Origin of the sequence: Methylobacterium sp. 37f (assembly GCF_023093475.1) — a bacterium.
GTDB lineage: Bacteria > Pseudomonadota > Alphaproteobacteria > Rhizobiales > Beijerinckiaceae > Methylobacterium.
In genome coordinates, this window is record NZ_JAGHKN010000011.1 from 1 (window position 1) to 113655 (window position 113655).

Below are 113655 nucleotides of genomic sequence, written 5' to 3' on the forward strand. Positions count from 1 at the left end.
CTCCCCGCCTCTTCGGTCCCGCCGCCCCCGTGTTCAACCGCTTCCTTTCGTACGAGACCCGCTACGCCCGGCGCATGGCGCGGATCGCGCGCTTCGAGCGCCCGATTGCCGGCCCGGTGTCGCGCGCCAAGGCCTGGGCGAACATGCTGCTGGTGGACCACGGCGTGTTCCGCCTCGCCTATCTGAACCGGCACCGGATCGGACAGGGCAAGCTGTGGCGCTCGGCCCAGCCGAGCCCGCACCAGTTGGCTTGGTTCAAGCGCCAGGGCGTCCGCACGGTGATCTCGCTGCGAGGCGGGCGCGAGCACGGTTCGTGGCCGCTCCAGCGCGAGGCGTGCGAGCGCCAGGGCCTGACCCTGGTCGAATTCGTCCTGCGCTCTAGGGAGGCGCCGTCGCGGGAGACCATTCTGGCCGCGAAAGCGTTCTTCGACACTGTCGAGTACCCGGCGATCATGCACTGCAAGTCCGGTGCGGACCGCGCCGGCCTCGGCGCCGCCCTCTACCTCATCCTGCACGAGAACCTACCGGTGGCGGAGGCGATGGGCCAGCTCTCCGCACGCTACGGCCATTTTCGCTTCGCCAAGACCGGCATTCTCGATGCCTTCTTCACGCTCTACCGCCGCGAGGGCGAGACGAAGGGCCTCGACTTCCTGACGTGGGTGGAGACGGTTTACGATCCGGAGGCGCTCACGCGCTCGTTCCGGCCGGGCTTCTGGTCCGATCTCGTGGTCGATCGGGTCATCAAGCGCGAATAGCGGTACGCAAAAACCCGCCGCGGCCATGCCGGGCGGGTTTCCAATCAAGGGCTTCAGAGAAACAAGGGGATCGACGATCCCCCGCACGTCAGGCGGCGAGACGGATCGCAGTTGCGGCATTCTCGTTGCTGGCGATGAATCGGCCGGACTTCGACAGCGGGCCGTTCTTCGGCGTCAGAGCGTCGGCGGCGAAGAACACCAGCGAGACGTTGAGGGCAATAGCGGCAACAACCAGAAGAGCGATCATCGGGGAGCTTCCCAGAGCGAGTGCGATGGACCTTATATGGCACCGCACCATTGTCCGTGGCATACCAAATCCAACACACCAGCCATGCACAGGGCTCAGCCACTGCACTGTTTCGTGATCTCAGGGTGACAAGATACGCCGCTCGTGCACAGTTCGCCCGCCACCGGCACAAGTCTCTCTATGAGAAGAGGCACGGTCTTTTCGCACTGCGGTCGTCAGTTGGCAGACAGGCTCTGTATCTCGGCCGCGAAGGACGGGGCGTCGGCCACTCGATCGCCGGTGAGAACCACCAGCGTCAGGATCAGGCCGAACACCGCAAGATAGACGACGGCGAAGAGGTCCCTGTCTTCCCGACCCGACAGCACGATGGCGGCGAATGGGACTGTCTGCAGGGTCAGTAAAGCCGGGATGTTCATGGCGTAGCTCGATTCCTGGCGAGACTCGGTTCATGGCGAAACTCGGTTCATGGCGGATCTCGAACCATCCACGGTATTCGTCCGCCTGGACGGACGGGATGACGCGTTCCGCCTACGCGGCTTTGCAGCGTCGGAGCGGGCGCCCGGGTCTCCGGAATTCGGCACCCGGGTGCCCGCGTGTCTCAGGCGGCCTGGATCGGACGGGCCGCGACCACCGGCACGGACGTCGGCTCCTCGCTCAACAAGCGCAGACGCAGCGGCTTCAAGACGAACAGCGCCAGGATCGCCGCCACCACATTGAGACCGATGATGATCGCGAACACCGCCGACCAGCCGTAGCGGGCGGAGATCACGCTGGCGATCGGCACCAGGAACGAGGCCGTCCCTTTCGCGGTGTAGAGCAGGCCGGCATTAGTGGTGGCGAATTTCGATCCGAAGGTGTCGCCGCAGGTGGCCGGGAACAGTGAGTAGATCTCCCCGAACACCCCGAAATACACCGCCGTGGCGAACACGAAGACGAGCGGCTGGGTACCGTAGGTCAGCAGGGTCACGATCGCCAGAGCGGCGATCGAGAAGGCGATGAACATGGTGTTTTCGCGCCCGAGATGATCCGAGACGAAGCCGAAGAACGGGCGTCCGAAGCCGTCGAAGATGCGGTCGAGGGAGATCGCGAAGGTCAGCGCCGCCATCTGTAGGCCGAACAGGCTGACGGGCACGTCCGCGACCTTGAAGTCGTGGGCGATCGGAGCGATCTGCGCCGCCGCCATCAGGCCGCCCGAAGCCACCATGACGAAGATGGCGTACATCAGCCAGAAGACGGGCGTGCGCACCACCTCGCGCGGGGTCCGGTCGACCCGGGTCTGGGGCAACCGGACGGTCTTGCGCTGCACCGGCGCCGCGAGGGACGGCTTGCGCAGGAGGAACGACAGAGCAACCACGATGGCACCCTGGCCGAGGCCGAAGGTCAGGAAGGCGTCCTGGTAGCCGGAGTCGCGGATCATGTTGGCGATGGGGATCACGGTAACAGCCGCACCGGCGCCGAAACCGGCCGCCGTGGCACCGGCAGCGAGCCCGCGCCGATCGGGAAACCACTTGAGAGCGTTGCCCACGCACGTGCCATAGACAGAGCCCGCCCCGATACCGCCGATGACGGCCGCCGCGTACAGCACGACGAGTGAATCCGCATGGGCATTGAGGAACCAAGACAGCGCGATCATCACGCCGCCGAAGCAGACCACGAGGCGCGGACCATAACGGTCTACGAACCAGGCCTCCACCGGCACGAGCCACGTCTCGGTAGCGACGAAAACCGTGAAAGCGAACTGGATCGCGGTACGACCCCAGTGAAACTTGGCATCGATCGGGTCGACAAAGAGCGTCCAGCCGTACTGGAGGTTGGCGATCATCGCCATGCACAGCACGCCGAAGGCGAGTTGCCACCACTTGGCGGACGCTGGGTCCTGACGTTCCATCCCGGATTCCTTCTTGATCGGTTCTTGAACTTCCGACCGGGACAGCATGCACCAAAATTCTTTGTATGCAATATACCAGGGATTAGATTGTTAGTTTGTTCGTACACCGCGTTCCGGCGGGGGCCTCACGGCTTCGTTGTGCACGATCTTGCACGACGGGAGGACATCACATGGCGTTTTAACGCTTGCCAGCCCGGACGCTGCGGCGCGTCTCATGCGCCGCGGCGGTTTCCGAACGCGATCCAGGGACGGCGCTTCATCGTAATGCCGACGATGCGAACGCTACTCGGCGGCGACCCGGCTCGCCTCGCGGTAGGGATGGGCCGGATAGGTCCCGATGATGCGGACCTCGCGCGAGAAGTAGGCGAGTTCGGCCAGCGCGCGCGACAAGCCCGGCTCCTCCGGATGGCCATCGACCTCGGCGTAGAACTGCGTTGCCGAGAATTGGCCCTCGATCATGTAGCTCTCGAGCTTCGACATGTTTACGCCATTGGTGGCGAAGCCGCCGAGCGCCTTGTAGAGGGCCGCCGGGATGTTTCGGACCCGGAACACGAAGCTCGTGACGATGGGACCGGTTTCCGCCGCGACCGGCTCCGGCTCGGGCGAGAACACCACGAAGCGGGTGGTGTTGTGGCTTTCGTCCTCGACGTCGCGCTCCAGGATGTCGAGGCCGTAGACCTCGGCGGCGAGGGCCGGAGCCAGGGCGCCGCGCGTCCGATCGCCCGCCTCCGCCACCTCCCGCGCCGCCCCGGCGGTGTCGCCGGCGACGATGGCGCGGACCCCGAGGCGCCGGATGATCTTCCGGCACTGTCCGAGGGCGTGGACGTGGCTGTGCACGGTGCGGATGGTCTCGACCGGCGTCCCGGGCAGCACCATCAGCTGAAAATGGATCGGCAGGAAGTGCTCGGCCACGATGTGCAGGCCCGAGGTCGGGATGAGGTGGTGAATGTCGGCGACACGGCCCGCGATCGAATTCTCGATGGGGATCATCGCCCGGTCCGCCCGGCCCTCCTTCACCGCCGCGAAGGCGTCCTCGAAGGTCGGGCACGGCAGCGGCGTCCAGTCCGGATAGGCCTGGGCGCAGATGATATGGGAATTCGCGCCGGGCTCACCCTGGTAGGAGATGGTGCGGTGGGGCATGGCGGGCAGGTCTCTCGCGTGCGGTCAGTTCAGGCGGCGGGCCGACAGGATGGCGCGCGCCCGCTCCAGGTCGGCGGGGGTGTCGACGCCGAGCGGCAGGTCGTCGACGATGATGGCATCGATTCGCATGCCGGCCTCGAGGGCGCGGAGCTGCTCCAGCTTTTCGCGGGTCTCGAGCTCGCCGGGCGGCAGCGCCATGAAGCGCGCGAGGGCCTTCCGGCGATACGCGTAGAGGCCGATGTGGTGATAGAGCGGCCCCTCCCCCCACGGCGCCGAGGCGCGGCTGAAATAGAGCGCCCGCAAGCGGCGCGTGCCGACGGTGTGGCCGATCAGCTTGACCACGTTAGGGTCGTGCCGCTCGGCCTCGTCGGTAATCACCGCGCAGAGGGTGGCGATGTCTACCGTACGGTCCATCAGCGGCAGGATCGCGGCCCCGATGATCCCGGGATCGATGGTCGGCAGGTCGCCCTGCACGTTCACCACGACATCGTGGTTGCCCTGCGGATCGATGATGTCCAGGGCCTCCGCCAGGCGGTCGGAGCCGGAGGGATGATCGGCCCGAGTCAGCACCGCGAGGCCGCCGACGGCCTCGATGGTCTCGACGATGGTCGGCGTATCGGTCGCGACCACGACCGGGCCGATGCCGGATTCGACGGCCCGGCGCCAGACATGCACGATCATCGGCTCGCCGGCGATGTCGGCCATCGGCTTGTTGGGCAGGCGGGTCGCGGCCATGCGCGCGGGAATGAGGACGATGGGATCGGACATCAGTGCAAGGTCCTGTTCCGGATGAGCCCGGTGCTTAACAGTGGCCGTGTGCGATGTCATGCCGTGGCGCGCAGCGATGCCGTGGCGCGAAGCGCATCATCTCGCCTCGAACCCCGGATGCGGGAAACGGGCTTCGGGAACCCGTTCCGCACGACCGAGTCTCAACAAGTGAGGGATGGAGGCGACACCCAGGTCTCTGCGACTCCGCGAAGCGCGACTCCACCATTGTCAAGGTCGGGCCTCAGCAGTTAAGCACCCTCGAGCGTTTCCAAAGTCCGCCGCATCCACGCGCTGGACTTCGCCCTGAATTCTCCCCCTCAGGCCGGCCGCACCGGAGTTGTCGAGAATGGACTCTTTCGAGCTGAACAAGGTCGCGGGTGCCGCGCTGGGCGCGCTGCTGTTCGCCGTGGGGTCGGGCTTCGTTGCCGAACTGATCTATCACCCGAAGCCTGCCGGCAACGCTGGCTACGCGCTCCCCGAACCGCAGCCGAAGGCCGCCGGCGGTGGGGCACCCGAGGCGAAGGTCGAGCCTCTGCCGATCCGGCTCGCCAGCGCCACCGTCGACAAGGGACAGTCCGCGGCCAAGAAATGCGCCTCATGCCACAGCTTCGAGAAGGGTGGCCCCAACAAGGTCGGCCCCCATCTCTGGGGCGTGGTCGATCGCCAGCGGGCGCATGAGCCCGGCTTCGAATATTCGGCCGCGCTGAAGGAGAAGGGCGGCACCTGGACCTACGACGAACTCGACCATTTCCTGGCCAACCCGAAGGGTTACGTCCCCGGGACCAAGATGGCCTTCGCGGGCATCACCTCGCCGACCGAACGGGCAGACGTGATCGTCTATCTGCGCAGCCTTGCCGACACCCCGGCCCCATTGCCGGCTGCCGAGGCGAAGGCAGCGGGCGACAAGCCGGCAGAAGCCAAGCCAGCGGATAAGCCGGCCGATAAGCCGACCGAGGCCAAGCCTGCGCCGGATTCGAAGCCCGCCGCCGAGGTTCGTCGCGAGCAGACGCCGAAGCCCGTCGATGGCGCGAAGCCGACCGAAGATCAGAAGCCCGAGGTCAACAACCCGGCGACCGCCGCCCAGCCCACCGTCGCAGGCGAGACGGCGAACCCGCCCGCCTCCGTGAAGCCGGCCGACGACACGCCGGTCGGGGCTGCCCCAGCCGCGCCGCCGGCACCGGCCGCGACCGTTCCGGCCGAGAAGCCCGCGCAGCAGTAATCCCCGCAGATTGCGAGACGGGAGAAGGCCGGGCATCGCCCGGCCTTTTTTGTTTGCCGCCGTGCTCGCATCCATCCGAGAGGGTCACCGCTCGTCCTGCCGCACGGCCCCCCTGAGTGCTTCGCGCACGCGCCAACTTCTCCTGCGCGCACGCGCCGGCTTGGCGTTCGCCGCCCGTCCGTCCTAGAACACCCGCCTGCCGTCGCCGGTGAGGCGATGGGACCGCGCCCCCGGAATCCGGAGACCGCCTGCCCGTGATGCGAACAGCCCTGATCGGACGCCTTCTCGCCGCCCTCGCCTTCCTGGCCTTGGGCCTGCCTGCCAGGGCCGAGCCCGATCCGCCGGCCGCCACGCCGAAGGGCGAGTGGCTCCCCGCGATCACCCTGATGGGCGCGCCGAAATACGGCCCCGACTTCAAGCATTTCGAGTATGCCGACCCGAACGCCCCGAAGGGCGGTCTCGTGCGCCTTGGCGCCCAGGGCGGCTTCGACAATTTCAACTACGTCGTCTCGGGCCTCAAGGGCGATCTGGAAGGAGGCATCCTTCAGATCTACGATACCCTGATGACGGAATCGGCCGACGAGCCGTTCACCTCCTATGGCCTCCTGGCCGACGGTGCGCGCCTCGCCGACGATCTCTCCTCGGTGTCGTATCGCCTTCGCGACGGGACGAAGTGGCATGACGGCCAGCCGATCACGCCGGATGACGTGGTCTGGTCCTTCGACATCCTGAAGGCCAACAGCCCGTTCTATTCGGCCTATTATCAGACCGTGACCAAGGCGGCGGTCACCGGCCCGCGGGAGGTCACCTTCACCTTCTCGGAGGCGGGCAACCGCGAACTGCCGCAGGTGCTCGGCCAGCTCCGTGTGCTGCCCAAGCATTGGTGGACCGGCACGGATGCGCAGGGGAAACCACGCGATCCGACGCAGACCACCCTGGAGATCCCCCTCGGCTCCGGCCCCTATCGCTTGGCAAAATTCGAGGCCGGGCGCAGCGCCACCTACGAACGGGTAGCGGATTACTGGGGCAAGGACCTGCCGGTGAACGTCGGCCGCAACAACTTCGGCACGATGCGCAACGAGTATTTTCGCGATGCCACCGTGCTGATCGAGGCTCTGAAGGGCGACCTGTTCGATTTCCGGGCCGAGAACATCGCCCGGAATTGGGCCACCGCCTACGACACCTTCCCGGCCGTGAAGGAGGGCCGCCTGATCAAGGAAGAATTCCCCGATCGCGGCAACGGCACCATGCAGGCCTTCGTGTTGAACACCCGCCGGGCGAAGTTCAGCGATCCGCGGGTGCGCCGGGCCTTCAACCTCGCGATGAACTTCGAGGAAATGAACCGGTCGCTGTTCTTCGGCCTCTACAAGCGCATCGACTCCTATTATTTCGGATCGGAGCTGGCGTCCTCGGGGCTCCCCCAGGGCGATGAGCTGGGGATTCTGGAGAGCGTCAAGGATAAGGTCCCGGCCTCGGTCTTCACCACCCCTTACACCAACCCGGTGAACGGCAGCCCGGAAGCCGTGCGGGCCAACCTGCGCGAGGCCGTCGGTCTGCTGAAGCAGGCGGGATACGAGCTGCGCAACGGCCAGATGACCGACGTGAAGAGCGGAGAACCGCTTACCGTCGAGTTTCTGGAATTCCAGAGCGTGTTCGAACGGGTCGTGCTGCCGTTCGCGGCGCAGCTGAAGCTGATCGGCATCAACAGCAGCCTGCGGGTGATCGACCAAGCTCAGTACCAGAACCGCCTGCGCGCCTTCGACTTCGACATCACCACGAGTTCCTGGCCGCAATCGCTGTCGCCGGGCAACGAGCAGCGCGAGTTCTGGGGCTCGGCCGCCGCCGACAAGCCCGGTTCGCGCAACCTCATCGGCATCAAGGACGCGGCCATCGACGCTCTAGTGGAGAAGGTGATCTTCGCGAAAGATCGGCCGGGTGTCCTCGCGGCGACGCATGCCCTCGACCGGGTGCTGCTGGCTCACAATTACGTGGTGCCGCAATGGGGCTCCAACGTCTCGCGCACCCTGCGCTGGAACCGCTTCGGCCATCCGGCGGTGCTGCCGAAATACGGTAGCTCGGGCTTCCCGGCGACGTGGTGGTACGACGAGGCACTGGCGGCGAAGACCGGGGCACCACGGTGAGCGTCGGCTGCCCGACCCGCCGCGCCGTTGTCGCGGGGGCCGGCGCCCTCGGGGTTTCCCTGGTGCTGCCGGCACCGGTCCGCGCAGCGGTCCGCACCAGTCATGGCCTGTCGAGCTTCGGCGACCTGAAATACCCTGCCGACTTCCCGAACTTCGACTACGTCAATCCGGATGCGCCGCGTGGCGGCCGGTTCTCGGCGCAACTCGCCTCCACCCTGGGCAACCAGGCCTCCGATACCTTCAACACCCTGAACATCTACGTCCTGCGCGGTGACGGCGCCGCCGGCATGAACCTGACCTTCGATTCCCTGATGGTGCGGGCGCTGGACGAGCCGGATGCGCTCTATGGCCTCCTCGCCCGCTCGGTGGAGATCTCAGAGGACGGCCTGACCTACCGCTTCGCCTTGCGGCCGCAGGCGCGTTTCCACGACGGCTCGCGCCTCACCGCCCACGACGTGGCGGCGTCGATGCGTCTCCTCAAGGAGAAGGGCCACCCCGAGATCGCGCAGGTGATCCGCGATCTCGACGAGGCCGTCGCCGAGGACGACGCCACGATCGTGCTCCGTTTCGCGAAAGGCCGCAGCCGCGACCTGCCGCTCTTCGTCGCCACCCTGCCGGTGTTCTCGGCGGCCTACTATGCCAAGCGCGATTTCGAGGCCTCCTCCCTGGAGCCGCCTCTCGGCTCGGGTCCCTATCAGGTCGGGCGCCTGGAGGCAGGCCGCTTCATCGAGCTGGAGCGGGTCAAGGACTATTGGGGCGCCGAGTTGCCGGTGAATGTCGGCCAGAACAATTTCGACGCCATCCGGTACGAGTATTTTCGCGACCGTCAGGTGGCCTTCGAGGCCTTCAAGGGCGGTGCCTTCACCTTCCGGGAGGAGTTCACCGCACGGGTCTGGGCGACGGGTTACGACTTCCCCGCCGCGCAGGAGGGCCGCGTCCGCAAGGAGGTGGTGCCGGATGCGCGGCCCTCGGGTACGCAGGGCTGGTGGATCAACACCCGGCGGGAGGCGTTTCGCGATCCCCGCATCCGGGAGGCGATCGGCCTGTGCTTCGACTTCAACTGGTCGAATGCCAACCTGATGTACGGCGCCTACCTGCGCACCGTCTCCTACTTCGAGAACTCTGAGCTGAAGGCCACCGGCCGGCCCGCGCCCGAGGAACTGGCCCTCCTCGATCCCTTGCGCGGCGATCTGCCGGCCGAGGTGTTCGGCGAGGCCTGGAGCCCACCCGCATCCGACGGCTCGGGCCAGGATCGCGCCCTCCTCAGCCGCGCCGTGGCGCTCCTGCGCGAGGCGGGCTGCACCCGAGACGGGGGAGTGGTCCGCCTGCCCTCCGGCAAGCCCCTGGAAATCGAGTTCCTCGACAACGACCCGGTGTTCCAGCCGGTGACGCAGCCATTCATCCGAAATCTCGGTCTGATCGGCATCCGCGCCAGCATCCGGCTGGTGGATCCGTCGCAATATCAGGCCCGCGTCAAGGATTTCGACTTCGATCTCACCGCCCGCCGATTCGGCAGCGGGCTGACGCCCGGTCCCGAACTGCGCGAAGCCTACGGATCGCGCAGCGCCGGCACACCGGGATCGAACAACCTGGCGGGCATCACCAGCCCGGCCATCGACGCGCTTATCGGGCGGGTGACGGAAGCGACCTCGCGCGCCGACATGGTCCACGCCGCGCGGGCCCTCGACCGGGTGCTGCGCTCCGGCCGCTACTGGGTGCCGATGTGGTACAAGGCCGATCACCGGCTGGCGCTGTGGGACGTCTACGGCCGGCCCGCCAAGGGGCCGACCTACGATCTCGGCGCGCCGGGCGTCTGGTGGTACGATGCCGCCAAGGCGCGGCGCATCGGCCGAACCTGAGGATCCTCCCTTGCTCGGCTACATCCTGCGCCGCATCGCCCTGATGGTCCCGACCATCTTCGGGATCATGCTCATCACCTTCGTCATCGTGCAGTTCGCTCCAGGCGGGCCGGTGGAACGCGTGCTGGCGCAGTTGCAGGGCCAGAACGAAGGCAGCCTGTCGCGGGTCAGCGGCGGGGCCGGAGATCTCGGAGGCGCGGCGCGAAGTGCCGGAAGCGGCGACGCGAGCGCCCGCTATCGCGGCGCGCAGGGGCTCGACCCGGCCTTCATCAAGAAGCTCGAGCAGCAATTCGGCTTCGACAAACCGGCCCCCGAGCGCTTCGCCAAGATGATCTGGGACTACGCCCGGTTCGATTTCGGCAACAGCTACTTTCGCGATGTATCGGTGCTGCAGCTCATCCGCGAACGCCTGCCGGTGTCGATCTCGCTCGGCTTGTGGATGACGCTGATCTCCTACGCGATCTCGATTCCGCTCGGGATCCGCAAGGCCGTCCACGACGGCTCGCGCTTTGACCTCTGGACTTCGACCATCGTGATCATCGGCTATGCGATTCCGAGCTTCCTGTTCGGCATCGCGCTGATCATTCTGTTCGCCGGCGGCTCGTTCGTACAGATCTTCCCGATCCGGGGCCTGACCAGCGAGAACTTCGAATCCTTGAGCCTGTGGGGCAAAGCGGTCGATTACGCTTGGCACATGACGCTGCCGCTCACCGCCCTGGTGCTCGGCGCCTTCGCGACCTCGACCCTGCTGACCAAGAACTCCTTCCTCGACGAAATCCGCAAGCAATACGTGATCACCGCCCGGATGAAGGGTCTGTCCGAGCGGCGGGTGCTGTACGGGCACGTCTTCCGCAACGCCATGCTGATCGTCATCGCGGGCTTCCCGGCGGCCTTCATCTCGGCCTTCTTCACGGGATCGCTGCTGATCGAGACGATCTTTTCCCTCGACGGGCTCGGGCTGCTGTCCTTCACCTCGATCGTCGGGCGCGACTATCCGGTGGTGTTCGCGACCCTGTACATCTTTTCCCTGCTCGGGCTGGCGGTGAACTTGCTCTCCGACCTGATCTACACCTGGATCGACCCACGCATCGACTTCTCGGCCCGGGCGACGTGACCACCCTTCCTCTCGTCATCCGACACGAGCACCCCGGGGACGCAGACGCGATCGAGCGGCTTCATGCGCGTGCCTTCGGCCCCGGCCGCTTCGCCCGCACCGCCTATCGCCTGCGCGAGGGCACGCGGCCGGTGGCCGATCTGTGCTTCACCGCCCTGGTGGGCACCTACCTCGTCGGCTCGGTCCGGGTCGGCCCGGCCGAAGCCGTCGGTCCGCTCCTGGTGCTGGGGCCCCTCACCGTCGATCCGAGCTTCGAGGGGCGGGGTATCGGCGCCTCGCTGATGACGGCCTGTCTCGACGCGGCGACGGCAGCCGGCCACGGCCTCGTGATCCTCATCGGCGACGCACCGTATTACCGGCGCTTCGGTTTCGCGCCGATCCCGCCCGGGCGCCTCCTTCCGCCCTCCCCCGTCGATCCCGCGCGCTTCCTGTGGCGCGCATTGCGTCCGGGCGCGGCCGAGGCCGTCTCGGGGAACGTCACCGCCCTCCGGACGCGTTGACCCGTCTGACGCGGCCTTCGGCGTCGCAGGGAGTCGACGCGATGGATCACACCGGAATTCGGCACGACACGATCACGGCCAACGGCATCGCGCTCCACGTCGCGCGCCTCGGCCAGGGCCGGCCGCTGGTGCTGTTGCATGGCTGGCCGGAATTCTGGCTGACCTGGGAGCCGGTGATGCGGCGCCTCGCAGACCGCTTCGAACTGATTGTACCGGATCTCCGCGGTTTCGGCGCCAGCGAGAAGCCGGATCCACTGCCATCCGACAAGGCGGGCGCGGAGGTCCATGCCGCCGATGTGGTGGCGCTGCTCGACGCCCTCGGCCTCGACCGCGTCGGCATCGTCGGCCACGATGTCGGGGCCTCCGTGGTTCAGGCGCTGGCCCGGGCGGCCCCGGATCGGTTGACCGGGCTCTTCACCTTCAACTGCCCTTACCCGGGCATCGGTCCGCGCCTTGCGGCTCCCGGGATGCTCGCCGAAATCTGGTATCAGTCCTACCACGTGAAGCCGTTCGCGGCGGCGCAGGTCGGCGCCTCGCGCGAAGGCTGTCGGCTTTATATCGGTCACTTCCTGCGCCACTGGGCCGGCGGCAACCCATCCGCCTTCGACGCTGTGCTGGAGGCCTTCACGGACAACTTCCTCGCCCCCGGCAACCTCCAGGGCGGCTTCAACTGGTACGTCAGTTCACAGGCCGGCCGCCTGGCGATGATCCGGGGCGAGACGCCCGCATTGCCCCCGATCACGGTGCCGACCTGCGTCCGCTGGGGCGAGTCCGACCCGCTCTTTCCCTATGCCTGGACGGACCGCCTCGGCGAGACCTTTTCGGATCTCGACCTCGCACCGTTGCCCGGCGTGGGGCACTTTCCCCATCGCGAGGACCCCGACCGGGCCGCTGCCGAGATCGCCGGATTTTTCGCGGGGCTGCCGGCGTGAGGCCTCACGCCGCCCGCCCGCGCCGGCCCTCCACCAGCCACATCGCCAGGACGGCGCCGGCCAGGGCGACGAGCGCCCAGAGGCCGAGCGCCAAGGGATAGACTTCGACGCCGCGGATGTTGGCGCTGTCGCTGGGGCGGAAGCCGATCCAGTCGGCGCCGCTGAGGCGGCCGCTGCGGACGGATTGCAGGCGCGGCACCACCGTGCCGCCGGCGGCATCCGCGATGCGGCGGATCGAGCCGCCGGTGCCCTCCGCGAGGGCCTTCAGGCGATCGGTATCGCTGAACACGTCGGCGAGTTCGCGCGGGTTCGGTGGGCCGACGCTGACGAAAGCGACGAGGCTGCCGGAGCGGAGGGTATGGAGGCCGAGTTCGGTCGCCTCGAAGGTGTTCGAGAACAGCCCGGGCTCGCCCTGCATCAGCGTCAAGGTGCGCTGGCTGCCGGTCGGACCCGTGACGGTGACGGGCTCGGCCGTGTCGGCCATGGTCTGGCGCTCGACGCGGACCTCGCGCCCGTGGCCCGTGGTCTGCGCCCGCAGGGCTTCTTCCTCCAGAGCCGGCTCCTTCATCAGCCAGTGGCCGAGGCGGCGCAGCAGGTCGAGATAGGGGCCACCCTCCTGATATCCGCGTGCCCAGAGCCAGGCATGGTCCGAAGTGAGCAGGGCGACCCGACCCTTGTCCTCACGCGACAAGGCCAGCAGCGGCAGGGCGTTCGGCCCCTGCAGGATCGGCTGAATGCCCGGCCTCACCTGCGTCGAGACGATACGGAGCCAGTCGCCCCAGGCCGGCGGCGACGCCTCCGACCCTGGCAGGGCCCGGGTCACGGGATGGCGGTTTCCGATGTTCGTCAGCGCCGCCTTGTAGGGTTGCTCGATCACCCTCCCGTTCGGCTCGCCGGGCAGGATCGCGGCCAGCCGGGTGCGCGCGAGGCTGGCGGACGAGGCGAATTCGGGACCGGCGGCGATCAGCAGGGCCCCGCCCTCACGGACGTAGCGGACGATGTTATCGAAGTAGGCTGAGGGCAGCACGCTCTGGTTGGCGTAGCGGTCGAAGATGATGAGATCGAAATCCTTGATCTTTTGAACGAACAGCTCGCGCGTCGGGAAAGCGATCAGGGAGAGTTCGGAGATCGGCGTGCCGTCCTGCTTCTCGGGCGGCCGCAGAATGGTGAAGTGAACGAGATCGACGTTGGCGTCGGATTTCAGCAGGTTGCGCCAAGTGCGCTCGCCTTGGTGCGGCTCGCCCGAGACGAGGAGTACGCGCAGCTTCTCGCGGATGCCCTCGATGGGCAGGACCGCGCGGTTGTTGACGGTGGTCAGTTCGCCCGGCAGGGGCTCGACCTCGATCTCCACGACGTTCGGACCGCCATGCTCGATCCGCATGGTGAGGGAGAAGGGCTGGCCGGTGGGGAAGGTTCGGCGCCCGACCTCCTCGCCGTCGCGACGCACGGTGACGGCGGCGCTGCCGGTTCCACCGCGCTCCATCACCTCGGCCCGGATGGTGAGGTCGCGCCCGACGATGCCGAAGCGGGGCGCCTCGATCAGCTTGATCTGGCGGTCGCGCTCGTCCGGGTGGCCGGTGACGAGGACATGGAGGGGACCCTTGAGGCCCAGCGCCGCCACCGAGGCTGGAATGTCGTGCACGACGCCGTCCGTCAGCATCACGACGCCGGCCAGCCGTTCGGCTGGCACATCGGCCAGAGCCTGAGACAGGGCGGTGAACAGCCGGGTGCCTTCGTCGCCATCCTTGGCGTCGGGCACTTCGATGAAGCGCGGCTCGATGTTGGTGAGTGCCCCGAAACGGCGCTGCAATTCGGCCCGCACCGCATCGGTCATGGCCGGGCGATCACCGAGGGCCTGCGAACCCGAGCGGTCGACCACGATGGCGGCGATGTCCTTCACGGGCTCGCGATCCTCGCGCACCAGCGCGGGGTTGGCGATCGCCAGCAGCACCAGCGCGAGCGCCAGCGCCCGCAGGATCGCGACCCGGCCGCGGGCCAGGAACGCAAGACCGGCGAAAACCGCGACCAGGATGCCGAAACCGATCAGGACCGGCCAGGGCACGAGGGGCGTGAAGCTGAGGCTCAGCATGGGCGCGGGGCCTCCAGTTTTTGTTGTGTCACTGGCCCAGGCGCTCCAAGAGCGCCGGGACATGGACCTGATCGGCTTTGTAGTTGCCGGTCAGGGTATAGATCACGAAATTGATGCCACCCCGGAAAGCCATCTCGCGCTGGCGCTGGTCGCCACCGACGATGGGGTAGAGCGGTTCGCCCCGCTTACCCACAGCCCAGGCCGCCGCGAGGTCGTTGCTCGTGATCACGATGGGCGAGACGCCATCGCCCGCACGCGCCGGACGGCGCTCGGCGCCCTCCCCCGCCGGAGGCAGGGTCTCGACCCAGGTCTGGCCGGTCGCGTAGCGGCCGGGGAAATTGTCGACGAGATAGAACGCCTTGGTCAGGACGTGATCAGGTGGGACCGGCTCGAGCTCCGGCACCTCCAAGGTCGACAACATCTTGCGCAGGTAGGCCGCCTCCGGAGTCGGCGGACCGCCGGGCCGCGCGGTGAGAGCGTCGCGGGTATCGAAGATCACGGTGCCACCGTTGCGCATGAAGGCGTCGATACGGCGGATCGCGGCTTCGCTCGGCTGCGGACGTCCAGCGACGATGGGCCAGTAGATCAGCGGATAGAATGCAAGCTCATCCTTGGCGGGATCGATCCCGATCGGATCGCCCGGCTCCAGGGCGGTGCGGCTCGCCAGCATCTGGGTCAGGCCCGTAAGCCCGGCGCGGCTGGCGGTGTCGGCCGCCTCGTCGCCGGTCACCACATAGGCGAGGCGGGTGGCCAGCGCCGAGTCGAAGGCGCCCGCCCGCGCCGTCTGGCCCTGCTGCGCCTGCACAGGACCGGGCAGGCCCACCAGGGCACCGAGCGCCAGAACGGCCAGAACGATCGCGGCCGGACGCGAGACGAAGCCCCGTGCGCGCCGGAGGAAGCCGCTGAGCCAGAGGCCCGCAAGGGTATCGAGAATGAGGAGCATCAGAGCCAGAGTGAAGAGGGAGGCGCGCAGATCGAGGGTTTCAGCGCCGGCCAGAGACCCGACGCGCGCGCCGGACAGGGCGGCGAAGTCGAGAGGTTTGAGCCGGTCGGCGGGGGCCAGAGCGTTGACCGCGATGCCGCCATCGACAGGGCCGTAGAAGCCCGGCGGATGCTCCAGGGTGGCCCGCTCGCTGGAATCGGCTGAGACCGCGATCGCTCCGGCCGGCGGAGTGCCGAGCGCTCCGAATCCGTCGAGGGTGAGGCGCGGGGCCAGCACGGCGGTAGCCCGGGCCCCGGCATCGCCGGACGGCAGTGCCTTGGCGCCGGCGAGATTCACCACCCGGCGCAGCATGTCGATGAACAGGCCGGACAGGGGCAGGTTCGACCAGGTCGTGTCGGCGGTGACGTGGAACAGCACGACGAGACCCTGGCCCCGCTTCTGGGCGGTCACGATCGGTGTGCCATCCTGAAGCGAGGCCCATGTCCGGCCCGGCAGCTCGCCGTCGGGCTCGGCCAGGATCTGGCGACGCACGCCGATATCGGCCGGCGGCGTCAGACCCGCGAAGGGACTCTCGGGGGCGAAGGGCGCCAGGGTCTTCGGGCTGTCCCAGGACAGGGTTCCGCCGAGAGTCCGGCCGCCGCGGCGAAGACGCACCGGCACCAGGGGATCGTTGCCGGCAGCCAGGCGCGGCCCGGCGAAGCGCAGCAGGAGGCCGCCCTCGTCCACGAACTGCTCGACACGGGCGAGGGTCGGTCCGTCGAGCGCGCCGACATCAGCCAGGACGAGAACAGAAACCTGATTGTCGAGGAGCTGGGTGATCGACTCGGCGACGCTCTTGGCCCCACGCGGCTCCTGCACGTCGGCGTAGGGGCTCAGCGCCCGCGACAGGTAATAGGTCGGCGCCAGGAGTGGCTGGGCCTGATCGCTGGTACCGCCGAAGATGAGGCCGACGCGCCGGCGCTTACCGCGCTCGTCGACCAGCGTCACGGCACCGGCGGAGCGCTCCGCAGCGATCTCGATCCGGCTGATGCTGTTGCGCAGCTCCACCGGCAGGTCGAACCCGATTTCGGTGTCGAACGCCTCCGGCGCAAAGGTGAAGCTCTGCTCGGCCAGCGGCAATCCCTTCTGATCGAGGGCGCGCACCAGCCCAGTATCACGACCGTTCGGACCGGCACGCAGGACATGAGCGGTAAGCCGCCCGCTGGCCTCGGCTGCCGACAGCGCCAAGGCCGGTGGACGGTCGGCCTTCAGGATCGTCAGGGACGCGCCGCGTGCGGCGACAAGATCACCCAGGCGCTTGCCGAAGACGTCCTCGCCGGAACCGGCGACGCCGTCGCTGATCCACAGGATGGCGGCGGCGGGGCTGCGCTCCAGGAACGCGGCCAGAGTCGGCAGATGCGTCTCACGGTCGGCGAGGTGCGGCCGGGGCGCGATGGCGCGCAGGCGTTCGAGCGCAGCCGCCGGGACCTTCGCCTCGACGGGCGCCGTCGGGTCGGCCAGGGCGGTCACCGCCACCGGCCGGCCGTCGCGCGCGGCCCCCTCAACCGCGTCGGTTGCAACGCGGAGACGTTCGCGCCAGTCGTGGGCCGAGGTGAAGCCGTTGTCGAGCATGACGAGGAGCGGCGTGCGCCCCGTCGCGGTCCCCGTACCGGACGGATTCCACACCGGGCCGGACACCGCCAGGATCAGGGCGGCCGCCGCCAGAAGGCGCAGGATCAGGAGCCAGGGCGGGGTCCGGGCCGGCGTCTCACGCCGACCGAGCAGATCGGCCATGATCGCGAGCGGCGGGAAGTCGATGCGGCGCGGGCGCGGCGGCGTCACCCGCAGCAGGAACCACAGTGCCGGAAGAGCAATGAGAGCGGCGAGCGCCAGGGGCGCGGCGAAGGTCAGGGGCAATCCGAGCATGCGGCGATCCTCAGCCGGTCCCGCGCGCCGCCGCCACGAGGGTGAGGAGGCGCAGGGCCGCCTCGCTCGCCGGGCGGTCGGTGCGATGGATCGTCAGGGTCCAGCCCTGGCTGCGGGCGATCTCCGCGAGGCGATCGCGATGGGCGGCGATCCGGACCCGGTAGGCCTCGCCCCAGGCGCCGGCATCGCCGACGTTCAGGCTGACGCTCGATTCGGGATCGTGCAGGACCGCCTGGCCAGAAAACGGAAAGGTCTCCTCGACCGGATCGACGATCATCACGAGGTGGCCGCGGGTGCCCCTTCCGGCAAGGCGGTCCACGGAGGCCTTCACGGCATCCGGTGGCGACAGGAAATCGCTGATCAGTACGGCCTCGTCGAACCGCCCGGGCGTCGCGCGCGGCGGCGCGTCGTCATCCTGCCCCTTGGCGTCGGCGACCAGGGCCTGCGCCATGGTCTCGACGATGCGGCGGGAAGCCGTTGCGCGGGTGAGCCCAAGCAGGCCGGTGCGTTCCCCGCCCTCCACCAATGCGTCGGCCAGTGCGAAGCCGAGGACCAAAGCGCGCTCGACCTTCGGGGATTGCGCCAAGTGGGAGGCGAACCCCATCGAGGCCGAGCGGTCGATCCAGAACCAGATGTTGTGGGTGGCTTCCCACTCGCGCTCGCGCACATAGAGCCGGTCGTCGCGGGCCGAGCGGCGCCAGTCGATGCGCGCGGCGGCCTCGCCGGCCACGAACGGCCTGAATTGCCAGAAGCTTTCGCCCGATCCGGCCCGACGTCGGCCGTGGATGCCATGGGCCAGTGTCGAGGACACCCGGCGCGATTCGAGGATCAGACGTGGCATCCGCTCGGCCAGCGCGAGAGCGCTTTCGGTCTCGCGGCGTCCCGGATTGCGGGCGCTCCGGTCGATAACCTGGGTCGCGCCGCCGCCGGGCCGGAAAGTCGCCATGCCGTTAGAGCTTGCCGGCGAGCTGGGCGATGAGGCCCGAAATGGTCTCGCCGTCGGCACGCGCCGCGAAGCTGAGCGCCATGCGGTGCTTCAGCACCGGCTCGGCCAGCGCCTTCACGTCGGCGACGGAGGGCGCAACGCGTCCCTCTATCAGCGCGCGAGCGCGCACCGCCAGAGTCAGAGCCTGACTGGCGCGTGGACCCGGTCCCCACAGCAGCTTGCCCTTGAGGGAGGGATCCCCGTCCTCCGGCCGCGCGGCACGCACGAGGTCGAGGATGGCATCGACCACTGCGTCGCCCACCGGCAGGCGGCGCACCAGGCGCTGGGCCGTTAACAGCGCCTCGGTGGACATCACGGCCACCGGCTTGTGTTCGTCGCTTCCGGTGGTCTCGATCAGGATGCGGCGCTCGGCGGCACGATCGGGATAGCCGACATCGATCTCGAGGAGGAACCGATCGAGTTGGGCCTCGGGCAGCGGGTAGGTCCCTTCCTGCTCGATCGGGTTCTGGGTCGCGAGCACGTGAAAGGGTCGCGGCAGATCGTGGCGTTCGCCCGCCACCGAGACGAAATGCTCCTGCATGGCCTGAAGCAAAGCCGATTGGGTGCGGGGGCTGGCGCGGTTGATCTCGTCCGCCATGAGAAGCTGGGTGAAGACCGGCCCTTTGACGAAACGGAACGAGCGGTGCCGATCGGCATCCTCGTCGAGAATTTCAGTGCCGAGGATGTCGGAGGGCATCAGGTCCGGCGTGAACTGCACCCGCCGGGCATCGAGCCCGAGTACGGTGCCGAGGGTCTCGACGAGCTTCGTCTTCGCCAGACCCGGCAGCCCGACGAGGAGGCCGTGGCCGCCCGCCAGAATTGTGACGAGGGCGAGGTCGACCACCTGCTCCTGGCCGAAAATCACCTTGTGGATCGCATCGCGCGCCTGCCCCACCGATCCGAGACAGGCTTCCGCCGTGGCGACGATGCCGTCATCGAGGGGAGTGGCCGGCTGGGAGCCCTGGATCATGCGTGTCGGTCCTGGCGTCTCGGCGCCGGCCGTCGAGGGCCGGGTGCCGCGGGAATACGCGAACAATGCGCGGGCCTGTCAGCGACCCTCAACGCGGGAGTGTGGCGCCCTTTCCCGCACGCTGGCAAGGTCGGCGCGACGACGCAGGGTTCAGTCCTGCGCGAGCGGCTCACGGGCGAGGCAAGCGGTCGTATCGTGTTCTCCCTGTCCAGATGCGCTATCTAGCGTTCATGACCGACCCCGCCGCCGCCGTCGGAGATCCGACGATCGACCGACTCCGTTCCGCCCTCGGGAGCGCGACACGGCGCGGCCCGCCGCCGGTGGAGCGCTGGAACCCGCCCTTCTGCGGCGCCATCGACATGCGGATTGCTGCCGATGGCACTTGGTACCACGACGGCGCTCCGATTCGCCGGCCTGCCCTGGTCAAACTCTTCGCCTCGATCCTGCGGCGCGAGCCCGACGGCAGCTTCGTGCTGGTCACCCCCGTGGAGAGCGTCGGCATCACGGTTGAAGACGCGCCGTTCGTGGCCGTCGAGATGGCCATCGAGGGCGACGGTCCCGACCGGCGTATCGCTTTCCGCACCAATGTCGACGATCTGGTCCCGGTGGGTGCCGACCACGGCTTGCGGTTCGCGCAGGATGCTGCCGGAGGCCTGCGCCCCTATGTCCATGTCCGCCGGGATCTCTGGGCCCTGCTCACCCGGGCGCTGACCTACGACCTGTTGGCGCTCGCCGAGGACCGTGAAGGTTGGCTCGGCGTCGAGGCCGGCGGCCTCTTCCACCGCATCGCGCCCGCCGAGAGCGCATGACGCACGACGTCGCGCTGACGGACCTCCTCGCCCGGGCCGCCGACCACCTGTCCTTCGAACCGCCGGGCGAGGGTGACCCGACGGCTGACCCCCGCGGCGACCACGACCTCGATGGCGCCGATGACGCCGTGGTGCCGGGGCCGCTTCATCGGCGCGCCGCGGTGCTGGTACCGGTGCTGCCCCGCGCCACGGGGCCGAGCGTCCTGTTCACCGTGCGCGCCGCGCACCTGCGCGACCATTCGGGCCAGATCGCGTTTCCGGGCGGCAAGATCGACGCCGACGATCCGACTCCGGCCGATGCCGCCCTGCGCGAGGCGCGGGAAGAAGTCGGCCTGACAGCCGATGCGATCCGGGTGCTGGGTTATCTTGATCCGTATCTGTCAGCCACCGGCTTCCTGGTCGTCCCGGTCCTCGGACTGGTTGACCCGGAGGCGCGCCTGAACCTGAACCCCGACGAGGTCGCCGCGACTTTCGAGGTTCCGCTGGCGCACCTCCTCGATCGGACACAGCGCCGCATCGAGAGCGCGGAATGGCGCGGACGCCGGCGGCGTTACTATGTCACCCTGTATGGGCCGTACCGGATCTGGGGGGTGACCGCCGGAATTCTGAACAACCTCCAAGAGCGGCTCTACCCCTGACCCGGCGTTCAGATCGTCCACTTCAAAAGAGTCTCATGATTCGTCGCGTCCTCGAAGAATTCCTGATTTTCCTCTCGCCGTTCCTTGTCTTCGCGCTCTTTCTCGCGATCACCGGGCGCAAGCCCTATGACCGCGCCCATTGGACCGGACAGGCCTTCCGGTTGACTCTGGCCGGCCTCGGCCTCGTCATCCTCTCCTTGGTCGCGATCGGGCTCTTCAGCGAGCGGCATCGCGGGGGCTACGTCCCACCTCACCTGGAGAACGGACAGGTCGTGCCCGGTCGGTTCCAGTGAGCGAGCAGGCGTTCCATTCAGCAGCCCACGACACCCGAGGGCTCGCGCATCTCCTCAAACGGCCCGGTGTTGGACGGGTGCTCACCGCCCTGACGCGGGACGGCGAGGCGACCCGCCTCGTGGGGGGCTGCGTCCGCGATGCGCTGCTCGGGCGCATCGGCGACGACATCGACCTCGCCACCACGCTGCAGCCGAACGACGTGATCGCGTGCGCCGAGCGCGCTGGACTTCGGGCGATCCCGACCGGCATCGAGCACGGCACCGTGACGCTGCTCGTCGGCGACACCACCTTCGAGGTCACCACCCTGCGTGAGGATGTGGAGACCGATGGGCGCCACGCCGTGGTCCGGTTCGGCCGGGATTTCGCTCTGGATGCCCAGCGCCGGGACTTCACCATCAACGCGCTTTCCCTCGATGCCGAGGGCCGGCTGCATGATACGACAGGCGGGGTGGATGACCTTCGAGCCGGGCGCGTCCGATTCATCGGTGAGGCTCGGACGCGCATCCGCGAAGACGCCCTGCGCATCCTGCGCTTCTTCCGGTTTCATGCCCGCTACGGGGCAGGTCGCCCCGACCCGGAGGGGCTCGCGGCCTGCATCGAAGCGCGGGATGCCCTGGATGGCCTGTCCCGCGAGCGGGTCCGCGCGGAGTTCTTGAATCTGCTGCGGGCGCCGGGAGCAACGGCTGCCATCGAAACCCTGAGCGAGACCGGCTTGCTGATGCGCCTGATCGGGGGCCTCGGCGATCTCGGCCGGTTCAACTGCGTCGTCAAGGACGGGTCCGACAACGCGGAGATCGACAGGCTGGCGGCCCTGGCGGTTTTCTCCGCCGCCGATGCCGAACGCCTCGGACTGGCGCTGCGGCTCTCAAAGGCAGAGCAGGCTGCCCTCACGGACTATGCCAGTGCGGTGGCCGCCCTGCATGGTCGTGTCGTGATCGATTTCCGTGAGATCCGCCGGCTTGCCGCGTGCCACTCCACGGCGGCACTGGCCCTGGCCCGACGGGTGACCCGCGGCGAAGGCCCTTCGGTGTGGTCACCGGACGCCACAACGTATCTCGACGATGTGGAGGCTGGGCGAGTGGCGGCGCCGAGGCTTCCGCTCACGGGAGCCGATCTGGTGGCGCGTGGGGTACGGCCGGGGCCGGAGATCGGCCGTCGCCTCGCGAAAGCGCGCGACCTTTGGCTCGAACGCGGATGCCCCGAGGACGAAGCCGCGCGCAACGATCTGCTCGCGCGCGCGACCGCGTAGGCGCTAAAAGTTGAGGGCGACCTTGGCGTCGCGAAGCTGGACGATCTGACCGGTCAACTCGTCCTTACGGGCGAAGTCCTCGGTGGCATCACGCAGCATTTCGATCGCCTCGATGTCACGGTCGAGGGATTCCTGCGTGATTTCCTCGAACGGGTTCGCCCGCTCCGCGATGACCGTCACCGAGGTCGGGCCGATATCGGCAAAACCGCCGCGGACGAGAACGCGCTTGCCGGTGTGACCAACCTCGTTGATCACGATCACGCCGACCTTGAGCGCCGTGAGCACGGGGGCGTGGCCGGGGAGAACGGTCATTTCACCCTCGACACCGGGCAGCTGAACCGCCTCGATCGGGCCGGAATACACGGTCCGCTCAGGGCCGACGAAATCGAACTGGAAGGTGGCCATGTGGTCGAGGATCCCGGTTCGGGGTGTCTGTGTGGAGTGACGGCGCGCCATGCCTCGGTGGCGCGCGCCGTCCGCTTCGTCGTCAGGCGCCGCGACGATCGGCAACGAAGCCGATCCCGAGGCCCAGCACCGCACCGATGACGGCGAAGATGCCGATATGCTGCATCTGGCCCGTGGTCAGGGAGCCGCCGCGCGTACCGGCCGGCGCATCTCCCTGAACTTCCAGGCTGAACGAGCCGATCTTGATCTCGGCAGCCTCGGGCCGGGTGAGATACCCGGCCAGACCGCCGACCACGAGACCGACCAGCAGCAGAACGATCTTGGCGTTCAAGACCTCAGGCCGCCGCAGCGATCTTCTTCGCCTTTTCCTTGGCGTCCTCGATCGTGCCGACCATGTAGAACGCCGCCTCCGGCAGGTCGTCGTAGTCGCCGTTCACGAGGCCCTTGAAGCCCTTGATCGTATCCGCCAGCGGGACCTGGATGCCCGGCGAGCCGGTGAAGATCTCGGCCACCGAGAAGGGCTGCGAGAAGAATCGCTCGATCTTGCGGGCGCGGGCGACGGTCAGCTTGTCCTCTTCCGAGAGCTCATCCATGCCCAGGATCGCGATGATGTCCTGAAGGGCCTTGTAACGCTGCAGGGTCTGCTGGACGCGGCGAGCGACGTCGTAATGCTCCTCGCCGAGAACGGCGGGGTTGAGCATGCGCGAGGTGGAGTCCAGCGGATCCACGGCCGGGTAGATGCCCTTCTCGGCGATCGAGCGCGACAGCACGGTGGTGGCGTCGAGGTGGGCGAACGAGGCGGCGGGCGCCGGATCGGTCAGATCGTCGGCCGGCACGTAGATGGCCTGCACCGAGGTGATCGAGCCCTTGGTGGTGGTGGTGATGCGCTCCTGCAGGGCGCCCATGTCGGTGGCGAGCGTCGGCTGGTAGCCCACCGCCGACGGGATGCGGCCGAGCAGCGCCGACACTTCCGAGCCGGCCTGCGTGAAGCGGAAGATGTTGTCCACGAAGAACAGCACGTCCTGACCCTGGTCGCGGAAGTCTTCCGCGATGGTCAGGCCGGTGAGCGCGACGCGCGAGCGGGCGCCGGGGGACTCGTTCATCTGGCCATAGACCAGGGCGCACTTGGAGCCTTCCGCCGAGCCGTTGTGCTCCTTGGGGTCCATGTTCACCTTGGACTCGATCATCTCGTGGTAGAGATCGTTGCCCTCGCGGGTGCGCTCACCGACGCCGGCGAAGACCGAGTAGCCGGAGTGAACCTTGGCGATGTTGTTGATCAGCTCCATGATCAGCACGGTCTTGCCGACGCCGGCGCCGCCGAACAGGCCGATCTTTCCGCCCTTGGCGTAGGGAGCGAGCAGGTCGACCACCTTGATGCCGGTGACCAGGATCTGCGACTCGGTGGACTGCTCGGAATAGGCGGGGGCCGGCTGGTGGATGGCGCGGAGCGTGTCAGACTGGATCGGGCCGGCCTCGTCGATCGGCTCGCCGATGACGTTCATGATGCGGCCGAGGGTGTTGAAGCCGACCGGAACCTTGATGGCCTCGCCGGTGTCGGTGACCTCCTGGCCGCGGACCAGACCTTCCGAGGTGTCCATGGCGATGCAGCGCACGGTGCTCTCGCCAAGCTGCATTGCGACCTCGAGAACGAGGCGGCTGCCGTTGTTCTTGGTCTCCAGGGCGTTCAGGATCTCGGGTAGGTGGCCGTCGAAGTGAACGTCGACCACGGGGCCGATGACCTGGGTGATCTTGCCGACCTTGCTTGAGCCGGCGCCGGGGAGAGCGGTGTTCGCCATGTTACGGGTCCTTTGAAAATGGTGTGGTCAGGGCGTCGGGTGCGCTTAGAGCGCTTCGGCGCCCGAGATGATCTCGATGAGTTCCTTGGTGATCATGGCCTGACGCGTCCGGTTGTAGATCTGCGTCTGCTTCTTGATCATCTCGCCGGCGTTGCGCGTGGCGGAATCCATGGCACCCGTGCGGGCGCCCTGCTCGGAGGCGGCGTTCTCGAGGAGTGCCCGGAACACCTGAACGGTCAGGTTGCGCGGAAGCAGCGTATCGAGGATCGCCTCCTCGCTCGGCTCGAACTGGAGCGCGGCGTCGGGTGCGGTGGCACCCGTCTCAGGCAGCTCGGCCGGGATCAGCTTCTGGGCGGTCGGAATCTGCGAGATCACCGAGCGGAAGCGCGAGTAGAACAGGGTCGCAACATCGAATTCACCGGCATCGAAGCGGGCGATGATGCTGTTGGCGATCTCGGCAGCGAACTCGTAATCGACCGCCTTGTTGCCGCGCAGATCGCGGTTCTCGATGATCTCGTCACGGAACTGGCGACGGAGCAGGTCGTAGCCCTTCTTGCCGACGGTGATGATCTTCACCGTCTTGCCTTCGGCCGCCAGCCTACGGGCGTGGTCGCGAGCGAGACGTGCAATCGAGGAGTTGAAACCGCCGCACAGGCCGCGATCGGCCGTGCACACGACGAGCAGGTGCGTCTTCTCAGAACCGGTTCCAGAGAGGAGCCGGGGACCCTGGACGCCGCCCACCAGGTTGGCCGCGAGGTTTCCGAGAACCTGGGACATCTTCTCGGCGTAGGGGCGCGCGCTTTCGGCAGCCATCTGGGCCCGCCGCAGCTTGGCGGCGGCGACCATCTGCATCGCTTTGGTGATCTTCTGCGTGCCCTTCACCGAAGTGATGCGGTTCCGCAGATCCTTCAAACTCGCCATGGGGTGACTTCCAGATCCATCCGCTGCCGCTCAAGGCGAGACGCCCGAACGACCCGGGCGCCTGCTCTCACTGAGATCCGGCCACCCTGGGGCGGCCGGTTTCGCTTTCGTGGCGCGCCTCAGGCGAGCGACTTGGCGACGCTCTCGACGACGCCCTTCAGCGTCTTGGCGCTGTCGTCCGACAGATCCTTCGAGTCGCGGATCTTGGTGAGAAGGTCGGCGTGCTTGGTCCGGAGGGCCGAGAGCAGAGCGTCCTCGAAGGGGCGAACCTTATTCAGCGGCAGGGTGTCCAGGTACCCGTTCACACCGGCATAGATCACCGCAACCTGCTCTTCCATCTTCAGCGGCGAGAACTGCGGCTGCTTCAGGAGCTCGGTCAGGCGCGAACCACGGTTCAGGAGCTTCTGGGTCGAGGCGTCGAGATCGGAGCCGAACTGCGCGAACGCGGCCATTTCGCGGTACTGCGCGAGCTCGCCTTTGATCTTGCCGGCGACCTTCTTCATCGCCTTCGTCTGGGCCGACGAGCCGACGCGGGAAACCGAGAGGCCGACGTTCACCGCCGGACGGATGCCCTGGTAGAACAGATCGGTCTCAAGGAAGATCTGACCGTCGGTGATCGAGATCACGTTGGTGGGAATGTAGGCCGAGACGTCGTTGGCCTGGGTTTCGATGACCGGCAGCGCGGTCAGCGAGCCGTTACCGGCAGCGTCGCCCATCTTGGCGGCGCGCTCGAGCAGACGCGAGTGCAGGTAGAACACGTCGCCCGGGTAAGCCTCGCGGCCCGGCGGGCGGCGCAGGAGCAGAGACATCTGGCGGTAGGCCACGGCCTGCTTGGAGAGATCGTCATACACGATCACGGCATGCATGCCATTGTCGCGGAAATACTCGCCCATGGCGCACCCGGCGAAAGGCGCGATGAACTGCATCGGCGCGGCGTCGGAAGCGGTGGCGGCGATGACGATCGAGTACTCGAGCGCACCGTTGTCTTCCAGCGACTTCACGAACTGGGCGACGGTGGAGCGCTTCTGGCCGATGGCGACGTAGACGCAATAGAGCTTGGCGTTCTCGTCGGTGCCGGCATGGGCCGGCTTCTGGTTCAGAATGGTGTCGAGGGCGATGGCGGTCTTGCCGGTCTGGCGATCGCCGATGATCAGCTCGCGCTGGCCGCGGCCGACGGGGATCAGGGCATCGATGGCCTTAAGGCCGGTGGCCATCGGCTCATGCACCGACTTGCGCGGGATGATGCCCGGGGCCTTCACGTCGACGCGACGACGCTCGGTAGTGGCGATGGGACCCTTGCCGTCGATGGGGTTGCCGAGCGCGTCGACGACGCGGCCGAGCAGCGCCTTGCCGACCGGTACGTCCACGATGGCGCCGGTGCGCTTGACGGTCTGGCCTTCCTTGATGTCGCGGTCGGACCCGAAGATCACGATGCCGACGTTGTCCTGCTCGAGGTTGAGGGCCATGCCGCGCACGCCCGACTCGAACTCGACCATCTCGCCGGCCTGGACGCTGTCGAGGCCGTAGGCACGGGCGATGCCGTCACCGACGGAAAGAACCTGACCGACCTCGGTGACTTCGGCTTCCTGGCCGAAGTTCTTGATCTGATCCTTCAGGATCGCGGAGATCTCGGCGGCGCGGATATCCATCGTCGGGCCTCTTGTCTTTAAATTGATTGATTGGGGTCAGGAACGGGAAGCAGTCGGGCCTGGAAGGCCCTTACCGGGCTTCCCGCATCGCAAGGCGAATTCCATTGAGCTTGGTGCGCAGGGAGGCGTCCACCATGCGGCTGCCGATCTTGACCACGAGGCCACCGATCAGGCTGGGGTCGATGCGCAGGTCCAGGTCGATCTCCGACTTGGCGACGTCGCGAAGAGAGGCCTTGATGTCTTCGATCACAGCGTCCGAAGGACGCTCGGCGACAGTGACCTCGGCTCGCACGATGCCCTTCGATTCCCGCACCAGGGCGCGGAAGCCGCGGATCATGTCCGGCAACGCGAAGAGACGACGATTGGAGGCCGCGAGACGGATGAAGTTGCCACCCAGACCGCCAATGCCGGACTTCTCCAGGAGGGCGACGATGGCAGCTTCCTGCTCGGCGCCGGAGAAGACCGGGCTGCGCACGAAGCGGCGCAGGTCGGCGCTCTCCTTCAGCATGGTGTCGAACTGATCGAGGCTCGCCGCGACACCATCGATGTCGCGCTCATCACGCGCCAGTTCAAACAAGGCCGACGCGTAACGCGCCGCTACGCCTGCAACCGGGGAACCCGCCTCGGAACCGTTCTGCGCCACGCGCCGCTCTCTCTTCAATCCTGCCTGAGGGCTCCGGCCTTGTCGCACCGTTGTTGGGCGCGGGCTTGCGAAACCGTCAGGATTGGGAACGTGCCGGTCTGCGCGGACCTTGAAAAGCCCGCCCTTCCGGCGCGGCGAGGGCCTAGCATGCGTGTCCGGGGGGCGCAAGACGACGGAACTTGCGCCGATGCGTTGTGCAACGCGACATGCCGAACCCCGTTCCGTTGGGGGCAAACGGTGGCGAAGGTGAGGCCGCGCCGTCAGCAGGCGATCCGGTCGCAGCGCCGGGTGGCGGCGATCATCCGAGCCAAGGCCTTCGGGCCCGGATGGCCGAGAAGGCCGGTGTTGCCGAGTACGTAGGAGGGCGTCGCCGCGAGGCCGAGATCTGCTGCCATCCGCATCTGCGCCTTGAGCGCGAGCCGGACGTCTTCGCTGTCGGCGATGCTCTCGATCTCCGTCGCTGCCACGCCGAGTTTGGCCGCCGCCTGCAGGGCGCCCGGACCGTCGATCTTACCCGGCCTGGCGAGCAGCGTTCGGTACAGATTCCAGGTGGCAGCCGACCCGAGCTTGCGCTGGATCGCAAGAGCGACCTTGGCGGCCTGGGCCGACTGGACCGCGAGAATGGGGTTGTTGATCAGGCCGATCCGCAGCGACGGGTCGCTCTCGCTGAGGGAGACCATGTCGGCCGCTGCCTTTCGGCAATAGGGGCAGTTGTAGTCGAAGAACTCATACAGCGTGGTCTCGGCCTCGGCCGGACCGATATACGTGACCCCGCGCAGGGCGGGGATCTCGCCGACGATCTCGCCTGGCAGGCGCATGTTGGCGATGGGGCGGCCCTCGTCGTTCTCCACCTTAAACGCCTGACCGTATCCTTGAGCCAAAGCGGCACCGACGGACCCAGTTCCGGCGGAGAGGCCCGCGGAGGCGAGGAGGAAACGCCGGCGGTCGAGGCGCGGGAACGCGAAGCTCATGGGGCGGCCCTGGAAGCGGGGGAGACGAAAAACCGCCCGGCTTTTAGACCCGCTGGCGCCGGACCGCCAGCGGCACGCCTCAACGCATGGCGCCAGGCCGATCGCCGGCGGCCCAGGCCAGGGCCTGCTCCAGACGGTCGTTGCCCCAGAACAGCTCGCCATCGTTGGTCAGGAAAGTCGGTGCGCCGAAGATGCCGCGCGAGCGCGCCTCCTCCCCGTTGACGCGCAGGCGACCCTTGTTGGTCTCGGCGGCCGCCTGCTTCAGGATGATGGTTCCGTCGAGGCCGAGCCCGTTGAGGAGCGACACCACGGCCGGCGGTTCGGCGATGGACTGCCCGCGGGCGAATTGACTCTCGTAGACGGCCTTCGAGAACGGCACGAGCCACTCGTAATCCATGCCATAGGTGGCCGCGCGCGTGGCGCTGAGACTGTTCTGGGGGAAAGGATCAGGTCGCTTGACCGGAGGCAGACCCTGCCGGGCGGCTTCGCGCTCGACGTCGCGCCACATATGGCGGCCCTTGGCGGCGTAGAGGTTGAAGGGCGAGGAGTTCCAACCCTGCGCCGCGAAAATGGGCCCTACCAGGAAGGGCCGCCAGCGGATCTCCACGCCGACGGCCTCTCCCAGGGCTTCGATCCGCATCGCCGACAGATAGGAATAAGTGGACGCGAACTCGTACCAGAATTCGAGGGTCGGCCTGCGCGGCATGCGTCGAATCTCCGGGGTCGAGAATGGTCTTGAGTGTCGCCCGACGCTTGGCTCGCCACAAGGCGGTCGCGCGACATGGTCTTCACCGGCCACAATTACCTCGAGCGAACGCGCCCGGCGGCACGGCGGTTGCACGGCCCCGCGCTCCGCTGATAAGCCGCCGCAATCCAAACTCCGAACGCAAAGCGAGCCCCATGACCGACGCGAACCCGAAGCCCGTCAACAAGGTCGTGCTCGCCTATTCGGGGGGGCTCGACACCTCGATCATCCTCAAGTGGCTCCAGACCACCTATGGATGCGAGGTCATCACCTTCACGGCCGATCTGGGTCAGGGCGAGGAGTTGGAACCCGCCCGCAAGAAAGCGGAACTGCTCGGCATCAAGCCCGAAAACATCTTCATCGAGGACCTGCGCGAGGAGTTCGTACGCGACTACGTGTTCCCGATGTTCCGGGCCAACGCCGTCTATGAGGGCGTCTACCTCCTCGGTACCTCCATCGCCCGGCCGTTGATCGCCAAGAAGCAGATCGAGATCGCCGAGCGGCTGGGTGCGGACGCCGTCTGTCACGGCGCCACCGGCAAGGGCAATGACCAGGTCCGGTTCGAGCTGGGCTATTACGCGCTCAAGCCCGACGTGACGGTCATCGCCCCCTGGCGGGAATGGGACCTGAAAAGCCGCGAGCAGCTCATCGCCTTCGCGGAGCAGCACCAGATTCCGATCTCGAAGGACAAGCGCGGCGAGAGCCCCTTCTCCGTCGATGCCAATCTCCTGCATGCCTCGTCCGAGGGCAAGGTTCTGGAGGACCCAGCCGACGAGGTTCCCGACTACGTCTACTCACGGACGATCTCGCCGGAGGAGGCTCCCGAGACGCCGACCATCATCACCATCGGCTTCGAGACAGGTGATGCGGTCTCCATCGACGGCGAACGCCTGTCGCCCGCGAGCCTGCTCGCCAAGCTGAATCAGCTCGGCCACGACAACGGTATCGGCCGGCTCGACCTCGTGGAAAACCGCTTCGTCGGCATGAAGAGCCGCGGCATGTACGAAACGCCCGGCGGCACCATCCTGTTGCCGGCCCACCGCGCCATCGAGTCGATCACGCTGGACCGGGGTGCCGCGCATCTGAAGGACCAGCTCATGCCGCAATATGCGGAGCTGATCTACAACGGCTTCTGGTTCAGCCCGGAGCGCGAGATGCTGCAGGCTCTGATCGACAAAAGCCAGGAGATGGTCACCGGTGAAGTCCGTCTGAAACTCTACAAGGGCGGCGTCCACGTGATCGGACGCACCAGCCCGAACTCGCTCTACGACCAGGACCTTGTCACGTTCGAGGAGGGCGCCGTCGCCTACGACCATCGTGATGCGGCGGGCTTCATCAAGCTCAACGCCCTGCGCCTGCGTACATTGGCCCAGCGGAAGAAGAAGCTCGGGGGCTGAACGGAACCGGACCGGCCGGGGCCTCCCTGCTGAGAGACTCCGGCCCGAGGATACTCGGCTACTCGGCCCGGCTCACCGAGAAGCCCTGCAGAATTCGCGGGACTTCTCCTGAGATCTCCCGGGCCAGGAAGCCCATCGGCCCAACCGATCTCGCAAGCCAAGCACCCGCCTCACCGTGGAGGTAGACCCCCCACAGAGCCGCCGTGACGGGATCGGCGCCCCGCGCCAGGATGCCGGCGATGATCCCCGCCAGAACGTCACCGGACCCGGAGGTCGCGAGGCCGACGCCGCCGCCACTGTAGTGCCAATGCGCTCCGTCAGGGGCGACGATCCAGCTCTCGGCCCCCTTCATGATCACCACGGCCCGCAGCATCTCCACCGCCTGCCGCGCCGCCTTCAGAGGCTCGGCCTCCACCGCTTCGCGCTCCCAATCGAGGAGTTGCGCCATTTCGCCGGCATGGGGCGTGAGGACCGGCGGGCACGTCAGGCTTCGCACGGTCTCCGCGTGGGCGCCGAGGCCGCAGATCGCGCCGGCGTCGAGGACGTAGGCGGTTGCGTTCTGCTCCGCCAGGAGGGTGCGGACCAGCATCGTGGTGAGGTCGCAGGTGTTCATGCCAGGGCCGAGCAGCACCGCATCGCAGCGTTTGGCCGCCTTGGCGATGCGGGGCGCCGCCGCTTCGGCTTCGATCTCGCCGTCCTCCGTCTCGGGGAGGCCGATCACCATGGCCTCGGGGACGGCCAGAGCCATCGCAACCGCGACGCTCCGCACCGAGGCGATCTTCAGCTTGCCGGCTCCGGCGCGCAGGGCCGCCACGCCGGCCAGGAAGACCGCGCCCGGCACCTCGGCGCAGCCGCCGAGGACGAGGACGCTGCCGCGATCGTCCTTGCTTCCCGCCTCAGGGGTCGGCAGCGGGCGCTGGCGCAGGCACGCGTCGTCGAGTTCGATCCCGGTCATCGCACGTCCTCCATCGGTGAGGGTTCGGCGGTGACGGGAGCGCCGGCCCGCTGCACCGGGGCGACGAAGTTGTAGCGCTGGAGATGCATCCGCCCCGTCGAGCCCGGCTCGGCCTGGAAGGCATATTCGGTGACGGAGCAGTTCCGGACGTCAGCCTCCGCGTCGATACCCAGGATCTCCGCTTCGCTGAGATTCTCGATGAGGTAGCGCAGGCAGAGCACCACGACCTGATGGGCGACGATGAGGACACGCTTCTCGCCATGATGCAGCGAAACCGTATCCATTGCGCCGCGCAGGCGCAGGATGACATCGCACCAACTCTCGCCGCAGGTCGGACGATAGTAGAACTTGCCGAGGCGGGCGCGGAGTTCGGCCTGCTCCGGGTGAAGATTCTCGATCCCGGTTCGAGTCAGGCGATCGAGAAGGCCCAGCTCCTTTTCACGAAGCCGCTCGTCGACGTAGTCCTCGGGAGCGTCCGACGCGATGCCGCCAGCCTGCCGAATCCCCGCAACGGTCTGCTGGGCGCGACGATAGGGTGACGTCAAAACGACATTCGGACGCTGGGAATCGGGCATCTCGGCGAACCAGCGCCCGAGGGCTTCGGCCTGGCGGTGACCGCGCTCACTCAACGCAACGTCGACATCGCGTTCCGCAATGTCGATCCGAGCCAAGCCTGCCTCGGCCGCCGCGTCGCGCGCGACGTTGCCAGCACTCTCGCCATGTCGAACGATCCAGATCCGGCTCGGCCAGCGTTGCAGCATCCGTCACGTTCCTCGGCTTGGTTCACCTCGGCAACGTTCCTGTGCCCGACCCGTTCGCCCCTGCGTCGTTCCCGACCCTCACGCCGGCTGCCAGCCCGCGTCGCTCCGGACGAAGTCGCCCGGCCCAAGGTCGGCGTAGCGCAGGAAGATCTGGAGCACCGGCTGCATTTCGCGGTGCTCGGCGGGCAGCGCGGTGCCTGGGCCATACGGAGCGTTGGTGTCGACCGCCGGCACGTCGCGAGCGGTATCCCACCGAATTGCGAGGGCATGGACCCGGGCCACCTGTTCGGCGGTCACGTCGAAGGTGACATGCTCGGGCGTCTCGCCGGTGGCCGCGTCCCGAAATACGTCGCCGACATCGTCTGACGCCAGCTTGGCCAGCGTGTTGTGATAGGCGTAGCGCCCCGGCTTCAGGATCGCGTTGGCGGTGAACACCGCAAGCGCCTCGCCCAATGCCCGATGCTCCTCGTCGGCCCCATCGTCATCGCCGGTCACGTTGAAGATGTCCTCGTCCCGGTCGGTGCTCCCGTAGGGCGCATCGGGATGGACGATCGGCGCGCCGACACCCTCGGAATTCCACGCGATCACCATCCGACGAATCAGCGCGATGCGCTCCAGGGTCAGTTCGAGCATCGGCTGGGTCATCATCGGTCTTTCGCGCGTGGGGCCGCGAGGGCGCCCGTCATGGCCGTCGACCCGACGGGACTGTCGCGGGCCGCGGGCGAGGAATGGCCGGCAGGTACCTGATCCCATCGCCGCGGGCTACCGCTTCAGGCATCCCATTAACCCCGAGACGCCATTCATGCGAGCCTGGATGCGGGCCGCCTGGGCCCGCACGCCGCGTGATGGCATCGCCGGATTGCGCAGGATGGGATTGGGCAGCACCGCGGCCAGCAGCGCCGCCTCACCACGCGTGAGAGCGCGGGCGGACTTGCCGAACCAGCGCTGTGCCGCCGCTTCCGCTCCGAACACCCCCTCCCCCCACTCGGCGATGTTGAGGTAGATCTCCATCGTACGGCGCTTGCCCCACAGCGTGTCGGCCAGGAGGGCCAGGGGAATTTCCAGCGCTTTGCGAACGACCGACCGGCCCGGCCACAGAAAAACGTTCTTCACCGTCTGCATCGGGATCGTCGAGGCTCCGCGGCTCGGGCCCTCCTCGTCATCGACGACATCCCGCAGGGCGCCCCAGTCCACGCCATCGTGCAGGCAGTAGCGCTGGTCCTCGGAGGCGATGACGGCCTGGACGAGGTGGGGCGAAATGGCATCGAGGGCAATCGCCTGCCGGTCGACGGGGCGCAGCGTCAACCATCGGCCAAGCATCAGGGTTGAGGGCGGGGTCAGCGCACTATAGACGAGCGCAAGCGACACCAAGAGGGCCAGAGCGATGACGGGGAGGAGGAATAGGCGGTTGACGATCCGCCGTGCCGCGCCGCTCCGTTTCATACCGGATGCAGCGCGGACCGGTAGCGCATGCGCCGAAATCTGCCGAAGCGGCCGCTCCGGGCTCTCATTCTCGTCCTGAATTCGAACCTCCTGCCCACGACACGACCCTGTCTGACCGAAGGCCCGACCGAACATGACCTCAACGCAAGGATCCCACGCTTCGGTCAAGGCGGATGCCCCGGTCGAGGCCTTTTCCCACAGGCTTGCGGCGGCCGCCGACACGGTGGAGTCGTTCCTGGCCGAGCGCCTGACGCCGGAGACTCAGGCTGGCGAGATCGCCCGGCCGGTGCGCCTGATGGAGGCGATGCGCCACGCGGTGCTCGGCGGCGGCAAGCGCTTGCGCCCATTCCTCGCCATCGAGACGGCGCGGATGCTGGGCGGCTCGGATGCCGGCGCCCTTGCGGCCGGGTCGGGCATCGAACTGGTCCACTGCTACTCGCTGGTTCACGACGACATGCCGGCCATGGACGACGACGACATGCGCCGCGGCAAGCCCACGGTGCACAAAGCCTATGACGAAGCCACCGCCATCCTGGTGGGCGATGCGCTCCAGACCCTGGCCTTCGAGATCCTGGCCGATGCCACCTGGCAGCCCGATCCGACCGTGCGCGCCGACTTGGTGCTCGGCCTCGCCAAGGCCTCGGGCCTTGGCGGAATGGTCGGCGGCCAGCTGCTCGACCTTGGCGCCGAGGGACGTTTCGGTCCTGTCTCCCTGGGGGTCGATGACACGTTGCAGCTCCAGGCGATGAAGACCGGGGCGATCCTGGCCTTCTCGGTGGAGGCTGGTGCCATCGTCGGCGGTGCGACCCCGGACCAGCGCACGGCGCTGCTGCGCTACGGCCACGCCCTTGGTCAGGCTTTCCAGATCGCCGACGACATCCTCGACCGTGAGGCTTCGGCCGAGGCCATGGGCAAGGCCACCGGCAAGGACAAGGACGCCGGTAAGGCGACCCTGGTCGACCGCCTCGGCGTTGAGGGCGCACGCGCCGAGTGCGACCGCCTCGTCGGGGTCTGCGACGCAGCCGTGGCCGCCTGGGGCGACAAGGCGGAGACCCTGCGCCAAGCGGCGCGCTTCACGGTGGCGCGCAAGGTCTGACGCCGGACATCTCCGGGCCTTCCTCGGCGTCACGCACTTTATGCCGCGATCGCGTCCTCCCGGAGGTGGACACGAATTCTTCGACCAACGACTGCGAGTTGATCCATGACCGCCTACAAGCTCCTCCTCCTCCCCGGCGACGGCATCGGCCCCGAGGTGATGGCTGAAGTCGAGAAGGTGATCGGTGCCCTCGGTGAGCTGGGCCTTGCCACGTTCGAGATCGAGCGCGACCTTGTCGGTGGTGCCGCCATCGATGCGCACGGAGTTCCCCTCACGGATGACGCGCTGGCCCGGGCGGATGCCGCCGACGCCATCCTGCTAGGTGCGGTCGGCGGCCCGAAATGGGCGGACGTGCGCTATGAGATTCGCCCGGAAGCCGGCCTGCTGCGACTGCGCAAGGATCTCGGCCTCTTCGCGAACCTGCGGCCGGCGATCTGCTACCCGGCCCTGGCCGACGCCTCCGCCCTCAAGCGCGAGCTGGTCGAGGGCCTCGACATGATGATCGTGCGCGAGCTCACAGGTGGCGTCTATTTCGGCGAGCCGAAGGAGATCACGGTGCTGCCCGATGGCTCGAAGCGCGCCGTCGACACGCAGGTCTACACCACGGCCGAGATCGAGCGGATCGCCCACGTGGCGTTCGACCTCGCCCGCAAGCGCTCCGGCCGGGTCGCTTCGGCCGAGAAGCACAACGTGATGAAGTCGGGTGTCCTGTGGAAAGAGGTCGTCACCCGGGTGCACGCCGAGTATAGCGACGTCAGTCTCGAGCACGTGCTCGCCGACAATTGCGCGATGCAGCTGGTGCGCCGGCCCAAGCAGTACGACGTCCTCGTCACCGACAACCTGTTCGGCGATGTGCTTTCGGACGTCGCCGCAATGCTCACCGGCTCCCTCGGCATGTTGCCCTCCGCCTCACTGGGCGCCGTCGACGCCAAGGGCAGCCGCAAGGCGCTTTACGAGCCGGTGCACGGCTCGGCCCCCGACATCGCCGGCAAGGGCTACGCGAACCCCATCGCGATGATCGGCTCGCTCGCGATGTGCCTGCGCTACTCCTTTGGTCTTGGCGAAGCCGCCGACCTGCTCGAAGCAGCCATCACTCGAACCCTGGCTTCGGGCGCGCGCACCCGAGACATCGCCGCGGAGGGCGCGACGTCGATCAGCACCACCGAGATGGGCGACGCGATCATCCGCGAGCTCAGGCACGCCGTCGCATGAGGGCCTTCGCCTGAGTCAACGGTCGCCGCGCCCTAGCAGGTCGGCACTGGCGCGTCAGGAGAGCCTTCGCCGACAAACGAAAACGGGCCCCGAAAGGGGCCCGTCAAAGATCCAGCAGTGAGTTTCGGCTTAGTAGGGGTTGCCGAAACGCGACACGTAGGAGGTCGGATCGATCGCGTCGACGGCCGAAAAATCGACGTTGCGGATCGCGCTGGAGCGGGCGCCGACGAACGGGCCATTGGTGATCGGGTCGGGCAGAATGCCGCCGCCGAAGCGATCGTTTCGGCCGTAGGGCGGAGAATTCAGGTAGCTGGCGGTGATGAACTGGGGGTTCGTCGCCGGGTTGCTGACCGAGCCGTTATTGGCTTCGACCACGTTGCCGGCGTCGAGCCAGCTGCGCGGGCGAATGCGGATCGGAAGCGGCTGGCTCACGCGGTAGCCGGCGGGCGCGTAGCGGCCCTGGGCCTCGGCGGCGGTGTTCGCGCCGACGGCTGCGAGAGTGAGGGCACCCATCAGGGCAATCGAGACAGAGCGCATGACGCACCTTCGTTGAAGCTGTGAGACTTGTAAGCCGCGCTTTCTTAAGAAACACGGCTCTCTGTATGCGGGGAAGACGTGCCAACGCAGCCGAGGTTCCCACCTTATGGCCGCGCTTCTCAAGATTGCCGCAGTTTGGCCTCATTTTTTCGTGTCAGGCGCTTTTCGCGGCCGACGGGCGAGGATCGATCCGGTTTCGCCGCCGACATCCCGATCGGCATTCTTCATTGCGACGACGCGCGGGCCACAACCGGGCTCGCGCCGCGCCTCGGTGGTCGCAAAGGTGCTTTCAAGAGCGGATGAAGGCTGGCCATTGAGGCTGATCCGATCGAGAGCGCAGGCGACGGCCCGGGGCTCGGGAGCCTGACCAAGCGGGGCGCAGAGCCAGCCGTCGAGACGGAGTGCACCGGGCTCGAGGGTTGCGAAGCCGGTGCAGTTGCGCCTGCCCTCGCGCCCGAGGGTCAGGTCGAGGGTCTCGACGAGGCCGAACTTGGTGGCGATCGTCCCATGCTCACCGGTTCGAATCACGGCGAGCCCCTGCCCGTCCGCAGCGCGACGCGCCAACGTTACGAACAGACGCGGACCTGTCTCCGGCTCCGGCGTTTCCGTGAGGGTGAGGCGGAGGTAGGGTGCCTCGATGATATCGAACCCGCCCTGGACGAGCACGTCCTCGCGCCGCCCGGTCGCAGGGTTGAGCCGTGCCGTCTCGGCGCGCGGCGCCTCCAGCGCATCGGGATCATCCAGGCGAAAACGAGGTTCGGAGAGCGCGACTGGGATCGCCGGCCTAGCAGCCTGTGCCACCGTCGGCACGAAAGGCGATCCGATCTGCGACTCGATTGAGGGATCGACCGGACCCGGCCGGCCCTCACGCGCGAGGACGCTGAGTGCCGCAATGGTTATGATCGCCGCTGAAAGCTGTCCTGCGCGCTTCAGCAGCGTGACCGGACTCTGGCTCAATCGACCCGCACCGACTGACGTCAGAGGATCGTGGCGGCCTCTTGTCTGACCCACGTCACGTGTTCGCTCGGAGTCGGGCTCGGTTCGCATCGATATCCGGGGTTCTCTGGCGGCGGGATTCTCTGGCGGCGGGGGTTCTCTGGCAGAAAGCCCGCCCTCCGAGAGCGATGGTGAAGCCGGACCGACCAAGGTCGGGTTTCCGGATCGCTCCGGCCCTCGGGATTTCCGCCGCTAAGGTGAATCGCCGGTATCGACCCGGATGCCGACCCATGCCGACAGCACATGCCGGCCCCGGCTTGCGCCGGTGCGGGACCGTCGCGATCTGACAGCAAGGGGCACCGCCGCGATGAGTCAGAAGGAATACATGATCCCCCTCTCCGTTCTCGACCTTGCCCTCGTGCCCGACGGCGCAACGCCGGCCGATGCCCTGCGCAACAGTGTGGCACTGGCCCGTCACGTCGAAGGGCTCGGCTATCGGCGCTTCTGGCTCGCCGAACACCACAACATGGTGGGTGTCGCCAGCGCAGCGACGGCGGTGGTCATTGGCCATGTGGCGGCCGGCACGTCGACGATTCGGGTCGGGGCCGGTGGCATCATGCTGCCGAACCATGCTCCGTTGGTGATTGCCGAACAGTTCGGCACCCTTGAAACGCTGTTTCCCGGCCGTATCGACCTCGGCCTCGGCCGCGCGCCCGGCACCGATCCGCGTACCACGCGGGCCCTGCGGCGCTCGGGCGAAGCGGCCGATACCTTTCCGCAGGACGTGCTCGAAGTGCAGGCTCTGTTCGGCGAGCTGAAGCCCGGCCAAGCTGTGCAGGCCGTGCCGGGCACGGGGCTCCGGGTGCCACTGTGGATCCTCGGCTCGAGCCTCTACGGCGCGCAGCTCGCCGCGATGCTCGGGCTTCCCTATGCCTTCGCCTCGCATTTCGCGCCTGACCAGCTCCTGCCGGCCCTCGCCACCTACCGGGACCGCTTCCAGCCGTCCGAACAGGCGAGCCGGCCGCATGCCATGATCGGCCTCAACGTCGTTGCGGCGGACACCGACGACGAAGCGCGCCGGCTGTTCACATCGGCGCAGCAGCAATTCACCAATCTGGTCCGCGGGACGCGTGGGCTGCTGCGTCCACCCATCGCCGATATCGAGGCGTATTGGGCGCCACACGAAAAGGCCCAGGCCTCGCGGATGCTGGCACGCTCCCTCGTCGGGTCGCCGGAAACGATCCGTCGGGGCCTCGCCGATCTCGTGGCGGAGACCGGTGCCGACGAGATCATGGTCGCCTCGGCGATCCACGATCCGGCGGCGCGGCAACGATCCTATACGATCCTGGCCGAAGCGCGGGACGCGCTGGCGCAACGCCCGGCCAGCCTTGTGGCGTGAAGGCCTCGGCCTACCCTTGACAGCAGCGGGGACGAGGCGTCTTGCTCCCGCGCTTGGCGAATCATGCTGCGATGCGGCGTGTGCCGCATCAGCGGGTCGATTCGGGCTCGCGCACCTCCGAGGCCGGCAGGCCGCCGGCCATCGGCGATGGTCCGGTGCGCGGCAGGGAGGCTGAACATCGGTGCCGAACCCGGCCGCGGCGGCTCGCCAGAGGGGTGAGCGGCGCCTTGGTCCTCGGTGCACGCAAGAGCGGAGTGTTTGAGCAATGGGTTACAAGGTCGCCGTCGTGGGTGCCACGGGCAATGTGGGCCGCGAGATGCTGGACATCCTGTCCGAGCGCGCCTTTCCGGCGGACGAGGTGGTGGCGATCGCGTCGCGCCGCTCGGCCGGCCAGGAGGTGTCCTTCGGCGACAAGATTCTGAAGGTGAAGGCTCTCGATACCTACGATTTCTCCGATACCGATATCTGCCTGATGTCGGCCGGCGGCGAGACCTCCAAGGAGTGGTCGCCGCGCATCGGCCAGACCGGCTGCGTGGTCATCGATAACTCGTCGGCCTTCCGCTACCATCAGGACGTGCCGCTGATCGTGCCCGAGGTGAACCCGGACGCCATCAACGGCTTCTCCAAGCTCAACATCATCGCCAATCCGAACTGCTCCACGGCGCAGCTCGTGGTCGCCCTCAAGCCTTTGCATGACGCGGCGACGATCAAGCGCGTGGTGGTGGCGACCTACCAGTCGGTCTCCGGCGCCGGCAAGGACGCCATGGACGAGCTCTTCCAGCAGACCCGCTCGGTCTTCACCGCCGGCGAGATCAAGGCGGAGAAGTTCCCCAAGCGCATCGCCTTCAACGTCATCCCGCACATCGATGTGTTCATGGAGGACGGCTACACGAAGGAAGAGTGGAAGATGGTCGCCGAGACCAAGAAGATGCTCGATCCCAAGATCAAGCTGACCGCCACCGCCGTGCGGGTGCCGGTGTTCATCGGCCATGCCGAGGCAGTGAACGTCGAATTCGAGCGCCCGATCACGGCCGAGCAGGCCACCGCGATCCTGCGCTCGGCTCCGGGCATCATGGTGGTCGATAAGCGCGAGCCCGGCGGCTACATGACCCCGCACGAGGCCGCCGGCGAGGATGCCACCTACGTCTCCCGCATCCGCGAGGACGCCACGGTTGAGAACGGGCTCGCCTTCTGGTGCGTCTCCGACAATCTGCGCAAGGGCGCGGCGCTCAACACCGTGCAGATCGCCGAGATGCTGGTGAACCGGAAGCTGTTGAAGCGGGCGCAAGCGGCTGCCTGACCCGGACGGCCCCTGAAATCAGCTCGATCGGCTAACTCTGCGATCCGAACACGCCGTCCCCCCGAGGGGCGGCGTTTTTCGTTAGCCGACGCAGGGATTTGCTTTCGAACGATTCACCGAATACGTTCTGGGAATGTATTCTGGCAGCCAAAATGCTTCAACGCGCAGGAAGCGAGGACCTTAAATTTGAATAGAATTCCGAATTCCAAGCTGGGATTTGTACCGTCATTTGGAGGTGATCTGGAATTCAGGCGCTGGCTTCCAACGCTGCCACATCCCCACCGCTGATGGCCGGCAAGCACCGCGTGATCCGTGCCGCATCCCAATCCCACCACGCCAGAGCTTGCAGACGTTCAGCGACCTCTGGAGGCACACGCATCCGCACGAGGGTGGCCGGATTGCCAGCGACAATGGCATAAGGCGGCACATCGCGGGTGACGACGGATTTTGCCGCTACGACAGCACCGTTCCCGATGGTGACGCCCGGCAAGAGGGTGCAATCGTAGCCGAGCCAAACGTCATGGCCGACCACTGTATCTCCACGACTTGGAAAGGTGGCCTCTTCCTGGAAGCGGCCGGCCCATGTCCCCCCGAAGATCAGAAAGGGATAGGTCGAGGGTGCCACCAGGCGGTGATTTCCGCCATTCATGAGGAAGTGGGTACCTGCCGCGATAGCGCAGAACCGTCCGATGCTCAGCCGATCGCCCAGGAAGGCGAAATGATAGAGGATGTTGTCGAGAAAGGCCTGTGGGCCTTCAGGGTCGTCGTAATAGGTGTAGGCGCCGACTTCGATATTGGGCGGCAGGTCTAGGTTGCGGATGAAGGTGATCCGTGGGTGTCCCGGCACGGGGTGAAGCACGTCTGGGTCGGGGCCGAAGCGTGGATCGTGGGGCATCGAGTGATTCCTGCGCTGCGGCTTTCACCCAGTCCGCCGCAGGATACCAGAGCGACAAACTGCCGAAACCCCTTGATCGAAATCGCTTGAAAAATGCGGTAAACCAGCCTACTTTGACATCATCAGTTCTGGTTGCAGTTGTGAGACTGCGGTTCGGGAGTGGGCCCCACCGGGTCCGCTCTTTTTTATTGCCGCAACGTCGCCCGCGCCGGAACGCCTCGGACAAGGCCGGACTTCAAGCGCAGCATGGCGGACAACTTCAACAGCGACCTCACCGAAAAACGCCTCATCACCGAGACGGGCGTGGCCGCGCGGGTGGTGCAGGTCATCGAGGCCTCGATCCAGGGTCTGGGCTACCGGGTTGTCCGGGTGAAGGTGTCGAGCGCCAATGGCTGCACGGTGCAGATCATGGCAGAGCGGCCGGATGGCACCATGACGGTGGACGATTGCGAGGCGGTGAGCCGGGCGATCTCGCCGCTCCTCGACCTCGACGACCCTGTGGGCAAGGCCTATTACCTGGAGGTCTCCTCGCCGGGGATCGACCGGCCCCTGGTGCGGGCCGTCGATTTCGCCCGATGGGCCGGCTACGAAGCCAAGATCGAACTCGCCGTGCCGATGGACGGTCGCAAGCGCTTCCGGGGCATCATCGGTGCACCGAACCCCGACGGGGTCACCGTGCCGATCGATCTGCCCGACGTGAAAGAGGGCCTTCCCAGCCGCATCGACCTGCCGCTGCGCGACCTCGGCGACGCCTACCTGGTGCTCACCGACGAGCTTGTCCGCGAATCCCTTCGACGGGGCGGCCCGCCGGTCCTTGAGGACGAGGATGACGATGCTGACGCGGACGAAGCTGCTTTCGAAGCCGAGGCCGAACCCGCTCCCGCCCCGCCGAAGAAGAACGTTTCCCGTCCCTTGAAGCCCAAGGCGTCGCAGAGGCCGAAGCCCGTGAAAGTCGAGACCGAGGAAAGTCTCGCCATCAAGGCCCGGAACAAGGCGAAGCCCGTCCGCACCAAGGCGGTGCGGGTGAAGGACGACGGCAAGCTGCACTAGTTTTGTCATCCGTCCCCGCGCAGCCGCAAGCCGGCCCGGGGCCACGGACGTGAACGACATCCGACGAAGAGAAGGACGAAAACCGATGGCCGTCGTCAGCGCCAACAGGCTCGAACTCCTGCAGATCGCCGAAGCGGTTGCCCGCGAGAAAGTGATCGACCGTTCCATCGTCATCGATGCGATGGAGGAAGCCATCGCGAAGGCGGCCCGCTCCCGCTATGGCGCCGAAACGGACGTGCATGCCGAGATCGACCCCAAGACCGGCGCTCTGCGCTTGTCGCGCCACCTCGTGGTGGTGGACCAGGTCGAGAACGACGCCCGTGAAGTGACCCTGGACCAGGCCCGCCGCTACAACCCCGGCGCCCTCGTCGGCGACGTCATCTCCGACACCCTGCCGCCGTTCGACTTCGGCCGGGTCGCCGCCCAGTCGGCCAAGCAGGTCATCGTCCAGAAAGTGCGCGACGCCGAACGCGACCGGCAGTTCGATGAGTACAAGGACCGGATCGGCGAGGTCGTGAACGGGCTCGTGAAGCGGGTCGAGTACGGCAACGTCATCGTCGATCTCGGCCGCGGCGAGGGTATCGTCCGGCGCGACGAGATGATTCCGCGCGAGACCTTCCGCCCAGGCGACCGCATCCGCTCCTACCTGTTCGACGTCCGCCGCGAAGTGCGCGGGCCGCAGATCTTCCTGTCGCGCTCGCACCCGCAGTTCATGGCCAAGCTGTTCGGCCAGGAAGTGCCGGAGATCTACGACGGCATCGTCGAGGTGAAGGCGGTCGCCCGCGATCCGGGCTCGCGCGCCAAGATCGCGGTGATCTCACGCGACGGGTCGATCGATCCGGTCGGCGCCTGTGTCGGTATGCGCGGCTCCCGCGTCCAGGCGGTGGTCGGCGAGCTTCAGGGCGAGAAGATCGACATCATCCCGTGGTCCGAGGATCAGGCGACCTTCATCGTTAACGCCTTGCAGCCGGCGGAAGTCGTGAAGGTCGTGCTCGACGAGGAGGCCGACCGAATCGAGGTGGTGGTACCGGACGACCAGCTCTCGCTGGCCATCGGTCGTCGCGGCCAGAACGTGCGCCTCGCCTCGCAGCTCACCGGCTGGGACATCGACATCCTGACCGAGGCTGAAGAATCCGAGCGTCGGCAGAAGGAATTCGCCGAGCGGACTGCCGTGTTCATGGAAGCTCTCGATGTCGACGAGACCGTGGGCCAGCTCCTGGCTGCGGAGGGATTCCGCAACGTGGAGGAAATCGCCTACGTCGAGCCGGGCGAACTCGCTAACATCCAAGGCCTTGATGAGGAGAGTGGCACCGAGATCCAGGCCCGCGCCCAGGATCATCTCGCCCGGGTCGAATCAGAGTTCGATGCCAAGCGCCAGGAACTCGGAGTCCAGGACGAACTGCGCGAGATTGACGGCATCACCACCCCGATGCTGGTGGCCCTCGGCGAGAACGACGTGAAGACGATCGAGGATCTGGCGGGCTGCGCCACCGACGATCTCGTCGGCTACACCGAAGGGCGCGGCCCCGAGGCCAAGCGGCATGCGGGCTACCTCGACGGCTTCGAGGTTTCGCGAGCCGAAGCTGAGGCGATGGTGATGGCCGCGCGTGTCCGTGTGGGCTGGATCGAAGCTCCCACCGAGTCGGACGGTGAGGCACCCGAGACGGATCAAGAGGAGCAGGCATCGGCCTGACCCTTCGGATTTGGTCATCCCCGCGATCGACGGTCGCGGGGATGTGTTGTGACGATGGGGAGACGTGCGCACCGCATGATGGGTCAACACGCAGATGGAGATGACATCGAAACCGAGGCCGATTCGAGCGCGCTGCTCGATGCGGGCGTCGGGCGTGGTCGGGCCAATGCTCTGCGGACATGCCTCGTCACGCGTGTTGCGCAGGCGCCGAGCAGTCTGATCCGCTTTGTCCTCGGGCCGGACGGGAGCGTCGTGCCGGATCTGCGAGCGCGCCTGCCGGGGCGCGGCGCGTGGCTGACACCCACCCGGTCTGTCGTGAATGAGGCCGTGAAGCGCCGCGCCTTTCAACGCGCCTTCAAGACCAAGGATGCCGCAGCGGCGCCCGATCTGGCAGATCGAGTCGCCGAAGTGCTGCGAGCGGATCTGCGCCAATCGCTGTCGTTGGCGAATAAGGCGGGATGCGTGGTCGCAGGCTTCGCCAAGGTCGAATCGGCCATTGGCGACAAGGCCGGAGTTTCAGCGGTGATCCAGGCCTCCGACGGGAGCGCCGATGGTCGTCGGAAGATCGTCGCGGCATTGCACAGGCGGCATGGCAGTGCCATATCGGGCATTCCCGTCATTGATGACCTGTCCAACGAAGAATTGGACATGGCCTTGGGTCGGGATCATGTGATACACGCGGCTCTCGTCGCAGGAGTCGGAGGTTCCGGCTGCCTTGCGCGTTGGCGTCGGCTCCGCTCTTTCGAGGGTTTGGCGACGACGGCCGAGGAGGCTGGTCCCGCCCGCGATGGGCAGACCGTTTCCGATCTGCACGACTGAGATCACGGATTTACCCGGCGCACATCAGTTTGCCGGTTCACGGGACGATGGAAACCCTCAGGGTTTGGACTGAATGAGCGATACGAACAATCCGGGCGACAAGACGCAGGCGAGACCCCCTTCGAAGCCGCTGTCCTTGAAGCGCCCGATCGAGCAGGGAACGGTGCGTCAGAGCTTCTCCCATGGCCGCACCAAGCAGGTCGTGGTTGAGACGGTGAAGCGCCGTGTCATCGGCGCGGCGCCGGCTGCACCGGCGCGCGAGACGACGCCGGTGGCACCGGCAACGCGCGTGGCACCGCCTCCGCCGCCCGCCGCTCCCCGTCAGGCGCAACGCTCTGCGAACGGCGTGGTGCTGCGGACCTTGAGCGAGCAGGAGAGCAACGCGCGTGCTGCTGCCCTTGCTGACGCCAAGCGTCGGGAGGCCGAGGCCCAGAAGCGTGCCGAGGCCGAAGCTGCGGCGCAGCGCGAGCGCGAAGCTGCCGAGCAGCGGGAGCGTGAGGCAGCCGAGGCTCGCAAGCGCGAAGATGAGGCTCGCCGCCGTAAGGAAGACGAGGAGCGCCAGGCTGCAGCCGAGGAAGCGCGCCGCGCCGCCGAGGCTGCTGCTCAGGAGGCTGCTAAGGCCCAGAGCACGCCTGCCGCTGCTCCCACCGTTTCCAAGACGGCGCCGATGCCGGCGGCCCCGACGATCGTTCGTTCGGCGCCTCCTGTGGCGGCGGCTGCACCCGAGCAAGCCGCTTCTGCTGCGGCACCTGCCCGTCCGGCAGCACCCACGCCTGCGGCAGCCCGTCCGGCAGCACGCCCGCCGCTGACGGCGCGCCCGGCCACGTCTGAGCCGCGCAAGACCATCACGGCCGACGTGCGCAAGCCGCGCGATTTGAACTTCATGGCTCGCCCTGCTCCAGCACCGGAGCCCGAGCCGACTACTCCGACGACGGCGACTGCGGTACGTCCCGCCGGCGGCGCAACACCAGCCCGTACGGCTGGGCGGCCGCAGGCTGCTGAGGAGGAGAGCGAGCAGAAGCGCGTGATCCGCCGCCCCGGCATGCCGCTTAAGATCATCACGCCGCCCAAGACCCCGAAGCAGCCGGGCGGCGATCGGAATCGTGGCCGCCTCACAATCGCCACCGCCACGTCGGGTGAGGACGAGCGCACGCGTTCGGTCGCCTCGTTCCGCCGCCGCCAGCAGCGCATGAGCGGCAACCGGCATGTGGAGCAGAAAGAGAAGCTTTCTCGCGAGGTGACGATCCCGGAGACGATCACGATCCAGGAACTCGCCAACCGCATGTCGGAGCGGGCTGTGGACGTTATTCGCCTTCTGATGAAGCAGGGTGAAATCCACAAGATCACCGATGTGATCGACTCGGATTCAGCCCAGCTGATTGCCGAAGAGCTCGGGCACACCGTGCGCCGCGTGGCGGAGTCGGACGTCGAGGAAGGCTTGTTCAGCGATGAGCCCGAACTGGAGGAGGATCTCGATCCGCGTCCTCCGGTCGTGACCATCATGGGTCACGTCGATCACGGCAAGACCTCGCTGCTCGACGCGATCCGAAAGACCACCGTGGTCTCCGGTGAAGCGGGCGGCATCACGCAGCATATCGGCGCCTATCAGGTCGCAGCCCCCAGCGGCGACATGGTGACCTTCATCGACACGCCCGGCCACGCGGCCTTCACCTCCATGCGCGCCCGTGGCGCCAAGGTGACGGACATCGTCGTGCTCGTGGTGGCGGCCGATGATGGCGTCATGCCCCAGACCGTGGAGGCGATCTCTCACGCCAAGGCGGCCGGCGTTCCGCTGATCGTGGCGATCAACAAGATCGACAAGCCCGAGGCGAACCCCCAGCGGGTCCGAACCGAGTTGCTCCAGCACGACATCCAGGTCGAGTCGATGGGCGGCGAGACCCTTGAATTCGAGGTGTCTGCCAAGACCGGCGACGGTCTGCCGGAGCTTCTCGAGGGCCTGCAACTCCAGGCCGAGATCATGAACCTGCGCGCCAACGAGACGCGCGACGGTGAGGGTACGGTCATCGAGGCCAAGCTCGATCGCGGTCGTGGCCCGGTGGCGACGGTCCTGGTCCAGCGCGGCACCCTGTTCACTGGCGACATCGTGGTCGCTGGCGCGGAGTGGGGCCGCGTGCGCGCTCTGATCGACGACAAGGGCGAGAACGTCCCCTACGCCGGTCCCTCGGTTCCGGTGGAAGTGCTCGGCTTCAACGGCACCCCCGATGCGGGTGACCGCGTCGTGGTCGTACCGAACGAGGCCCGTGCCCGTGAGGTCACCGAGTACCGCGCCCGTCAGAAGCGTGAGCGGATCGCTGCCCGTACCGGCGGTGCAAACCGTTCGCTGGTCGACATGATGCGCGACCTGAAGGAAGGCGCCGGCCGCAAGGAACTGGCGCTGGTCGTCAAGGGAGACGTGCAGGGCTCGGTCGAGGCCATCAACGGCGCCCTGGAAAAGCTCGGCAACGACGAGGTGTCGGCGCGGATCCTGCTCGCTGGCGTCGGTGGGATCACGGAGTCGGACATCACCCTGGCGGAAGCCTCGAAGGCCGTCGTCATCGGCTTCAACGTGCGAGCCCACAAGGAAGCGCGCGAGTCGGCCGAGAACAAGGGCGTCGAGATCCGTTACTACAACATCATCTACGACCTCGTGGATGACATCAAAGCGACCCTGTCGGGCATGCTGCCGCCGACGCTCCGCGAGGAGCGTCTCGGCGAGGCTCAGATCCTGCAGATCTTCGACGTGTCGAAGGTCGGCAAGATCGCCGGTTGCCGCATTCTCGACGGCGTGGTTCAGCGCGGTGCGCATGTCCGCCTGATCCGCGACAGCGTGGTGATCCACGAGGGCAAGCTGGCCCAATTGAAGCGCCTGAAGGACGACGCGAAGGAAGTCACCGCCGGTTACGAGTGCGGTATGTCCTTCGAGAACTTCCAGGATATGCGCGCCGGCGACACCATCGAGTGCTACCGGGTGGAGGAGATCCGGCGCACGCTCTGAGCGGCGATGCCGCTTCGGTATACCAGCGGGGTCGCGACGAGGTCGCGGCCCCGTTTCGCGTTTCGGCCTCCGAAAAGCAGGCCCCGTCGACGACCTATCGGCCGCGACGGGGAAACCTGCATGACAGGCCTATCTCCCGGGCGCCGATTTGCGTTAAGAAGTGCGCCTTCGGCGTCCGCTTCGTTTCGACCCGCTCAGGCCCTGGCCGCGCGGCGGCGCATCGATGTTCCGTTTCAGCAACGCTCGGATGAGCGTGACCGCGCCGGCCGGTGTCGAACCGCTTCGACGACAAGACGATCAGAATTCTTCATGGCCCAGAAACAGACCCCCACCGGACCCTCGCAGCGCCAGCAGCGCGTCGCCGAGCTGATCCGCCACGCGATCGCCGAGGTGCTCCAGCGCGGAGACATCCAGGACGCGGTGCTAAGCGCGCATGTCATCACGGTGCCGGAGGTACGGATGTCGCCGGACCTCAAGCTCGCCACCGCGTACATCATGCCGCTGGGCGGCCTCGACGAAGCCCCGGTGCTGGCCGCCCTGGACCGCAACAAGAAGGCGCTGCGCCAGGAGGTCGCCCGCCGGGTGAACCTGAAATATGCGCCCGACCTGCGCTTCCTCCGCGACGAGACCTTCGACGAAGCGGACCGGATCGACGCCCTGCTGCGGACTGATAAGGTACGGCGCGATCTCGAATCGCAGGCGCCGGGCGAAGAGGCCGATCCGTCGGACCCCAAAGCGGACTGAGGCGGTTTCGGCCCGCGAGAGCGCCGCCGGCACGAACCCGACCCGCACCCTGCAGGTTCTCCGGCCCAAGGCGGCGGAAGACCCCGACTCAAGACTTGAACGGGACGGATGACGGCGCAGCGCGTGCCGCCCGGCCCCTGTGATCAGTGACCGAGGATTTCATGATCAACGAACCGACCATCGAGCGACCCGAGGGCTCTCCCCCGCCAAATCCGGCGGACCGACCCGTGGCCGCCGAGGGCCGTCGCCCGCCGCGTGGTGCGCCGCGCCCGGATCGGCCGAAGCGCCGGGACGTCAATGGCTGGGTCATCCTCGACAAGGGCGTGGGCATGACCTCGACCCATGCCGTCGCGGTGGTGAAGCGCGCCTTCAACGCCAAGAAGGCGGGACATGCCGGCACCCTCGATCCCCTTGCCTCCGGCATCCTGCCGATCGCCCTCGGCGAGGCGACCAAGACGGTGCCGTTCGTGATGGACGGGCGCAAGGCCTACGTCTTCACCGTCACCTGGGGCATCGAGACCGACACTGACGACGCCGAGGGTCGTCCGGTCGCCACCAGCGAGGCGCGGCCGACCCGGGAGGCCGTCGAGGCCGCTCTGCCGACCTTCGTCGGCGCCATCGAGCAGGTGCCGCCGCGCTACTCGGCGATCAAGATCGCGGGCGAGCGCGCCTACGATCTCGCCCGCGACGGCGAGGAGGTGGTGCTGGTGGCGCGCCCGGTCCAGATCGACCATCTCGCGGTGGTCGAGCACAGCCCCGAGCGGACGGTGATCGAGGCCGCCTGCGGCAAGGGCACCTATGTGCGGGCACTCGCCCGCGACCTCGGGCGTCTGCTCGGCTGCTACGGCCATGTCTCGGCCCTGCGCCGTACCCGCGTCGGTCCCTTCACGGAGGCCGATGCCTGCCAGGTGGCGGCCTTGGAAGAAGCGGGACCGGACGGCAATGCCGGCTCGCTCCACCCGGTCGAAACCGCCCTGGACGCGGTGCCCTCGGTGCCGGTCTCCCGCGACATGGCTTTGCGCCTGATGCGAGGCCAGCCGGTGATCCTGCGCGGGCGCGACGCCCCGGTCGAGGGGAAGGCCTTCGCCACCTGCGGCGGCATCCTGGTGGCGGTCGGCGATGTCGAGCGCGGCGAGCTGGTCCCGCACCGGGTGTTCCATCTCGGCGGCACGGCCAATCGCTCGGACTGAGAGATCGGAGGAAGAAGGTGCGTTCTCGAACGCCCTTCTTCGGCTTCGGGACAGACGTCCGCCATCGCTCCTAAACAATCGATGAAAAAGACATGATCACGACTTCGGTTGTTCGAGCGCGTCGACACGACCAAACCTCGGCGTCTGTCTTAAGTGAATCGTAAATCTTCGTTGGCATTCGTCAGCTCAAGCTTCAGCTCGGGCGACGAATGCGCTGCGATATCTTTCGACGGTTCCGCAATGACGGACAGGGCGTCGTTGCGCTGATCTTCGCCCTGGGGGCGATCCCCCTGCTTCTGTTCGCCGGCACGGTCATCGATTACGGCGTCAAGTCGATGGCGCGGCAATCGGCACAGGGGGTGACCGACGCCACCGTGCTGTCCCTGGCCAAGCTGCCGATCACCACCACCGATGGCGACCTGTCGAGCAAGGCCGACGCGCAGGTGCGCGCCGCCCTGCTGAAGACCCCGATCGACGGTCTGCTGGTCCGGACCACCCGCAACGGCGACGACATCACCGTGACGGCGAGCGGCAGCACCCCGACCAGCCTGACGCGTCTCATCGGCCTCACCGGCATGCCGATCTCGGTCTCGAGCACGGGCCGCCGGGCCTCGGACAACCTCGAAATCGCCCTCGTGCTGGACAATACCGGGTCGATGGAGGGCGCCAAGCTCACCAACCTGAAGTCGGCCGCCAAGGATCTCGTCTCGACGCTGTTCAAGGCCGTAGACCCCTCGAAGCCGAATGCCCTGCGGATCGGGATCGTCCCCTTCTCGATGACGGTCAATGTCGGCCCGTCGAACACTACCGCCTCATGGATCGACACCGACGCCCGGTCCTCGGTCCACGGACAGATCTTCAATTCCGCCGCCAACCGCCTGACCCTGTTCCGGCAGATGGGCGTCACCTGGGGCGGCTGCGTCGAGGGTCGGCCAATGCCCTACGACGTGCAGGAAACACCCCCGAGCGCAGGCACGCCGGACACGCTGTTCGTGCCCTACTTCGCTCCGGACGAGGCGGATACGGAAATTTCTGAAAACCAAATGCTGAACAATTACCTGTCGGACGGCGTCTTCTGGGGCAGCGCACGCACCCGCCAGGGCCAGGTAAACAAGTACAGGTCCAGCCCGCAGCGAACCGGCCGCATCGACAGCGTCGCCGCGAATTATCTCTACGGTCCGAATTCCGGTTGCGAGTTGCAGCCCATCACCCACCTGACGACTTCGCAACCGACTCTCAACAACGCCATCGACGCATTGACCGTCCGGGGCGACACCAACATCCCGATCGGTCTGATCTGGGGCTGGCACGTGCTGTCGCCGCTCGGTCCTTTCGCCGAGGGGGCGGCCTATACCGACAGGACCACGCGCAAGTTCGTGGTGCTGATGACGGACGGGCAGAACCAATCTCAGATCCGCCCCAGCAACTCGAACAACTCGTTTTATTCGGGCATCGGCTACATCTGGCAGAACCGCATCGGCACGACCTCGGACGATCTGAACACCCGGCGCATCGCCATCGACAATCGGCTGTCGACGCTGTGCGGCAATATGAAAAGCGCCGGGATCGCGCTCTTCACGGTGCGGGTCGAGGTCTCGGAAGGCACCAGCGACATTCTGAAGAACTGCGCCTCGGGCAGCGACAAGTTCTACGACGTCCAGAACGCCTCCGACCTCAGCGCCGCCTTCAAGGCCATCGCGGCCCAGATCAGCGAATTGCGGATCTCCCGATGACGGGGCGCCTCATTCTCGCAGGCGTCAGGCCGGCGATGCCGCCCGTGGCCCCGGCCCTGCGCCGACTGGCCCGCGACACGCGCGGCGGGGCCGCCATCGAGTTCGGAATGGTGGCGGTGCCGTTCCTGCTTCTGCTCGGCGCGATCATCGAAGCCGGCATGCTGATCCTGGCTCAGCAGCTCCTCGACGACGCCCTCGATCGGGGCGGCCGCGCGGTCTTCACCGGCGTGTACCAGGACGCGGCCGGCACCAAGCCTCCGGTCGACCGCCTCGTGGCGGAGATGTGCCGGGGCCCGGTGCTGTTCGACTGCACCAAGCTGAAGGTCGAGATGACGACCGCGTCGACCTTCAGCGCCAATGCGGCCGCCTCGCCCTACGATTCCACGACCGGGACCGCGTCGTCGACCTTCGGCACGCGCTTCACCTGTCCGCAAGGCAGCGACATCGTGACGATCCGTGCGGCCGTGGTGATCCCGCGCTTCTTCGGCTTCACGGGAATCGTGGCGCTGCCGGTCTCGGCCACCGCCCAGATGATCACCGCGACCACGGTCTTCCGCGCCGAGCCCTATCCGGTGGGAACGTGTTGAGGCTGTGCCGGCGGGGTGGCCGGCGAATTCGCCGGCAGATTCGCCGGCTTGCGGGCGACCGGGCCGGGGTGAGCGCGGTGGAATTCGCCCTGGTCGCCCCCGTGATGATCGTGATCTTCATCGGAACGATCGAGCTGCCGCGGGCCTACGCCACCAAGCAGCGCCTGGTGCGCGCCACCCGCTCGATGGCCGACCTGATCTCGCGGGGCAGCCTGACCAGCGTCACCGACGTCTACGCGGCGGGCCGCGCGGTCATGTATCCCTCGGACGCCAGCGGGTCCGGCATCATCCTGACGGCGGCGGGCGTCTACCAGCTCGCCAACAAGTCCTACGAGGCAAGGGTGTGCTCCAGCGCCGCCGACAAGGCGACCAAGCGGGTCGCCAATGCCATCCTGGGCGAACCGCCGCCCTCCGAGGCGCGTGTCAACGCGCGCTACATGATGGCGGAGATGACCTACCGCTACGTGCCGATCTTCAACCTGTTCCCGGCCCTGAACGACCTGACCTTCTCACAGGTGACCACCTGGCCGGTCCGCTCGGTGACGGGCGCCCCGGTCGTGCTGCCGGGCGGGGCGGCTTGCCCGTAAGACACGAGGCCCCCGACAGCGTGCTGGCCTCAAGGCGTGCTGTGGCGGCAGGGTGACGGTGTTTCGCAATAGGGACTCCGCCTAACCCAGGATGGTGGCGGAGCACGAAGAACCGACCAGTTTCATCCCGGCGGGCCGTCGTTTCAGTGCGGCCCGGGAGCAGAGCCATGACGTCATCTCGGACGACCGGATCGCCATCGATCCGGGACGGCTCAACCTTGGGCCTCCGCTTGGTGCCGGCAGGTCTCGCCGCTGTGAGTCTCGCACTTCTGGGTCTCGCGCTGGATTCGTCCAACCGTCAGGCGCGGGCCGCGTCGGCGGCCGAGCCGGGCCAGACCGTCGGGCAGGCCCCCGGCGCGCCACTGCCGGTCGGCCTCTACTTCATCGACACGTCGAGCTTCGGCGTACGTGACATCGCGCCCCGATCGACCGATTCAAACATCAACCTGCCCTCCTTCGTCTGGGCGACGCCGGCCGAAGTGGCGGGCGGACGGCTGCAGTTGATCGTACTCCAGCCGATCGCCGTCTCGAGCACCGGTGGCGCACCCTACCAGAGCGGCTTCGGCCAGACCCTCCTGGCCGCGCAGGTGGCGTGGAAGCTCGGGAGCAACCTCAACTTCAGCTACCTGCTCGGCGCCTATCTTCCGAGCCAGACCAAGATCGTGATTCAGAACCCGGTCCTGCACCAACGCTTCGCGATCACCTACAACGGCGACGGCTGGAACCTGACGGCGAACTTCCTCTACGGCACCTATTTCGACACCACATCGCGCACGGGGGCGTACTACCCCGACTTCCTCAACCTCGATCTCACGGCGACGAAGAAGTTCGGCAAGTGGGAGGTCGGGCCGGTGGCGTTCGGCGCCACCGACCTGCCGACGCGCAATCCCGGCTATGCCCGCCAGGGCCAGTTCGCCGTGGGCGGTCTCGTCGGCTACAATTTCGGACCGGTGAACCTGCAGGCCTACGTCACCCGCGAGGTCGTCGAGCGGAACTACCGCGGCCTGGAGACGCGCGCATGGCTGCGTGCCACCGTGCCGATCTATCAGGAGAACGCCGAGGCGGCCCCCGCCGCGCCGCCGGCGATGATCGGCAAGTTCTAGGATTGGACAGGCCGGGGGCGAGGCTTTGCGGGGGAGCGGATTGACCGCCCTCCCCTGCGGAAGTCTGCGCCCGCGATACGCCCGGCTGGCGCCAGGATCTGTAAGGACTTTGCCCGGCTGGCGCCCGAGGCTAGTCCCGGATCGGCAGCCCGGTCTCGATCACCCGCGCCCACAACGAGGCGCCATAGGGCGCGGCGGCGTCGTTGAAGTCGTAATCCGGGTGGTGCAGGCCGGCGCTGTCGCCGTTGCCGAGGAAGATGTAGGCGCCGGGACGGTGGGCGAGCATGTAGGAGAAATCCTCCGCCGCCATCAGGGGCGCCACCGCGCGGTCGATCCCGGCCTCGCCGACGAGCCCGGCCGCCACGTCGGCGATGAAATCGGTCTCGGCCGGATGGTTCTCGGTGACGGGATAGCCGCTGTTGAAGTCGATTGTCCCGCGCGCCCCGAAGGCGGCCGGGACATGGGCGACGATCGCGCCGATGCGGTCCTGCATCAGCGCGCGGACCGGCTTCGACAGCGCCCGCATGGTGCCCCGCAGGGTCACGTCCTGCGGCAGGACGTTGAAAGCCTCCCCCGCCTCCAGGGCGCAGACCGAGACGACGGCGCTCTCCAGGGGATCGACGCTGCGCGACACCACCGATTGCAGGGCGGTGATGACGTGGCTCGCCACCAGCACGCTGTCGATCGCGTGGTGGGGCTGGGCCGCGTGGCCGCCCCGCCCCGTGATGGTGATGGTGAAGCGGTCGGTGGAAGCCATGATCGGCCCCGGCCGGATGGCGAAGGTGCCGAGAGCGAGGCCCGGGATGTTGTGCATGCCGTAGACGCTCTCGACGCCGAACCGCTCCATCAGCCCGTCGCGGACCATGGCCTCGCCGCCGCCGCCGCCCTCCTCCGCCGGCTGGAAGATCAGCACCGCGGTGCCGTCGAAGTCGCGGGTCTCGGCGAGGTATCGGGCGGCCCCGAGCAGCATCGCCGTGTGCCCGTCGTGACCGCAGGCATGCATCTTTCCCGGGACCGTCGAGCGGTAGGGCAGATCGCGCGCCTCGTGGATCGGCAGGGCGTCCATGTCGGCACGCAGGCCGATGGCGCGGTTCGATCCGTGCGCCCGCCCCCGGATGAGGCCGACGACGCCCGTGCGGCCGATGCCGGTGACGACCGCGTCGCAGCCGAAGGCCCGCAGCTTCTCGGCCACGACGCCCGCCGTGCGGTGGACGTCGTATTGCAGCTCCGGATGGGCGTGGAGATCGTGGCGCCAGGCGGCGATCTCATCCGCGAAGGCGGCGATCCGGTCGAGGACGGGCATGGACAGCGACTTTCGCGAGGCGACGGCTCTCAGGACGGACTGCATCCGGAACGGGACGTCATCGATCCAGCAAACAAGAGGCCAGAGACGCGGTCAACGCGTCCGGTGCCCGGATGGCGCTCCTTCGGCGCGATGATCCCCCCGCGCCAGTGTCGCGCCGGGGGAGTCCTGGGGTCCGGCCGCGAGGTCGTCGAGGATCGGGCAATCCGGCCGCGCGTCGCCGCCGCAATGGGCGGCGAGATCCTCCAGGGTGCGGGCCATGCCCGCGAGGGCGTCGATCCGGCGGCGCAGGTCGGCGACATGGGCAAGGGCGAGCTGACGCACCTGCGCGCTGGCCCGGGAGCGGTCGTGCCACAGGCCGAGCAGGGCCCGGATGTCGTCGATCGCGAAGCCGAGGTCGCGGGCCCGGCGCACGAAGCGCAGGGCATGCAGATCGGCCGGTGCGTAGAGCCGGTAGCCGCTGGCCGTGCGCTCGGTCGGCGCCAGCAGCCCGATCTCCTCGTAGTAGCGGATCATCTTGGCGGAGACGCCGGTGGCGCGGGCCGCCTCGCCGATGGTGATCGCCTCCGCGCTCATTCCCAAAACTCCAGTGGGGGGACGGAACGCTCGCCTGCGCGCTCATCGGCCCGAGGCGTCGAAAGAGGGTCAAGCCCCGCGATGCGAACGCGCGAGGTTTTCCGCCCGTTTCCCGATGCGCTCTGCTAGAGTAGCGCATTCGGCTCATGAGAGGGGGACCCATACGGGACCCTCCGGTGAACTCGCCCTTCGAGAGGAACACCCATGACCCGCGACAAGCCCACGGTCGACGCGCCCGCGCTGGAATACTCGCACCTGACCGGGCGCGCGACCCAGGCGGGCATCACCGTGACGGTGAACGTCTATCGCTCCGCTCACAGCGAGGATCCCTGGACCCTGGAGGTCATCGATCCGGCCGGCTGGTCGACGGTCTGGAGCGAACCCTTCGCCTCCGACGAAGACGCCCTCGACGCCTTCATGGAGGCCGTCGAGGATGCGGGCGGCATGTGCGATTTCCTGGAGCCGCCGCCCACCCTGCACTGACGCCCCCGCGCCGACGCGCCTGTGCGCGTCGCGCCGGCCGCGCGGCAGGACGGCAACACGGCACGCCCCCATTCCAGGAGAGACCCGATGCGCATCCTCGTCGGCTGCGAGATGACCTACCTGTTTCCCCAGCCCACCCCGGTCATCGCCACGCTCAACGTCCACGCGTCGCGGGTCTCCGACCTCGAGCGGCCGGACCATCTCGTCACCAGCCCGTCGGTGCCCCTGGAGGGATACCGCGACAGCTTCGGCAACTGGTGCCAGCGCATGACCGCTCCGGCGGGCACGCTCACGCTGAAGACCGAGACCGTCGTGCGCGACGGCGGCAAGGGCGACACGCTCAAGCCGGACGCCAAGGAGACGCCGATCGGACAGCTGCCCACGGACAGCCTCCTGTTCCTCCTCGGCAGCCGCTACTGCGAGACCGACCGCCTGTCGCAGATCGCCTGGGACCTGTTCGGCCACCTGCCGCCCGGCTGGAGCCGCGTGCAGGCCATCTGCGACTACGTGCATGACCGGATCACCTTCGGCTACGAGCACGCCCGCGCGACGCGGACCGCCTTCGAGGTGTTCGAGGAGCAGCGCGGCGTCTGCCGCGACTACGCCCACCTCGCCATCGCGTTCTGCCGCTGCCTCAACATCCCGACCCGCTACTGCAACGGCTATGTCAGCGACATCGGCCTGCCGCTGCCGCACGCGCCGGGCGACTTCGCGGCCTGGATGGAAGTGTTCCTCGACGGGGGCTGGCACACCTTCGACCCGCGTAACAACGCCTCGCGGATCGGACGCATCCTCATCGCCTATGGCCGGGATGCCGCCGACGTGCCGCTGACCCTGACCTTCGGCGCCAACACCCTGACGAAGTTCGTGGTCACGACCGAAGAGGCTCCGGCCGCGGCCTGACATCCACCGCGCGCCGCCCTTCATCCGGCGGGCGCCTCACCCTCCCTGTCCGACAGCAGAAAGACTTTTCGACGTGGCTAAACCCGACCTTCTCGCCGAGAACTTCTCCATCCCCGACCTGAAGGGCCGCCGGCCGGACCGCGTCGAGTATCTCCGCGGCATCTACCTCAACATGGTCCCCGACCAGGCCAAGAACCCGACCCTGCGGGTGCGCCTGAGCCGGCTCGGACCGGACGCCCAGCCGGCCTACCGCATCGAATGCGACGACGCCGACGGCAACACAGTGGTGCTGGGCTGGTACCAGGGCGACAAGCACAAGCCGCTGACGAAGAAGCTTCAGGAGAGCGAGGAATCGACCTGGAGCCGGGCCACCACGAGCTACATCGAGCTGCGCACCCTCCATAACCGCGAGATCGGCGTCTGAGACCCGCTCGCGGGAGCAGAGCGTTCCGATAGCCGAGCGCCCGCGCGGCGCTTTTGAATCCGCCATCCCGCAAGGGGTCGGCGGATCGGGCCCGAGCCCTGTACCTGCTCTTGGGTCCGACATGAGAGCGACCGGCGGGCAGGTTCGCGTGGCGAATGCGAGTCGCCTCACGGCCTCAGGACACGACCCATCGTCCTGCCCAGGCACCACATCGGTCGCGCCATTGTTGCCCACGCCGTTGCCGCCCACACCGGTGCGTTCGTTCCGGACGGCGCTGACGACGCGGTCCGCCCGTCATCGAACCGGGCGGACCTCTTCGCCGGGAGGTCCAAACGGAAACGGGCAGCCTGGACTCTACCCCAAGCTGTCCTGCCGCTGGCGACCCGGTGTCGCCACGGATGCCGGCTTGCGATGTCGCGCAACGCAGCCCCTCGACTTGCGTGCGACGGCTTCGCGGTCATCGGACCGGACACAAGTATTTGTCTTGCCCGACCAAACGACGTCATGCTCCCGTGCTTCGCCAAACGGGTCGGATAGCGAAGGATTTGGCTCGTTGGGTGCAGACGACACCACGGCCGAGGCTGGCCTGCCGCACTTCTTCCTGACGACGTCCGGCTTGCCGCCCGGAGAGGCCTTCGAGCGATGGCGCACGCTCCTGGCGCCGATGTACGCGGTCAGCCCGACCACGCCATCCGCCCCACTGCCGTTCGGCAGCAACATCGCGTACCCGATCGACGACCTCGTCGCGCATCGCACGCTGCTCTCGACCCAGCGGCTCCAGCGTGATCGCCGACGTGTCGAGGCCGGTCCCGACCACTACATCGTCCAACTCTACCGATCCGGACGCTTCCAGGGCACGGTCGCCGGCAAACCGATCTCGGCCTTGCGTGGCACCGTCACCCTCATCGGCCGCCGTCACCTGCTCGACGGCCTGCTCGACCGGGCCGATGCGATCGGCATTGCCGTTCCCTGCACCCGCCTTCACGGGCTGCCGCTCGAAAAGCACGACCTGCTGTTCGATCCGGTCCGCAATCGGCTGCTGGCGGCGCGCATTCTCGACATCTATCGCCGATTGCCGACCACACGCGCCGCCGAAGCCCCGGCTCTGGCCGATGAGTTCGTGACCTTCCTGCACCGCCTCCTCGATCGCTCGCATGCCACGGACGTGCTGGACGGCCGCGAACTCGATGGCGGCCTGATGGCGCTGGCCAGGATGATCGTACAAGCGAACCTGTCGCGCCCCGATCTGTCGCCTGAATTCATCGCGGGGCAGATGCTGGTCTCGCGGTCCACGCTCTACCGGCTGTTCGAGCCGGAGGGCGGCGTGATGCAGTTCGTAAGAGGCGAGCGCCTGCGGGCGGTGCGCGACGCACTCGCCGATCCCATGGAACGGCGCACCATCGGCCGATTGGCGGAGGTCTACGCCTTCAGCAGCGTATCGCTGCTCAGTCGCAGCTTCCGCAACCGGTACGGCGCCCCGCCCCAGGCTTGGCGTGGCGAGCGTCAGGCCGTCCGGCGGATCAGCGGTCAGGGAACGGTGCAACATGTGTGGAAGTGGCTACGCGAAACCTGATGCCGTCATCCGAGGGTGTGCCGCACGTTCGGTGCGTTGCGACGGCGTGCGTATCCCGCACGCTGTGAGTGGCGTCCGCGGGAAAGCACCGGCAGCGCGGGATGACGTCGACGAAAAGCGTTTATCGCCCGGAAGTCGACTGTCGGACATTCGCCCGAAACAGCCATTCATCGAAGAAAGCCAGGCATCAAAAAACCCAAGACGAACCAAGCGCCCAGCGATCCCTAATCCGGTACGCGCGCGAGGGTGCCGAGGCCGTTGCTGTCGAGGGCGTCCACCGTCACCGCGTCGGCCTGGCCGCCGCGTCCGATCGCGAAGCGGATCGCCGAGGGGCGGTCGGGCATCTCCGCGTCGGGGAAACTGGCGAAGCGGTCGCGGTCGACGTGGCGGAGCGGATAGGTCCGTCCGGGCTGAGGCCCGAGCGTCAGGGTCAGGGCGCCGTCCACGGCAGCCACGACGGCCTCGCCGGCATAGGCGTTGGCGTAGCGGCCCATATAGGCGGCGAGCGGGAGAGACCCGGTGGCATCCGCCGGCGCGGCGTTGGCGGCTTTGGCGGCGGCGAGGCTCGGCGCGAACAGGCCGCCGTAGGCGGCGCCCCATTCCTGCAGCCAGGACCGGGAGACCTGCCCGTCGAAGACGAGATCGGCGAAGCTGCCGGCGAGGCCTTCGGGCACGCCGGACGGAAACCCGTTGGTCAGCACCACGAGGCCGAGTTTCGCGCCCGGATGGATCGCCACCAGCGTCTGGGCGCCGACGCTGAACGCGCCGGCATGACCCCAGACGGTGCCGTGACGGCCATACTCGACATTCCAGCCGAGCCCGTAAAACGAGGCGCCGCCGGTGACGGGATTCGGGCCGCGCGCCATCAAGGGCTTGTGCATCTCGGCCAGGGCAGCGGACGGGATGCGCTGGCGCCCCTCGAACTGTCCCGCATTGACGACGAGGCGCAGCCATCGCGCCAGGTCACGGGCGCTCGAACTGACACCGCCGGCGGGTGCCTGCGCATCCGGATCGCGGGTGAGGCGGGCCACCCAGGCGTCGGCGACCCGGACGTGCAGGGCCGCCCGGTCGGGGCGCGCCAGGAAGTCCCGGTGCACCATGCTGGTCGCATTCATGCCCAGCGGATCGAAGAGGTGTTCGCGGGCCACGATTTCCCAGGGCTTGCCGGTCGGGCGCGCGGCCGCGATGGCGCCCTCGGTGAAACCGAAATTGCTGTAGGCGTAGCCCGCGCGAAAGCTCGACGACGGCCGGACCAGCCGCAGCCGGGGCAGGATCGCATCGCGGTTGAAGCCGAGATCCTCGAGATCGTCGCCCGCGCTGCCCGGCAGGCCGCTGCGGTGATTCAGGAAATCCCGCACCGTGACGGCGGCGGTCGGGTAGGGCTCGGAGAGCCGGAACGCGGGATCGAGATCGGCCACGCGCGCATCCCAATCGACGAGCCCGGCCCCCACCAGGGCGGCCACCACCGTCGCGGTCACCGCCTTCGACAGGGAGGCGACCTGAAAGACCGTGTCGGGACCGACCGGCTCGGGCCGGCCCGTTTGCCTGAGCCCGAAGCCCTCGACAAATAGCGTCTCGTCGCCGAGCACGACCGCGATCGCCACGCCCGGCACCTCGCCCGCCGCGACAGCCCGCTGCGCCAGCGCGGCGAGGGCGGGCAGCTTCGCCACGACCTGCTCGCGGGTCGGCGCCCGCATCCCCGGGAGAGCCTGCGCCAGAGCGCCACCGGGCGCCGTCAGGATCGCGGCGAGCACGAGACCGGTGGGCAAGAGGCGGGCAGGCAAGAGGCGGGCAAACAGGAGGCGGGCAGCGACGTGGAGCCGGGTGAGGCACACCATGGACAGACCAGTTCGATTCCGGTGAAGTCCGGCGCCGAGACTGGATACCAGGTGTCTCGATAAGTCTATCGGCGAATCGAACGGTCTATCGGTCTTCCGCGCCATCTACTGATAGACGAAGCGCGCTATCGGCGACTCCACAGGCCGGCCCGCTCGGAGCGGGCCTGCTCCTCGGCCGCCAGGAGGTCGGCGGGGGCGTCCTCGGTGGCGCGGGCGCCGCCGGCCGTGAGGATCAGGGAGGCGAGGTCGTCGCCGTCGATCTGGCAGCGGAGCTGTTCGCCGGGGCCCTCGGTGGCGGGCATGCAGGTGACCTCGCGGCGGCGCAGATAGCGGGCGAGCTGCCGCGCCAGGGCGCCGCCCTCCCCCTCGACGCCGGCGAGCCGGACGGTGCGGCCCCGGAACGCCAGGGTTCCGGTGTCGATCACCTCGGGCACGCCGCGCACGGTCGCGGCGGTCCCCGAGGAGGCGTTGGGCTGGGACGAGACTTCGCGGGCGGGCGGCGGCTCGGCGCGGGCCGCTTCCCCCCGGGCGGTGGAGGGACGCTTGCGACCCTTGGCCAGTTGCGCGGTCGCCCGCTGCACGAAATCACGGAAGAGGCTGGCGGGCAGGTCGCCGCCGCCGACCCGGTTCATCGAACTGTTGTCGTCGTTGCCGACCCAGATGCCCACGATGAGGTCCGGCGTCATGCCGATGAACCAGGCATCGCGGTAATCCTGCGTCGTGCCGGTCTTGCCTCCGACCGGCAGGCCGGAGACCCGCGCCGCCTTGCCGGTGCCGCCATCGACCACGGCCTGGAGCGAATCGAGCATCATCGCCCGGCTCTCGGTGGGGATCGCGGTGCCGCCCTTGGTCTCGGCCCGCAGGTATAGCGGCTGCGGCTGGGCGCCCCGGATGGCATGGACGCCGTGCGCGTCCACCGGCACGGTGCCGGCCAGCACGCCCGCATAGGCACGGGTCATCTCCAGCAGCGTCACCTCGGCCGAGCCGAGAGCCAGGCTCGGCACGTTGGGCAATTCGGAGGTCACGCCCATCCGGTGCGCGGTGGCGATGACGGCCGGAATGCCGACCTCGTCGGCGAGCTGCGCCGCCACGGTGTTGATCGATTGCGCGAAGGCGCTGCGCAGGGGCATCGCCCCCTTGAATCGGCCGGTGGCATTCTGCGGCTCCCAATCGCCGATCTGGATCGGCCGGTCGACCAGCACCGTGTCGGGATTGAAACCGGTCTCGTAGGCGGTGAGGTAGACGAACAGCTTGAACAGCGAGCCGGCCTGGCGCTTGGCCTGGGTGGCGCGATTGAACTGGCTGTCCTCGTAATCGCGACCGCCCACCATGGCGAGGATCGCGCCCTCCTTGTTGAGGACCACCATGGCGGCCTGGCTCGCCTTCTTCTTGGCGCCCTCGGCATCGAGGCGGCGGGCGACGACGCCCTCGGCCAGGCTCTGCAGATCGAGGTTGAGGGTGGTGCGGACCGTGACGTCGCCCGGCGCGTCGGCGAGCTTCTTGGCTTCGGCCGAGACCATGTCGAGGAAGTAGTTGGTGCCGGGCGGCGTCTCGGGGGGCGTGCGCAGGGTGATGGTCTGGGCGCGCGCCTTGTCGGCCTCGGCGGCCGTGATGGCCCCGGTCTCGACCATGGTCTGCAGCACCACGTCGGCGCGCTCCTTGGCGCCCCCGAAGTTCCGCGTCGGCGCCAGTTGCGAGGGCGCGCGCACGAGGCCGGCCAGCATCGCGGCTTCGGGCAGCGTCAGGGCCTTGGCGCCCTTGCCGAAATAGCGCCGGGCGGCGGCGTCGACGCCATAGGCGCCCGCTCCGAAATAGGCCGTGTTGAGGTAGCCGAGGAGGATCTCGTCCTTCGACATCGTGGCTTCGAGCCGCAGGGCGAGGAACGCCTCCTGGATCTTGCGGCGCAGGCTCTTCTCCTGATTCAGGGAGGTGAGCCGGGCATATTGCTGGGTGATGGTGGAGCCGCCCTCGCGCACGCCGCCGCCGATGGCGTTGCGGTAGAGGGCGCGCAGGAAGCCGCGCGGATCGATGCCCCAGTGCGAGCGGAAGCGCCGGTCCTCGATGGCGATGATCGCCTGCCCGAGATGGGCCGGCATCTCGGCGGCGGTGAGCTTCTGGCCCTGGAACACCCCGCGCGTGGCGAAGACCCGTCCGTCATCGGCCTCGACGGTGATCGCCCGCTGCCCGGTCTCCGGCACGACGCCGCCGAGCGGCGGCAGGGTGGCGAAGCTGTAGAGGACGAGCCCGGCCAGGAACACCAGCGGCAGCAGCACGACGGCAAGCGCGGCCGCGACCCAGGGCCGGCGCCGCAGGCGACCGGCCAGGGAGGCGGCCGTGCCGGTCGCGACGGGGGCAGGAGCCGGATCGGCCGACGGCATCGCGGCGGGCGGGCGCGCGCGGATGCGGTGGGCGAACCCTTTCCAGGCGGGGCCGGCGGCCTGTGCCGCGCCGGCCGCACGGCGACCGGCGCCCCGCGCGGCACCCAGGGCCAGCACGCCGAGTTGTCGACCGAGAACCTTGGCCGCGGCCGCGGCCTCGCGGGCGGCCGCCCGGGTATCCTCGGGGGGCGCCGGCGTCGTCCGGGGCGGGTCCGCCCTCTCGTGGCTCGGGCGTTCCGGGTCGAGAGAGGTCATCGGGGGCCATGATCACGGACAAACGACGCGCGACGGCTCGGCGCCGCACGGTCTCGGCCCCGGTTCTAGACCATGTCCCGCGGCCAAGGCTACGCCGTTCAGGACCGCCCGAGGGGCGCCGGACGACCGGCTTCGGCGTGGCGTCCGCGCAGGCGCAGACCGAGGATGACCAGCAACACGCCGAAGGCGACCGTGTAGGACCCGATCCACCAGGCCAGCACCAGCGCGGACATGCCCGGATTGATCAGCAGCGCGATCCCGAACAGGATCGACACCACCCCGCCGAGCACCAGGAACCAGCGCCCGTAATGGGCATGCAGGCGGAACCCGGCCGCGACCATCAGGCCGCCGGTGACGAGAGCCCAGAACGCCACGAGGTAGACGAAGGCCCAGACGGCGGCGGCCGGCACCATCACGGCGGCGATGCCGACGACGATGTCGAGGAGCCCTTCTACCAGCAGGAAGCCCCAGCGCTCGTGCCGCTGCGCCGCCCGCACCGAGGCGACAATGCCCACGATGCCGTCGACCAGCATGTAGGCGGCGAAGAACAGCACCAGCGACAGCACGAACGCGCCCGGCGCCACGAAGGCGACGAGGCCGAACAGGATGGCGACGACCCCGCGCAGGGCGACCAGCCACCAGTTGCGGGCGAGCACCGTGCTCATCGCGTCGAGCCTCGGGGTGCCCCCCGGGCTGGCTCTGCCGGGAGAAGACAGGGGAGAACCGGTCGCCATACGAACCTCCTACAGGTTGCAGGCGGAGCGTCCGCCTCGCCCGTGAACGCATCCGGAAATCGGGACGTTCCGTGCGGATCAAGACCAAAACGTCGAATGTCCGGAGGCGCCCGGGAACAATCCGGAGCGCTACTTCTTGTTGTCGCCGAGGTGGGAGTTACGGGCTGCGCGGTCGGGAACCGGGCGGCCCCTGGATGCGTGCGGACGGTCAGCCGATGCTTCAGGACCAGCAGACCGGGCGGCGCCAGCCGGCACGGGACAGCGCGACGCGGCCTTCGGATCCTGAAGGCAAGGCGCCCGGGGAATCCGGGGCGGACGAGGCGAAATCGTCGCCCGATGGTGCGAGCGCCGAAGACGAGGCCGCCCACGGCAGGAACTCCGAGACGAAGCCGAACATCCTGCGCCGGCATCCATTCTGGGCGCTCGGAATCGCGGTGGCTTTCGTGGCCCTCGCGGTCGGAGTCTATCTGTACTGGCTGACCGCCCTGCACCCTTACGAATCCACCGACGACGCCTTCGTGGATGCGCGGCAATTCTCGATCGCCCCGAAGGTCGCCGGCTACATCGTCGACGTGCCGGTCACCGACAACCAGCACGTCGAGGCCGGCGCCGTGCTGTTCCAGATCGACAGGCGCGACTACGACGTGGCTCTGGCGCAGGCGCAGGCCCAGGTCGCCTCGGCCGAGGCCTCGATCCGCAACTTCGAGGCGCAGATCGAAGGCCAGAAGGCTCAGGTCGACGCGGCGCAGGCGGAGGTGACCCAGGCGGAGGCATCCCTGAAATTCGCCCGCGAGGACGCGGCCCGGTATCGCGACCTCGCCGAGAAGGGCGCCGGGACGATCCAGCGCTCGCAATCCTCGTCCTCCACCTTGGAGCAGCAGCAGGCCGCCGACGATCGCGCCAAAGCAGCTCTGACGGCGGCGCGCACGCAGGTAGGCGCCCTCTCCGCCCAGAAGGCGGGCGCCGAAGCCAGTCTGGCCACCAGCAAGGCCCAACTGGCCCAGGCCGAGCTCAATCTCGGCTACACCACCGTCACGGCCGCGCAGGCGGGCCGGGTGGTCCAGCTTTCCGGCGCCAAGGGCCAGTTCGCCCAGGCCGGACAGACGCTCTCGACCTTCGTGCCCGACGACATCTGGGTGATCGCGAACTACAAGGAAACGCAGATCACCGACATGCGGCCGGGTCAGCACGCCGACATCGAAATCGACGCCTATCCCGACCGCAGGATCACCGGCCACGTCGATTCAGTGCAGCCTGGCTCCGGAACCGCCTTCAGCCTTCTTCCCGCCCAGAACGCCACCGGCAACTACGTCAAGGTGGTCCAACGCATCCCGGTGAAGATCGTCGTGGACCAGTGGCCGACCGACGTCTCGATCGGTCCGGGCATGTCGATCGTGCCGCGCGTGCACGTGAGATGAGCGCCGCGGACAGCGGCGCGTCGGCGAAGGCCCCGGGTGGCCACAATCCCTGGGCCATCGCCCTCGTGGTCTCGCTGGCGACCTTCATGGAGGTGCTCGACACCACCATCGCCAACGTCGCCCTGCGCTACATTTCCGGCGGTCTCGCGGTGGGACCGGACGAGGCAGCCTGGGTCGTGACGAGCTACCTCGTCGCCAACGCCATCGTGTTGACGGCTTCGAGCTTCCTGGCCAAGCGCTATGGCCGCAAGGCCTTCTTCATGTGGAGCATCGCGCTCTTCACCGTCGCCTCCGTGCTGTGCGGCTTCGCCTGGAACCTCGAATCGCTCCTGGTCTTCCGGGTGCTCCAGGGTCTCGGCGGCGGCGGCATGGCGCCGCTGGCCCAGTCGATTTTGGCCGATTCGTTCCCGCCGGCGAAGCGGGGGCAGGCCTTCGCGCTCTACGGCCTCGCCGTCGTGGTGGCGCCCGTGATCGGCCCGACGCTCGGCGGCTGGCTCTCCGACAACGTCTCCTGGCACTGGTGCTTCCTGATCAACGGCCCGATCGGCCTCATGGCGCTGGGGCTGATGCACATGCTGCTCGAGGACCCGCCGGGAGCGGTGGAGGAGCGCAAGCGCCTGCGCCGCGAGGGCGTGCGCTTCGACCTGATCGGGTTCCTCCTCGTCGCGACCTTCCTGGGCGCGCTCGAGGTCGTCCTGGACGAGGGTCAGCGCAAGGACTGGTTCGGCTCGAACTTCATCGTGGTGTTCGCGGTGATCTGCGCCGTCGCCTTCGTGGCGATGATCCCGTGGGAGCTGACCCGCAAGAACCCGGTGGTCGACCTTCGCCTCCTCGGCAGCCGCCAGTTCGGCTCGTGCTTCCTGGTAATGATGGCCACCGGCGCCATCCTGATCGCGACGACGCAGTTCGTGCCGCAGCTGGTGCAGGAATATTTCGGCTACACCGCGACGCTGGCTGGGCTCGTGCTGGCGCCCGGCGGCCTCGTCACCGTGCTGATGATGCTGGTGGTCGGCCGCATTTCCGGCAAGGTGCAGCCGAAATACCTCATCGCGATCGGCGCCGCGATCGTCTCGGCCGCGATGTACGACCTGACCCGCCTGTACGGCGATACCAGCTTCTGGTTCTTCGCCTGGTCGCGCATCTATATCGGTATCGGCCTGCCGCTGATCTTCATCTCGATCACGGCCGCATCCTACGACGGCATCGCCAAGTCGCAGACCGATCAGGCCTCGGCCCTGATCAACGTCGCCCGCAACGTCGGCGGCTCGATGGGCGTGAGCCTGGCTCAGAACGTGCTCGCCTACCGGCAGCAATTCCACCAGAGCCGTCTCGGCGAGAGCATCTCCAGCGCCAACCCCAACTATCAGGAGGCCCTGCGCACCGCGACGCAGTACTTCCAGACCCACGGGGCCAGCGGCGTCGAGGCGCAGAACCAGGCCATGGCCTGGATCGGCCAGCAATTGCAGACCCAGGTCGCCTATTGGGGCTACATCGACGTGTTCTGGTCGCTCTGCCTCGTCTCCGGGGCGGCGGTGCCGCTCGCGATGATCCTGCGCAACGTCAAGCTCGGCGGCGAGACGCCGGCCGGGCATTGAGCACGGACATGCGCGGCGATTGACGACGACTGCGCATCAGGGCGCCCTCTCCCGCACAGCAGGGGGATCGCAGATGGCACCGCACCGTCATTCCGGGGCGCATCAGGCGAGCCCGACCCCGAAGGGGCGCGCCAGCGGCGTGCAATCCAGATCCGCCGACGGCGCAAGGTCTTGCGCGACCTGTGCTTCTGGAACCCGTGATCCGCCGCGCGGCCCCGGGATGACGGCGTGCCGCAAGGGGGTTTCCGACAAGCGAAACGGCTTCTGCAAATGCCCTGCTTCGACGGGAGGGAGACCCGCGATTGATCCTGCCGGACCGGTGCTCAAGTCGGCGGACACGCACGGGGTGAACAGGCCTCACTCGGCGGGCGCCAGCGCCTCGGTGACGTGGACGCGCTTGCCGGCCTCCGCCGGCGCCGGGTCGGTGTCGATCTCGGTCAGTGTCACTTCGGCCTTCGCCTCCGGGGCCGCGAGGGCACCGACGCCTTCGTAGCGGTCGAGGCGGCGATCGATCATGCCGCCGATTTTTTCCCGGACCTCCGCGACGGTGAGGCTGCGGCGACCCTTGCCGGCCTTCTCGGTGAACAGGCTGCGGTTCGCCTTGGCGGCCGCCTTGAACACCTGCTTGGCGACCTGGTCGGGCTTCTCAGCGGTGAGCGCAAGGAAGCGGCCGGCGCTGGCCGTCCCGAGAAAATGCGCGAAGTACAGTTCCGCCGTCGACAGGTCGCGGCCGATGCGCTGCTCGATCCGGCCCTTGTCGCGGTTGATCAGTTCGCCCGCCATGAGGGCCGCGATGTAGGGGTCCTGGCGCAGGCGCAGCACGCGGGTGCGGGTGGCCTCGTCGGGAATCGTGATCGCGCTGCCGCGCCCCTTAACGGCCGCCGCCTCGTCGGCGAGCCCGTGCCGGGCGCCATAGGTGCGGATGAGTTCGAGCCAGGTGCCCGACAGGAACTGGAACAGGCCTTCGGCGGAGGAGGTCGACGCCTTGACCGTGGTGGAGAAGCTCGACTCCTTGTCGGCGAGCGCCATCATGTAGGCCGGATCGACGCCGGTTTCGGTCGCGGCGCGCAGAATGGTGTCGACGATCTCGCGCCGCACAGCCATGTCGCCGAAGCGCAGGTGCTCCGCCCCACTGGCATCCCGGCTCGGAGCGAGGGCTGCCAGATCGCTCTCGATCAGCGTCAGAGTGGCAGGCTCCTGCTCGATAACGGGAACCCCCGCCCAATCGGATGCGTTGGAGGTGTCGCGCGCAAGATCCGAAACAAGATCCAGGACCGGTGCGGTTTGGATCGGCGCAGCGCTTTCACGGGCCAGGGCCTGCGCCGTCAGGGCGCGCTCGTCGATCCGGTCGTGGGCAGCGGCTGCAGGTGCCAGGGCATTCTGCGGAAGGGCTGCGCCCAGAATGGCGCCCGCCAGGAGCGTGGCGAGGGTTCGGCGGCCGAGAGCGGCGAAGTTCCGGCGCGCACGGCGCTCGGTCCGGGGCAGCCACGCCACGGTATCGTCTGCATTGAAGGTCTCGTTGGGCACGAGACGGCTCACGTCGTCGGCGCAGAGCGCCGGCTCCGGGAAAACCCCCATCATTGGTCCTTGTTCGTACCGCTGCCTTCGTGGGCGCGGCTTCGTTGTCATTCAGCGAGAGGACGTCTCGCCGGTCGCTGTGACCAGAATGGGACAGCTCCGTGATTCAACGATGGCAGCCTTAACGTTGAGTTAAGCCATTGTATTTACGGATTTTTAACGATTCGTTCGGCCGTCGTTCAGTCATACCGCGTCAAAAAGGCGTCCTGGCCAGGGTTGGAACGCAACCCCGGAAGCCCAGTTAGTGAGGGCTGAGCGGAATGGCCCCCGGGTTGGGAATGGCTCCCGTTCGACCTGAAGAAGGAAGCCGTTTTCCAATGAGCATGCAGACCGGTCGCCGTGTCGGCGTTGCGTTCGTTGGCATGGGTGGCGCTGTCGCCACCACCGCCATCGCAGGCATCGAGATGATCAAATCCGGATCGAACCGCCTCGACGGCCTGCCCCTGGCGGGCGTCTCCGTCGCTGGAATGGCCGATTACAAGGATCTCGTGTTCGGCGGGTGGGACCTGAACGACGACGACCTCGGCTCCGCGGCCACCGGCCACGGCGTCCTCTCCGCCCAGGACATCGAGAACGGCGCCCAGGTCCTGAAGGGCATCAAGCCCTGGCCGGCCGTCGGCAGCGCCAAGTTCTGCAAGAACATCGAGGGTGCCAACCGCATCGTCGCCAAAGACCACCGTGAGGCGGTCTCGGTGATCGCCAACGATCTTCGCCGCTTCAAGGCCGAGAGCAACCTCGACGAGGTGGTGGTCATCAACCTCGCCTCCACCGAGCGTTGGCCCGACCTGTCCGATCCGACCCTGAACTCCACCGCCGCCTTCGAGAAGGGCCTCGACAGCAGCGACGAGTCGATCAGCCCGGCGATGCTCTACGCCTATGCGGCGATCAAGAGCGGCGTGCCCTACGCCAACTTCACCCCGAGCGTGGCGGCGGATGTGCCGGCCCTGCTCGAACTCGCCAAGGACCTCAATGTCCCCGTGGCGGGCAAGGACGGCAAGACCGGCCAGACCATGATGAAGACGGTGCTGGCCCCCGCCCTGAAGGCGCGCGCCCTGCACGTCGATGGCTGGTTCTCGACCAACATCCTCGGCAATCGCGACGGCCTCGCGCTGAACGACAAGGACTCGCTCCAGTCGAAGCTGAACACCAAGGGCACGGTGCTCGACTCGATCCTCGGCTACCCGGTCGAGGACCATCTGGTCCACATCCACTATTACCGCCCGCGCGGTGACGACAAGGAAGCCTGGGACAACATCGACGTCACCGGCTTCCTGGGTCAGCGGATGCAGATCAAGGTCAACTTCCTCTGCAAGGACTCGATCCTGGCGGCCCCCCTCGTCATCGAGATCGCCCGCGTTCTCGATCTCGCCAAAAAGCGCGGCGACGGTGGCCCGCAGGAGCAGCTTTCGAGCTTCTTCAAGGCGCCCATGGTGAAGAACGGGCACGGCCCCGAGCATGATTTCGGCAAGCAGCAGACCATGCTGCTCGATTGGCTCGGCGCTCACTGATGACCGCTCAGACGGAGGGCGCCGGTCCTGCGGCCCCGCTGGCGCTGCGCGCCCTCCTCGTCGAGGTCAACGACCTCAAGCGCGTGCATTCGGCCGGGCGCACCGGCTCGATCGCCGAGCGCCTGTTCGCCCAGGGCTGGGGCGCCCTCACGGGGGGCGCCCCGCCCGAGGCGGTCGCCCTCGACATCACCGCCAAGGCGCTTGCGGCCGCCCGCCTCTGCGATCTCGACGCGGCCTTCCTGGCCTCGGCCGGTCTCGACGAGGGGGCAGTGGCGGAGGTGCTGGTCTCCGGCCTCGATGCGGTCGCCGACAGCGTCGATCCGGCCCTGCGGGACCGCCTCCGGGCGGCCCTGCGCCAGCCGGCCACGTTCGTACAGGGTCCCCTGCCCGGCTTCGTCGCCGCCCTGGCCCATCAGCCCCGGGCCGGCGTAACCTGCCCGGGCAAGCCGCGCATCCTGCTCGAGCCACCCGAGAACCACGCCGAGCATTGCTTGATGGTCGCGGTCTACGGCGTCGTCCTCAGCCCGTTCTACCGGGCCGACCCGACGCAGGTGTTCCTCGCCGCCATGGCGCATCATTTCCACAACGCCGCGATGCCGGATGCCGGTTTCACCGGCGAGATGCTGCTCGGCGACCACCTGCTGCCGATCATGGCCCGGACCACGCAATGGGCGCTGGACGAACTCGACCCCGCCCTGCGGGAGACGATGGAGCGGGCGCGGGCCATCCTGCCGGACGATGCCACCGCCGAGGGCCGCGCCTTCCACGCTGCCGACTGCATCGACCGCGTGCTGCAGATCGCCCAGCATCTGCAGGCCGCGAGCCTGACCATGGGCACCGTCTTGGACGACATGGAACTCGTCCATGCGGGGCCGGTGAAAGGCTTCCACGATCGGGTCCTCGCGGACATGCGGATCCCGTGATCAGACCTCGCGACCGTACGGGCGCTTCAGCATGATCCCGTTCGACCTCCGCTCGCCGGACAGCGGCGAGCCCCTCAAGGCCGACACGCCGCACTCGCTGCGCGAGGCCCAGAGCGGCGCGCGCTGGCCGGTGATCGACGGCATTCCCTATCTCAGGGCCAACCGCGCCGATCTCGTCGCCCAGACCTTGAAGCTGCTCGATGCCGGTGACGTGAACCTGGCCCTCGAAGGTCTGCTCGCCGACCAGGACGATTGGTGGACCGGCCCACCGGCCGATCCGCTCGATCTGCATGAGCTGATCCGCGAGCGCGACACCCGTTCGCTACGCGATGCGGTGCGCCTGCTCGGCTGGGGCCGGGTCGGCGATTACTTCTTGCATCGCTGGACCGATCCGACGTTCCTAGCCGGTCTGACGCTCCTCGAAGCGCATTGGAACGACCCCATCTGCGTGTTCGAATTCGCCTGCGGCATCGGCCACTACCTGCGCGAGTTCCAGACCCGGGGCGTCAAGGTCGCGGGCGCCGACGTCGTGTTCGCCAAGCTCTGGGTCGCCCGGCACTGGGTGGTCGGCAAGTCGGCCCAGCTCGTCTGTTTCGACGCCCATTCTCCGCACTGGCCGATCCCGGGCGCGCCGATCGACCTCGTGGTCTGCAACGACGCCTTCTACTTCCTCGACCGCAAGGCCGAGGTGCTGGAATGCCTGCGCCAGAACGCCGGCGACGACGGCTGGCTGGCGTTCAGCCACATTCACAACAGCGACCGCCCCGGCTTCTCCGCCGGCCGCGCCGTCTCGGCCGCCGAGATCGACGACCTGTTCCCCGACGGTCTCGTCTACGACGACGACGAACTGACCCGCGCCCTGGTGGAGCGGCGCGCGCCGCATCCGCGCAGCCCGCACGACCTCACCGGCTGCGAGGCCTTCTCGGTGGTGGCCGGCCCCGGCATGCGCCCGGCGCCGCGCGCGGTGATCGACGGCATCGCCATGCCGCGCCCCGGCCGGTCGCTGCACCTGAACCCGCTCTACGGTTCGGAGTCCGGGGATCGCCACGCCATCCGGTGGCCGTCCGAGCGCTACGAGGCCGAGTACGCGGCGCGCGCCACCTACCCGAAAGTCTTCGACGGACCCGAGGCCATCGACTGGCAAGGCGGATCCGAGGCGCCGGAGAGCACCGAGGTGCGCGACCGGACCTATGTCGACCTGCCGGAGCGCTGGTGATGGAGCCCGTCCGCTGGGGCATCGTCGGCTACGGCTGGGTCGCGCGCGACTACATGGCGCCCGGTATCCGGGCCGCCGGCCATCGCCTCGTCGCCGTCGCCGATCCGGGCGAGGCGTCGCGCGCGGCGGCCGAGGCCGAGGGGGCACGGGCCTATGCCGATCTCGCCGACCTGGTGAACGACCCCGAGATCGAGGCGGTCTACGTCGCGACGCCGAACCACCTCCACCGCGCCGCGATCGAGGCGCTTGCCGGTTCCGGCAAGGCCATCCTGTGCGAGAAGCCGATGGCGGCCTCGCTCGACGATGCTGAAGCCATGGTGGAGGCTCTGCGCGGCAGGGACACCTTCTACGGCACCGCCTTCGACCAGCGCCACCACCCGGCCCACCGCGCCCTGCGCGAGGCCATCCGGGCGGGCCGCCTCGGCACGGTGACGGCGATCCGCATCGTCTATGCCTGCTGGCTGCCGCGCGCCTGGACCTCCTTCACGGGCCAGGACAACTGGCGCATCGACCCGGCCAAGGCCGGCGGCGGCGCCCTGATGGATCTCGCTCCGCACGGCCTCGACCTCGTGGACTTCCTCCTCGACGAGTCGATCCACGATCTCGCCGCCCTGACCCAGGCGCGGGCACAGGATTATGCCGTCGACGACGGCGCGCTGCTGATCGGGCGCACGCCCTCGGGCGTGCTCGCCAACCTCCATGTCGCCTATAACTGTCCGGACGCCCTGCCGCGCCGGCGCCTCGAAGTCACCGGCACGAACGGTCTGCTCACCGCCGTCGATACGATGGGACAGGTGGCGGGCGGGACGCTGTCGTTCACCGACGGGTCAACCGGCGCATCCGACACTCTGCCCTTCGACGGGGCGGCGTCGCCCTTCCTGGAGCAGGTGAAGGCCTTCGGATCGGCGCTGCGCCGGCCGCAGGAGCGCGAGGCCTACAGTGCGGCGCGCGACCTTCACACCATGCGATTGCTGGCCCGCGCCTACGCCGCGTCGGCCTGAACAACGGAAACGCACCACCGTGAACGAGCAGGACCAGGACGACCGCGCCCGCCACAGCCGGATCAAGGCGCCGCGCGCCTACACTTATGGCGGTCCCCGCCGGATCGAGGGCCTGCCGAGCGCCCTGCCCGAGCCGGTGCGGGCCTATCTCGACATCCTGCCGGAGGGCCGCATCGTCGGCTTCCCCCTGGCGCCCCTCGACCGGACCGGTATCCCGGTCTGGTTCGTGTCGCTGTTCCTCGACGACCCGTTCTTCGTCGGCGCGATGCCGAGCGGCATCGGCTACGGCGCCACCGACGACGAGGCGATCATCGGCGCGGTGGCGGAAATCGCCGAGAACCTGATGCCGTCGCTGGCCGTGATGCCGCGCAAGAAGGAGCGGGCCAGCTACGACGACCTCGTGCGGGTCTACGGCGCCGGTGCCGTCGCCGATCCCCTCACCCTGTGCCTGCCCGCCGGCAGCCCGGTCGGACGCGGGACCACGCTCGAATGGACGGCGAGTCTGCGCGCCCGCACCGGTGAAACGGTGCTGATGCCGCTCGACATCGCCGCCACCGATTATTTCGAGCTGTCGGAGGGCTACAAGCCCTTCACCAACCTGATCACCAACGGGCTCGGCGCCGGTCCGGACGTCGATTTCGCCCTCGGGCACGGACTGCTCGAATTGCTCCAGCGCGACGGCAACGGCCTGCTGTTCCGCGCCCTCGACCAGGGCGTGGTGCTCGACCTGTCGGACGGGCTCGGACCCGAGACGCGGGGGATGCTCGACCGGCTCGAGTCGCTTGGGATCAAGGCCCTGCCGAAATTCGCCACCGACCAGTTCGGCCTGACCAACCTGTACGTCGTCGGCTACGACCGGAATCTCGCCGATACGCCGGTGCCGATCGCGCTCTCGGCCTGCGGCGAGGCCTGCGACCCGGACCGCGAGCGGGCGTTGCGCAAGGCACTTCTCGAATTTCAGGCCGCCCGCGTGCGCAAGGCCTTCGGCCACGGGCCGCTGGCCTTCGCCGAGCAGGTGACGCCGCCGGGCTACGTCAAGGCCTTCATCGACAAGGCCCTGCCGAGCCTCGACCTGGAGGAGAGCCGCGCCCTCAAGGCGATGCTCGAATGGATCGTGCAGCCGCCGGAAGGCATTGCCGCCACCTTACGCGACACCGTCTATTCCGAGCGTGCGACCAAGCGCTTTACCGATCTGCCGACCACGGAAGTGCCGGACGGGCATGCGCGTGGCCGCATCGCCCGCGAGCGCCTGGAACAGGCCGGCTTCGACGTGCTCTACGTCGATTGCTCGCCGCCGGGCGGTCGCGTCGGCGTGGTCAAGGCGATCGTGCCGGGGCTCGAGGTCGAGACCATGAGCTATCACCGCATCGGCGAGCGCAATACGCAGAAGCTCATCGAGCGCGACCATCCGCTGATCCGCTTCGGCGAAGCCACCGACACCCTCAAGCCCGTGCGCCTCACCCCGGAGGCCATCGAGCGCTTCGGCGGGCAGCCGCTGTTCGACACCGCGCTCGCCGACCGCATCGTCGGCTCGCATTACCCGCTCTACCGCGAGCCGGAATCGCACCACGCGCCGTTCCGGCTGGCCCAGCAGGGACGCGGCGCATGAGCCTGCGCTTTGCCTACAACACCAACGGCACCGCCAATCACCGCCTCGACGACGCGATCGATCTCATCGCGGAAGCCGGTTACCAGGGCGTGGCGCTGACCCTCGACATCCACCACCTCGATCCCTTCGCCGAGAACTGGGTGCAGGAGGCACAGCGGGTGTCGAGCCGGCTGCAGCGCCTCGGCCTCGGTTCGGTGATCGAGACCGGCGCCCGCTTCCTCCTCGACCCCCGCGCCAAGCACGAGCCGACCCTGGTCAGCGGCGATGCCGCGGACCGTGCCCGGCGCATCGGCTTCCTCAAACGCGCCATCGACATCGGGGCCATCCTGCATTCCGAGGCCGTCTCGTTCTGGGCAGGCGTCACGAAGCCCGGCATCGATCGGGCGGACGCGGAAGGCTGGCTGCGCGAGAGTCTGGCCGAGGTGGTCGCCTACGCCGCCGAGCAGAACGTGGTCGCCTGCCTGGAGCCCGAGCCCGGCATGCTGATCGAGACCCTCGATGATTTCGATGCCCTCGACGTGCCGGGCTTGAGGCTCGCCCTCGACACCGGTCACTGCCTCGTGACCGGCGAGCGCGACCCGGCCGTCGCCGTGAGCGAATTCGCCGACCGCATCGGCACCGTGGCGATCGAGGACATGGCCCGGGGCATCCACATCCACCTGCCCTTCGGCGAGGGCGACATGGATGTCCCCTCCGTGCTCGCCGCCCTCGACGCGATCCACTTCGAAAAACTCGTCTGCGTCGAGCTCTCCCGCGAGAGCCACCGGGCCGACCTGATGGTGCCGGCCTCCCTCCAGTATCTGCGCGCCTGCCGCAATCCGAACCCGGGAGCCTCTGCGTGAGGATCTGCTTCGTCTCGCGCCGTTACTTCCCGGCGATCTCCGGCATGAGCGTCTACGCGCAGAATCTTTTGCGCGAGTTGGTCGAGGCCGGCCACGACGTCACGATGATCTCGCAATATCGCGGCGACGCCTTCGGTACGCGCGTGTATGGCGGCGGCCCGCCCCCCGCCGTCCCCGGCGTGACCGTGATCGGCCTGGAACAGCTCGGCGAGCAGGAGAGCGGCGATTTCGAGCGCGACATCGACACGATGGTGGCGACCATCGAGGCCGAGCACGCCAAGGCGCCGTTCGACATCCTGCACGCGCAGTACGGCTACCCGACCGGATGGGCGACGCTGCTGGCCTCGCGAAACATCGGCGTGCCCAACGTGGTCTCGATCCAGGGCGGCGACGGCCACTGGGTCGGCTCCTGCTGTGAAACCCACCGGGTCGCGATGTGCGAAGTGCTCGCCCACGCCAACGCCCTCCTGATCGGCGGCGCCTCCTTCGTCGGCGAGGTCTGCGACCGGCTGGGCTCGGACCCGGCCCGCTTCACCATCGTGCCGGGGGCCGTCGACACCGCGCGTTTCACGCCCGGACCCGGCGGGCATGACGGCCCGGTCCGATTGTTCTACCACGGCCGCGTCGACCGCCGGAAAGGCGTCCTCGACCTTATCGACGCCCTCGCCCTGCTGCGCGACCGGGCCATTCCGTTCGAGGCCGTCATCTCGGGCATCGGGCCGGACGTCGATTCGTCACAAGCCCGCGCCGCCGAACTGAACTTCTCGGAGACGGCCATCCGGTTCACCGGCTACGCCGATTACGACACGGTGCCGGAACTCTACCGGGCGGCGGACGTGTTCGTGTCCCCGACCTATGCGGAAGGATTCTCCAACACGATCCTGGAAGCGATGGCGGCCGGGCTCGCGGTGGTGTCGACCCACTCGGTCGGCGTCTCGGATTGCCTCCGCGACGGCGAGAACGGCCTCATGGTCCAGCCCGGTGACGTGCCGGCCCTGGCCGAAGCCCTGGGTCGGATCATCGAGGACGCCCCCCTGCGCCGGCGCCTCGCCGAAGACGGGCTCGCCGAGTGCCGCCGGGTCTATTCCTGGCGCGCGGTCGGGCGGCAGATCATGGACGCGTACGCGCGCGTGGTGAACGAGCGCCCGGCGACCGATTTCCCGACGACGCTGCCGCACGACCCGTCCTGCCGCTTCCGCGCCGAACCGCACCTGCTCTGAGCCGATGCCGACCGCGCTCGCCCTGTCGCCGCATCTCGACGACGCCGCCTTCTCCTGCGGTGGGCTGCTCCATGGCCTTGGCCAAGCGGGCTGGCGCGTGGAGACCGTGACGGTGTTCACCGCCTCGGTGGGGAACCCGACCGGCTTCGCCCTCGCCTGCCAGACGGACAAAGGGCTCGGACCCGAGATGGACTACATGGACCTGCGCCGGGCCGAAGATGTGGCGGCCATCGCTGCCCTTTCGCTGGCTCCCCCGCGCCATTGGCCCTTCCGGGAGGCCCCGCATCGCGGCTATGCTTCGGCGCCCGAGCTGTTTGGCGACGTGCGGGGCGATGACGGGATCGTGCCCGACCTGACCCGAGCCATTCGCATCTTGATCGCCGAGACGGCGCCGGATCTCATTCTGGCGCCCCAGGCGATCGGTGGCCATGTCGATCACCTCCAGGTGGTCCGCGCTCTCGACGCGGCCGAGCCGGTCGCACCGATCCTGTGGTGGCGCGATTTCCCCTATACGATCCGTGACCAGACCCCGAAGGAACCCCTGCGGGCGCGCTTTGCCGGCCTGCCGGAAGTGGAAGCTCGGTCCGGCCCCGAGGGCCGCGCGGCCAAGGGCGCGGCCTGCGCCGCCTACGCGACGCAGCTCGGCTTCCAGTTCGGCGGCCCGGAAGGCCTGGCCCGGCGCCTGGAGCAGGAAGGCGGCCTGGAACGCTTTCGCCTGGAGGGCGATCTGCCGGCAACGCTCGGGCGCCTCGTCGCCAATGTCGTCTGAGGCACCGGACCATCCGAAGTCCCTGCGGGACCCGGCCGTTCTCGCGGCTCGAAGGACGCTTCTCGCACGTCCGCATATCGCCCCGATCCGGGCTCTGGCCGAGCGGATCGCACGGGAGCGGAGCGCGGAGGTTCCGGACCCGGACCCCCTCGACGGCGGCGTCGAGGCCCGGTTGCTGCTCCTGCTGGAGACGCCGGGGCCGGCGATCCGCGGCACGGGCCTGGTTTCGCGCGACAATCCCACCGGCACCGCCGCCAACCTGTTCCGCTTCCTCGCCGAGGCCGGTCTGCCCCGGCGCGACACCCTGATCTGGAACACGATTCCGTGGGTGATCCACGCACCCGGAGCGCTGAACCGGTCCCCGCGCCGCTCGGAGATCCGTCAGGCGGCGCCGTATTTAGCGCCCCTGCTGGACTGCCTTCCGCGCCTGCGCGTCGTCGTGCTCTCCGGGCGGGTCGCGGGCCTCATGCATGGGGACCTCGCCGCCCTGCGGCCCGACCTGACGGTGGTGGCGATTCCCCATCCGAGCCCGACCTATGTCTGCACCGCGCCGAGCGTCACCGCGCGCATCCGGGCCGGACTGGCCGAGGCACGGGCCTGCATCGCCGGTGGGCATTGCGCCTCTCTCGCTGGCAATTGCCCGCCGATGCCCCTAAATGCGGGCAACGGGCCGTGGTCCGGCACAAGCTCGGGATGACCCATGCCGCCGACGAGGCCGAGCGAGGGAAGCCCAGCGGAGGCGGACGCCGACACGATGAACTTTGCGAGACAGCAGAAGCAGATCGAGACGGCCGAGGTGCTCGCGCCCGAAGCCTCGCCGATCGACGGGGTGGCGGCCGAGGCGCCGAAGGGTGGCCTGCGCGGCCGCTACGCCTGGCTCGGTACCATCGCCAGCCTCGCCATCCTCGCAGGCTCGCTGTTCGTCCTGTGGAAGCTCGTCCAGACGGTGACCTGGGCCGAGATGCACGCGGCCTTCACCGGCGCATCGGGGGAACAGCTCAGCCTCGCTTTCCTGTTCGTTGCCATCAGTTACCTCTTCCTGACCTGCTACGACGCCCTGGCGCTGCGGCAGCTCAAGCTCAAGGTGCCGTACCGAACCACGGCCCTGGCCTCGTTCACCAGCTACGCGGTCAGCTTCACCCTCGGCTTCCCGCTCCTGACGGCCGGGACGATCCGCTACTGGATCTACTCCAGCAAGGGGCTGGGGGCCGCCAAGATCGCCGCCCTCACGGTGATCGCCGGCTTCACCTTCTGGCTCGGCATGGGCGTCGTCCTCGGCCTCAGCCTGATCGCGGAGGCAGGCCAGCTCGCCGCCCTCACCTTCACCAGCATCGCGCTGAACCAGGGCGTCGGTTTCGGGGCGCTCGTCGCCGTGGTGGCCTACCTGCTCTGGGTCTCGATGAAGCGTCGCCACGTGCGGGTGAAGAGCTGGCGCCTGGAACTGCCCGGCGCTTCGGTCTCCCTGAGCCAGATGGTGGTGGGGATCGGCGATGTCTGCGCGGCGGCCGCCACCCTCTACGTGCTGCTGCCGGCGGGCACCTCCATCGGCTTCACCACCTTCGTGGCGATCTACGTCCTGGCGGCGATGCTCGGGATCGCGTCGAACGCGCCCGGCGGCATCGGGGTGTTCGAGGCGACGGTCCTGCTGGCGCTGTCGAGCCTGCCGCGCGACCAGGTGCTCGGGTCGCTGCTGCTGTTCCGGGTCTGCTACTATCTCGTGCCCTTCGTCATCGCGCTGGCCATGCTCACCGTGTTCGAGATCGTGAAGCGGTCGCGCGACGCCAAGGCGAGCCGCGAGATCGAGAGCGCACGCGAGACGGCCACGCGCGATCTCGGGGCCTGACGCAGGTCCATCGTTCCGGAGGGTCTGAATGGCACGCGGCATGCGCCGATCGGCCTGGAGTGCCGCGGCCCTGACGGCGATCGGGATCGGCCTCGTCTCCTTCGCGCGCGGAACCCTGGACTGGCCGATGGTCGCCGCCTCCCTCGCCGCGGCGGGGCTCGCAGGGTTCATCGGCAGTCTCGGCCGTGCCCCGATCATCCGGGCGCCGGAGAGTATCGCCGCCTCGCGGCATTCGGTGGCGGAGGCGCTGCTCGCCAACATCCCCGATCCCGTCATCCTGGTCGACCGCCGCGCGGTGGTAATCGAGGTCAATCCGGCCGCCCGAGCCCTGTTGCCGGCCCTGAAGCTGCGCCACCCGCTCTCCTTCGCCTTGCGCGCGCCCGACGTCCTCGACGGCATCGAGGAGGTTCTGCGCAACGGCGCCTCGCTCAAGACGCTCTACACCACCCGCGTACCGACCGAGCGCGCCTTCGAGGTGCAGATCGGTGCCCTGCCGATGCCCGACGGGGTGGTGGGCGGCCAGCCCAACGTGGTGCTGTTCCTGCGCGACCTGACCTCGGCGCGGCGCCTGGAGGCGATGCGGGTCGATTTCGTCGCCAATGCCAGCCACGAGTTGCGCACGCCGCTGGCCTCGCTGCTCGGCTTCATCGAAACGCTGCAGGGTCCGGCCCGCAACGACCCTCCGGCCCGCGAGCGCTTCCTCGGCATCATGAAGACGCAGGCGCAGCGCATGGCGCGCCTCGTCGACGACCTCCTGTCGCTGTCGCGGATCGAGCTGCGCGAGCACGTGGCGCCGACCCGGCCGGTGGACCTGACCCGGATCGCCCGCGAGATGGTCGACACGCAGGGGCCGTTGGCACGGGACCGCGGCGTCGCGCTGACCATCGAGGCCGAGGGCGCCTTCCCCATCCTGGGTGAGCGCGACGAACTGCTTCGGGTGGTGGAGAACCTGATCGAGAACGCGGTGAAGTACGGCGGCGGGGGCGGTCACGTGGCGGTCGCGCTCCGGCGCCACACCGATCCGGCGAGCGGCCGGGCCAACGTCGAGCTCAGCGTCCGCGACCAGGGCCGGGGCATCGCGGCCGAGCACATCCCCCGCCTGACCGAGCGCTTCTACCGGGTCGATGTCGCCTCGAGCCGCGACCAGGGCGGCACCGGCCTCGGCCTCGCCATCGTCAAGCACATCGTCAACCGCCACCGCGGCCGCCTCGTCATCGAGAGCGTCCCCGACGAGGGCACCACGGTGCGGGCGCTGTTTCCGGATTACCAGCCAGCGGCACTTCCCGAGCCAACGATCGAGCCGGCCTGAAGCGCTATCGGAACGGCGGCTCGTCGAAGCTGCGCAGCTTGCGCGAATGCAGGCCGTGGCGCTCCGCCCTCAGATTGTCGAGGGCGGCGAGCCCGATGAGCAGGTGCTCGGCCACCGCGCGCTCGTAGAAGGCGTTGGCCGCACCCGGCAGCTTGATCTCGCCATGCAGCGGCTTGTCCGAGACGCACAGAAGCGTGCCGTAGGGAACCCGCAGGCGGTAGCCCTGGGCCGCGATCGTCCCGCTCTCCATGTCGACGCCGATGGCGCGGGACAGGTTGATGCGCCGGCGCTCCTGGCTGAAGCGCAGCTCCCAGTTGCGATCGTCGTAGGTGACGACCGTGCCGGTGCGCAGGCGGCGCTTCAGGTCCTCGCTGGTCTCGCCGGTGACCTGAGCGGCCGCCGCCTGGAGGGCGAGTTGCACCTCGGCGAGCGCCGGGACCGGCACGTCGGGCGGCACCAGCTCGTCCAGGATGCGGTCGCGGCGGAGATAGCCGTGGGCGAGCACGTAATCGCCGATGGTCTGCGACTGCCGCAGGCCGCCGCAATGACCGACCATCAGCCAGCAATGCGGGCGCAGCACCGCGAGGTGGTCGGTGATGGTCTTCGCGTTGGAGGGGCCGACACCGATATTCACGAGGGTCGTGCCCTGCTGGCTGCCGTCGGGGCCGCGCGCCACCAGATGGTAGGCGGGCATCTGGTACTTGTGCCAGGGCGAGGCCGCGATCAGCGCCGCGGGGTCGACCGACGCGGCTTCCGCGCGCGAGACCGAGATGCCGCCCGGCAGGATCAGGCGCTCGAAGCCGTCGTCGCCGCGTGCCAGGCGCTCGAGTCCGTGGCGGATGAAGCCGTCGACGTAGCGATGATAGTTGGTCAGCAGGATCCAGGGCTGCACGTCGCCCCAGTCGCTCCCGGTGTAGTGGACGAGGCGGCGCAGCGAGTAATCGGTCCGGATCGCGTCGAAGAGAGCCAGCGGGCGCGGCGCGTCGGGTACGTCGTGCCAGAGCCCGTCGGCGATCTCGTCGCCCACCACCGAGAGCAGCGGCACCGGGAAGTAGGTGGCCAGATCGCGCGGGGTAACGCCGCTGCGGCCGAGATCGGCGCCCGGCTCGATCACGTAGGGATAGGGGATCTCCTGGGCGCTGAGCCCGACTTCGAGGGTCACGGCGTAGTCGCGCACTAGGGGCCGGAGCTGCTCCAGGAGGTAGCCCCGGAAATGCGCCGGCTGGGTCACGGTGGTGGCGTAGGTACCGGGAGCCTGGAGCTTCGCCGTGGCGCGGGACACCTGCGGCATCGGCCCGGCGGGCTGGTAGGTCAGGCGCAGCTCGGGGTAGCGGAACTGAAGCCGTTCCGTCGCGTCCGGCGGGGCTCCCCCGTCGAGGTAGCGCGCGAGGGCCGATTGCAGCGCCTCGATCGCCCCCGCGTGCAGCGCCTCCAGGCGGTCCACGGCGGTCTCGGGATCGGAGACGGACTCCATCGGTCGCAACTCGTCGCGGATCACGGTGCCTCCTGGCCAAACCTTCGGTCCCGGTCCGTCTTACACCCGCGTGTGGCGTGAGGCGACCGACCGGGCGGTCGGGATTCCAGGCTGCTGATTTCAGCTGTGTGACATCAATGACAAAGATGTCGTGCGACGGCTGGTTGGTTGCTTGGCAACCATTTCAATAGGCCGACAAGTCCTTTAACATATGAAAGGCATACATTCCCTCTGCCGGAGCGAAAGCCGAGTCTTGGGTCAGGCGAATTCGACGCCAATAGGGGGAAACCGGCTTCGATGCTCACCGTCATCGGTTGCTTCATCATCGGTAACGACCCCTGGTTGGTCGTGCTGGCAGCAATCATTTGCACCTTGGCCGCCAGCTCTACGATTGCGTTGCTGGTCCATGCGCGTCGGCCGAGGGCCGGATGGCGCAGCGGGTGGGTCGCGATCGCGGCCCTGGCGGGTGGCTCGGGCATCTGGGCGACCCACTTCCTGAGCATGCTGGCCTGCGATCCGGGTTTGGTCACCGGATACACGATTGGCCCGACCGTGCTGTCGCTGGTGCTGGCCGTTCTGGTGACGGGGATCGGTCTCGGAACGGCGGTGTTCTGGGCCGCCCGCGTCGCTCCGCTGGTGGGCGGCGGCATCGTCGGCCTCGGCATCGCGGCGATGCATTACACCGGCATGGCGGGCTACGAGATCGCCGGCCACGTGATCTGGAACGCCCCCCTTGTCGCGGTTTCGATCGCCGTCGGCATCGTGTTCGCCATCGCGGCCCTGTGGATCGGCCTGACCAGCACGCGCACCCGGGGACGGGCCACCGGTGCCGCCCTTCTCGTCGTCGCCATCTGCGCCCACCACCTGATCGGCATGACGGCCGTCACCCTGGTGCCGGACCCGCGGGTGAGCGTGCCGGAAGGGACCGTGCCGGCTCTCTGGCTCGCCCTTCCGGTCGGCCTCGCCAGCCTGACGATCCTCCTCATGGCCTGCACGGCCCTGATCCTGGACCTTCGCGACCGCCAGAGCGCGGTCTATCGCGGACGCCTGCTGAGCCTCGCCAACGCGGCGGTGGATGGCCTCGTCATCTGTGACAAGGCGGTCATCGTCAGCGCCAACGACAGCTTCGCCACGCTGACGGGCATCCAGGCCCGGGACCTGACGGGCCTGCCCCTGTCGCGCTTCTTCCCGGATCGCGACACCCTTCGCGGCCTCGCCGAGCGGGCCGACGAACCGATCGAGGGCAACCTTCACCGCACGGACGGAACCGTCTTGCCGGTCGAGCTGATCATGCGGCCGATCGCCTACGCGAGCACGCCGCACGTGGCGCTGGCGGTGCGCGACCTGACCATGCGCCGGCGGGCCGAGCGCCAGATCCAATTTCTGGTCAGTCACGACCCGCTGACCGGCCTGCCGAACCGGCAGGCCTTCTATGACCGGCTGGACCAGCATCTGCGGCAGGCCGTTCCGGGAGAGCGCCTCGCGCTCCTCTACATCGATCTCGACGGCTTCAAGGAGATCAACGACCTCGTCGGCAACGCCATCGGCGACGTCACGCTGGTGCGGGTGGGCCAGCTCATCGCCGGCCTTCTCGACGAAACCCAGATGGTCGCGCGCGTGGGCAGCGACGAGTTCGCGGTGGTGACGCCGTGCGCCCACGCGGTCACGGCCGGGCGGCTGGCCGAGGAGATCCGGGCCACGCTCCGGGCCGCCTCGGACCGGGCGCCCCAGGGTGAGCCGGTGCCGGCCGCCACGATCGGCATCGCGGTGTTTCCCGACGATGCGCGCGACCGCAACGATCTGGTGAACGCGGCCGACACCGCGCTCCTCCTGGCCAAGACCGAGGGACGCGGCAGCTACCGCTTCTTCGAATCGTCGGTCGGGCAGGATGTGCGCGACCGCCGCATCCTGGAGAAGCACCTGCGCCGCGCCCTGAGCGAGAACCAGCTCCGCCTGGTCTACCAGCCCCAGATCGAGACCCGGACCGAAGCCGTGTTCGGATTCGAGGTGCTCCTGCGCTGGCACCATCCCGCGCGCGGCCTGGTCTCGCCGGCCCTGTTCATCCCCATCGCCGAGGAGAGCGGGTTGATCCGCGAGATCGGCGCCTGGGTCCTGCGCGAAGCCTGCCGGGAGGCCGCGCAATGGGTCGCGCCGCTGACCGTCGCGGTGAACGTGTCCGGCCTGCAGGTCCACGATCCGGCTTTCGCGCCGAGCGTCAAGGCGATCCTGGCCGAGACCGGCCTCGATCCGGCGCGCCTCGAACTCGAGATCACCGAGACGGCCCTGATCCGCGATCCGGTCCGTGCCTCGACCAACCTGCGCCAGCTGAAGGCCCTGGGCCTTCGCATCGCCATGGACGATTTCGGAACCGGGTACTCGTCCCTGTCGAACCTGCGCCTGTTTCCCTTCGACACCATCAAGATCGACGGCTCCTTCATCGCCGCGGTGGATTCGAATCCGCAGGCCGCCGCCATCGTGCGTTCGGTGCTGGGGCTGGGCGCGGGGCTCGGCCTGCCGGTGATTGCGGAGGGTGTCGAGACCGCCGAGGAACTTGCCTTCCTGGGCGCTGAGAACTGCCACGCCGCCCAGGGCTATTTCATCGGGCGCCCCGCCCCGATCAGCGCCTTCGCGCAGCATACGGGGGGATCGCGCGCGGACGCCCACGTCGTCGCCACGGTCGCCGCCTGAAGGAAATCCGCCCCGCGCGTCACCGATCGTCCGGGGACGACTTGCCTTCCGGAGATTTTCCGCTCGAAACCGACGCTCCGCGCCGCGATGCGCAAATCCCGACGAGAAGGCCTGCCGCATGCGCGACGAATCCGGACATCGCCCCGGCGAGACGGCGATCCCGCTGCCTGCGGCCTTCGATGCCGGGCTCTACTTCATCGGCCGCATCCGCACGCCCTGGGCGACGCGTCAGGACTGCCCGAAGAACGGGCTCCAGACCGAGGCGACCTGCACCCTCGCGGTCGACCCGCCCTTCGCGGACGGTCTCCAGAACGTCGAGGGCGCCAGCCACCTCATCGTGCTGTACTGGATGGACGAGGCCGCCCGCGACCTGGCGCTGCAGCGTCCCCGCCATGCGGATGGCAGCCGGGGTACCTTCTCCCTGCGATCGCCCGCGCGCCCGAACCCGATCGCCCTGTCGGTGGTGGAGCTTCTCGGGCGGGACGGCTCGTGCCTGACCGTCCGCGGCCTCGATTGCCGCGACGGCACCCCGCTCCTCGACATCAAGCCCTACTACGCGACGACCGATTCGCGCCCCGGCGCCACGGTGGACCGGGCCGGGACGTCACGGTGAGGCGGAGCACCCGGCGCAGGTCCGGGGATCACCCGGCATGCGCCTCGGGGCCGTGCACCTGCCCGTCGGCCCCGTGGACCCGGCGCGGCGTGCCCTTCGGCGGCGCCTTGATCCGGTACCATCCGACATAGAGGGCGGGCAGGAAGAACAGGGTCAGGAAGGTCGCCGCCAGGATGCCGCCAATCATGGCGTAGGCCATCGGCCCCCAGAACACTTCGCGGGCGATCGGGACGAGGCCGAGGCTGGCCGCCGCCGCGGTCAGCAGGATCGGGCGCATGCGGTGGCAGGTGGCATCGACCACCGCATCCCAGGGCGGCAGCCCGTCGCGCTCGTACTCGTCGATCTGGGTCACCAGGATCACCGAGTTGCGCACGATGATGCCGATCAGCGCCAACACGCCCAGAATCGCCACGAAGCCCATAGGCTTATTGAAGGTGAGCAGCGCGAGGGCGACGCCGATCAGCCCGAGGGGCGCCACGCTCGCCACCAGGAAGAGCTTCTGGAAGCTCTGGAGCTGGATCATCAGGAACATCGCCATGGTGAGGAGCATCACCGGCGCCACGGCGGCGATCGGCCCCTGGCCCTTCGCGCTCTCCTCAACGGCCCCGCCCACCGCCAGGATGTAGCCGTCGGGCAAGGTCTTGCGGAACGCCGTGATCTTCTCGTCGAGCTGGCCCACAACGGTGGCGGGCTGGGTGTCGTCGGCGATCGAGGCCCGCACCGTGATGGTGGGCAGGCGGTCGCGGCGCCAGACGATGGGCTGCTCCAGCTCGTAGCCGATGGTGGCGAAGGCGAGGAGCGGCACCACGCTGCCGTTGGCGAGCGGAACCTGCAGGCTCTGGAGCGTATCGAGGGAGTTTCGCTCCACCGCCTGGGCACGGGCCACCACGTTGACGAGGTAGATCGAGTCCCGCACCTGGGTGATCGCGCGGCCGCCGACGATGCCGTTGAGGATGCCGGCGATGTCCTCCGAGGTGACGCCGAGCTGGCGCGCCTTGTCCTGGATGATGTCGACCTTCAGCACCTTGCCGGGCTCGTTCCAGTCGAAGGTCGGCACGTCGAGATGCGGGTTCGAGCCGACGATGTTGGCGAGGTCCAGGGCGTAGCCGCGCAGGGTCTGGAGGTCGGGTCCGCCGAGGCGGTACTGCACCGGCCGGCCGACCGGGGGGCCGAGATCGAGGGAGTGGATCAGGAAGTCGGTGCCGACGAATTTTTCCCGCGCCAGCGTGTCGAGCTTGGCCTTCATGCGCTCGCGGGCCTCGATCGACTTCGTCTCGATGACGATCTGGCCGAAGAAGGCGTTGCCGAGCTGCTGGTCGAGGGGCAGGTAGAAGCGCACCGCGCCCTGTCCGACATAGGACGACCAGCGCACGATCTCGGGATCGCCCACCAGGGTCGCCTCGAAGCGGTCCATCTGGCTCTTGGTCTCCGCGATGCTGGCGTTCTGCGGCAGCGTCATGTCGACCAGGAGTTCCGGCCGGTCGGAGGACGGGAAGAACTGCTGCTGCACGAAGCCCATGCCGACGATGGCCGCCGCCAGCATGGCCACGCAGGCCATGACGGTGGTCCAGCGCCAGCGCATGGCGCCCAGCAGCATCCCGGTGAAGATCCGCATCGAACGGCTCGGGGCGTCGTGGTCCTTGTGCTTCATCGTCTTCGGCAGGAGCTTCACCCCGATGAGGGGCGCGAACAGGACCGCCACCACCCAGGAAACCAGGAGCGAGGCGGCAATGACCACGAACAGCGAGTAGGTGTACTCGCCCGCCGAGGAGCCGTTGAAACCGATGGGCAGGAAGCCCGCCACGGTGACGAGCGTCCCCGTCAGCATCGGGAAGGCAGTGGAGGTGTAGGCGAAGGTCGCGGCCTTCTTCAGACTATCGCCGACTTCCAGGCGGGCGACCATCATCTCGACGGTGATCATGGCGTCGTCGACGAGGAGGCCGAGGGCGATGATCAGCGCGCCGAGCGAGATGCGCTGGAGCGTGACGCCCATCACCTGCATGACCACGAACACGATGGCGAGCACGAGGGGAATCGACAGCGAGACCACGAGGCCGGCGCGCCAGCCGAGGGAGATAAAGCTGACCGCGAGCACGATCACCACGGCTTCGATCAGGGCCTTGGTGAAGCCGCCGACCGCCTCTTCGACGATCTTGGGCTGATCCGAGACGAGGTGGATGCCGACGCCCACCGGCAATTCGCCCTCGAGCTTGCGCATCCGCTCCTTCAGGTCGTGGCCAAAGGTGAGCAGGTTGCCGGAGGGCTGCATCGCGATGGCGAGGCCGATGGCCGGCTGGCCGTTGAAGCGGAACAGGTCGGTCGGCGGATCGGTGAAGCCGCGCGAGATCTCGGCCACGTCGGAGAGGCGGAAGAAGCGGTCGTTCACCCGCAGGTTGACCGCGCGCAGGCTCTCCTCGGACACGAACTGGCCACCGACCCGGATCGAGACCCGCTCCGGTCCGGCCTGGATCACGCCGGATGGCGCGATGGCATTCTGCGACTGCAGGGTCTTGATCACCGAGTTGGTGTCGAGGCCGAGCCCGGCGAGCTTGCGGGTCGAGAAGTCGAGGTAGATCACCTCGTTCTGGGCACCGAGCAGCTGCATCTTGCCGGCGTTCGGCACCTTCTTCACCTCGGCGCGGACACGCTCGACGTAGTCGCGAAGCTGGCGCTGGGTCACGCCGTCGGCCGTGAAGGCGTAGACGTTGCCGAACACGTCACCGAACTCGTCGTTGAAGAACGGACCCTGAATACCCTGCGGGAAGGTGCCCTGGATGTCGCCGATGCGCTTGCGCACTTGGTAGAAGATCGCCGGGATGGTCTTGGGCGGCGTCGTCTCGCGCAGCTGGACGAACACCGTGGCCTGCCCCGGCGTAGTGTAGCTGCGGCTGAAATCGACGGCATCGATCTGCTGCAGCTCCTTCTCGATCCGCTCGGTGACCTGATCGAGCGTGTCGCTGATGGTGGCCCCCGGCCAGCGCGTCTGCACGATCATGGTCTTGATGGCGAAGGGCGGGTCCTCCTCGCGGCCGAGGCGCTCGTAGGCCAGGAAGCCGGCCACCACGGAGATCAGCATCAGGAACCAGACGAAGGAGCGGTGCTCCAGCGCCCATTCGGAAAGGTTGAAGTTCTTCAAGGTCTTGCTCTCGCCTCAACGGGGTGGCGACGGATGACGGATGGCGGTCGAGACCCGATCAGGGCGCCTGGTCGGACAGGCGCACGGCCTGCCCCTCCTTCAGCGAATGGACGCCGGCCAGCACCACGCGGTCTCCGGCCCCGAGGCCCTCGCCGATGCTGACGCGCTCGCCGTCCCGGCGCGTGACGGTGACGGAGCGCTTGAGGATGCTCTTTCCGTCCGGGGCGACGACCCAGACCGCATCGCGGCCGCCCTCGGTCAGCACCACCGTGGCGGGCAGGTCCACGTGCGGCGGCTCGGCTCTCGCCAGCATCACCGTGAGGGTCGAGCCGAGGCGGAAGGCCGGGGATGGATCGATCAGCGTCATGCGGATGCGCCGCGTGCGCGTGGTCTGGTCGGCGAAGGGTGCGATCTCGCGCACGCGTGCGGTCGCCGTCACATCGGGAGCGCTCTGCAGGGACACGGTGAATTGCGCGTCCGCCGGCATGGTGCCGACCAGTTCCTCCGGGATATCGACCACGGCCTCGCGCTCTTCCGGGCGAGCCAGGGTCGCCACCGCCTGACCCGCGCTGAGAACCTGGCCGACCTCTGCGCTGCGGACCGTGACGACGCCATCGAAATCCGCGTGCAGTTCGGTGTAGCCGATCTGGTCGCGCGCCTTCTGCAGGTTGGCCTCGGCCTGGGCCAGTCGCGCCTGGGCGGTGTCCCGGCTCGCCACGGCGGTATCGAGCTGGGCCTGGGTGACGTTGCCGCCGGCGAGCAGGCGGCGGCGGCGGATCTCCGTCGCGTTGGCGTTCTCCGCCTGCGCCTTGGCATCGGCGAGGTCCGCTTCGGCCCGAGTCAGGGCGAAGCGCGGGACGACCGGATCGAGGGCGGCGATGCGCTGGCCCTTGTGCACGATGTCGCCCACGGTGACGTCGCGGGCGATCATCCGGCCGGCGATCTGGAAGCCGATCTCGGACTGGTAGCGCGGCGCCACGACTCCCGCGAAGGGTCCGAAGACCTGGGCGTCGACGGGCTTGACCACCCGGTACAGCACCGGCCGCACGGGTGGGGGCGCTGCCGGCTCCTCGGCGGCGTGGCAGGCGCCGAGAAGAGCGACGAGCGCGAACGCGCTCCAGAGCGGGCGGGTCATCGCGTCGCCTCGAGGGTCTGCGAAACGGCGACGGTCTGGCCTGGCCGGAGAAGCTGGATCCCCGCGATGACGACCTCCTCGCCGGGCGTGACGCCCTCCTTGAGCGCGATGGTGTTGGGGCCGTAGCGCTCGATCACGACGGCCCTCGGCCGGACGGTCCCGGTCTGGGGATCGCGCACCCAGACCGCCGGGCTGTTCTGCCAGCGATAGAGCGCCGACCACGGCAGGACGATCGCCGGGCGCGGCTGGAATTTGCCGGTGCCGATCACGACGGCCCCGAGGCTCATGGCCTTGGGCGTCTCCTCGAGACCGACCTTGATCCGCACCGTGCCGGAAGCGGCATCGACGCTGGGCGAGATCTCGCGCACGCGACCGACCGCCTTGACGCGCGGGTCGGCCTGCAGCGTCACCTCCACGGTCTTGCTCGCCGGCGGCGCGGCGAGCACCGCTTCGAACACGTTGAAGACGGCGTCGCGCGGCCCGTCCTGCGCCATCACCAGGACGGTCTGGCCCGCCTGAACCACCTGGCCCACCTCGAAGGTGCGACTGAGGACGATGCCGTCCACGCCGGCCTTCAGGTCCGTGTAGGAGTATTGCTCCTCGGCGGTGCCGAGGGCGGCCTGGGCCGAATCGACCGAGGCCTGGGTCGTGCGCAGCTGCTGCTCCGCATCGTCGTAGCTCGGGCGGGTGGTGTAGCCGCTGGCCAGGAGCTGCTCCTGGCGCTTGAAATTCAGCTTGGCCTGGGTCAGCAGCGCATCGGCCGAGGTGAGCGCAGCCTGGGCGTTGTTGAGGTTGGCCCGCTGCTCCTGGGGATCGAGCTTGGCCAGGACCCGATCGGCGGTGACGTGGTCGCCGACCTCCACGAGGCGCTTGGCGATCTTGCCGTTGGTGCGGAAGGCGACATTGACCTGCGACTGGGCCTGGATGTCGCCGGTGAAGATCAGGTCCGAGGCGATGGTGGTCGAGCGGGCGATGGTCGTTCGCACGAGGGCCATGGCCGGGGCGGCGTTCTTCGAGGCGCCTGCGGACGACGCTTCGGTGGCGGCCTCTGCGCCGAGCCCCGGCGACATCGCGGCAGCTGCGATCGCAAGGCCGAGGCCCAGGCCTCCGCGCCAGCGCGGCCAAACGGTCTGCCAACCCACCATTGCGTCCTCGAAACCCAAAAAGCCCCTACCTCGCCTCATCCATATCGTCTATCATACCGACCGTCCAGACGGTTTCTTGCAAAAGCAGATCGGCTCCTGGTTTTCGTAACGCCCCGGTATCTCGTTGAAGTATTCGATCTTTCTGCCATGTGCGGCTTTGATTTGGTATCATCGCGAAACCTTGGCACCTCTGCCGGATGATCGATGATGAAGGCGCGCACCCGCCGCGAAGACCGACCGCTGGTGATCCTGGATGCCGCCGAGCGTCTGATCCGGCGCATGGGCACCCGCACCCTGACGATCGATGCGGTGGCGGCGGAAGCCGCTCTGAGCAAGGGCGGCGTCCTGCATCACTACGCCTCGAAGGATGCGCTGATCTCGGCGCTGGCGGAGCGCAAACTGCGCGAAATCCGTGAGAGCGTGACGGCCCACGAGGCCGAACAGGGGCCCGGACCGGCCGCCCTCCCCCTGGCCCTGATCGCCCATGCGCGACAGATCTATGCCGACGAGGATGGATTTCCCCGGGCGCTCCTGCTGGCTTCTGCCGAGAACCCGGAGGCCTTCGCGGGCTTCAACGCCTTCCTGCGGGACCGCCTGGCCCAGATGGAGGACGTGGCCTGCTGCCCGGGCGCCGGGGCGATGCTGACCTTCGCCACCCTCGGCCTCCTCCTCTCTCGCACGCTCGGCTTCCATTGCCTGGAGGGGGCGGAGCTGGAGAAGCTGTTCGACGCCATGGAGCGCACCGCCAGGAGCCTGCCGAAGATCGAAGCGCAGCCCTGAGCGTCTCAGCTTTCCGAGCGTCCGCTTGCGTACATCGATGAGCGAGAGACGCCGCTGACGGTCCTTCCGTATTGAGTCAGACGAAGCCGGCCGATGGCATGCCGCGGAGCAGGCAGGGCAAGAATGATCGCAAGGATGAGGGCCAAGCCTTCACCATGATCGATACTTTCGCAGTGCCGCGCGACGTCCCCCGAACCTACGCGACGCCGTTCCGAAGGCCGGGAATGATTTCGTCTCCGCGAAATCCGTTCTGCCGAGACCCGGAGAAGCGCTGTACGACCCGGGTCAACGCAGCTATGCCTTGATCATGCCAGCCGGACCGCCCGAGCCGATCGCCCGACGATCCGAGATGCCCAACGGCTGGACCCGATCCGGGATGTCTCGCGCGTGACCGTCTCCCTGGCGTTTCTCGACGCCGGCGGCGTCACGGGTGCCGAAATCCGCACGCACGACTGGTCGGGGACGACATTCGGACCGCCGGAGACTTGGCCGGCGTCCTTGCGCAACACGCTGGCGCTCATGCTCGCCTGTCCCCGGCCGATGTTCCTGGCCTGGGGACCCGACCTGCTCTGCTTCTACAACGACTCCTACCGGCCGATCCTCGGCTATCGCCTGTCGCACGCGCTCGGCCGTCCGTTCCGCGAGGTCTGGGGCAGCATCTGGGACGACATCGGTCCACTGGTGGAGGCCACCCTCGCGGGCGAGCCCCGCACCTTGACCGACATGAAGCTCGATCTCGCCCGCGCAGGACGGGCGGAGGAAAGCTGGTGGTCGTTCACCTACTCGCCCGTCTACGACGATGCCGGCGCGATCAACGGATTGCTCTGCGTCACCGCGGAGACGACCGACCGCGTGCTTGGCGAGGCCGCCCTGCGCGAGAGCGAAGACCATTATCGCCACGCAGTCGAGTTGAACCCGCAGGTGCCCTGGACCTGCGATGCTGCCGGAAACATCACGTCCTACGCGACCCGCTGGCTGACCCTGACGGGACAGGCCCCCGGCGAGCCCCTGGGCGACGGCTGGACCCGGGCGGTGCATCCCGAGGACCTGCCGCGGACCATCGCCGTGTTCGGTGCCTGCATCGCCTCTGGAGACCCGGTGGATGTCGATTACCGCATCCGCCTCGCGTCGGGCGAGCACCGCTGGATGCGGGCCCGCGCCTTTCCGCGCCGGACCGAGGGCGGCGAAATCCTGTGCTGGTACGGCGTGGTCGAGGACATCCACGACCGCAAGCAGGCCGAGACGCGCCTGCGACGGCGCGAGGAGCAGTTGCGGCTGGCCACCGAGGCGGCCGAGATCGGCACCTGGGACCTCGATCCGGTCGGCGGTACGCTGGTCTGGTCGGACCGCACCAAGGCGATGTTCGGCTTTCCCTCCGGCGCGTCGGTGACCCTCGACGACTTCTACGCCACCCTGCACCCCGAGGATCTGGCGGCGACCCGAGCGGCCTTCGCCTCCGCCATCGACCCGGCCCTGCGCACGACCTATGACGCCGAGTACCGCACCATCGGGCGCGACGATCGGCTGGTGCGCTGGGTGGCCGCGAAGGGCCGGGGCGTGTTCGACGAGACCGGGCGCTGCGTTCGGGCCCTCGGGACGGCCATCGACATCACGGCGCGCAAATCCGCCGAGGGCCACCTGCGCTTCCAGATCGCGCTAGCCGACCGCTTGCGCACGGCGGCGAGGCCGCTGGACATCAAGATGATGGCCTCGGCCAGCCTCGGCGCGCATCTGGGTGTCGGCCGGGTCGGTTACGGCCATCTTCAGAACGAGGGCGAGGTCATCTCGGTCGAGCGCGACTGGTGCGACGGGCGCATGCCCTCGCTCGCCGGCGTGGTCCGGGTGCTCGATGCCTTCGGCCCCGCGCTGGTGGTCGAGTTGCGCCAGGGGCAAACCCTGGTCGTCACCGATTGTCGGACGGACCCGCGGACCGCCGAGCCGGCGTTCCAGGCCACCTGGGACAGCATCGGAACGCGGGCGCTGATCGTGGCTCCGATGATGCGAAGCCTGGAATCCGGCGGCCTGTCCCTCGGCGGCGTGTTCTTCGTGCATTCCGACGCGCCGCGCATCTGGACCGACGCGGAGGTCGGGCTGACCATGGAGGTCGCGGCCCGGACCTGGTCGGCCTACGCGCAGGCGGAGGCCGAGGCGGCCCTGCGCGAGTTGAACGCCACCCTTGAGGAGCGCGTGGCGGGACGCACGGCCGAGCTGGAACAGACCCACGAGGCCTTGCGGCAGGCGCAGAAGATGGAGGCGGTGGGCCAGCTCACCGGGGGCGTCGCGCACGACTTCAACAATCTCCTCACCATCATCCGCTCCTCGGTCGACTTCCTGCGTCGGCCGGATCTGCCGGAGGTGCGCAAGAGCCGCTACCTCGATGCCGTCTCCGAGACCGTGGACCGGGCCGCCAAGCTCACCGGCCAGCTGCTCGCCTTCGCCCGGCGCCAGGCCTTGAAGCCCGAGGTGTTCGACGTTCGGGCGCGCCTCATCGTCATCGCCGACCTTCTGGAAACGGTGACGGGCGCCTGTATCCAGGTCGTCACGGCGCTGCCCGAGGAGACCTGCCACATCCGCGCGGATCTCAGCCAGTTCGAGACCGCGCTGATCAATATGGCGGTCAATGCCCGGGACGCGATGGAAGAGCGGGGCACCCTGACCATCCGCCTGGAATGCCGGGCGCCCATGTCACCCCTGCGCGACCAGGGCGGCCAAGCGGACCGGTTCGCCGCGATCTCGCTCAGCGACACCGGCATCGGGATCCCAGCGGATCATCTCGACCGGATCTTCGAACCGTTCTTCACCACCAAGGGCGTGGGCAAGGGCACCGGGCTCGGGCTGTCGCAGGTCTTCGGCTTCGCCAAGCAGTCGGGCGGCGACATCGCGGTCATCAGTACGGTCGGGGCGGGAACGACCTTCACGCTCTACCTGCCGGAAATCGAGCCCGACCAGGTCCCGCCCACGGCCGCCGGCGTGATCGAGCATCCCACCGTGTCGGGGGACGGCCTGCGCGTCCTTCTCGTGGAGGACAACCTGGAGGTGGGCCGTATCGCCCGCCAGATCCTGGAGGATTTCGGCTATCTGCCGACCTGGCACACCGACGCCGAGAGTGCGCTGGCGGATGTGGAGCGTGAAACCACACCCTTCGACATCGTCGTGTCGGACGTGGTCATGCCCGGCATGGGCGGCGTGGCCCTGGCTCAGGAGTTACGGCGCCGCCGGCCGGATCTGCCAGTGCTGCTCGCCTCGGGATACAGCCACATCCTGGCCCAGGAGGACGCGCACGGCTTCGAGCTTCTGCAGAAGCCCTATTCGGCCGAGCAGCTCGGCCGGACGATCAACCGGATCGTCGCACGGCAGGTAGCGCTGTCGGAACCTTAGGCAAGGAACCGCTCCCGCCGCTCGGCCTTGCGCCGGCACGTCGCGCGTCGCGACGTCAGGCTGCCTGCTCGGCCATGGCGGCGAAGACCAGGGCGTGGCGGGCCGCCAGGGCGTCGATGTCCGTGGAATAGCCGCCGCCGATCACCCCGACCAACGGGATGCCGCGGCGGCGGACGGCTCCCACCACGTACCGGTCGCGCGCCAGGAGGCCGGCATCGGTCAGGTCGAGGCGCCCGAGGCGGTCGTCGCGGTGGGGGTCGACGCCGGCATTGTAGAACACGAGGTCGGGGCGGATCGCATCGAGGAGCGGTCCGACATGGGCCTCCAGCACCGCGCGGTATCCGGCATCGTCGACGCCATCGGGCAGGCCGACGTCCCGGTCGCCGGCGATCTTGCGGGTCGGGTAGTTCTTCTCGGCGTGGATCGAGAGGGTGAAGAGATCGGGGGTGCCGCTGAGGCAATCGGCGGTGCCGTCGCCCTGGTGGACATCGCAATCGATCACCAGGGCGCGGGCGATGGTGCCCTCGGCATGCAGGGTGCGGGCGGCGACCGCCACGTCGTTGAAGATGCAGAAACCAGCCCCGGTCTCGCGTCGGGCATGATGACTGCCGCCGGCCGTGCTTCCGGCGATCCCGTGCGCCAGGGCGAGGCGGGCGGCCAGGAGGGTGCCGCCGACGGACGCGCAGGAGCGGTCGACCACCGAGGCGCCGACCGGAAGGCCGATGCTGCGCTCGATTTCGCGGGACACGTCGAGGGCGAGCACGGCCTCGACGTAGGCGCGATCGTGAGCGGCGGCGAGAAGCGCGGCCCCGGCCGGCTTCGGCCGGACGAAGCCGTGCGGCGCGAGGCCCTGCTCCACCAGCAGTTCGGCCAGGCGCCCGTATTTCCGCATCGGGAAGCGATGCCCCTCCGGCAGGGTCGCCTCGTAGGCCGGGTGGAAGACGATGGGCAGGCTCATGTGGCAGACCTCACGACACGCGCCTCACGCCAGTTCGGCGACGAGGCGGTCGGCCAGGGCCAAGCCGCTGTCGTAGGCGGCCTCGACGCGCGGCCCGAGGCAGCCGTCACCGGCATAGCCCAGGCGCTCGCGCGGGTCGTAGAGGCAGGGTTCGCCGCAGGTCTCCTCGACGAGGGCGTAGCGCCAGCGATGGCCGCGCCCCTGTCCGGCGACCGGCATTCCGAAGAGGACGGACAGGGCCGAGATCAGTCGTGCCGCCGCCGCCTCGGGCGCGTCCTCCAGGTGGGTCCTCGACCAGTCGGGCGTGGCATGGACGGTGAAGGCGGGCTTCCCGCTCGGCCGGCCGGGCTTCGTAGCCTCGCGAAAGATGGCCGCGACCGGTCCTCCCGCGGGTCGCAGGACGTCGCCCGCGAAGGGAAGGTCCCGCGCGCAGGTCAGCATCAGCGACCAGCAGGGTGCGTAGGTCGCCCGCTCGATCGTCGGCAGCACGAGTCCGCTCGTGGCGAGGAGGCGCGACGCCTGAGGCCCTGGCAGCGTGAGCACGACGGCCTCGAACACCCGCGGTTCGAGACCCTCGGCCAGAGCCAGGGTCCAGCCGCTCGACACGCGCGACAGGCCCGTGACGGTGCGGCCGACATGAACCTCGAGACCGCCGAGGAGATCGCGCACCGGCGCGGTCATGTCGGGCACGGCCGTGAAACGGTCAGGACCATCCCAGGGCGCCACGAGGCCGCGGCCCGCCCAGGCGGCGAGCCGCGCCCCGAAGGCGGAGCCATGTGCCCGCAGAACCTGGGCGCCGTGATCGAAGCGGAGCCCGGTGTCGCGATCGCGCCGGTTCGCCATGCGGCCGCCGACCTGACGGCCCTTGTCGAACAGGGTGACGGCGAGGCCGGCCTCGATCAGGCGGCGCGCCGCACTCGCCCCCGCCATCCCGGCTCCCACGATCGCCACATGCGCCGGTCTCGCCACGCCCGCCCCCTCCGTTCCCCCGGGTTGTCATACGACTGAAGCATCGCGGCTGTTAGGGGCGCTGGGACGGTCGGGGACGCGGCGCGATGTCCATCCCGCGATCGGTCGCGTTTCGGGTCTGACCAACGGGAGATGTCGCGGATGTGGGATCAGGCGATGCGGGACTTGTCGGAGCCGGGCGCTGCGGTCGCTCTGGCGTTCTGCGCCGCCCTGACGCTGATCAACCTGGTCGGGATCGCGGTGGCGGCCGTCCGAATCGGGCGGCGCAACGGTGCCTCGGTGTTCCCCCAGGGCGCGCCGGTGTCGCTGGTCCGGCCGGTCTGCGGCGTGGAGACCTTCAGCGAGGAATTGCTGACCCGCGGCTTTCGGCTGGTGCATCCGTCCTACGAGCTGATCTTCTGCGTCGCCGATGAAGGCGATCCCATCGTACCGCTGGTGCGTCGGCTGATGGCGGCGCATCCGCAGGTCCGGTCCCGCCTGATCGTCGGCGACGAGCGCATCAGCGACAATCCGAAGCTCAACAACTGCGTGCGCGGCTGGGAGGCGGCCCGCCACGACTGGGTCGTGCTCGCCGATTCGAACGTGGCGATGCCGCCGGACTACCTGCAGCAATTGCAGGCGGCCTGGCGTCCGAACACCGGCCTCGTCTGCTCGACGCCGATCGGAGCGCGGCCCGAGGGCCTGTTCGCCACGGTGGAATGCGCATTCCTGAACACCCTCCAGGCGCGCTGGCAATATACCGGCGAGGCCCTCGGCCTCGGCTTCGCCCAGGGCAAGAGCATGCTTTGGCACAAGCCCTTCCTGGAGGCACGCGGCGGCATCCGCGCCCTGGCGGCCGAGATCGCCGAGGATGCGGCGGCGACCAAGCTCGTGCGCGCGGCCGGGGCGCGCGTCCATCTCGTGGCCGCTCCGTTCGACCAGCCCCTCGGGCGCCGCACCCTGGCGGAGATCTGGTCGCGGCAGTTGCGATGGGCGCGCCTGCGCCGGGTCACCTTCCCGCTGTTCTTCGCGCCCGAGATCGGCTGCGGACCGCTCCTGCCCTTCGGCATCGCCCTCGCGGCCGCCCCCTCCCCGGCGCTCGCCGGAAGCCTGCTCGCGCTGACCGGGCTCTGGTATGCGGCCGAAATGGCGCTGGCCGCCCGGGCGAAGTGGGTCCGGGGCCCCGGTCTCCTCCTGGGCTTCATCATCCGCGATGCCCTGATCCCATTCGTGTGGACCAGCGCCTGGCTACGCGGCGCGGTTCTCTGGCGAGGCAATGCCATGAACATCCGGACGACGATGGACCTCCAAACAACGAGGGACCTCCGAACAACGAGGGACTCGCGGACCACCATGGAGATCGCACCGCCGAACACCGGTGCCGCGACACGCAGCCCCTGGCGTCGCCTGTGGCCCCGGGCCAGCACAGCCTGACGGTGCCCGCTCGAGTCGCATCTCCCTGCCGTCACGGCGGCAGCGCTCTTGCTTAGGCTCCGCGGTCCGCACCGGGCGGACAAAAGGGGCCAGGGCGATGCAGACCGAAACCAGCGGGCTCCATAAGGGCCTCAACGCCTTCCATCTCTGGGGCATCGCCGTCGGACTCGTGATCTCGGGCGAGTATTTCGGCTGGAGCTACGGCTGGGCTTCCGCCGGAACCCTCGGCTTCCTCATCACCACGATCGCGGTTGCGGCGATGTACGTCGCCTTCATCTTCAGCTTCACCGAACTCACCACCGCGATCCCGCAGGCCGGCGGCCCCTTCGCCTACAGCCGGCGCGCCTTCGGCCCGGTCGGTGGCTGCATCGCCGGCTACGCGACGCTGATCGAGTTCGTCTTCGCGCCGCCCGCCATCGCGCTCGCCATCGGCGCCTATCTCAACGTGCAGTTCCCCGGCCTCGACCCCAAGCACGCGGCGCTCGGCGCCTACGTGGTCTTCATGACCCTCAACATCGTCGGCGTGCAGATCGCCGCGACCTTCGAGCTGTTCGTCACGATCCTGGCGGTGGCCGAACTCCTGGTCTTCATGGGCGTCGTCGCCCCGGCCTTCTCCTGGTCGAACTTCGCCGCCCACGGCTGGGCCGGCACCGACACCTTCGGACTGCCGGCGATCGGCGGCCTGTTCGCCGCGATCCCGTTCGCGATCTGGTTCTTTCTCGCCATCGAGGGGGTGGCGATGGCGGCCGAGGAGGCCAAGGATCCGAAGCGGACCATCCCGATCGCTTACATCACCGGTGTGCTGACCCTGACGGCCCTGGCCTTCGGTGTGATGATCTTCGCTGGCGGCTCGGGCGACTGGCGGGCTCTGAGCAATCTCAACGACCCCCTGCCCCAAGCGATGAAGACGGTGGTCGGCGAATCGAGCGGCTGGCTCCACATGCTGGTCTGGCTCGGCCTGTTCGGCCTCGTTGCCTCGTTCCACGGCATCATCATGGGCTACTCGCGGCAGATCTTCGCCCTGGCCCGCGCGGGCTTCCTGCCCCGTGGCCTCGCCCGGGTGCACCCGCGCTTCCGCACGCCCCACATCGCCACCCTCGCGGGGGGCGTGGTCGGCATTGCGGCCATCTACAGCGACAACCTGGTAACCATCGCGGGCCAGTCGCTCACCGCCAGCATCGTCACCATGGCGGTGTTCGGCGCCCTGGTGATGTACGGGATGAGCATGGCGAGCCTGTTCCGCCTCCGCCGGGCCGAAGCGGACCTCGCCCGCCCCTACCGCGCCCCGCTCTATCCCGCCGCGCCCGCCTTCGCGCTGGTGATGGCGGCGGTCTGCTTCATCGCCCTGGTGATCTACAATCCGGCGATCTTCGCGATCTTCCTCGGCGTGATGGTCCTGGCCGTGCTCGCCTCGAAGTGGCTGGCGACCCCAGACGCGGCGGTGGGTGGGCCGGTTTGCGATCCGGTGTTGTGAGGGCGTCTCGCGACGTTCGATGCGCTGGACAACGTGCCATGAAGATCGCGATCCTCGAAGCCGGCGCACCGCCGGAGCGGCTGTCCGACCGCTTTCCGGGCTACGGCCGGATGGCGGCCGATCTGCTCGGGCCGGCGTATGACTGCACCGTCTTCCGCGTGAACCAGGATGTCTGGCCCGCCAATTCCGTCGCCTACGATGCCACCCTTGTCACCGGCTCACCGGCGGGGGTTTCCGACTCCCTGCCCTGGATCGCGACGCTCATCGCGTACCTGCGCCGCCTCGATCCGAACAAACCGCTGGTTGGGCTCTGCTTCGGCCATCAGGTCATGGCGGACGCCTTCGGCGGGCGTGTCGAGAGGTCGCCGAAGGGTTGGGGCCTCGGCTTGCACGCCTACGACATCTATCACGCGGCGGCCTGGATGGACGGTGAGGGGCGCATCGCCGCGCCGGCCATTCATCAGGACCATGTGGCCGCTGCGCCACCAGCGAGCCGGACATTGGCCGGCAACGCCTTCACGCCCCACGGCATCATCGCCTATGCCGACCGGCGCGCCCTTTCCTTCCAGTTTCACCCGGAGTTCGCGGTCGCCTATGCCCGCGCCCTCATTGCTGACCATCGCCCGGACGACCTCGACGAAACCCTTCGGGCCCAGGCCCTCGCCTCCTTCGACGCGCCCGGCGATGGTGCGCGGATCGGAGAATGGATTCAGCGTTTCCTCACGGATCGTACCGGCGCGGACCAGGTGAATTCCGGTGATTCCCTCTCGCCCTCTAAGCACGCGTTGGACGAAGACTGGACGACCCTGCACGAACACGGCAACTCGAGCGAATCGAGGATGCTCACCCGGCCGCCGATCACCTCACCCGAGGGGAGGACTGCCTTCCGATCCTGCACGGGCAGCGCGCCGACTTACCGCGGGTCCAAGACCGGCGGGCCATGAACTGGGCGACCGGTGGGATCGAACGAGTGGTGCGGGCGGTCGGAATCGAACCGACACTCCTTGCGGAACCGGATTTTGAGTCCGGCGCGTCTACCAGTTCCACCACGCCCGCAACGCTCGCGTCATGGCACACCTTCTTGGTTTCGGCCAGTGGCGATTTCTTGCCAGCAGGGTGATCGCATATGACGTTTCACGCCGCCGGCGCCTCCACCCAGCATCGCATCATCCCGAAACCGCGCAGCGAAACCTACGATCCAGAAAGACAGGTGGTGCAGAGCCTTCCAAGGTCGGCGGCTGTGGATTTCGGGTTCGCCTGCGGCGCCCCGCAATGACACCGGTGTCCCTATGCGGTCACCCTGTCTCGCAAGCCGCTGCTTGCGAAGCGTTTCTTGCGAGGCATATCCTGCGAAGCGTTTCTCTGAAGCCGCTCACCCTGCGGCGGACCGCCTGATCCTCGGCGGGCTCGGGTTCCCCAGTGAACCAATTTCTCCGCGTTGCGGTGCGCGCGCGCTCGCCAGCGGTGGCGCCGTGTGATCAAAGGACGCCGCCCGCCACCTCCAGCCTTTCCGGACCCCTCATGATCCGTCGCCTCTACGAGTGGATCCTCGCGCTCGCGGGCAAGCCTTCGGCACCCTACGCCCTCGGAGCCGTGGCCTTCGCCGAAAGCTCGTTCTTTCCGGTTCCGCCCGATGTGATGCTGGTGCCGATGGCGGTGAGCCGGCCCGACCGCGTCTGGTTCTACGCCCTGATCACCACCCTCGCCTCCGTGGTCGGCGGTCTCGTCGGATACGCCATCGGCGCCCTGCTGTTCGACTCGGTCGGACAATGGGTGTTCCGGGTCTATGGCCTCGCCGACAAGGCGGCGACCTTCCAGGCCTCCTATGCCGAGTACGGGCACTGGGTGATCCTGCTAAAGGGCCTGACGCCGATCCCGTTCAAGCTCGTGACCATCACGTCAGGCTTCGCCCATTACGATCTGTTCTGGTTCGTGATCCTGTCGCTCCTGACGCGCGGCGCCCGATTCTTCATCCTGGCGGGACTTCTGGGCCGCTACGGCGTTCAGATCCGGGGGGTGCTCGACCGGCACCTCAACGTGGTGGCGGCGATCGCGATCGCGGTGATCATCCTCGGATTCGTGATGTTCAAGGTGCTTCTGTAGACATGGACGACACCTCGCTCCTGCGCTTGCGCCGCGCCGCCCTGTTGGTTCTCGTCGGGTCAGTGCTGACCCTGGCCGGCGCCTGGTACTTCCAGTGGTGGCTCGGCTACGTGCCATGCAAGCTGTGCCTGACGGAGCGGATTCCCTATTACGCGGCCATCCCGCTCGCGCTTCTCGGACTGTTCCTGCCGGCCTGGGGAGCGCGCCTCGTGCTCGGGCTGGCAGCTCTCGGGTTGCTCTACGGGGCGGGCCTCAGCGTGTATCATGCGGGCGCGGAGTGGAACCTGTGGGCCGGCCCCACCGATTGCGGGGGTGGTGCCGGCGCCAATCCGGCCGCAGTCAGTGATTTCCTCAATGCCCTGCAGAGCACGCGGGTGGCCGATTGCTCGACGGCGGCCTGGCGCCTGTTCGGCATCTCGCTCGCAGGCTGGAATGCCCTGATCGCCTTCGCGCTCGCCTCGGTGTCCGGAACGGCCGCGCTGAAGCGCTGAAGCGCTGAGGCCTCAGTGCCGGTCGTCGGATCCCGGCGGGAGGGGGAGGACCGCGATGCCCTCGTCGAGGAGGGAGCGGGCCTCGTCCAGACTGGCCTCGCCGTAGATCGCACGGGTCTCCGCCTCACCATAATGTTGGCGTCGGGCCTCCTCGGGGAAGCGACGACCAACATCGTCGGCGTTTCGGGTCGCCTGCTCGCGTAGGGCTTGCATCATCGCGCGCAGGCGCTGCTCCGGTTCGGTCATCGCCAATTGGGGCGCTGTCTGGGGCGCCACGGACGGCAAGGTCTCGGCCGGCGCGACCTCGGCGGAGGACGGAACGGTCCGTCCCCCGCGATCCGTCCGGGCGACGGAGGGGGCCATCATGCTCTTGCCGACCCGTGCCGATCCGCAGACCGGACAGGACACCAAGCCCCGCGCGACCTGGGCGTCGAACGAATCGCTCGACGGAAACCAGCTCTCGAAGCTGTGGTCGGCCTCGCAGACGAGCGTGTAGCGGATCATCGGGCTTACGGTTTTTGGCCAGTGGCGCGTGACGCGATCAGGAGGACAGCCCCACCCGCTCGACCGTGAAGGGACGGGCGTGCTGGAGCGCCGGAATGCGGGCACGGGCGTCGGTGACGCGGGACAGGTCGATCTCGGCCAGGATCACGCCGGGCTCGGCCCCATCTGAATCGGCCAGCACCTTGCCCCATGGATCGACGATCAGGGAATGGCCGTAGGTGTCGCGCCCATCTTCGTGGTGCCCCCCCTGGGCCGCCGAGATCATGAACGAGCCGGTCTCGATGGCGCGCGCCCGGTGCAGCACGTGCCAATGCGCCTCCCCCGTCTGCTGGGTGAAGCAAGCCGGCGCGGTCAGAATGGTGGCCCCCGCCTCGGCCAGCGCCCGGTAGAGCGCCGGAAAGCGGATGTCGTAGCAGATGGCCAGGCCGATCGGTGCCCAGGGCGTGTCGGCCACGACCGCACAGGCGCCGCCCGTATAGGTGGCGGATTCACGCCAGCGCTCACCGTTGGGCAGATCGACGTCGTAGAGATGCAGCTTGTCGTAGGAGGCGGTGATCGCCCCCTCGGCGTCGATCAGGAAGGCTCGGTTGGCGACCTTGTCGCCGTTGCGGATCGCCAGCGATCCGATCTGGATGACGATCCCACGCTCGCGGGCCACCTCGCGCAGGGCGGCCAAGGTCGGGTCGTCGTCCTGAGCGGTGACCTTCTCGAACAGGCTGGTTTTGCTGCGCTCGACCAGGGAGGTCATCTCCGGCGTCTGCACATAATGCGCCCCCGCATCGGCAGCCTCCCGCACCAGCGCCACCGCGGCATCGCGGTTGGCGAGGGGATCGCGGCCCGAGCGCATCTGCACGCAGGCGGCGGTGAAGACGGGCGCGTCGCTCATGCGGCCACCAGCGGATCGAGCTTCCCGGCGCCGTTGAGAGCGTAGAGGTCGTCGCATCCCCCCACATGGGTGTCGCCGACGAAGATCTGCGGCACGCTGGTGCGGCCGCCCGCGCGCTGGACCATGGTTGCGCGCGACCCGGACGTCTTCTCGACGTCGATCTCGGTGAAGGCGATGCCCTTGTCGCGCAGCAGGCTTTTCGCCGCCGAGCAGTACGGGCACCACGCAGTTGTGTAGATCGTGACCGGCTTCATCGTCGAAACGCCCCATCCAATCCCACCAGCATATAGGCGAGCGTGATGGCTCTTCCTACTGCCTGGATTCTCAGGGATGGTCGGCGATGACGCTCAGGCAGCCAGCAGCTTCTCGACCTCGTTGACGAGATCGCGCAGGTGGAACGGCTTCGACAGGACCTTGGCGTCCTTCGGAGCCTTGGAATCCGGGTTCAGGGCCACGGCCGCGAAGCCCGTGATGAACATCACCTTGATGTCCGGGTCGAGTTCGGTGGCGCGCCGCGCCAGCTCGATCCCGTCCATCTCGGGCATCACGATATCGGTGAGGAGAAGCTCGAACGGCTCCTCGCGCAGGCGGTTATAGGCCGACAGCCCGTTGTCGAACGACAGCACGTCGTAGCCGGCGTTCTGCAACGCCTTAGCCAGGAAGCGGCGCATATCGTTGTCGTCTTCCGCCAGGAGGATCTTCATCGAGCGGCGTCCCGTACTCTTGATTCGGTGTGTTCTTTCCACAAAGCACCGGCTTGGTAAACAGAACGTTGCCAAGCCGTCCGGCGCGGGTGTCCAACGGCACCCGAACGGTCGGCTCGGGGTCCGCTCCGCGCTGGACAGGCCAGCCGGCAAAACGCAAAGTGACGCCATGCGTTGTCCCGTCCGCACCGAGGCGCCCGCGCCGCGATGACCGAGCCCTCCCAGACCTCAGACGCGTCCCGCGTGACGGCCTTCGATCCACCTTTCACCGTGGACGAACCGGCGGCGCATACCCTTCCGTTCGTCTTCAACACGCCCCATTCCGGCGCGGTTTACCCGGCCGCCTTCCTCGCCGCCTCCCGTCTCGACAGTCTCGCCCTGCGGCGGTCCGAGGACGCGCACGTCGATCGCCTGTTCGCCCCGGTGGTCGATCTCGGAGCGCCGCTGATGCGCGCGCACTTTCCGCGTGCCTTCCTCGACGTGAATCGGGAGCCCTACGAACTCGACCCGCGCATGTTCGACGGACGCCTGCCAGCCTTCGCCAACACCCGCTCCATGCGGGTGGCAGGCGGCCTCGGGACGATTCCGCGGCTCGTGGCCGACGGTCAGGAGATCTATCGCGGGCGTCTGCCCGTGGATGTCGCGGTCGAACGAATCGAGACCCTGTACAAACCCTATCACCGGACCTTGCGCGGGCTGATCCAGCGCACGGCACGGCAGTTCGGGCACGCCATCCTGATCGATTGCCACTCGATGCCGTCGTCGAGCCTCGGGCGCGACGAGGCGGCGCGGGCCGACATCATCCTGGGCGACCGCTTCGGCACGGCCTGCGCGCCGATCCTGATCGAGGCCTTCGAGCACCACTTGCGTGCGCGAGGCTTCCGCGTCCTGCGCAACAAGCCCTACGCGGGCGGCTTCATCACCGAGCATTACGGCGAACCGAACGTCGAGCGCCACGCCCTCCAGATCGAGATCAATCGCGGCCTCTACATGAACGAGGCGACCCTGGCGATCACGCCGGGGTTTTCAGATCTGATCTGGCACCTGCGGTGCGTCGTGGCGGCAGTGGCCGCCGAGGTCCAGGGCCTCGCGCCTTCCCGGATGGCCGCCGAATAGCCTCGGCGCAAAAAGGATTTGCGTCGGAGCCGAAAAGATTTGTCCGGTTCCCGCGCGAAAGTGACGGTTTTGCCGGCCCCATCGGGCCGAACTCCGGTTAGGAGTAGCCCAGACCGGGCGCGCACCTATAATGCAGGCACGCCGCCGCCGCACGAGCCAGAGCCCATGACGTCTCGCATCCCCGACTTCGCGACCGTTTCCTACGCGGCCGATGCTGTTCCGGCCCCGGTGCCGCCCACGGGCGAGCCCTGGATGACGCCCGAGGGCATCCCGGTGAAGGGCGTCTACGGCCCCGAGGACCGCGAGGGCATCGAGTTCCTGAATACCTATCCGGGTGTGGCCCCTTACCTGCGCGGCCCCTATCCGACCATGTACGTGACCCAGCCCTGGACCATTCGTCAGTACGCGGGTTTCTCCACGGCCGAGGATTCGAACGCCTTCTACCGGCGCAACCTCGCCGCCGGGCAGAAGGGCCTTTCGGTGGCCTTCGACCTCGCCACCCACCGAGGCTACGATTCCGACCACCCGCGCGTCTCAGGCGATGTCGGCATGGCGGGCGTGGCCATCGACTCGATCTACGACATGCGGACGCTGTTCTCCGGCATCCCCCTCGACGAGATGACCGTGTCGATGACGATGAACGGCGCGGTGCTGCCGATCCTCGCCCTCTACATCGTCGCGGCCGAGGAGCAGGGCGTGCCGCCCGAGAAGCTCGCCGGCACGATCCAGAACGACATCCTCAAGGAGTTCATGGTCCGCAACACCTACATCTACCCGCCGGCGGGTTCGATGCGGATCATCGGCGACATCTTCGCCTACACTTCGAAGAACATGCCGAAGTTCAACTCGATCTCGATCTCCGGCTACCACATGCAGGAAGCGGGCGCGACGAACGATCTCGAACTCGCCTACACGCTGGCTGACGGCGTCGAGTACATCAAGGCGGGCTTAGCGGCCGGCCTGACCATCGATCAGTTCGCCCCGCGCCTGTCGTTCTTCTGGGCGATCTCGACGAATTTCTTCATGGAGATCGCCAAGATGCGGGCCGCGCGCCTGATCTGGGCCAAGCTCGTCAAGGAGTTCGAGCCGAAGAGCGACAAGTCGCTCCCTTTGCGGACCCACAGCCAGACCTCGGGCTGGTCGCTCACGGCGCAGGACGTGTTCAACAACGTGACCCGCACCTGCATCGAGGCGATGGCGGCGACGCAGGGCGGCACCCAGTCCCTCCACACCAACGCGCTCGACGAGGCGCTGGCCCTGCCGACCGACTTCTCCGCCCGCATCGCCCGCAACACCCAGCTCTTCCTGCAGCAGGAGAGCGGCACCACCCGCATCGTCGACCCGTGGGGCGGCTCTTATTACGTCGAGAAGCTGACGCAGGACATCGTCGCCCGCGCCTGGGAGCATCTGCGCGAGGTCGACGAACTCGGCGGCATGGCCAAGGCCATCGAGGCCGGCATCCCGAAGCTGCGTATCGAGGAGGCGGCTGCGCGCGCCCAGGCGCGGATCGATTCCGGTCGCCAGACCATCGTGGGCGTCAACAAGTACAAGCCCGACGACGACCGGGCCATCGAGCTGATGCGGGTCGACAACGGCAACGTCCGCACCCTGCAGATCGACAAGCTGAAGCGCCTGCGCGCCGAGCGCAGCCAAGCCGACGTCGACGCGGCGCTGGCCGCCCTCACGGCCGCCGCGCAGGGCCAGGGCAACCTGCTCGAACTCGCGGTCAGTGCGGCGCGCGCGAAGGCGACCGTGGGCGAGATCTCGGATGCGCTGGAGAAGGCCTGGGGCCGTCACCGGGCCGAGATCCGCTCGATCTCGGGCGTCTACAAGCGGGAGGTGGGTGGCATGTCGCCAGTGGTCGAGACCGTTCGCAAGCTCGTTGAGGCCTTCGAGGAGAACGACGGACGTCGCCCGCGTATTCTCGTCGCCAAGATGGGGCAGGACGGGCACGATCGCGGACAGAAGGTCATCGCCTCGGCCTTCGCCGATCTCGGCTTCGACGTGGATATCGGGCCGCTGTTCGCGACCCCGGCCGAGGCGGCCCGTCAGGCCGTGGAGAACGACGTCCATATCGTCGGCGTGTCGTCGCTGGCTGCCGGCCATCTGACCCTGGTGCCGGAACTGAAGGCGGCGCTGACCGAGCAGGGCCGCGGCGACGTGATGATCGTCATCGGCGGCGTCATCCCGCCCGGCGATTACGATGCGCTCTACGCCGCCGGCGCCTCGGCGATCTTCCCGCCCGGCACCGTGATCGCCGACGCTGCCGTGAAGCTGATCGAGGAATTGAACGGCCGTCTCGGCTACGCCGCGCGGCAGGCCGCGGAGTAAGGCGGGGCACCCCCCGGTCTGTCCCCTGTTGCGCCTGAACGACAGGCGCGAGGGGGTGCGTCCGTCATTAACGAACCGGTTACCATGACGACCTAGCGCCAGCGGCGAATGCGGCGCGCTCCTGCGCCGTTCGAGCGCAAACCATGGCCGTCACCCTTCTCGCCCAGAGCCTCTGGGATGCCGCGAAATTTCACCTCGACCTGTTCGGGACCCTCGGTCTCCTCCTCGGCTTCATCGCCGGAATCATGCCCCATCGGCATGGAATGCTCCTCGCCTCCGCGGCCTGTGCCGCCTGCTTCGGCCTTCACTATCTGCATCTCGGTGCTCTGACCGGCACGGCGATGTGCGGCATCGCCCTCCTGCAAAACCTTGTCTCGGTGCAGGCCGTCCGACCGACCGGCCGAGCGGCCTGGGTTGCCCCGCTCTTCGCGGCCACCACCCTGATGGCCGCAAGCCTGACGGTGATCACCTGGAACGGCTGGCCCTCGGCCTGCGCCGGGCTCGGCACCCTGCTGGCAACCGCGGCCCGGCTTCAGGGCGATCCACAGGCGATGCGGCGGTTCTTCGTCGGCGCCAGTCTGTGCTGGGCCGGGCACAACCTTCTCGTCAGCTCGGTCTTCGGCCTCACCTGCGATCTTCTGACCCTGTCCGGCCTCGGCCTGTCACTGGCCCGCCACCACTTCCGGCGTCCGGACACGCAGGCCCATCCGGTGGCGCATCACGCCGCCGCTGGCTGATCCGAGCGTCCGCGATAGGACAGGGCCTCGGCCAGGTGGATGCGGCGCACGCGAGCCTCCCCGTCGAGGTCGGCCAAGGTTCGGGCGACCCGCAGCGTGCGGTGGAAGCCGCGCGCCGACAGCCGCATGGTCTCGGCGGCCGAGCGGATCAGCGCGGCGCCCTCGGCATCGGGGGCCGCGACCTCCTCGATCACCGGGGGCGGACAGGTGGCATTGGTGAACGATCCAGCGGCCTCGTGTGCGGCGTAGCGCCGGGTCTGCAACGCGCGGGCGACCGCGACCCGCGCCGCCATCTCGGCGGACCCCTCCGGGGGCGGCGGCAGGATCAGGTCCGCGGCCGTGACCGCGCCGACCTCGATGCGCAGGTCGATGCGATCGAGGAGCGGCCCCGAGATGCGGGCACCATACTGTGCGATGCAGCGCGCATTCGGCCCCTTGCGACAGGCATAGCCCGGCTCCAGCGCCTGACCGCACCGGCACGGGTTCATCGCGGCGATGAGCTGGAAGCGGGCCGGATAGGTCACGCGATGATTGGCCCGCGCGATCATGATCGTGCCGGTCTCCATCGGCTGGCGCAGGGAATCGAGCACTTGCGGCGTGAACTCGGGCAACTCGTCGAGGAACAGCACGCCGCCATGAGCCAGCGATGCCTCGCCCGGGCGGGCATTGATGCCGCCGCCGACCAGGGCCGCCATCGAGGCGGAATGGTGCGGCTGGCGAAACGGGCGCCGGCTCGAAAGAGCGCCGTCCTTCAGTTCGCCCGCCACCGACTGGATCATCGAGACTTCGAGAAGTTCGCGCGGTGCCAGCGGCGGCAGGATCGAGGGCAGGCGCGCGGCCAGCATCGACTTTCCGGCCCCGGGCGGCCCGTTCATCAAAAGATTGTGCCCGCCGGCCGCCGCGATCTCGAGCGCGCGCTTGGCGCCCTCTTGGCCCTTGATGTCCCGCAGGTCCGGAAGGGCGGCGCCCGGCGCGGCGATCGCCGGTTCGGGCCGGGCCATGACCTGGGTACCTTTGAAGTGATTGGCAAGCTGGATCAGCGAGCGCGGCGCCAGCACGTCGAGGTCACCGCCCGCCCAGGCCGCCTCCGGTCCGGTCGCGGCCGGGCAGATCAGCCCGAGGCCGAGGGCGTTGGCCGCCATCGCGGCGGGCAGGACGCCCGAAACGGCGGTGATCGTTCCGTCGAGGGCGAGTTCCCCGAGAACGCAATACCCCGCCAGCGCATCGGCCGGCAGGGCGCCGATCGCCCCCATCACCGCCAGCGCGATCGGCAGGTCGTAATGCGACCCCTCCTTGGGCAGATCGGCCGGGGCGAGATTGACGGTGATGCGCTTGGCCGGAAGCGCGAGGCCGGAGGCGATCAGCGCCGAGCGCACCCGCTCGCGGGACTCCGCCACGGCCTTGTCGGCGAGGCCCACCACCGTGAAGGCGACGATTCCCGGGGCGATCTGGACCTGAACATCGACGGCTCGCGCCTCGATGCCCTGGAAGGCCACGGTGGCGACGCGCGTGACCATACTGGACCGACCCCGGCTGGAAGATCAGATGACCCTAGGGGGCAGTTCACCCGCACACAACCGTAAGACGCACGACTCCGGGGGCGGCGGCAGGAACCTCGTCCTCGCTCGGCGGTTCGGGAGGGGTCAGGAACAGTTCCTCCAACGGTAAGGAGACATCATGTCGATCAAGATCACCGGCCTCGCCGCCATCGCTCTCGGCCTCGCATTCACTGGTTCCGCCTTCGCAGACCGGATGCCGACTCCGGACGAGCAGACCAAGATCGAAGCCGTGCTGAAGCAGGAAGGCTTCACCAAGTGGAAGAAGATCGAGGTCGAGGACGACGAGATCGAGGTGGATGATGCCATCGACGCGAACGGCAAGCAGTTCGACCTGGAACTCGACCCGAAGACCTTTGCGATCGTGAAGCGCAAGGCCGAGTAGTCCGCAGCCGACAGGCGAGCCGGCCCGCCCTGCGAGCCGTCAGCCCTTGCGGGCGAAGGAGGTGCCGGCCGGTGCGGACGAGCCGGCACCGCTCGGATTCAGGGCCCGCCACTGGGTCGAAACGGCCTCGCCGACCCGGCGTATCTCGAACAGATTCGTTCCGACGTCGTACAGACGCGTGCCGTAGGCGTTGACGATGCGGCCGTCACCGAAGGTGTGGAAGGACACCATTATGCTGTCCACCGTGCCTGCGGCTTTGCAGACGATGGTCTCATTGGTCTGGAACCCTTCGATCCGCAGCACGCAGTCGCGGTTGCCCCGGCCCGGAGCGATGTCGAGACGATAGGTGACCACGATCGGCGAGCCGCCCACCGTCCGGCCACCGTCATGCTCGTAGACGTAGCTGCCCGCCCAGACCCAAGGGGCTTTCTCCGCCGCCGACGCGACGGATGCGATCATCAGGCAGGGCAGCAGCGCCAGGGCGTGGGTGAATGGTCGCGTCATCGATGGACTCCGGCTCGGATCGTGGGCCAAGACCATCGAGGCTCGCGCGCGGATCGGGCAATTTCCAGGCATGCCGATCCGGGCCGGAGGCCGTCCATCGGTTCCTGTCTTCGCCGGCTTGCATCCGCCGCACAGCCCGGCCATATAGCGCCTGGGAGGTTGGCGAGGGACGTTTCACTCGCCAACCGGGTCAGGTCCGGAAGGAAGCAGCCCTAACGAGACCGAGCGGGTCTTCGTCCAGCCTCCCACCTCGATCGATGCCTCGGGCTCGCGTGGCGGCACCCTCCGACCGGAGCCGCACCAACCCAGCAAGGCGGCATGGACGCGACCTCCGGTCCTATGAGCGATTCCGGGCTCCTGCCTGGTCTTCCCGAGCCCGCGCCGGCGGCCACGCCCTACCGGGTGCTGGCCCGCAAGTACCGCCCCCAGAATTTCGACGATCTGATCGGCCAGGGCGCCATGGTGCGGACCCTCGCCAATGCCTTCGCGGCCAATCGCATTCCGCAGGCCTGGATGCTGACCGGCGTCCGCGGCGTCGGCAAGACCACCACGGCCCGCATCCTGGCCCGCGGGCTGAACTATGTCCGCGACGGACACCCCGACACCGGTCCGACCATCGCGATGCCGGAACTCGGCCGACATTGCCGGGCGATCATGGAATCCCGGCACATGGATGTGCTGGAGATGGATGCGGCCTCCCATACCGGCATCGACGACGTGCGCGGGATCATCGACGGCATCCGCTACTCGCCGTCCGAGGCCCGCTACAAGGTCTACATCGTCGATGAGGTCCACATGCTCTCGGAGAAGGCGTTCAACGCCTTCCTCAAGACGCTGGAGGAGCCCCCGCCGCACGCCAAGTTCGTGTTCGCCACCACCGAGATCCGCAAGGTGCCGGTAACCATCCTGTCTCGCTGCCAGCGCTTCGACCTGCGCCGCGTCGAGGCCGAGACACTGGTCGGGCATCTCGCCCGCATCTGTGCCGCCGAGAACGTGGAGGCCGACGCGGAGGCACTGGCGGCGATCACCAGAGCGGCCGAGGGCTCGGTTCGCGACGCCCTTTCGCTCCTGGACCAGGCCATCGCGCATGGAGCCGGCCTCGTCAGCGCTCAGAGCGTGCGCGACATGCTCGGGCTCGCTGATCGCGGCCGCATCGTCGACCTGTTCCAGGCGGTGATGCGCGGCGACATTCCGGCCACCTTCTCGGAGGTGCGCGGCCAATACGAGGCCGGCGCCGATCCGGCCGTGATCCTCTCCGACCTTGCCAGCTTCACCCACCTGGTCACCCGGCTCAAGCTGGTGCCCGACGAGGCCGCCGCCGACCCGACCCTGAGCGAGGCGGAGCGCGAGCGCGGCCGTGCCTTCGCCCAGACGCTCTCGGTGCGGGTGCTGTCGCGGGCCTGGCAGATCCTGCTGAAGGCGATCCCAGAGGTCCAGACGGCGACGCGGCCCCTGGCAGCGGCCGAGATGGCGCTGGTGCGGCTGGCCTACGCGGCCGACCTGCCGACCCCGGACGAGGCCCTGCGCCAGATGAAGGCGCAGGCCCTCGCCGCGCCGGCCGCCGCGCCGAACCCGTCCGCTGCCGGCTCGGACACCGCCCCCGTTCGTTCGCAAGATCTCTCGCCGACCGCGTCGCCGGCCCCATCATTCTCCGGGGCGGCAATGGCGGATGCCCGCCCGGCCCTGCCGCCGATCCCGCGCTTCTCGGCCGAGGCGTCGCCGCGCCCCGCCTTGGCGATGGCCGCCGGCGGAGGCGCATCGCGACCGGCCATGATCAGCCCGACCCCGGCTCCACAGCCCGAGGGGCCGCGCCTCCTGCGATTCACCGATGTCGTCGCGCTGGCCGACACCAAGCGCGATATCGGCCTGA

At 68.4% G+C, this 113655-nt stretch carries 99 protein-coding genes, 1 tRNA gene and 1 other RNA gene (1 of these 101 only partly in view); 58 read left to right on the top strand and 43 right to left on the bottom strand.

Translation table 11 applies throughout. From position 1 onward, the window contains the following. Positions 1-29 precede the first annotated feature (29 nt). Positions 30-755, top strand: a complete 726-nt coding sequence (locus tag J7U37_RS09450) for a tyrosine-protein phosphatase (RefSeq protein ID WP_247635632.1) — start codon at positions 30-32, stop codon at positions 753-755. 88 nt (positions 756-843) lie between these two features. On the opposite strand, the gene J7U37_RS09455 is transcribed toward J7U37_RS09450, so the two are convergent. The 5 genes from J7U37_RS09455 to J7U37_RS09475 form a co-directional block, all read right to left on the bottom strand. Continuing rightward, positions 844-1002 (bottom strand): hypothetical protein, encoded by a 159-nt coding sequence (locus tag J7U37_RS09455; RefSeq protein WP_200935864.1) that lies wholly within the window; start codon positions 1000-1002, stop codon positions 844-846. Between the two features lie 215 nt (positions 1003-1217). Then, positions 1218-1418 (bottom strand): hypothetical protein, encoded by a 201-nt coding sequence (locus tag J7U37_RS09460; RefSeq protein ID WP_247635554.1) that lies wholly within the window; start codon positions 1416-1418, stop codon positions 1218-1220. A gap of 182 nt (positions 1419-1600) precedes the next feature. Beyond that, on the bottom strand, positions 1601-2890 hold the full coding sequence (oxlT, locus tag J7U37_RS09465) for an oxalate/formate MFS antiporter (RefSeq protein WP_247635555.1): 1290 nt from the start codon (positions 2888-2890) through the stop codon (positions 1601-1603). 282 nt (positions 2891-3172) lie between these two features. Continuing rightward, positions 3173-4030 carry a prephenate dehydratase gene (locus J7U37_RS09470; protein ID WP_247635556.1) on the bottom strand — a complete coding sequence of 286 codons (858 nt, stop codon included), beginning with the start codon at positions 4028-4030 and terminating at the stop codon, positions 3173-3175. Between the two features lie 24 nt (positions 4031-4054). Beyond that, complete coding sequence (locus tag J7U37_RS09475) at positions 4055-4798, bottom strand: 3-deoxy-manno-octulosonate cytidylyltransferase (RefSeq protein WP_056179814.1); 744 nt, start codon at positions 4796-4798, stop codon at positions 4055-4057. Positions 4799-5144: 346 nt separating this feature from the next. Here J7U37_RS09475 and J7U37_RS09480 point away from each other — a divergent pair, with 346 nt between their 5' ends. From J7U37_RS09480 to J7U37_RS09505, 6 genes are all read left to right on the top strand, one after another. Further along, on the top strand, positions 5145-6017 hold the full coding sequence (locus J7U37_RS09480; RefSeq protein WP_247635557.1) for a cytochrome c family protein: 873 nt from the start codon (positions 5145-5147) through the stop codon (positions 6015-6017). Between the two features lie 257 nt (positions 6018-6274). Further along, on the top strand, positions 6275-8158 hold the full coding sequence (locus J7U37_RS09485; protein ID WP_247635633.1) for an extracellular solute-binding protein: 1884 nt from the start codon (positions 6275-6277) through the stop codon (positions 8156-8158). After that, positions 8155-10017, top strand: coding sequence for an extracellular solute-binding protein (locus J7U37_RS09490; protein ID WP_247635634.1), 1863 nt, complete (start codon positions 8155-8157; stop codon positions 10015-10017). Before J7U37_RS09485 ends, J7U37_RS09490 begins: the two co-directional genes overlap by 4 nt. A gap of 10 nt (positions 10018-10027) precedes the next feature. Further along, the gene (locus J7U37_RS09495; RefSeq protein ID WP_056484367.1) at positions 10028-11131 is read left to right on the top strand and encodes a microcin C ABC transporter permease YejB; all 1104 of its coding nucleotides are present in this window, start codon (positions 10028-10030) and stop codon (positions 11129-11131) included. After that, the gene (locus J7U37_RS09500) at positions 11128-11631 is read left to right on the top strand and encodes an N-acetyltransferase (RefSeq protein ID WP_056484360.1); all 504 of its coding nucleotides are present in this window, start codon (positions 11128-11130) and stop codon (positions 11629-11631) included. Before J7U37_RS09495 ends, J7U37_RS09500 begins: the two co-directional genes overlap by 4 nt. A 41-nt stretch (positions 11632-11672) precedes the next feature. Next, complete coding sequence (locus tag J7U37_RS09505) at positions 11673-12563, top strand: alpha/beta hydrolase (RefSeq protein ID WP_247635558.1); 891 nt, start codon at positions 11673-11675, stop codon at positions 12561-12563. Positions 12564-12567: 4 nt separating this feature from the next. Here J7U37_RS09505 and J7U37_RS09510 read toward each other — a convergent pair whose 3' ends face one another. The 4 genes from J7U37_RS09510 to J7U37_RS09525 are packed head-to-tail and all read right to left on the bottom strand — an operon-like array spanning position 12568 to position 19455. Further along, positions 12568-14652 carry a hypothetical protein gene (locus tag J7U37_RS09510; protein ID WP_247635559.1) on the bottom strand — a complete coding sequence of 695 codons (2085 nt, stop codon included), beginning with the start codon at positions 14650-14652 and terminating at the stop codon, positions 12568-12570. A gap of 28 nt (positions 14653-14680) precedes the next feature. Next, entirely contained in the window at positions 14681-17500 is a 2820-nt protein-coding gene (locus J7U37_RS09515) for a DUF4159 domain-containing protein (RefSeq protein WP_247635560.1), read from the bottom strand. Between the two features lie 10 nt (positions 17501-17510). Beyond that, positions 17511-18446 (bottom strand): DUF58 domain-containing protein, encoded by a 936-nt coding sequence (locus tag J7U37_RS09520; protein ID WP_247635561.1) that lies wholly within the window; start codon positions 18444-18446, stop codon positions 17511-17513. Between the two features lie 4 nt (positions 18447-18450). Further along, positions 18451-19455, bottom strand: coding sequence for a MoxR family ATPase (locus J7U37_RS09525; protein ID WP_247635562.1), 1005 nt, complete (start codon positions 19453-19455; stop codon positions 18451-18453). 230 nt (positions 19456-19685) lie between these two features. Between J7U37_RS09525 and J7U37_RS09530 the strand changes: the two genes are divergently transcribed. The 4 genes from J7U37_RS09530 to J7U37_RS09545 are packed head-to-tail and all read left to right on the top strand — an operon-like array spanning position 19686 to position 22445. Further along, the gene (locus J7U37_RS09530; protein WP_247635563.1) at positions 19686-20264 is read left to right on the top strand and encodes a DUF1285 domain-containing protein; all 579 of its coding nucleotides are present in this window, start codon (positions 19686-19688) and stop codon (positions 20262-20264) included. Beyond that, positions 20261-20902: a CoA pyrophosphatase gene (locus J7U37_RS09535; RefSeq protein WP_247635564.1), complete on the top strand. Its 642-nt coding sequence runs from the start codon at positions 20261-20263 to the stop codon at positions 20900-20902. Before J7U37_RS09530 ends, J7U37_RS09535 begins: the two co-directional genes overlap by 4 nt. 35 nt (positions 20903-20937) lie before the next feature. After that, positions 20938-21195, top strand: a complete 258-nt coding sequence (locus J7U37_RS09540; RefSeq protein WP_247635565.1) for a DUF6111 family protein — start codon at positions 20938-20940, stop codon at positions 21193-21195. Further along, positions 21192-22445 (top strand): CCA tRNA nucleotidyltransferase, encoded by a 1254-nt coding sequence (locus J7U37_RS09545; RefSeq protein ID WP_247635566.1) that lies wholly within the window; start codon positions 21192-21194, stop codon positions 22443-22445. The genes J7U37_RS09540 and J7U37_RS09545 overlap by 4 nt, the downstream gene beginning before the upstream one ends. A 3-nt stretch (positions 22446-22448) precedes the next feature. Here J7U37_RS09545 and atpC read toward each other — a convergent pair whose 3' ends face one another. The 8 genes from atpC to J7U37_RS09585 form a co-directional block, all read right to left on the bottom strand. Next, positions 22449-22850 (bottom strand): ATP synthase F1 subunit epsilon, encoded by a 402-nt coding sequence (atpC, locus tag J7U37_RS09550; RefSeq protein WP_056179765.1) that lies wholly within the window; start codon positions 22848-22850, stop codon positions 22449-22451. 82 nt (positions 22851-22932) lie between these two features. After that, a complete protein-coding gene (locus tag J7U37_RS09555; RefSeq protein WP_247635567.1) occupies positions 22933-23181 on the bottom strand; it encodes a hypothetical protein in 249 nt (82 codons plus the stop codon). Between the two features lie 4 nt (positions 23182-23185). After that, positions 23186-24646, bottom strand: a complete 1461-nt coding sequence (atpD, locus tag J7U37_RS09560; RefSeq protein ID WP_056484339.1) for a F0F1 ATP synthase subunit beta — start codon at positions 24644-24646, stop codon at positions 23186-23188. A gap of 45 nt (positions 24647-24691) precedes the next feature. Beyond that, positions 24692-25567: a F0F1 ATP synthase subunit gamma gene (locus J7U37_RS09565; protein ID WP_056179754.1), complete on the bottom strand. Its 876-nt coding sequence runs from the start codon at positions 25565-25567 to the stop codon at positions 24692-24694. A gap of 119 nt (positions 25568-25686) precedes the next feature. Further along, positions 25687-27216 (bottom strand): F0F1 ATP synthase subunit alpha, encoded by a 1530-nt coding sequence (atpA, locus tag J7U37_RS09570; protein WP_056179751.1) that lies wholly within the window; start codon positions 27214-27216, stop codon positions 25687-25689. A 70-nt stretch (positions 27217-27286) separates the two neighbouring features. Then, complete coding sequence (locus J7U37_RS09575) at positions 27287-27859, bottom strand: F0F1 ATP synthase subunit delta (RefSeq protein WP_056179749.1); 573 nt, start codon at positions 27857-27859, stop codon at positions 27287-27289. 260 nt (positions 27860-28119) lie between these two features. After that, positions 28120-28830 (bottom strand): DsbA family protein, encoded by a 711-nt coding sequence (locus tag J7U37_RS09580; RefSeq protein ID WP_247635568.1) that lies wholly within the window; start codon positions 28828-28830, stop codon positions 28120-28122. Positions 28831-28909: 79 nt separating this feature from the next. Then, positions 28910-29536, bottom strand: a complete 627-nt coding sequence (locus J7U37_RS09585) for a 2-hydroxychromene-2-carboxylate isomerase (protein WP_056179743.1) — start codon at positions 29534-29536, stop codon at positions 28910-28912. A 194-nt stretch (positions 29537-29730) separates the two neighbouring features. On the opposite strand from J7U37_RS09585, the gene J7U37_RS09590 reads away from it, so the two are divergent. Further along, positions 29731-30972, top strand: a complete 1242-nt coding sequence (locus J7U37_RS09590; protein WP_056484333.1) for an argininosuccinate synthase — start codon at positions 29731-29733, stop codon at positions 30970-30972. A 58-nt stretch (positions 30973-31030) separates the two neighbouring features. On the opposite strand, the gene J7U37_RS09595 is transcribed toward J7U37_RS09590, so the two are convergent. The 4 genes from J7U37_RS09595 to mtgA form a co-directional block, all read right to left on the bottom strand. Continuing rightward, positions 31031-31927 (bottom strand): NAD(P)H-hydrate dehydratase, encoded by an 897-nt coding sequence (locus J7U37_RS09595; RefSeq protein WP_247635569.1) that lies wholly within the window; start codon positions 31925-31927, stop codon positions 31031-31033. Beyond that, positions 31924-32688, bottom strand: coding sequence for a histidine phosphatase family protein (locus tag J7U37_RS09600; protein WP_056179734.1), 765 nt, complete (start codon positions 32686-32688; stop codon positions 31924-31926). The genes J7U37_RS09595 and J7U37_RS09600 overlap by 4 nt, the downstream gene beginning before the upstream one ends. Before the next feature lie 78 nt (positions 32689-32766). After that, positions 32767-33333, bottom strand: coding sequence for a hypothetical protein (locus J7U37_RS09605; RefSeq protein WP_056179730.1), 567 nt, complete (start codon positions 33331-33333; stop codon positions 32767-32769). 117 nt (positions 33334-33450) lie between these two features. Beyond that, positions 33451-34131 (bottom strand): monofunctional biosynthetic peptidoglycan transglycosylase, encoded by a 681-nt coding sequence (mtgA, locus tag J7U37_RS09610; protein ID WP_247635570.1) that lies wholly within the window; start codon positions 34129-34131, stop codon positions 33451-33453. A 133-nt stretch (positions 34132-34264) separates the two neighbouring features. Between mtgA and J7U37_RS09615 the strand changes: the two genes are divergently transcribed. Both J7U37_RS09615 and leuB read left to right on the top strand, forming a co-directional pair. Continuing rightward, positions 34265-35227, top strand: a complete 963-nt coding sequence (locus tag J7U37_RS09615) for a polyprenyl synthetase family protein (RefSeq protein ID WP_247635571.1) — start codon at positions 34265-34267, stop codon at positions 35225-35227. 105 nt (positions 35228-35332) lie between these two features. After that, positions 35333-36439, top strand: a complete 1107-nt coding sequence (gene leuB / locus J7U37_RS09620; protein WP_247635572.1) for a 3-isopropylmalate dehydrogenase — start codon at positions 35333-35335, stop codon at positions 36437-36439. Positions 36440-36568: 129 nt separating this feature from the next. Here the strand turns inward: leuB and J7U37_RS09625 are convergent, their stop codons facing one another. Next, the gene (locus tag J7U37_RS09625) at positions 36569-36976 is read right to left on the bottom strand and encodes a hypothetical protein (RefSeq protein ID WP_056179719.1); all 408 of its coding nucleotides are present in this window, start codon (positions 36974-36976) and stop codon (positions 36569-36571) included. Positions 36977-37117: 141 nt separating this feature from the next. Further along, the gene (locus J7U37_RS09630) at positions 37118-38122 is read right to left on the bottom strand and encodes a hypothetical protein (RefSeq protein WP_247635573.1); all 1005 of its coding nucleotides are present in this window, start codon (positions 38120-38122) and stop codon (positions 37118-37120) included. A 175-nt stretch (positions 38123-38297) separates the two neighbouring features. On the opposite strand from J7U37_RS09630, the gene J7U37_RS09635 reads away from it, so the two are divergent. Together J7U37_RS09635 and J7U37_RS09640 are read left to right on the top strand one after the other, a co-directional pair. Next, positions 38298-39311: an LLM class flavin-dependent oxidoreductase gene (locus tag J7U37_RS09635; RefSeq protein ID WP_247635574.1), complete on the top strand. Its 1014-nt coding sequence runs from the start codon at positions 38298-38300 to the stop codon at positions 39309-39311. Positions 39312-39576: 265 nt separating this feature from the next. Next, positions 39577-40611, top strand: coding sequence for an aspartate-semialdehyde dehydrogenase (locus J7U37_RS09640; protein WP_056179713.1), 1035 nt, complete (start codon positions 39577-39579; stop codon positions 40609-40611). Between the two features lie 247 nt (positions 40612-40858). On the opposite strand, the gene J7U37_RS09645 is transcribed toward J7U37_RS09640, so the two are convergent. Beyond that, positions 40859-41506 carry a CatB-related O-acetyltransferase gene (locus tag J7U37_RS09645; protein WP_247635575.1) on the bottom strand — a complete coding sequence of 216 codons (648 nt, stop codon included), beginning with the start codon at positions 41504-41506 and terminating at the stop codon, positions 40859-40861. 246 nt (positions 41507-41752) lie between these two features. Here J7U37_RS09645 and rimP point away from each other — a divergent pair, with 246 nt between their 5' ends. From rimP to J7U37_RS09695, 10 genes are all read left to right on the top strand, one after another. Further along, the gene (gene rimP / locus J7U37_RS09650) at positions 41753-42556 is read left to right on the top strand and encodes a ribosome maturation factor RimP (RefSeq protein ID WP_247635576.1); all 804 of its coding nucleotides are present in this window, start codon (positions 41753-41755) and stop codon (positions 42554-42556) included. Between the two features lie 85 nt (positions 42557-42641). Continuing rightward, a complete protein-coding gene (gene nusA, locus J7U37_RS09655) occupies positions 42642-44249 on the top strand; it encodes a transcription termination factor NusA (RefSeq protein WP_056179705.1) in 1608 nt (535 codons plus the stop codon). Between the two features lie 75 nt (positions 44250-44324). Continuing rightward, on the top strand, positions 44325-45068 hold the full coding sequence (locus J7U37_RS09660; RefSeq protein WP_247635577.1) for an RNA-binding protein: 744 nt from the start codon (positions 44325-44327) through the stop codon (positions 45066-45068). A gap of 73 nt (positions 45069-45141) precedes the next feature. Next, positions 45142-48063 (top strand): translation initiation factor IF-2, encoded by a 2922-nt coding sequence (infB, locus tag J7U37_RS09665; protein WP_247635578.1) that lies wholly within the window; start codon positions 45142-45144, stop codon positions 48061-48063. 309 nt (positions 48064-48372) lie between these two features. Beyond that, positions 48373-48807: a 30S ribosome-binding factor RbfA gene (gene rbfA / locus J7U37_RS09670; protein WP_056484291.1), complete on the top strand. Its 435-nt coding sequence runs from the start codon at positions 48373-48375 to the stop codon at positions 48805-48807. 161 nt (positions 48808-48968) lie between these two features. Beyond that, the gene (truB, locus tag J7U37_RS09675; RefSeq protein WP_247635579.1) at positions 48969-49997 is read left to right on the top strand and encodes a tRNA pseudouridine(55) synthase TruB; all 1029 of its coding nucleotides are present in this window, start codon (positions 48969-48971) and stop codon (positions 49995-49997) included. A gap of 209 nt (positions 49998-50206) precedes the next feature. Next, the gene (locus tag J7U37_RS09680; RefSeq protein WP_247635580.1) at positions 50207-51730 is read left to right on the top strand and encodes a pilus assembly protein; all 1524 of its coding nucleotides are present in this window, start codon (positions 50207-50209) and stop codon (positions 51728-51730) included. Beyond that, positions 51727-52317: a TadE/TadG family type IV pilus assembly protein gene (locus tag J7U37_RS09685; protein ID WP_247635581.1), complete on the top strand. Its 591-nt coding sequence runs from the start codon at positions 51727-51729 to the stop codon at positions 52315-52317. Before J7U37_RS09680 ends, J7U37_RS09685 begins: the two co-directional genes overlap by 4 nt. A gap of 77 nt (positions 52318-52394) precedes the next feature. Continuing rightward, positions 52395-52904: a TadE/TadG family type IV pilus assembly protein gene (locus J7U37_RS09690; protein ID WP_247635582.1), complete on the top strand. Its 510-nt coding sequence runs from the start codon at positions 52395-52397 to the stop codon at positions 52902-52904. A gap of 218 nt (positions 52905-53122) precedes the next feature. Continuing rightward, a complete protein-coding gene (locus J7U37_RS09695; RefSeq protein ID WP_247635583.1) occupies positions 53123-54007 on the top strand; it encodes a transporter in 885 nt (294 codons plus the stop codon). 130 nt (positions 54008-54137) lie between these two features. On the opposite strand, the gene J7U37_RS09700 is transcribed toward J7U37_RS09695, so the two are convergent. Both J7U37_RS09700 and cueR read right to left on the bottom strand, forming a co-directional pair. After that, positions 54138-55310, bottom strand: coding sequence for a M20 aminoacylase family protein (locus J7U37_RS09700; protein WP_247635584.1), 1173 nt, complete (start codon positions 55308-55310; stop codon positions 54138-54140). A 93-nt stretch (positions 55311-55403) separates the two neighbouring features. Then, positions 55404-55886 (bottom strand): Cu(I)-responsive transcriptional regulator, encoded by a 483-nt coding sequence (gene cueR / locus J7U37_RS09705; RefSeq protein ID WP_056484280.1) that lies wholly within the window; start codon positions 55884-55886, stop codon positions 55404-55406. Between the two features lie 204 nt (positions 55887-56090). Between cueR and J7U37_RS09710 the strand changes: the two genes are divergently transcribed. The 4 genes from J7U37_RS09710 (at position 56091) to J7U37_RS09725 (ending at position 59269) form a co-directional block, all read left to right on the top strand. Continuing rightward, positions 56091-56369 carry a hypothetical protein gene (locus tag J7U37_RS09710; RefSeq protein ID WP_056179682.1) on the top strand — a complete coding sequence of 93 codons (279 nt, stop codon included), beginning with the start codon at positions 56091-56093 and terminating at the stop codon, positions 56367-56369. Positions 56370-56456: 87 nt separating this feature from the next. Next, a complete protein-coding gene (locus J7U37_RS09715) occupies positions 56457-57272 on the top strand; it encodes a transglutaminase family protein (protein ID WP_247635585.1) in 816 nt (271 codons plus the stop codon). Positions 57273-57345: 73 nt separating this feature from the next. Continuing rightward, positions 57346-57696 (top strand): hypothetical protein, encoded by a 351-nt coding sequence (locus tag J7U37_RS09720; protein WP_056179676.1) that lies wholly within the window; start codon positions 57346-57348, stop codon positions 57694-57696. 553 nt (positions 57697-58249) lie between these two features. Beyond that, positions 58250-59269 (top strand): helix-turn-helix domain-containing protein, encoded by a 1020-nt coding sequence (locus tag J7U37_RS09725; protein ID WP_247635586.1) that lies wholly within the window; start codon positions 58250-58252, stop codon positions 59267-59269. A gap of 224 nt (positions 59270-59493) precedes the next feature. Here J7U37_RS09725 and J7U37_RS09730 read toward each other — a convergent pair whose 3' ends face one another. The 3 genes from J7U37_RS09730 to J7U37_RS09740 all read right to left on the bottom strand — a co-directional run bounded on the left by J7U37_RS09730 (position 59494) and on the right by J7U37_RS09740 (position 64474). After that, complete coding sequence (locus J7U37_RS09730; protein ID WP_247635635.1) at positions 59494-60966, bottom strand: serine hydrolase; 1473 nt, start codon at positions 60964-60966, stop codon at positions 59494-59496. A gap of 266 nt (positions 60967-61232) precedes the next feature. Then, positions 61233-63740: a PBP1A family penicillin-binding protein gene (locus J7U37_RS09735; RefSeq protein WP_247635587.1), complete on the bottom strand. Its 2508-nt coding sequence runs from the start codon at positions 63738-63740 to the stop codon at positions 61233-61235. Positions 63741-63838: 98 nt separating this feature from the next. Beyond that, the gene (locus J7U37_RS09740; protein WP_247635588.1) at positions 63839-64474 is read right to left on the bottom strand and encodes an HdeD family acid-resistance protein; all 636 of its coding nucleotides are present in this window, start codon (positions 64472-64474) and stop codon (positions 63839-63841) included. 215 nt (positions 64475-64689) lie between these two features. Between J7U37_RS09740 and J7U37_RS09745 the strand changes: the two genes are divergently transcribed. Both J7U37_RS09745 and J7U37_RS09750 read left to right on the top strand, forming a co-directional pair. Next, positions 64690-65892 carry an HlyD family secretion protein gene (locus tag J7U37_RS09745; protein WP_247635589.1) on the top strand — a complete coding sequence of 401 codons (1203 nt, stop codon included), beginning with the start codon at positions 64690-64692 and terminating at the stop codon, positions 65890-65892. Continuing rightward, positions 65889-67487 carry a DHA2 family efflux MFS transporter permease subunit gene (locus J7U37_RS09750; RefSeq protein WP_056179664.1) on the top strand — a complete coding sequence of 533 codons (1599 nt, stop codon included), beginning with the start codon at positions 65889-65891 and terminating at the stop codon, positions 67485-67487. Before J7U37_RS09745 ends, J7U37_RS09750 begins: the two co-directional genes overlap by 4 nt. 357 nt (positions 67488-67844) lie before the next feature. Here J7U37_RS09750 and J7U37_RS09755 read toward each other — a convergent pair whose 3' ends face one another. Further along, positions 67845-69068, bottom strand: coding sequence for a transglycosylase SLT domain-containing protein (locus tag J7U37_RS09755; RefSeq protein ID WP_247635590.1), 1224 nt, complete (start codon positions 69066-69068; stop codon positions 67845-67847). 314 nt (positions 69069-69382) lie between these two features. On the opposite strand from J7U37_RS09755, the gene J7U37_RS09760 reads away from it, so the two are divergent. Genes J7U37_RS09760 through J7U37_RS09810 form a run of 11 tightly spaced genes read left to right on the top strand, consistent with a single transcriptional unit; the run spans position 69383 to position 81305 of the window. Beyond that, entirely contained in the window at positions 69383-70573 is a 1191-nt protein-coding gene (locus J7U37_RS09760; RefSeq protein WP_056179656.1) for an inositol-3-phosphate synthase, read from the top strand. Next, the gene (locus J7U37_RS09765) at positions 70573-71496 is read left to right on the top strand and encodes an HD domain-containing protein (protein WP_247635591.1); all 924 of its coding nucleotides are present in this window, start codon (positions 70573-70575) and stop codon (positions 71494-71496) included. Before J7U37_RS09760 ends, J7U37_RS09765 begins: the two co-directional genes overlap by 1 nt. Before the next feature lie 31 nt (positions 71497-71527). Next, positions 71528-72712 carry a methyltransferase domain-containing protein gene (locus J7U37_RS09770; protein WP_247635592.1) on the top strand — a complete coding sequence of 395 codons (1185 nt, stop codon included), beginning with the start codon at positions 71528-71530 and terminating at the stop codon, positions 72710-72712. Next, on the top strand, positions 72712-73713 hold the full coding sequence (locus tag J7U37_RS09775; RefSeq protein WP_247635636.1) for a Gfo/Idh/MocA family oxidoreductase: 1002 nt from the start codon (positions 72712-72714) through the stop codon (positions 73711-73713). Before J7U37_RS09770 ends, J7U37_RS09775 begins: the two co-directional genes overlap by 1 nt. Positions 73714-73732: 19 nt before the next feature. Beyond that, positions 73733-75322: a YcaO-like family protein gene (locus J7U37_RS09780; protein WP_247635593.1), complete on the top strand. Its 1590-nt coding sequence runs from the start codon at positions 73733-73735 to the stop codon at positions 75320-75322. Then, positions 75319-76164, top strand: a complete 846-nt coding sequence (locus J7U37_RS09785) for a sugar phosphate isomerase/epimerase family protein (protein ID WP_247635594.1) — start codon at positions 75319-75321, stop codon at positions 76162-76164. Before J7U37_RS09780 ends, J7U37_RS09785 begins: the two co-directional genes overlap by 4 nt. Then, a complete protein-coding gene (locus tag J7U37_RS09790) occupies positions 76161-77384 on the top strand; it encodes a glycosyltransferase family 4 protein (RefSeq protein WP_247635595.1) in 1224 nt (407 codons plus the stop codon). Before J7U37_RS09785 ends, J7U37_RS09790 begins: the two co-directional genes overlap by 4 nt. Before the next feature lie 4 nt (positions 77385-77388). Continuing rightward, positions 77389-78153, top strand: a complete 765-nt coding sequence (locus J7U37_RS09795) for a PIG-L family deacetylase (RefSeq protein ID WP_247635596.1) — start codon at positions 77389-77391, stop codon at positions 78151-78153. Then, positions 78143-78850, top strand: coding sequence for a uracil-DNA glycosylase (locus J7U37_RS09800; RefSeq protein ID WP_247635597.1), 708 nt, complete (start codon positions 78143-78145; stop codon positions 78848-78850). The genes J7U37_RS09795 and J7U37_RS09800 overlap by 11 nt, the downstream gene beginning before the upstream one ends. Positions 78851-78907: 57 nt before the next feature. Then, entirely contained in the window at positions 78908-79996 is a 1089-nt protein-coding gene (locus tag J7U37_RS09805; RefSeq protein ID WP_247635598.1) for a lysylphosphatidylglycerol synthase domain-containing protein, read from the top strand. Positions 79997-80024: 28 nt separating this feature from the next. After that, a complete protein-coding gene (locus J7U37_RS09810; protein ID WP_056179630.1) occupies positions 80025-81305 on the top strand; it encodes an ATP-binding protein in 1281 nt (426 codons plus the stop codon). Between the two features lie 4 nt (positions 81306-81309). Here J7U37_RS09810 and J7U37_RS09815 read toward each other — a convergent pair whose 3' ends face one another. Continuing rightward, positions 81310-82779 (bottom strand): AMP nucleosidase, encoded by a 1470-nt coding sequence (locus J7U37_RS09815; RefSeq protein WP_210166826.1) that lies wholly within the window; start codon positions 82777-82779, stop codon positions 81310-81312. A gap of 297 nt (positions 82780-83076) precedes the next feature. Here J7U37_RS09815 and J7U37_RS09820 point away from each other — a divergent pair, with 297 nt between their 5' ends. Together J7U37_RS09820 and tsaA are read left to right on the top strand one after the other, a co-directional pair. After that, complete coding sequence (locus tag J7U37_RS09820) at positions 83077-85467, top strand: EAL domain-containing protein (protein WP_247635599.1); 2391 nt, start codon at positions 83077-83079, stop codon at positions 85465-85467. Between the two features lie 118 nt (positions 85468-85585). Further along, complete coding sequence (gene tsaA / locus J7U37_RS09825; protein WP_056484238.1) at positions 85586-86080, top strand: tRNA (N6-threonylcarbamoyladenosine(37)-N6)-methyltransferase TrmO; 495 nt, start codon at positions 85586-85588, stop codon at positions 86078-86080. Positions 86081-86108: 28 nt separating this feature from the next. Here tsaA and J7U37_RS09830 read toward each other — a convergent pair whose 3' ends face one another. From J7U37_RS09830 to J7U37_RS09840, 3 genes are read right to left on the bottom strand one after another with little or no spacing between them, the layout of a single operon-like run. Then, positions 86109-89216 (bottom strand): efflux RND transporter permease subunit, encoded by a 3108-nt coding sequence (locus J7U37_RS09830; RefSeq protein WP_247635600.1) that lies wholly within the window; start codon positions 89214-89216, stop codon positions 86109-86111. A gap of 58 nt (positions 89217-89274) precedes the next feature. Then, positions 89275-90351, bottom strand: coding sequence for an efflux RND transporter periplasmic adaptor subunit (locus J7U37_RS09835; RefSeq protein WP_247635601.1), 1077 nt, complete (start codon positions 90349-90351; stop codon positions 89275-89277). Next, positions 90348-91496, bottom strand: coding sequence for an efflux RND transporter periplasmic adaptor subunit (locus J7U37_RS09840; RefSeq protein ID WP_247635602.1), 1149 nt, complete (start codon positions 91494-91496; stop codon positions 90348-90350). The genes J7U37_RS09835 and J7U37_RS09840 overlap by 4 nt, the downstream gene beginning before the upstream one ends. A 204-nt stretch (positions 91497-91700) precedes the next feature. Between J7U37_RS09840 and J7U37_RS09845 the strand changes: the two genes are divergently transcribed. Then, the gene (locus J7U37_RS09845; RefSeq protein WP_247635603.1) at positions 91701-92276 is read left to right on the top strand and encodes a TetR/AcrR family transcriptional regulator; all 576 of its coding nucleotides are present in this window, start codon (positions 91701-91703) and stop codon (positions 92274-92276) included. 387 nt (positions 92277-92663) lie between these two features. Continuing rightward, entirely contained in the window at positions 92664-95654 is a 2991-nt protein-coding gene (locus J7U37_RS09850; RefSeq protein WP_247635604.1) for a PAS domain-containing protein, read from the top strand. A gap of 55 nt (positions 95655-95709) precedes the next feature. Here the strand turns inward: J7U37_RS09850 and J7U37_RS09855 are convergent, their stop codons facing one another. Both J7U37_RS09855 and J7U37_RS09860 read right to left on the bottom strand, forming a co-directional pair. Next, positions 95710-96612 (bottom strand): histone deacetylase, encoded by a 903-nt coding sequence (locus J7U37_RS09855; protein ID WP_247635605.1) that lies wholly within the window; start codon positions 96610-96612, stop codon positions 95710-95712. A 24-nt stretch (positions 96613-96636) separates the two neighbouring features. Further along, positions 96637-97581, bottom strand: coding sequence for an FAD-dependent oxidoreductase (locus tag J7U37_RS09860; protein ID WP_247635606.1), 945 nt, complete (start codon positions 97579-97581; stop codon positions 96637-96639). Between the two features lie 156 nt (positions 97582-97737). Between J7U37_RS09860 and J7U37_RS09865 the strand changes: the two genes are divergently transcribed. The 3 genes from J7U37_RS09865 to J7U37_RS09875 all read left to right on the top strand — a co-directional run bounded on the left by J7U37_RS09865 (position 97738) and on the right by J7U37_RS09875 (position 101412). Next, positions 97738-98994: a ceramide glucosyltransferase gene (locus tag J7U37_RS09865; protein WP_247635607.1), complete on the top strand. Its 1257-nt coding sequence runs from the start codon at positions 97738-97740 to the stop codon at positions 98992-98994. A 97-nt stretch (positions 98995-99091) separates the two neighbouring features. Continuing rightward, positions 99092-100468 (top strand): ethanolamine permease, encoded by a 1377-nt coding sequence (gene eat / locus J7U37_RS09870; RefSeq protein ID WP_247635608.1) that lies wholly within the window; start codon positions 99092-99094, stop codon positions 100466-100468. A 38-nt stretch (positions 100469-100506) separates the two neighbouring features. Next, positions 100507-101412, top strand: coding sequence for a type 1 glutamine amidotransferase (locus J7U37_RS09875; RefSeq protein ID WP_247635609.1), 906 nt, complete (start codon positions 100507-100509; stop codon positions 101410-101412). Positions 101413-101439: 27 nt separating this feature from the next. Here J7U37_RS09875 and J7U37_RS09880 read toward each other — a convergent pair. Then, positions 101440-101524: transfer RNA gene (locus tag J7U37_RS09880), tRNA-Leu, on the bottom strand. Between the two features lie 465 nt (positions 101525-101989). Here J7U37_RS09880 and J7U37_RS09885 point away from each other — a divergent pair. Together J7U37_RS09885 and J7U37_RS09890 are read left to right on the top strand one after the other, a co-directional pair. Then, complete coding sequence (locus J7U37_RS09885) at positions 101990-102571, top strand: YqaA family protein (protein ID WP_056179590.1); 582 nt, start codon at positions 101990-101992, stop codon at positions 102569-102571. A 2-nt stretch (positions 102572-102573) separates the two neighbouring features. Beyond that, a complete protein-coding gene (locus J7U37_RS09890; RefSeq protein ID WP_247635610.1) occupies positions 102574-103062 on the top strand; it encodes a disulfide bond formation protein B in 489 nt (162 codons plus the stop codon). A 12-nt stretch (positions 103063-103074) separates the two neighbouring features. Here J7U37_RS09890 and J7U37_RS09895 read toward each other — a convergent pair whose 3' ends face one another. The 4 genes from J7U37_RS09895 to J7U37_RS09910 form a co-directional block, all read right to left on the bottom strand. Next, positions 103075-103566, bottom strand: coding sequence for a DUF1178 family protein (locus J7U37_RS09895; protein ID WP_056484212.1), 492 nt, complete (start codon positions 103564-103566; stop codon positions 103075-103077). Between the two features lie 37 nt (positions 103567-103603). Then, the gene (locus tag J7U37_RS09900) at positions 103604-104452 is read right to left on the bottom strand and encodes a carbon-nitrogen hydrolase family protein (protein WP_056484209.1); all 849 of its coding nucleotides are present in this window, start codon (positions 104450-104452) and stop codon (positions 103604-103606) included. Next, complete coding sequence (grxC, locus tag J7U37_RS09905) at positions 104449-104706, bottom strand: glutaredoxin 3 (RefSeq protein ID WP_056179577.1); 258 nt, start codon at positions 104704-104706, stop codon at positions 104449-104451. Before grxC ends, J7U37_RS09900 begins: the two co-directional genes overlap by 4 nt. Before the next feature lie 93 nt (positions 104707-104799). Then, positions 104800-105156, bottom strand: coding sequence for a response regulator (locus J7U37_RS09910; protein ID WP_003603128.1), 357 nt, complete (start codon positions 105154-105156; stop codon positions 104800-104802). A 207-nt stretch (positions 105157-105363) separates the two neighbouring features. Between J7U37_RS09910 and J7U37_RS09915 the strand changes: the two genes are divergently transcribed. The 3 genes from J7U37_RS09915 (at position 105364) to J7U37_RS09925 (ending at position 109340) form a co-directional block, all read left to right on the top strand. Further along, positions 105364-106272 (top strand): N-formylglutamate amidohydrolase, encoded by a 909-nt coding sequence (locus tag J7U37_RS09915; protein WP_056179575.1) that lies wholly within the window; start codon positions 105364-105366, stop codon positions 106270-106272. A 165-nt stretch (positions 106273-106437) separates the two neighbouring features. Further along, a complete protein-coding gene (gene scpA / locus J7U37_RS09920) occupies positions 106438-108603 on the top strand; it encodes a methylmalonyl-CoA mutase (RefSeq protein ID WP_247635611.1) in 2166 nt (721 codons plus the stop codon). Positions 108604-108746: 143 nt separating this feature from the next. Beyond that, positions 108747-109340 carry a YgjV family protein gene (locus J7U37_RS09925; protein ID WP_247635612.1) on the top strand — a complete coding sequence of 198 codons (594 nt, stop codon included), beginning with the start codon at positions 108747-108749 and terminating at the stop codon, positions 109338-109340. On the opposite strand, the gene J7U37_RS09930 is transcribed toward J7U37_RS09925, so the two are convergent. Beyond that, complete coding sequence (locus J7U37_RS09930) at positions 109322-110857, bottom strand: YifB family Mg chelatase-like AAA ATPase (protein ID WP_247635613.1); 1536 nt, start codon at positions 110855-110857, stop codon at positions 109322-109324. The genes J7U37_RS09925 and J7U37_RS09930 overlap by 19 nt on opposite strands. A gap of 160 nt (positions 110858-111017) precedes the next feature. Between J7U37_RS09930 and J7U37_RS09935 the strand changes: the two genes are divergently transcribed. After that, positions 111018-111281 (top strand): PepSY domain-containing protein, encoded by a 264-nt coding sequence (locus tag J7U37_RS09935; protein ID WP_156633762.1) that lies wholly within the window; start codon positions 111018-111020, stop codon positions 111279-111281. A 39-nt stretch (positions 111282-111320) separates the two neighbouring features. On the opposite strand, the gene J7U37_RS09940 is transcribed toward J7U37_RS09935, so the two are convergent. Next, entirely contained in the window at positions 111321-111785 is a 465-nt protein-coding gene (locus J7U37_RS09940) for a DUF5991 domain-containing protein (RefSeq protein ID WP_056484193.1), read from the bottom strand. Positions 111786-111937: 152 nt separating this feature from the next. Here J7U37_RS09940 and ffs point away from each other — a divergent pair. Then, an RNA gene (gene ffs, locus J7U37_RS09945) (signal recognition particle sRNA small type) lies at positions 111938-112036 on the top strand. Between the two features lie 67 nt (positions 112037-112103). Next, positions 112104-113655: the 5' portion of a DNA polymerase III subunit gamma/tau gene (locus J7U37_RS09950; RefSeq protein ID WP_247635614.1), read on the top strand. The gene runs 371 nt beyond the window's last position; the window shows 1552 of its 1923 coding nt (coding positions 1-1552); the start codon lies at positions 112104-112106; the stop codon falls past the right edge of the window.

What these genes read in the sequence shown, in the direction of transcription:
- J7U37_RS09800 (WP_247635597.1), top strand. Translation starts at nt 78,143, where the DNA reads ATGTCGTCTGAGGCACCGGACCATCCGAAGTCCCTGCGGGACCCGGCC.
- J7U37_RS09815 (WP_210166826.1), bottom strand. Translation starts at nt 82,779, where the DNA reads ATGGAGTCCGTCTCCGATCCCGAGACCGCCGTGGACCGCCTGGAGGCG.
- J7U37_RS09455 (WP_200935864.1), bottom strand. Translation starts at nt 1,002, where the DNA reads ATGATCGCTCTTCTGGTTGTTGCCGCTATTGCCCTCAACGTCTCGCTG.
- J7U37_RS09600 (WP_056179734.1), bottom strand. Translation starts at nt 32,688, where the DNA reads ATGCTGCAACGCTGGCCGAGCCGGATCTGGATCGTTCGACATGGCGAG.
- J7U37_RS09885 (WP_056179590.1), top strand. Translation starts at nt 101,990, where the DNA reads ATGATCCGTCGCCTCTACGAGTGGATCCTCGCGCTCGCGGGCAAGCCT.
- J7U37_RS09685 (WP_247635581.1), top strand. Translation starts at nt 51,727, where the DNA reads ATGACGGGGCGCCTCATTCTCGCAGGCGTCAGGCCGGCGATGCCGCCC.
- J7U37_RS09470 (WP_247635556.1), bottom strand. Translation starts at nt 4,030, where the DNA reads ATGCCCCACCGCACCATCTCCTACCAGGGTGAGCCCGGCGCGAATTCC.
- J7U37_RS09525 (WP_247635562.1), bottom strand. Translation starts at nt 19,455, where the DNA reads ATGATCCAGGGCTCCCAGCCGGCCACTCCCCTCGATGACGGCATCGTC.
- J7U37_RS09795 (WP_247635596.1), top strand. Translation starts at nt 77,389, where the DNA reads ATGCCGACCGCGCTCGCCCTGTCGCCGCATCTCGACGACGCCGCCTTC.
- J7U37_RS09835 (WP_247635601.1), bottom strand. Translation starts at nt 90,351, where the DNA reads ATGACCCGCCCGCTCTGGAGCGCGTTCGCGCTCGTCGCTCTTCTCGGC.
- J7U37_RS09460 (WP_247635554.1), bottom strand. Translation starts at nt 1,418, where the DNA reads ATGAACATCCCGGCTTTACTGACCCTGCAGACAGTCCCATTCGCCGCC.
- infB (WP_247635578.1), top strand. Translation starts at nt 45,142, where the DNA reads ATGAGCGATACGAACAATCCGGGCGACAAGACGCAGGCGAGACCCCCT.
- J7U37_RS09635 (WP_247635574.1), top strand. Translation starts at nt 38,298, where the DNA reads ATGATCCCCCTCTCCGTTCTCGACCTTGCCCTCGTGCCCGACGGCGCA.
- J7U37_RS09565 (WP_056179754.1), bottom strand. Translation starts at nt 25,567, where the DNA reads ATGGCGAGTTTGAAGGATCTGCGGAACCGCATCACTTCGGTGAAGGGC.
- atpA (WP_056179751.1), bottom strand. Translation starts at nt 27,216, where the DNA reads ATGGATATCCGCGCCGCCGAGATCTCCGCGATCCTGAAGGATCAGATC.
- J7U37_RS09915 (WP_056179575.1), top strand. Translation starts at nt 105,364, where the DNA reads ATGACCGAGCCCTCCCAGACCTCAGACGCGTCCCGCGTGACGGCCTTC.
- eat (WP_247635608.1), top strand. Translation starts at nt 99,092, where the DNA reads ATGCAGACCGAAACCAGCGGGCTCCATAAGGGCCTCAACGCCTTCCAT.
- J7U37_RS09820 (WP_247635599.1), top strand. Translation starts at nt 83,077, where the DNA reads ATGCTCACCGTCATCGGTTGCTTCATCATCGGTAACGACCCCTGGTTG.
- grxC (WP_056179577.1), bottom strand. Translation starts at nt 104,706, where the DNA reads ATGAAGCCGGTCACGATCTACACAACTGCGTGGTGCCCGTACTGCTCG.
- J7U37_RS09930 (WP_247635613.1), bottom strand. Translation starts at nt 110,857, where the DNA reads ATGGTCACGCGCGTCGCCACCGTGGCCTTCCAGGGCATCGAGGCGCGA.
- rimP (WP_247635576.1), top strand. Translation starts at nt 41,753, where the DNA reads ATGGCGGACAACTTCAACAGCGACCTCACCGAAAAACGCCTCATCACC.
- atpC (WP_056179765.1), bottom strand. Translation starts at nt 22,850, where the DNA reads ATGGCCACCTTCCAGTTCGATTTCGTCGGCCCTGAGCGGACCGTGTAT.
- J7U37_RS09785 (WP_247635594.1), top strand. Translation starts at nt 75,319, where the DNA reads ATGAGCCTGCGCTTTGCCTACAACACCAACGGCACCGCCAATCACCGC.
- tsaA (WP_056484238.1), top strand. Translation starts at nt 85,586, where the DNA reads ATGCGCGACGAATCCGGACATCGCCCCGGCGAGACGGCGATCCCGCTG.
- J7U37_RS09515 (WP_247635560.1), bottom strand. Translation starts at nt 17,500, where the DNA reads ATGCTCGGATTGCCCCTGACCTTCGCCGCGCCCCTGGCGCTCGCCGCT.
- J7U37_RS09910 (WP_003603128.1), bottom strand. Translation starts at nt 105,156, where the DNA reads ATGAAGATCCTCCTGGCGGAAGACGACAACGATATGCGCCGCTTCCTG.
- scpA (WP_247635611.1), top strand. Translation starts at nt 106,438, where the DNA reads ATGACGTCTCGCATCCCCGACTTCGCGACCGTTTCCTACGCGGCCGAT.
- J7U37_RS09680 (WP_247635580.1), top strand. Translation starts at nt 50,207, where the DNA reads ATGCGCTGCGATATCTTTCGACGGTTCCGCAATGACGGACAGGGCGTC.
- J7U37_RS09855 (WP_247635605.1), bottom strand. Translation starts at nt 96,612, where the DNA reads ATGAGCCTGCCCATCGTCTTCCACCCGGCCTACGAGGCGACCCTGCCG.
- J7U37_RS09900 (WP_056484209.1), bottom strand. Translation starts at nt 104,452, where the DNA reads ATGAGCGACGCGCCCGTCTTCACCGCCGCCTGCGTGCAGATGCGCTCG.
- rbfA (WP_056484291.1), top strand. Translation starts at nt 48,373, where the DNA reads ATGGCCCAGAAACAGACCCCCACCGGACCCTCGCAGCGCCAGCAGCGC.
- J7U37_RS09700 (WP_247635584.1), bottom strand. Translation starts at nt 55,310, where the DNA reads ATGCCCGTCCTCGACCGGATCGCCGCCTTCGCGGATGAGATCGCCGCC.
- J7U37_RS09475 (WP_056179814.1), bottom strand. Translation starts at nt 4,798, where the DNA reads ATGTCCGATCCCATCGTCCTCATTCCCGCGCGCATGGCCGCGACCCGC.
- J7U37_RS09750 (WP_056179664.1), top strand. Translation starts at nt 65,889, where the DNA reads ATGAGCGCCGCGGACAGCGGCGCGTCGGCGAAGGCCCCGGGTGGCCAC.
- J7U37_RS09580 (WP_247635568.1), bottom strand. Translation starts at nt 28,830, where the DNA reads ATGAGCTTCGCGTTCCCGCGCCTCGACCGCCGGCGTTTCCTCCTCGCC.
- J7U37_RS09805 (WP_247635598.1), top strand. Translation starts at nt 78,908, where the DNA reads ATGAACTTTGCGAGACAGCAGAAGCAGATCGAGACGGCCGAGGTGCTC.
- leuB (WP_247635572.1), top strand. Translation starts at nt 35,333, where the DNA reads ATGACCGCCTACAAGCTCCTCCTCCTCCCCGGCGACGGCATCGGCCCC.
- J7U37_RS09485 (WP_247635633.1), top strand. Translation starts at nt 6,275, where the DNA reads ATGCGAACAGCCCTGATCGGACGCCTTCTCGCCGCCCTCGCCTTCCTG.
- J7U37_RS09845 (WP_247635603.1), top strand. Translation starts at nt 91,701, where the DNA reads ATGATGAAGGCGCGCACCCGCCGCGAAGACCGACCGCTGGTGATCCTG.
- J7U37_RS09735 (WP_247635587.1), bottom strand. Translation starts at nt 63,740, where the DNA reads ATGACCTCTCTCGACCCGGAACGCCCGAGCCACGAGAGGGCGGACCCG.
- J7U37_RS09595 (WP_247635569.1), bottom strand. Translation starts at nt 31,927, where the DNA reads ATGACCGGGATCGAACTCGACGACGCGTGCCTGCGCCAGCGCCCGCTG.
- J7U37_RS09925 (WP_247635612.1), top strand. Translation starts at nt 108,747, where the DNA reads ATGGCCGTCACCCTTCTCGCCCAGAGCCTCTGGGATGCCGCGAAATTT.
- mtgA (WP_247635570.1), bottom strand. Translation starts at nt 34,131, where the DNA reads ATGAAACGGAGCGGCGCGGCACGGCGGATCGTCAACCGCCTATTCCTC.
- J7U37_RS09940 (WP_056484193.1), bottom strand. Translation starts at nt 111,785, where the DNA reads ATGACGCGACCATTCACCCACGCCCTGGCGCTGCTGCCCTGCCTGATG.
- J7U37_RS09640 (WP_056179713.1), top strand. Translation starts at nt 39,577, where the DNA reads ATGGGTTACAAGGTCGCCGTCGTGGGTGCCACGGGCAATGTGGGCCGC.
- J7U37_RS09625 (WP_056179719.1), bottom strand. Translation starts at nt 36,976, where the DNA reads ATGCGCTCTGTCTCGATTGCCCTGATGGGTGCCCTCACTCTCGCAGCC.
- J7U37_RS09755 (WP_247635590.1), bottom strand. Translation starts at nt 69,068, where the DNA reads ATGATGGGGGTTTTCCCGGAGCCGGCGCTCTGCGCCGACGACGTGAGC.
- J7U37_RS09765 (WP_247635591.1), top strand. Translation starts at nt 70,573, where the DNA reads ATGACCGCTCAGACGGAGGGCGCCGGTCCTGCGGCCCCGCTGGCGCTG.
- J7U37_RS09770 (WP_247635592.1), top strand. Translation starts at nt 71,528, where the DNA reads ATGATCCCGTTCGACCTCCGCTCGCCGGACAGCGGCGAGCCCCTCAAG.
- J7U37_RS09615 (WP_247635571.1), top strand. Translation starts at nt 34,265, where the DNA reads ATGACCTCAACGCAAGGATCCCACGCTTCGGTCAAGGCGGATGCCCCG.
- J7U37_RS09590 (WP_056484333.1), top strand. Translation starts at nt 29,731, where the DNA reads ATGACCGACGCGAACCCGAAGCCCGTCAACAAGGTCGTGCTCGCCTAT.
- nusA (WP_056179705.1), top strand. Translation starts at nt 42,642, where the DNA reads ATGGCCGTCGTCAGCGCCAACAGGCTCGAACTCCTGCAGATCGCCGAA.
- J7U37_RS09505 (WP_247635558.1), top strand. Translation starts at nt 11,673, where the DNA reads ATGGATCACACCGGAATTCGGCACGACACGATCACGGCCAACGGCATC.
- J7U37_RS09840 (WP_247635602.1), bottom strand. Translation starts at nt 91,496, where the DNA reads ATGGTGGGTTGGCAGACCGTTTGGCCGCGCTGGCGCGGAGGCCTGGGC.
- cueR (WP_056484280.1), bottom strand. Translation starts at nt 55,886, where the DNA reads ATGAGCGCGGAGGCGATCACCATCGGCGAGGCGGCCCGCGCCACCGGC.
- truB (WP_247635579.1), top strand. Translation starts at nt 48,969, where the DNA reads ATGATCAACGAACCGACCATCGAGCGACCCGAGGGCTCTCCCCCGCCA.
- J7U37_RS09935 (WP_156633762.1), top strand. Translation starts at nt 111,018, where the DNA reads ATGTCGATCAAGATCACCGGCCTCGCCGCCATCGCTCTCGGCCTCGCA.
- J7U37_RS09510 (WP_247635559.1), bottom strand. Translation starts at nt 14,652, where the DNA reads ATGCTGAGCCTCAGCTTCACGCCCCTCGTGCCCTGGCCGGTCCTGATC.
- J7U37_RS09535 (WP_247635564.1), top strand. Translation starts at nt 20,261, where the DNA reads ATGACGCACGACGTCGCGCTGACGGACCTCCTCGCCCGGGCCGCCGAC.
- J7U37_RS09645 (WP_247635575.1), bottom strand. Translation starts at nt 41,506, where the DNA reads ATGCCCCACGATCCACGCTTCGGCCCCGACCCAGACGTGCTTCACCCC.
- oxlT (WP_247635555.1), bottom strand. Translation starts at nt 2,890, where the DNA reads ATGGAACGTCAGGACCCAGCGTCCGCCAAGTGGTGGCAACTCGCCTTC.
- J7U37_RS09760 (WP_056179656.1), top strand. Translation starts at nt 69,383, where the DNA reads ATGAGCATGCAGACCGGTCGCCGTGTCGGCGTTGCGTTCGTTGGCATG.
- J7U37_RS09660 (WP_247635577.1), top strand. Translation starts at nt 44,325, where the DNA reads ATGATGGGTCAACACGCAGATGGAGATGACATCGAAACCGAGGCCGAT.
- J7U37_RS09585 (WP_056179743.1), bottom strand. Translation starts at nt 29,536, where the DNA reads ATGCCGCGCAGGCCGACCCTCGAATTCTGGTACGAGTTCGCGTCCACT.
- J7U37_RS09710 (WP_056179682.1), top strand. Translation starts at nt 56,091, where the DNA reads ATGACCCGCGACAAGCCCACGGTCGACGCGCCCGCGCTGGAATACTCG.
- J7U37_RS09865 (WP_247635607.1), top strand. Translation starts at nt 97,738, where the DNA reads ATGCGGGACTTGTCGGAGCCGGGCGCTGCGGTCGCTCTGGCGTTCTGC.
- J7U37_RS09875 (WP_247635609.1), top strand. Translation starts at nt 100,507, where the DNA reads ATGAAGATCGCGATCCTCGAAGCCGGCGCACCGCCGGAGCGGCTGTCC.
- J7U37_RS09745 (WP_247635589.1), top strand. Translation starts at nt 64,690, where the DNA reads ATGCTTCAGGACCAGCAGACCGGGCGGCGCCAGCCGGCACGGGACAGC.
- J7U37_RS09730 (WP_247635635.1), bottom strand. Translation starts at nt 60,966, where the DNA reads ATGCGGGCGCCGACCCGCGAGCAGGTCGTGGCGAAGCTGCCCGCCCTC.
- J7U37_RS09520 (WP_247635561.1), bottom strand. Translation starts at nt 18,446, where the DNA reads ATGGCGACTTTCCGGCCCGGCGGCGGCGCGACCCAGGTTATCGACCGG.
- J7U37_RS09530 (WP_247635563.1), top strand. Translation starts at nt 19,686, where the DNA reads ATGACCGACCCCGCCGCCGCCGTCGGAGATCCGACGATCGACCGACTC.
- J7U37_RS09740 (WP_247635588.1), bottom strand. Translation starts at nt 64,474, where the DNA reads ATGGCGACCGGTTCTCCCCTGTCTTCTCCCGGCAGAGCCAGCCCGGGG.
- J7U37_RS09890 (WP_247635610.1), top strand. Translation starts at nt 102,574, where the DNA reads ATGGACGACACCTCGCTCCTGCGCTTGCGCCGCGCCGCCCTGTTGGTT.
- J7U37_RS09810 (WP_056179630.1), top strand. Translation starts at nt 80,025, where the DNA reads ATGGCACGCGGCATGCGCCGATCGGCCTGGAGTGCCGCGGCCCTGACG.
- J7U37_RS09715 (WP_247635585.1), top strand. Translation starts at nt 56,457, where the DNA reads ATGCGCATCCTCGTCGGCTGCGAGATGACCTACCTGTTTCCCCAGCCC.
- J7U37_RS09480 (WP_247635557.1), top strand. Translation starts at nt 5,145, where the DNA reads ATGGACTCTTTCGAGCTGAACAAGGTCGCGGGTGCCGCGCTGGGCGCG.
- J7U37_RS09605 (WP_056179730.1), bottom strand. Translation starts at nt 33,333, where the DNA reads ATGACCCAGCCGATGCTCGAACTGACCCTGGAGCGCATCGCGCTGATT.
- J7U37_RS09775 (WP_247635636.1), top strand. Translation starts at nt 72,712, where the DNA reads ATGGAGCCCGTCCGCTGGGGCATCGTCGGCTACGGCTGGGTCGCGCGC.
- atpD (WP_056484339.1), bottom strand. Translation starts at nt 24,646, where the DNA reads ATGGCGAACACCGCTCTCCCCGGCGCCGGCTCAAGCAAGGTCGGCAAG.
- J7U37_RS09895 (WP_056484212.1), bottom strand. Translation starts at nt 103,566, where the DNA reads ATGATCCGCTACACGCTCGTCTGCGAGGCCGACCACAGCTTCGAGAGC.
- J7U37_RS09540 (WP_247635565.1), top strand. Translation starts at nt 20,938, where the DNA reads ATGATTCGTCGCGTCCTCGAAGAATTCCTGATTTTCCTCTCGCCGTTC.